This window comes from Dendrosporobacter sp. 1207_IL3150 (assembly GCF_036763085.1).
In the GTDB taxonomy this organism is placed as follows: Bacteria; Bacillota; Negativicutes; order DSM-1736; family Dendrosporobacteraceae; genus JBAIYU01.
This window is the reverse complement of the sequence record NZ_JBAIYU010000017.1, coordinates 230687-327633: the sequence shown is the minus strand read 5'-3', so window position 1 is coordinate 327633 and position 96947 is coordinate 230687. Positions and strand designations below refer to the sequence as shown.

The 96947-nt window shown below is 37.8% G+C and carries 101 protein-coding genes, 3 riboswitches and 1 other annotated feature; of the genes, 22 read left to right on the top strand and 79 right to left on the bottom strand.

The window, feature by feature from the left end; genetic code table 11:
• Nucleotides 1–781 precede the first annotated feature (781 nt).
• The 3 genes from V6C17_RS10750 (at nt 782) to V6C17_RS10740 (ending at nt 4247) form a co-directional block, all read left to right on the top strand.
• Nucleotides 782–2164, top strand: a complete 1383-nt coding sequence (locus V6C17_RS10750) for a hypothetical protein (RefSeq protein WP_333522566.1) — start codon at nt 782–784, stop codon at nt 2162–2164.
• A 338-nt stretch (nt 2165–2502) separates the two neighbouring features.
• The gene (locus tag V6C17_RS10745; RefSeq protein ID WP_333522565.1) at nt 2503–3267 is read left to right on the top strand and encodes a nuclease-related domain-containing protein; all 765 of its coding nucleotides are present in this window, start codon (nt 2503–2505) and stop codon (nt 3265–3267) included.
• Between the two features lie 788 nt (nt 3268–4055).
• Nucleotides 4056–4247 carry a hypothetical protein gene (locus tag V6C17_RS10740; protein ID WP_333522564.1) on the top strand — a complete coding sequence of 64 codons (192 nt, stop codon included), beginning with the start codon at nt 4056–4058 and terminating at the stop codon, nt 4245–4247.
• A 98-nt stretch (nt 4248–4345) separates the two neighbouring features.
• Here the strand turns inward: V6C17_RS10740 and V6C17_RS10735 are convergent, their stop codons facing one another.
• On the bottom strand, nt 4346–5284 hold the full coding sequence (locus tag V6C17_RS10735) for a DUF4238 domain-containing protein (protein WP_333522563.1): 939 nt from the start codon (nt 5282–5284) through the stop codon (nt 4346–4348).
• 168 nt (nt 5285–5452) lie between these two features.
• On the opposite strand from V6C17_RS10735, the gene V6C17_RS10730 reads away from it, so the two are divergent.
• From V6C17_RS10730 to V6C17_RS10670, 13 genes are all read left to right on the top strand, one after another.
• Nucleotides 5453–6970, top strand: a complete 1518-nt coding sequence (locus V6C17_RS10730) for a site-specific DNA-methyltransferase (RefSeq protein ID WP_333522562.1) — start codon at nt 5453–5455, stop codon at nt 6968–6970.
• Between the two features lie 13 nt (nt 6971–6983).
• The gene (locus V6C17_RS10725) at nt 6984–9557 is read left to right on the top strand and encodes a DEAD/DEAH box helicase (RefSeq protein WP_333522561.1); all 2574 of its coding nucleotides are present in this window, start codon (nt 6984–6986) and stop codon (nt 9555–9557) included.
• Between the two features lie 980 nt (nt 9558–10537).
• Nucleotides 10538–10849, top strand: a complete 312-nt coding sequence (locus V6C17_RS10720; protein ID WP_333522560.1) for a hypothetical protein — start codon at nt 10538–10540, stop codon at nt 10847–10849.
• A 160-nt stretch (nt 10850–11009) separates the two neighbouring features.
• Nucleotides 11010–11402 carry an AAA family ATPase gene (locus V6C17_RS10715; protein WP_333522559.1) on the top strand — a complete coding sequence of 131 codons (393 nt, stop codon included), beginning with the start codon at nt 11010–11012 and terminating at the stop codon, nt 11400–11402.
• Entirely contained in the window at nt 11399–12004 is a 606-nt protein-coding gene (locus tag V6C17_RS10710; RefSeq protein WP_333522558.1) for a GTPase domain-containing protein, read from the top strand. The genes V6C17_RS10715 and V6C17_RS10710 overlap by 4 nt, the downstream gene beginning before the upstream one ends.
• On the top strand, nt 11985–12569 hold the full coding sequence (locus V6C17_RS10705) for a hypothetical protein (RefSeq protein WP_333522557.1): 585 nt from the start codon (nt 11985–11987) through the stop codon (nt 12567–12569). Before V6C17_RS10710 ends, V6C17_RS10705 begins: the two co-directional genes overlap by 20 nt.
• Entirely contained in the window at nt 12566–12784 is a 219-nt protein-coding gene (locus V6C17_RS10700) for a hypothetical protein (RefSeq protein WP_333522556.1), read from the top strand. The genes V6C17_RS10705 and V6C17_RS10700 overlap by 4 nt, the downstream gene beginning before the upstream one ends.
• Nucleotides 12785–12786: 2 nt before the next feature.
• Nucleotides 12787–13104, top strand: a complete 318-nt coding sequence (locus V6C17_RS10695) for a hypothetical protein (protein ID WP_333522555.1) — start codon at nt 12787–12789, stop codon at nt 13102–13104.
• 58 nt (nt 13105–13162) lie between these two features.
• Nucleotides 13163–14959 (top strand): GTPase HflX, encoded by a 1797-nt coding sequence (gene hflX / locus V6C17_RS10690; RefSeq protein ID WP_333522582.1) that lies wholly within the window; start codon nt 13163–13165, stop codon nt 14957–14959.
• Complete coding sequence (locus tag V6C17_RS10685; protein ID WP_333522554.1) at nt 14959–16200, top strand: methionine gamma-lyase family protein; 1242 nt, start codon at nt 14959–14961, stop codon at nt 16198–16200. The genes hflX and V6C17_RS10685 overlap by 1 nt, the downstream gene beginning before the upstream one ends.
• A gap of 107 nt (nt 16201–16307) precedes the next feature.
• Nucleotides 16308–17507: a tetratricopeptide repeat protein gene (locus tag V6C17_RS10680; RefSeq protein ID WP_333522553.1), complete on the top strand. Its 1200-nt coding sequence runs from the start codon at nt 16308–16310 to the stop codon at nt 17505–17507.
• 20 nt (nt 17508–17527) lie between these two features.
• Complete coding sequence (locus V6C17_RS10675) at nt 17528–18337, top strand: PRC-barrel domain-containing protein (protein WP_333522552.1); 810 nt, start codon at nt 17528–17530, stop codon at nt 18335–18337.
• 131 nt (nt 18338–18468) lie between these two features.
• Nucleotides 18469–19842, top strand: coding sequence for a VanW family protein (locus V6C17_RS10670; RefSeq protein ID WP_333522551.1), 1374 nt, complete (start codon nt 18469–18471; stop codon nt 19840–19842).
• Between the two features lie 51 nt (nt 19843–19893).
• On the opposite strand, the gene lexA is transcribed toward V6C17_RS10670, so the two are convergent.
• The 3 genes from lexA to V6C17_RS10655 form a co-directional block, all read right to left on the bottom strand.
• Nucleotides 19894–20514 (bottom strand): transcriptional repressor LexA, encoded by a 621-nt coding sequence (lexA, locus tag V6C17_RS10665; RefSeq protein WP_333522550.1) that lies wholly within the window; start codon nt 20512–20514, stop codon nt 19894–19896.
• Nucleotides 20515–20635: 121 nt separating this feature from the next.
• Nucleotides 20636–21616 (bottom strand): site-specific integrase, encoded by a 981-nt coding sequence (locus V6C17_RS10660; protein ID WP_333522549.1) that lies wholly within the window; start codon nt 21614–21616, stop codon nt 20636–20638.
• Between the two features lie 105 nt (nt 21617–21721).
• Nucleotides 21722–22330 (bottom strand): ribonuclease H family protein, encoded by a 609-nt coding sequence (locus tag V6C17_RS10655; RefSeq protein ID WP_333522548.1) that lies wholly within the window; start codon nt 22328–22330, stop codon nt 21722–21724.
• Nucleotides 22331–22531: 201 nt separating this feature from the next.
• Between V6C17_RS10655 and V6C17_RS10650 the strand changes: the two genes are divergently transcribed.
• Together V6C17_RS10650 and V6C17_RS10645 are read left to right on the top strand one after the other, a co-directional pair.
• Nucleotides 22532–22744, top strand: coding sequence for a ferritin-like domain-containing protein (locus V6C17_RS10650; RefSeq protein ID WP_333522547.1), 213 nt, complete (start codon nt 22532–22534; stop codon nt 22742–22744).
• A 24-nt stretch (nt 22745–22768) separates the two neighbouring features.
• The gene (locus V6C17_RS10645; protein WP_333522546.1) at nt 22769–23149 is read left to right on the top strand and encodes a spore coat protein; all 381 of its coding nucleotides are present in this window, start codon (nt 22769–22771) and stop codon (nt 23147–23149) included.
• A 69-nt stretch (nt 23150–23218) separates the two neighbouring features.
• Here the strand turns inward: V6C17_RS10645 and V6C17_RS10640 are convergent, their stop codons facing one another.
• The 25 genes from V6C17_RS10640 to V6C17_RS10520 all read right to left on the bottom strand — a co-directional run bounded on the left by V6C17_RS10640 (nt 23219) and on the right by V6C17_RS10520 (nt 46147).
• Nucleotides 23219–24220 (bottom strand): hypothetical protein, encoded by a 1002-nt coding sequence (locus V6C17_RS10640; protein ID WP_333522545.1) that lies wholly within the window; start codon nt 24218–24220, stop codon nt 23219–23221.
• A gap of 72 nt (nt 24221–24292) precedes the next feature.
• Nucleotides 24293–25216 (bottom strand): patatin-like phospholipase family protein, encoded by a 924-nt coding sequence (locus V6C17_RS10635; RefSeq protein WP_333522544.1) that lies wholly within the window; start codon nt 25214–25216, stop codon nt 24293–24295.
• A 144-nt stretch (nt 25217–25360) separates the two neighbouring features.
• Entirely contained in the window at nt 25361–26074 is a 714-nt protein-coding gene (locus tag V6C17_RS10630; RefSeq protein ID WP_333522543.1) for a class I SAM-dependent methyltransferase, read from the bottom strand.
• A gap of 37 nt (nt 26075–26111) precedes the next feature.
• Complete coding sequence (locus tag V6C17_RS10625; protein WP_333522542.1) at nt 26112–27584, bottom strand: sensor domain-containing diguanylate cyclase; 1473 nt, start codon at nt 27582–27584, stop codon at nt 26112–26114.
• A gap of 90 nt (nt 27585–27674) precedes the next feature.
• A complete protein-coding gene (locus V6C17_RS10620; RefSeq protein WP_333522541.1) occupies nt 27675–28214 on the bottom strand; it encodes a 2-oxoacid:acceptor oxidoreductase family protein in 540 nt (179 codons plus the stop codon).
• A complete protein-coding gene (locus tag V6C17_RS10615) occupies nt 28211–28981 on the bottom strand; it encodes a thiamine pyrophosphate-dependent enzyme (protein ID WP_442891475.1) in 771 nt (256 codons plus the stop codon). The genes V6C17_RS10620 and V6C17_RS10615 overlap by 4 nt, the downstream gene beginning before the upstream one ends.
• Nucleotides 28965–30032, bottom strand: a complete 1068-nt coding sequence (locus tag V6C17_RS10610) for a 3-methyl-2-oxobutanoate dehydrogenase subunit VorB (protein WP_333522539.1) — start codon at nt 30030–30032, stop codon at nt 28965–28967. Before V6C17_RS10610 ends, V6C17_RS10615 begins: the two co-directional genes overlap by 17 nt.
• A gap of 13 nt (nt 30033–30045) precedes the next feature.
• Entirely contained in the window at nt 30046–30249 is a 204-nt protein-coding gene (locus V6C17_RS10605; RefSeq protein ID WP_333522538.1) for a ferredoxin family protein, read from the bottom strand.
• Nucleotides 30250–30463: 214 nt separating this feature from the next.
• Nucleotides 30464–31042, bottom strand: coding sequence for a phosphate propanoyltransferase (pduL, locus tag V6C17_RS10600; RefSeq protein WP_333522537.1), 579 nt, complete (start codon nt 31040–31042; stop codon nt 30464–30466).
• Between the two features lie 66 nt (nt 31043–31108).
• Nucleotides 31109–31456 (bottom strand): ASCH domain-containing protein, encoded by a 348-nt coding sequence (locus V6C17_RS10595; RefSeq protein ID WP_333522536.1) that lies wholly within the window; start codon nt 31454–31456, stop codon nt 31109–31111.
• A gap of 22 nt (nt 31457–31478) precedes the next feature.
• Nucleotides 31479–32642, bottom strand: a complete 1164-nt coding sequence (locus V6C17_RS10590; protein ID WP_333522535.1) for an LL-diaminopimelate aminotransferase — start codon at nt 32640–32642, stop codon at nt 31479–31481.
• An 84-nt stretch (nt 32643–32726) separates the two neighbouring features.
• Nucleotides 32727–34007: an amidohydrolase gene (locus tag V6C17_RS10585; protein ID WP_333522534.1), complete on the bottom strand. Its 1281-nt coding sequence runs from the start codon at nt 34005–34007 to the stop codon at nt 32727–32729.
• Nucleotides 34000–34671, bottom strand: a complete 672-nt coding sequence (locus V6C17_RS10580; RefSeq protein WP_333522533.1) for a class II aldolase/adducin family protein — start codon at nt 34669–34671, stop codon at nt 34000–34002. The genes V6C17_RS10585 and V6C17_RS10580 overlap by 8 nt, the downstream gene beginning before the upstream one ends.
• A 21-nt stretch (nt 34672–34692) precedes the next feature.
• Nucleotides 34693–35934, bottom strand: a complete 1242-nt coding sequence (locus V6C17_RS10575) for an adenosylhomocysteinase (RefSeq protein ID WP_333522532.1) — start codon at nt 35932–35934, stop codon at nt 34693–34695.
• A 1-nt stretch (nt 35935) separates the two neighbouring features.
• Nucleotides 35936–36973, bottom strand: coding sequence for an S-methyl-5-thioribose-1-phosphate isomerase (gene mtnA / locus V6C17_RS10570; protein WP_333522581.1), 1038 nt, complete (start codon nt 36971–36973; stop codon nt 35936–35938).
• Between the two features lie 23 nt (nt 36974–36996).
• Nucleotides 36997–37794, bottom strand: coding sequence for an S-methyl-5'-thioadenosine phosphorylase (gene mtnP, locus V6C17_RS10565; RefSeq protein WP_333522531.1), 798 nt, complete (start codon nt 37792–37794; stop codon nt 36997–36999).
• 124 nt (nt 37795–37918) lie between these two features.
• Nucleotides 37919–38335 carry a TIGR04086 family membrane protein gene (locus V6C17_RS10560; protein ID WP_333522530.1) on the bottom strand — a complete coding sequence of 139 codons (417 nt, stop codon included), beginning with the start codon at nt 38333–38335 and terminating at the stop codon, nt 37919–37921.
• Between the two features lie 71 nt (nt 38336–38406).
• Complete coding sequence (surE, locus tag V6C17_RS10555) at nt 38407–39168, bottom strand: 5'/3'-nucleotidase SurE (RefSeq protein WP_333522529.1); 762 nt, start codon at nt 39166–39168, stop codon at nt 38407–38409.
• 21 nt (nt 39169–39189) lie between these two features.
• On the bottom strand, nt 39190–39924 hold the full coding sequence (locus V6C17_RS10550) for a 7-carboxy-7-deazaguanine synthase QueE (protein ID WP_333522528.1): 735 nt from the start codon (nt 39922–39924) through the stop codon (nt 39190–39192).
• 1 nt (nt 39925) lies between these two features.
• Nucleotides 39926–40303 (bottom strand): 6-carboxytetrahydropterin synthase QueD, encoded by a 378-nt coding sequence (gene queD / locus V6C17_RS10545; RefSeq protein ID WP_333522527.1) that lies wholly within the window; start codon nt 40301–40303, stop codon nt 39926–39928.
• A gap of 205 nt (nt 40304–40508) precedes the next feature.
• On the bottom strand, nt 40509–41792 hold the full coding sequence (locus V6C17_RS10540; RefSeq protein ID WP_333522526.1) for a glycosyltransferase family 2 protein: 1284 nt from the start codon (nt 41790–41792) through the stop codon (nt 40509–40511).
• A gap of 163 nt (nt 41793–41955) precedes the next feature.
• Nucleotides 41956–42633 (bottom strand): CDP-diacylglycerol--serine O-phosphatidyltransferase, encoded by a 678-nt coding sequence (gene pssA, locus V6C17_RS10535; protein WP_333522525.1) that lies wholly within the window; start codon nt 42631–42633, stop codon nt 41956–41958.
• Nucleotides 42630–43268: a phosphatidylserine decarboxylase family protein gene (locus V6C17_RS10530; protein WP_333522524.1), complete on the bottom strand. Its 639-nt coding sequence runs from the start codon at nt 43266–43268 to the stop codon at nt 42630–42632. Before V6C17_RS10530 ends, pssA begins: the two co-directional genes overlap by 4 nt.
• Before the next feature lie 119 nt (nt 43269–43387).
• Nucleotides 43388–44068 (bottom strand): WecB/TagA/CpsF family glycosyltransferase, encoded by a 681-nt coding sequence (locus V6C17_RS10525; RefSeq protein ID WP_442891484.1) that lies wholly within the window; start codon nt 44066–44068, stop codon nt 43388–43390.
• Nucleotides 44069–44182: 114 nt separating this feature from the next.
• Entirely contained in the window at nt 44183–46147 is a 1965-nt protein-coding gene (locus tag V6C17_RS10520) for a transglycosylase domain-containing protein (RefSeq protein ID WP_333522522.1), read from the bottom strand.
• A gap of 121 nt (nt 46148–46268) precedes the next feature.
• Here V6C17_RS10520 and V6C17_RS10515 point away from each other — a divergent pair, with 121 nt between their 5' ends.
• Nucleotides 46269–47168: a polysaccharide deacetylase family protein gene (locus tag V6C17_RS10515; RefSeq protein WP_333522521.1), complete on the top strand. Its 900-nt coding sequence runs from the start codon at nt 46269–46271 to the stop codon at nt 47166–47168.
• Nucleotides 47169–47209: 41 nt separating this feature from the next.
• On the opposite strand, the gene guaB is transcribed toward V6C17_RS10515, so the two are convergent.
• The 4 genes from guaB to V6C17_RS10495 all read right to left on the bottom strand — a co-directional run bounded on the left by guaB (nt 47210) and on the right by V6C17_RS10495 (nt 50270).
• On the bottom strand, nt 47210–48664 hold the full coding sequence (guaB, locus tag V6C17_RS10510; RefSeq protein ID WP_333522520.1) for an IMP dehydrogenase: 1455 nt from the start codon (nt 48662–48664) through the stop codon (nt 47210–47212).
• Nucleotides 48665–48879: 215 nt separating this feature from the next.
• Nucleotides 48880–49272, bottom strand: coding sequence for a 3D domain-containing protein (locus V6C17_RS10505; protein ID WP_333522519.1), 393 nt, complete (start codon nt 49270–49272; stop codon nt 48880–48882).
• A gap of 8 nt (nt 49273–49280) precedes the next feature.
• A riboswitch (cyclic di-AMP (ydaO/yuaA leader) is annotated at nt 49281–49412 on the bottom strand.
• A gap of 111 nt (nt 49413–49523) precedes the next feature.
• On the bottom strand, nt 49524–50006 hold the full coding sequence (locus tag V6C17_RS10500) for a hypothetical protein (RefSeq protein WP_333522518.1): 483 nt from the start codon (nt 50004–50006) through the stop codon (nt 49524–49526).
• Nucleotides 50007–50084: 78 nt separating this feature from the next.
• Complete coding sequence (locus V6C17_RS10495) at nt 50085–50270, bottom strand: 2-hydroxymuconate tautomerase (RefSeq protein ID WP_333522517.1); 186 nt, start codon at nt 50268–50270, stop codon at nt 50085–50087.
• A 222-nt stretch (nt 50271–50492) separates the two neighbouring features.
• On the opposite strand from V6C17_RS10495, the gene V6C17_RS10490 reads away from it, so the two are divergent.
• Nucleotides 50493–51143, top strand: a complete 651-nt coding sequence (locus V6C17_RS10490; RefSeq protein WP_333522516.1) for a hypothetical protein — start codon at nt 50493–50495, stop codon at nt 51141–51143.
• A gap of 39 nt (nt 51144–51182) precedes the next feature.
• Here the strand turns inward: V6C17_RS10490 and V6C17_RS10485 are convergent, their stop codons facing one another.
• The 4 genes from V6C17_RS10485 to V6C17_RS10470 all read right to left on the bottom strand — a co-directional run bounded on the left by V6C17_RS10485 (nt 51183) and on the right by V6C17_RS10470 (nt 54633).
• Complete coding sequence (locus V6C17_RS10485) at nt 51183–51881, bottom strand: TVP38/TMEM64 family protein (RefSeq protein WP_333522515.1); 699 nt, start codon at nt 51879–51881, stop codon at nt 51183–51185.
• Nucleotides 51882–51979: 98 nt separating this feature from the next.
• Nucleotides 51980–52177 (bottom strand): hypothetical protein, encoded by a 198-nt coding sequence (locus tag V6C17_RS10480; RefSeq protein ID WP_333522514.1) that lies wholly within the window; start codon nt 52175–52177, stop codon nt 51980–51982.
• A gap of 164 nt (nt 52178–52341) precedes the next feature.
• Complete coding sequence (gene recG, locus V6C17_RS10475) at nt 52342–54399, bottom strand: ATP-dependent DNA helicase RecG (RefSeq protein ID WP_333522513.1); 2058 nt, start codon at nt 54397–54399, stop codon at nt 52342–52344.
• Nucleotides 54400–54435: 36 nt separating this feature from the next.
• Nucleotides 54436–54633, bottom strand: a complete 198-nt coding sequence (locus V6C17_RS10470) for a DUF1858 domain-containing protein (RefSeq protein ID WP_333522512.1) — start codon at nt 54631–54633, stop codon at nt 54436–54438.
• Between the two features lie 186 nt (nt 54634–54819).
• On the opposite strand from V6C17_RS10470, the gene rpmB reads away from it, so the two are divergent.
• A complete protein-coding gene (gene rpmB / locus V6C17_RS10465) occupies nt 54820–55011 on the top strand; it encodes a 50S ribosomal protein L28 (RefSeq protein WP_333522511.1) in 192 nt (63 codons plus the stop codon).
• 47 nt (nt 55012–55058) lie between these two features.
• Here rpmB and hslO read toward each other — a convergent pair whose 3' ends face one another.
• The 30 genes from hslO to V6C17_RS10315 all read right to left on the bottom strand — a co-directional run bounded on the left by hslO (nt 55059) and on the right by V6C17_RS10315 (nt 85457).
• Nucleotides 55059–55931 (bottom strand): Hsp33 family molecular chaperone HslO, encoded by an 873-nt coding sequence (gene hslO, locus V6C17_RS10460; RefSeq protein WP_333522510.1) that lies wholly within the window; start codon nt 55929–55931, stop codon nt 55059–55061.
• A 16-nt stretch (nt 55932–55947) separates the two neighbouring features.
• Nucleotides 55948–56502, bottom strand: coding sequence for a phosphodiesterase (yfcE, locus tag V6C17_RS10455; RefSeq protein WP_333522509.1), 555 nt, complete (start codon nt 56500–56502; stop codon nt 55948–55950).
• Nucleotides 56503–56531: 29 nt separating this feature from the next.
• The gene (ribH, locus tag V6C17_RS10450) at nt 56532–56996 is read right to left on the bottom strand and encodes a 6,7-dimethyl-8-ribityllumazine synthase (RefSeq protein WP_333522508.1); all 465 of its coding nucleotides are present in this window, start codon (nt 56994–56996) and stop codon (nt 56532–56534) included.
• 3 nt (nt 56997–56999) lie between these two features.
• Nucleotides 57000–58208: a bifunctional 3,4-dihydroxy-2-butanone-4-phosphate synthase/GTP cyclohydrolase II gene (locus V6C17_RS10445; RefSeq protein WP_333522507.1), complete on the bottom strand. Its 1209-nt coding sequence runs from the start codon at nt 58206–58208 to the stop codon at nt 57000–57002.
• A 41-nt stretch (nt 58209–58249) separates the two neighbouring features.
• Entirely contained in the window at nt 58250–58912 is a 663-nt protein-coding gene (locus V6C17_RS10440; protein WP_333522506.1) for a riboflavin synthase, read from the bottom strand.
• Entirely contained in the window at nt 58881–60011 is a 1131-nt protein-coding gene (gene ribD, locus V6C17_RS10435; RefSeq protein WP_333522505.1) for a bifunctional diaminohydroxyphosphoribosylaminopyrimidine deaminase/5-amino-6-(5-phosphoribosylamino)uracil reductase RibD, read from the bottom strand. Before ribD ends, V6C17_RS10440 begins: the two co-directional genes overlap by 32 nt.
• 134 nt (nt 60012–60145) lie before the next feature.
• A riboswitch (FMN riboswitch) is annotated at nt 60146–60274 on the bottom strand.
• A 69-nt stretch (nt 60275–60343) separates the two neighbouring features.
• Nucleotides 60344–60994 carry a ribulose-phosphate 3-epimerase gene (gene rpe / locus V6C17_RS10430; RefSeq protein WP_333522504.1) on the bottom strand — a complete coding sequence of 217 codons (651 nt, stop codon included), beginning with the start codon at nt 60992–60994 and terminating at the stop codon, nt 60344–60346.
• 4 nt (nt 60995–60998) lie between these two features.
• Nucleotides 60999–61874 (bottom strand): ribosome small subunit-dependent GTPase A, encoded by an 876-nt coding sequence (rsgA, locus tag V6C17_RS10425; RefSeq protein WP_333522503.1) that lies wholly within the window; start codon nt 61872–61874, stop codon nt 60999–61001.
• 16 nt (nt 61875–61890) lie between these two features.
• Complete coding sequence (gene pknB, locus V6C17_RS10420; protein WP_333522502.1) at nt 61891–63762, bottom strand: Stk1 family PASTA domain-containing Ser/Thr kinase; 1872 nt, start codon at nt 63760–63762, stop codon at nt 61891–61893.
• A gap of 12 nt (nt 63763–63774) precedes the next feature.
• Entirely contained in the window at nt 63775–65184 is a 1410-nt protein-coding gene (locus V6C17_RS10415; RefSeq protein WP_333522501.1) for a peptidoglycan D,D-transpeptidase FtsI family protein, read from the bottom strand.
• Entirely contained in the window at nt 65171–66436 is a 1266-nt protein-coding gene (locus tag V6C17_RS10410) for an FtsW/RodA/SpoVE family cell cycle protein (RefSeq protein WP_333522500.1), read from the bottom strand. Before V6C17_RS10410 ends, V6C17_RS10415 begins: the two co-directional genes overlap by 14 nt.
• 1 nt (nt 66437) lies before the next feature.
• On the bottom strand, nt 66438–67154 hold the full coding sequence (locus V6C17_RS10405; protein WP_333522499.1) for a Stp1/IreP family PP2C-type Ser/Thr phosphatase: 717 nt from the start codon (nt 67152–67154) through the stop codon (nt 66438–66440).
• A gap of 6 nt (nt 67155–67160) precedes the next feature.
• Nucleotides 67161–67628: an FHA domain-containing protein gene (locus tag V6C17_RS10400; RefSeq protein ID WP_333522580.1), complete on the bottom strand. Its 468-nt coding sequence runs from the start codon at nt 67626–67628 to the stop codon at nt 67161–67163.
• A gap of 7 nt (nt 67629–67635) precedes the next feature.
• Nucleotides 67636–68409 carry a DUF3662 and FHA domain-containing protein gene (locus V6C17_RS10395; protein ID WP_333522498.1) on the bottom strand — a complete coding sequence of 258 codons (774 nt, stop codon included), beginning with the start codon at nt 68407–68409 and terminating at the stop codon, nt 67636–67638.
• Between the two features lie 162 nt (nt 68410–68571).
• Complete coding sequence (gene rlmN / locus V6C17_RS10390; RefSeq protein WP_333522497.1) at nt 68572–69612, bottom strand: 23S rRNA (adenine(2503)-C(2))-methyltransferase RlmN; 1041 nt, start codon at nt 69610–69612, stop codon at nt 68572–68574.
• Nucleotides 69613–70950 carry a 16S rRNA (cytosine(967)-C(5))-methyltransferase RsmB gene (rsmB, locus tag V6C17_RS10385; RefSeq protein WP_333522496.1) on the bottom strand — a complete coding sequence of 446 codons (1338 nt, stop codon included), beginning with the start codon at nt 70948–70950 and terminating at the stop codon, nt 69613–69615.
• Between the two features lie 15 nt (nt 70951–70965).
• Entirely contained in the window at nt 70966–71727 is a 762-nt protein-coding gene (locus V6C17_RS10380) for a DUF116 domain-containing protein (RefSeq protein ID WP_333522495.1), read from the bottom strand.
• A 12-nt stretch (nt 71728–71739) separates the two neighbouring features.
• On the bottom strand, nt 71740–72681 hold the full coding sequence (gene fmt / locus V6C17_RS10375) for a methionyl-tRNA formyltransferase (protein ID WP_333522494.1): 942 nt from the start codon (nt 72679–72681) through the stop codon (nt 71740–71742).
• Nucleotides 72682–72686: 5 nt separating this feature from the next.
• The gene (gene def / locus V6C17_RS10370; protein WP_333522493.1) at nt 72687–73139 is read right to left on the bottom strand and encodes a peptide deformylase; all 453 of its coding nucleotides are present in this window, start codon (nt 73137–73139) and stop codon (nt 72687–72689) included.
• A 92-nt stretch (nt 73140–73231) separates the two neighbouring features.
• Nucleotides 73232–75649: a primosomal protein N' gene (gene priA, locus V6C17_RS10365; protein ID WP_333522492.1), complete on the bottom strand. Its 2418-nt coding sequence runs from the start codon at nt 75647–75649 to the stop codon at nt 73232–73234.
• 317 nt (nt 75650–75966) lie between these two features.
• On the bottom strand, nt 75967–76182 hold the full coding sequence (locus tag V6C17_RS10360) for a heavy-metal-associated domain-containing protein (RefSeq protein WP_333522491.1): 216 nt from the start codon (nt 76180–76182) through the stop codon (nt 75967–75969).
• A 67-nt stretch (nt 76183–76249) separates the two neighbouring features.
• On the bottom strand, nt 76250–77440 hold the full coding sequence (gene metK, locus V6C17_RS10355; RefSeq protein ID WP_333522490.1) for a methionine adenosyltransferase: 1191 nt from the start codon (nt 77438–77440) through the stop codon (nt 76250–76252).
• A 61-nt stretch (nt 77441–77501) separates the two neighbouring features.
• Nucleotides 77502–77608: riboswitch (SAM riboswitch) on the bottom strand.
• Between the two features lie 55 nt (nt 77609–77663).
• Nucleotides 77664–78857: a bifunctional phosphopantothenoylcysteine decarboxylase/phosphopantothenate--cysteine ligase CoaBC gene (gene coaBC, locus V6C17_RS10350; RefSeq protein ID WP_333522489.1), complete on the bottom strand. Its 1194-nt coding sequence runs from the start codon at nt 78855–78857 to the stop codon at nt 77664–77666.
• 10 nt (nt 78858–78867) lie between these two features.
• The gene (gene rpoZ, locus V6C17_RS10345; RefSeq protein WP_333522488.1) at nt 78868–79074 is read right to left on the bottom strand and encodes a DNA-directed RNA polymerase subunit omega; all 207 of its coding nucleotides are present in this window, start codon (nt 79072–79074) and stop codon (nt 78868–78870) included.
• 26 nt (nt 79075–79100) lie between these two features.
• Entirely contained in the window at nt 79101–79706 is a 606-nt protein-coding gene (gene gmk / locus V6C17_RS10340; RefSeq protein WP_333522487.1) for a guanylate kinase, read from the bottom strand.
• A gap of 29 nt (nt 79707–79735) precedes the next feature.
• Nucleotides 79736–80002 carry an extracellular matrix/biofilm regulator RemA gene (remA, locus tag V6C17_RS10335; RefSeq protein WP_333522486.1) on the bottom strand — a complete coding sequence of 89 codons (267 nt, stop codon included), beginning with the start codon at nt 80000–80002 and terminating at the stop codon, nt 79736–79738.
• A gap of 66 nt (nt 80003–80068) precedes the next feature.
• Nucleotides 80069–80953, bottom strand: a complete 885-nt coding sequence (locus tag V6C17_RS10330; protein ID WP_333522485.1) for a YicC/YloC family endoribonuclease — start codon at nt 80951–80953, stop codon at nt 80069–80071.
• Nucleotides 80954–81138: 185 nt separating this feature from the next.
• On the bottom strand, nt 81139–81735 hold the full coding sequence (locus tag V6C17_RS10325; protein ID WP_333522484.1) for a hypothetical protein: 597 nt from the start codon (nt 81733–81735) through the stop codon (nt 81139–81141).
• A gap of 96 nt (nt 81736–81831) precedes the next feature.
• Complete coding sequence (dapF, locus tag V6C17_RS10320; protein WP_333522483.1) at nt 81832–82674, bottom strand: diaminopimelate epimerase; 843 nt, start codon at nt 82672–82674, stop codon at nt 81832–81834.
• A gap of 35 nt (nt 82675–82709) precedes the next feature.
• Nucleotides 82710–85457, bottom strand: coding sequence for a calcium-transporting P-type ATPase, PMR1-type (locus V6C17_RS10315; RefSeq protein ID WP_333522482.1), 2748 nt, complete (start codon nt 85455–85457; stop codon nt 82710–82712).
• A gap of 135 nt (nt 85458–85592) precedes the next feature.
• Between V6C17_RS10315 and V6C17_RS10310 the strand changes: the two genes are divergently transcribed.
• The gene (locus tag V6C17_RS10310; RefSeq protein WP_333522481.1) at nt 85593–87359 is read left to right on the top strand and encodes an Rqc2 family fibronectin-binding protein; all 1767 of its coding nucleotides are present in this window, start codon (nt 85593–85595) and stop codon (nt 87357–87359) included.
• A gap of 88 nt (nt 87360–87447) precedes the next feature.
• Here V6C17_RS10310 and V6C17_RS10305 read toward each other — a convergent pair whose 3' ends face one another.
• The 12 genes from V6C17_RS10305 to ileS form a co-directional block, all read right to left on the bottom strand.
• Nucleotides 87448–88332, bottom strand: a complete 885-nt coding sequence (locus tag V6C17_RS10305; RefSeq protein WP_442891482.1) for an IS3 family transposase — start codon at nt 88330–88332, stop codon at nt 87448–87450.
• Nucleotides 88278–88643 (bottom strand): transposase, encoded by a 366-nt coding sequence (locus V6C17_RS15980; RefSeq protein ID WP_442891434.1) that lies wholly within the window; start codon nt 88641–88643, stop codon nt 88278–88280. Before V6C17_RS15980 ends, V6C17_RS10305 begins: the two co-directional genes overlap by 55 nt.
• Nucleotides 88644–88720: 77 nt before the next feature.
• Nucleotides 88721–89272: a bifunctional pyr operon transcriptional regulator/uracil phosphoribosyltransferase PyrR gene (gene pyrR / locus V6C17_RS10295; RefSeq protein ID WP_333522480.1), complete on the bottom strand. Its 552-nt coding sequence runs from the start codon at nt 89270–89272 to the stop codon at nt 88721–88723.
• A 9-nt stretch (nt 89273–89281) separates the two neighbouring features.
• Nucleotides 89282–90205 (bottom strand): RluA family pseudouridine synthase, encoded by a 924-nt coding sequence (locus V6C17_RS10290; RefSeq protein WP_333522479.1) that lies wholly within the window; start codon nt 90203–90205, stop codon nt 89282–89284.
• The gene (gene lspA / locus V6C17_RS10285) at nt 90192–90653 is read right to left on the bottom strand and encodes a signal peptidase II (RefSeq protein ID WP_333522478.1); all 462 of its coding nucleotides are present in this window, start codon (nt 90651–90653) and stop codon (nt 90192–90194) included. The genes V6C17_RS10290 and lspA overlap by 14 nt, the downstream gene beginning before the upstream one ends.
• 106 nt (nt 90654–90759) lie before the next feature.
• Nucleotides 90760–91143, bottom strand: a complete 384-nt coding sequence (locus tag V6C17_RS10280; protein WP_333522477.1) for a carboxymuconolactone decarboxylase family protein — start codon at nt 91141–91143, stop codon at nt 90760–90762.
• A gap of 64 nt (nt 91144–91207) precedes the next feature.
• On the bottom strand, nt 91208–91375 hold the full coding sequence (locus V6C17_RS10275; protein WP_333522476.1) for a DUF362 domain-containing protein: 168 nt from the start codon (nt 91373–91375) through the stop codon (nt 91208–91210).
• 77 nt (nt 91376–91452) lie between these two features.
• Nucleotides 91453–92157 carry a TVP38/TMEM64 family protein gene (locus tag V6C17_RS10270; protein ID WP_333522475.1) on the bottom strand — a complete coding sequence of 235 codons (705 nt, stop codon included), beginning with the start codon at nt 92155–92157 and terminating at the stop codon, nt 91453–91455.
• Between the two features lie 98 nt (nt 92158–92255).
• A complete protein-coding gene (locus V6C17_RS10265; protein ID WP_333522474.1) occupies nt 92256–92912 on the bottom strand; it encodes a TraR/DksA C4-type zinc finger protein in 657 nt (218 codons plus the stop codon).
• An 11-nt stretch (nt 92913–92923) separates the two neighbouring features.
• A complete protein-coding gene (locus V6C17_RS10260; protein WP_333522473.1) occupies nt 92924–93451 on the bottom strand; it encodes a nitroreductase family protein in 528 nt (175 codons plus the stop codon).
• 41 nt (nt 93452–93492) lie between these two features.
• Entirely contained in the window at nt 93493–93789 is a 297-nt protein-coding gene (locus V6C17_RS10255; protein WP_333522472.1) for a DUF5665 domain-containing protein, read from the bottom strand.
• Between the two features lie 72 nt (nt 93790–93861).
• A complete protein-coding gene (gene ileS / locus V6C17_RS10250; RefSeq protein WP_333522471.1) occupies nt 93862–96651 on the bottom strand; it encodes an isoleucine--tRNA ligase in 2790 nt (929 codons plus the stop codon).
• A 39-nt stretch (nt 96652–96690) separates the two neighbouring features.
• Nucleotides 96691–96901: a binding site (T-box leader), on the bottom strand.
• Nucleotides 96902–96947 lie beyond the last annotated feature (46 nt).

Sequence of the window (96947 nt, the reverse complement as noted above, 5' to 3'; positions counted from 1 at the left end):
AACAACGCCTTTCCTCCCGTAAGCCAGTTTCTCGTCAATTCTAGCTTACAGGAAATGTTGTGAAGGTGGTCAACTTTTTTGTTATCATTTGGCACTTAGGTGGTCAACTTTTATGTTAGCAAAAACAGTGTAATTATGTATCCGCCTTAGAGGGCGTTGCGCGAGCATTAGCAATAGTTATTTAATTAAAATAGGAAATGTATTAGATGTAGCGTACGCGCAAGTCGCATACAAAACGGCAACACAAATTATTGAACAAGTCATATGTAGAAAGGCTAAGAAAACGCCGCAGGAGTTATTAGGGGATCGTTGGGAGGTAATTCAATATGCGGAGAAGTATAGAAACACGAAAGTACTTTTTTTGCGGCAAGAATATGCAGTCCGGCTCGTAGACGCATGTAAAGAAGTACTAAAAATACTTAAAGAGATGGATGAATAGACTTCCTTAAACAAATATTCCTATTTAGATTAAGTGAGTTAATAAAATGTAATGTTCAACATGTGGTGGCCCTTTGTTGGGAATTCCTTCTATCGGTGGACAAAGTTTAATAAAGTGCAGAAATAACCATTGTCCCTCAAATCACTTAAGGCCGTGTCCGAATTGCGGATCACAACGTAAACCGGTAAACGGAATACAGATTTTAGGTCTAGGAGACTGTAATTACTTGTGCGCTGATTGGGGAAGCAGTTGGAATACTATTGCGGAATTGAATAGATAAAACAGAAGAGCATCACTCAAAATGTTGATACTACTCTTAAAATGCACAGGCGGAGTCTATATTTGATAAAAGAAGGTAATTTTATGATGTTTTTAAGTAATTTTCCGGAAAAATATGTTGGGAAATCATTTGAAATAGATTGCGTTGATGTTGAAATTCATGGTTTTGATGATCACCAACCTCCAATATTTAAAGGTCCTGGAGTAATACGAGGAGATCAAGCAGGTCGGTTTTCATATAAAATATATAATCAAACTCCAGTAAACAAAGAAATTTTTAACTATTTAAAAGCCGTTAGGGAAAGTAAAGATCCTAAAAAGGTGAATCTCAGGTTGTTCGCAAAAGCTTATGATGGAATCGAATGGGCTGGTGGATGGTCGATACCCAATTTTGATGATTTCTCTAGCCAACCATATATATTGCTTCATGGTGAAATTGATAGTCTTTCTACACGGGTAAAAAAATTGCATGGAGATCAAACAAAAGACTCAACAGAATTAGTTTTTGCTGATAACATTCAATTACCTCTTTCGGGTACGGTAAAAATCCACCATTTACACAATGAAGAGGTGATTCGAACAAGTTGGAAAGGGGATCATCAAAATATTAATTTTGAAGGCATTCCGATGATTTTTCAGAAGAGCTTTAATGAAACTCGACTCCATGTGATAGCAGAGCATGGTGAAAAGTTTACGCCTCCTTTTATTGAAAACTGGATAACCGAGGCGTTAATTTTTGTTACTGCGCGGGTAATTCAACCCCGCATGGTGATAAGACATTTTAGTGATGATGCGTTAGTATTTATAAGGGCGACGCCCAAAGATACTCGAAGCCAAATTCCATCAGTATTATCTTTAGTTTCTAATGATACTGAAGCTTTCTGGTCACTTTTTACCGCTTATTTATCAAAGTGCAAAGTAGAACAACGCTTTGAACTTCTTGATATAACAAGAGGTTTTTATGAGTTGTGTTTAGCTAGCAAGGGAACTCTACAGGGCTTTCTTACGTCTTTGTCTGTTTATATAGAGTTTTGCATAGATCAAATTTTTTCTTCAGAAAAATCTACTGATGAACATAAAGAAAAGGTGCAAAAGCTTATTGAATTTGTTGGAACGTGGGAGTGCGATGATGGTATTAGATCGCGTGCCAAGAGTATTCTAGCAATGCTCAATAAACCCGCAATATCTGGAAGACTGAACATCCTAATTAGACAGTCGGTTATAAGTCCAGCTCATAAAAAGAGCTGGAATGAGACCAGACATTTTCTTGCTCATGGCAACATTATAGATTACAGCAGAGAAGAGGAATTTGGGCAGTATCGAAATTATCTCATATCAATGATGTATAGACTTATACTTAGAATAATTGGATACAAAGGTCAGGCTCTTGATTATGATGGTGAGAAGTTTATAATTGCACCCTATCAATGGAGTGATGAAACCTAGCGGTTAGAGAGGAATATCCATTTTTAGATTATCGGAACTGTTTAAAAGATAATTGCTCGGGTTTGATCTCATCGACAAACATAGAATCTTGGAGTGGTTATCAAGGAGGAGATGGCCATTACAAGCAAATAAGAATAACAGATCAAATGCTGCGGTACCAAGGTGTTGCTCGGGTATGGAAAAAGAGCAAAGGCTATAGGGCTGTCAAGAGATTCGATTAGGAACTATTGAACAAGAGAAGGTTTAAATGGATATGAATCAGAATTAAGTGACGGAATACCATAGTTAATGGTTAGATGAAATTAGCGTAAAGCATTGCTTAGAGAAAGGGAAAAGATTTGAACGAAATTTTGTTTGTTATCCCACTAATTATCTTAGTTGTTCTTTACATGTTATACGCGCCTAAAATCAAGGGATACATAGGTGAATCAAGAGTAGCAAGGCAATTGGGCAAGCTCAATGATGAAGAATATAAAGTTTTTAATGATGTTTTGATAAAGACGGGTAGGGGAAGTAGCCAAGTTGACCATATCGTCATCTCAATATATGGTATCTTTGTTATTGAAACTAAAAACTACAGTGGTTGGATTCACGGGAACGAGCATTCAGAATATTGGACTCAATCTCACTATAATGTTAAAACGAAATTTAGGAACCCGATAAGACAAAACTGGGCGCATATATATGCTTTAAAGGAAGCACTATCGGATTTTGAACAAGTAAAGTACTATCCCATAATTGTTTTTGCAGGTAGTGCAAAATTAAAAAAAATAAGTTCGAAAATACCAGTCGTTTATGATCATCAACTCTTTCAGACCATTATGAACAATAGGGGCATTCCCAATTTATCAATTGGACAAGTGAATACTATCGCAGATAAACTAAACAAAGTGAAACTCCAATGTAAGGAGTTAAAAAAAGCACATTCTCGTCATGTTCAAAATGTTGCCCTTGAACGTAAACAAAAGGAAAAATCATTAGTTTGTCCCCGGTGCAGTGGGAAATTAGTCGTTAGAGATGGGCAATATGGTAGGTTTTATGGTTGTTCAAACTATCCCAAGTGTAAGTACAAGCTAAGTTATGGGCAAAACAACTTCAATTAACATGAGCGTTTCACTGCATTCGAAGAAGGTGAATCGAAGCAGAAAGCTGAATGTTGATGTGATTGGGAATGATGACCAAAACTGCCTATAACATACTAGTGTTCGTTCTACAGAACCCTGTATATCTCAATGAGGTGTAGTGCCTCTTCTGAAATGGGGTGGCGAAACCAATACGCGAAATTCCTTTCCTCAGTAATATAAAGCGCTTAGCGAGTTTAACGGCAATTTGATATATCTGTTTACGTTAGCCCAGACTTATGTCTGGGATTTTTTGCGTTAGGAGAAGGGGTAATACAATTGACGAAATAAATAAAATGACCAGTATTTTTCAAAAAACTAGGGAATTTATTAGGCCAAATGGTAATGCAACGGGAGGATCATGGGATGGTCACTACCGATATTTCGTTTTAGAGGATTACCGTGGAAATCACCAAATTGTTAGTATATCAATTTTAGCTAGTGCAATACATAAATGACCCCGTATTTGGTAATAGAAAGGGCAATACCACTCTTGTTGTTGCCATAGATGATTTTGATAAAAGGCATAACTCTTTGCAATTAAATATCGATAAATATCTAAGCGATGCCGGACACGAATACTTATTTTCATGATGGTACACTAACGGCTGGCAAGGGAGGGGCTGCAAAAAGATCAGAAGTTATACAATATATAAAAAGAACATACTCCCGAACTTTTAGATGAACAGGGAAAGGTTTTTCTAGAGAAATTCCCTAAATCTTCTTGGGAGCAGGTTGAAAGTGCTAATTTTATTGGACGAGTTATACTTTTGGCTTTAAAAAGAGTTATTATAAACTTTGACAACAATTGTCAGGTACGTTTACATTATTCCGCTGGAGGAACTCTTCGCACAGCTATCATTATTGAAGCGCCACAGGAAGCGGCAGAAGAAGCTGTAAAGAAGATCTGGGCCAAAATAAAGTTTACATTGGCCATACAAAAACCGGGCCATGCTTATTAGAGGCATAGGCCCGGTTTGCTAATATTAAACCGAAATATATAACTCAATACTCATATGGGGCTAATGGTATATTGACACTAGGGACATGACGTGTTACTTCATTTCTTTAAAAGAATGTCTTCAGGAGGAAAATCCTGTAGTGAATCATTTTTTCCAAGTATCTTGAAAGACATATCCCGGCTGTAAACCTGTTCATGTGCATGTGATAATGTTTCAGTATTGAGGGAAGCAATTCCTAAACTATTAAACTCCATGATTGGAGAAGTAGGAGTAAATAATCCTATCAGTCCAATATTGCTACATAAGGGCATAAACACCATTGTTCTTTTAAAACCGAATCCAGGTGGATATTTCAACATGCTTTCCTTCGTCCACATCAATGATACTGGATTATCGCTGCATATAAATATATCTGATGGATTTTTTGGAATGACTAAGCCCCAGTATCTGTCTTTTAAGAGTGGAAGGAGAATATCGGCCATCATTAAACAAGATTGCATATTCCAATTTTGGCTAGGAGAAATTGCAAAACCGTCGTTATCATAAGCTTCTCTTACTTTCTCATAACTAGGATATTTACTAACACCAATTCCAACATTTTTCACATCTTTAAGTATTGAGTAATAACGTTCTGGATTAGCTAATGTTAAATCTAAAAATCGTTTAGTCACTTCAACGATAGGCTTGCCAAGCTGTTCTCGCATAGCCGGGACTTTACTTGAAGATAATGCTACCAAATGAAGAAGCGTTATAAGATTATCACCGGAAGGAAGCTTTCTTGTTTTAAAAATGTCCTTAAGAACAGTAGCGATTGCGCCTTCGATTTCAGCAAACCCATGTTCAATGACAAATGGATCTTGGTCTGAAATATCAATACGATAAAAATCGCGTATGTTTGCAATGCCATTTGGCCTACATTTCCACCTTTTGCTTTGCTTTAAATCTATAGTGTATAATTGACCGTCTTTTGTTCCATCAGAAGTAAAACCAGCTAAATACATTTGAGGTATATAATGATGACGACGCGGTTGACTCATATAATTACCTCCAAAATCTGGTGTTATTGTAGTACTTTAACTTTCTTACGAAAAGGAAAATATCCTGCATTGATGTAAGATTATGTAATTAATATAAAGTAATTAAAAGAAAATTGATTAAATGTGGTAAAATTAAAGATAGTCATTGCTAAATCTGGGAGGAACGACATGCCTATACTAAACTGGCTTGATAGAGATGAAACGATTAAAGTAGCAAATAAAGTACCGTTCCGCTTGCTTGAAGCCGACGATACATTAAGCTATGGCGAACAATCCGACAATATGATTATCCAGGGCGATAACTTGGAAGCACTGAAAGCATTATTGCCCTATTACAAAGGTCAGGTTAAATGCATTTACATAGATCCGCCGTACAATACAAAGTCGGCGTTTGAACACTATGATGATAACTTAGAACATAGTCAATGGTTAAATATGATGTATCCGCGGTTGGAATTGCTGCAGGAATTTCTGCGCGAGGACGGAAGCATTTGGGTGTCCATTGACGATAATGAAGTGCACTATCTAAAAGTTATTATGGATGAAATTTTCGGAAGAAGTAATTTTGTCGCTAATGTGGTTTGGCAAAAAAGAACATCGCCAGATATGCGATCAACACTCGGGGCAGGGCATGATCATATTATTGTTTATGCCCAGGACTATGAAAGACTCAAGAATGTTTTTCATAAGCTACCTAAAACCCCAGAACAAATAAAAGCTTACAAAAATCCGGATAACGATCATCGTGGTCCATGGGTTTCGACAGATTGTACGGCCCAAGCTGGCCATGGAACAAAGGACCAATTTTACAAACTTACCACCCCGGCAGGTAGAATAATTGAACTGCCGGCAAGTTTGTGCTGGAGATTTACACAAAAGAGAATGCAAGAGGAAATTGAAGCAGGACGTATTTGGTTTGGCAAAGACGGTAAAGGTGTACCTAGGAAAAAGACCTTTTTAAGTGAAGCGCCTGGTATCAATGCGTGGACTTGGTGGACTAATACAGAAGTTGGTCATAACCAAGAAGGAAAAAAAGAAATTAACCAACTATTTGGGGCAGATAATGCTTTTGCTACGCCTAAACCAGAACGTTTACTCCAGCGGATACTGCAACTATGTTCCGATTCAGGCGATCTGATTATGGATTCGTTCCTTGGGTCGGGAACTACTGCAGCTGTTGCCCACAAAATGGGTCGCCGCTATATAGGTATAGAGATGGGCGATCACGCCGTAACCCATGTTGTACCTCGTATGAAAAAAGTAGTTGACGGTGAAGAAGGTGGTATATCTAAAACAGTTAACTGGCAAGGCGGCGGCGGTTTCCGTTTTTACAAACTTGGTGAAGCCGTGATTGATGAGTTCGGTCACCTAAATTCGCAAGTAAAGTTTCCAGCACTTGCTGCCCACATCTGGTTTACGGAAACGAAAACACCTTATACCGGAGAAGCTGATTCTCCGCTAATAGGCATTCATGAAGGCACGGCTTACTATTTACTGTATAACGGTATCTTAGGCGATAAACGGCCTGACAGTGGCAATGTGCTGACAACTAAGATGCTGAATGCTCTTCCGCTCTACGATGGCCCGAAAGTAATTTACGGCGAAGCCAGTCGCCTTGGAGAAGCGCGCCTGAACCAACTAGATATTACATTTAAACAAACACCGTATGACATAAAAATGAGGTAGGAGGTGTTCTGCTATGGAGTTAAAAACATATCAAAAAAATACACTCAACAAGTTGACTGCATTTTTGGAGCAGGCAAGACTGATCGGTATTCAACCATCTTTTGAGAAGCTACAGGATGCTAAAGGTTACTCTACAAAATATGATACACTAAAAGAGCTCGAAGATGTGCCATACGTCTGCCTGCGTCTACCTACGGGTGGAGGCAAAACCTTGTTATCATCCTATTCAATTTCTACTGCTGCAAACAGCTATTTGGAGCAGGAATATCCGATAGTGCTTTGGCTTGTACCGACCGATATTATTCGCAAGCAGACCCTTGAAGTGCTGAAGAACCCGCTACACCCCAATCGGGAAGCTTTGGACAAGCAGTTTGACGGACATGTAGCCGTTTATGATATTAGCGAGTTTACCCAACTGCGCCCCCATAATTTGGTTGAAAAGACAAATGTTTTTGTGGCTACATTTGCCGCTTTTCGGGTTAATTCTACGGACGGACGCAAAGTGTATGCCCATAACGAAAACCTCGAACCCCATTTTAGCCATATTCCTTCTGTTGATTATTTGGAACGGGACGAAAACGGTACTCTAAAGTTTTCTTTTGCTAATCTTTTGGCTTATTCACGCCCGTTGGTTGTTATTGATGAAGCCCATAACCATGCCAGCAAACTTAGTGTAGAGGTTTTGCAGCGACTTCGTCCATCGGCTATTATAGAGTTTACCGCGACGCCAGCCACAAATTCCAATGTGTTATATAAGGTTAGTGCTTCTGAATTAAAAGCAGAGGATATGATAAAGCTTCCGGTACGGCTAATTGAACATAAATCATGGGAGGATGCCGTAACTAATGCCATTCAGACCAGACAACGGCTGGAAGAAGTGGCTCAAGCAGAACCTGCATACATAAGACCTATTGTTTTATTTCAAGCCGAGAATAAAGATAAAGAAGTAACCGTCGATGTGATTCTTAACCATCTTGTTGAGCAAGAAGAAATTCCCCGCGAACAAATTGCTATTGCGACTGGTGAACAACGTGAACTGGACGGTATAAACTTATTTGACCCGCAGTGCCCTGTGAGATATGTCATTACGGTGCAGGCACTAAAAGAAGGTTGGGATTGTTCGTTTGCCTATGTATTTTGTTCATTAGCTAAAGTCCAATCTTCCAAAGATGCTGAACAGCTATTAGGGCGTGTTCTACGCATGCCTTATGCCAAGCGGCGCAAACATGATGATTTAAATCGTGCTTATGCCCATGTGGCTGTTGCCAGCTGGCATGAAGCGGTCGGTAAGATTAGAGATAATCTTATTGGCATGGGCTTTGAAGACGTGGAAGCAAATGCCAACATTGATTATATGCCGCCTTTATTTGACATTCCGCCACAAGAAGAAACAGAAACGCTTGTGTTTCATGTTGAAACAGTACCTAAAGTGGAAACACTGAACCTAGCCTTGCAAGGAAATATAGCTATTATAGAAAAGCCGTCAGGTGGATACGAAGTAACTATTCGAGATGCAGGGAAAACGGATTTACAGGAGTTAGTCTCAAAAGCGACAGAAGTGTTTACCGATGCGAATGACCGGGTGCAATTGGTCAAGAAAGTGGTTTCGGCCAAAGCATATACTCGGCCACTCACGCTATCTGAAATAGGAGAAGTATTTTCTGTTCCACAGCTTTGCCTCGATTTTGGTGATGGACCAGAGTTAGCGGAGAAAGAAACCTTCCTGCCGAACAGTTGGGATTTACTTTCTTTTCCAGCTACGCTTGAGGCTTTCCAAGTGAACCATGAGACCCATGTCTATGAAATCGACATACAGGGAACCAAGTTGTCAGAACGTGCTGTTGGCACGCCGGAAGCGTTGGCTTTTGGCTCGGCCACACACTGGACACAAGTGCAATTAGTTCATTGGCTGGATAGGAAGCTTCGCCAGCCGGATGTGCCCTATGAAGCGCTGGTTGAATACATTCGCAGAGTGCTGGAACACCTTCAGGTACAAAAGCAAGTGAAATTACCTGATCTAGTGAAGCTGCGGTTTGTGCTGGAAAAGTTGTTACGCGAGAAGATTGCCGCCAACCGTAAAAAAGCTTATGATGCCGGCATACAGCATGTATTAATAGAAACGGAACATGTGGCAATAGTTGCTCCTGATGAGGCAATGACATTTTTGCCCGGAAGGTATCCAGCTAAGAGTTGCTACCATGGACGAGTTCTGTTTAATAAACATTTTTACCCGTTAGTAGGGGATATGAATAAAGAAGAGGTAGACTGTGCCCAAATTATTGATAGCCATAAAAATGTTAAGATGTGGGTGCGCAACATTGAAAGATATCGTGAATTCTCATTCTGGCTACCAACCGCTACTGACTTATTTTACCCTGACTTTGTTGTACAATTGACAGATGGCCGCATTGCCGCCATTGAATACAAAGGTAAGCCGTATGAAACGAATGACGACTCAAAAGAGAAGGATAACATAGGCCAGCTATGGGCGCGCCGTAGTAATGGCAAATGTTTATTCCTAATGGCAAAGAAGAAAGATGAGTGCGGAAAATCACTGTATCAACAAATTGACGAATTACTAAATTAACAAAAAACCAGATGGACATTTTTATACTGCCTCCGTTTATCGGTAAGGCAGTTTTTATTCTTCAGGAACTATTGAACCTTGATGATGTTTTTACAGCAAAATTGCAAATAACGTGCCGATTTGTTTTTTGCATATCAAACAACCGTTACTATATTAAGTTAGCCGCAGTGAAACTCGAGTTCGCTGATAAAGATTTCACGTGGTATCAACTGCGTTAAATGCGGAAAATTATCTCCTTATAAAATTGGGGGCTATTGCGGTGTTTGCTTTGATTCAACGGATTTAGTAACTATTGGCGAATCGGATTTGTCGCGCTTTGACTTTTGGCGGACACCGGTACTTAACGCTTAAAAAAACTCGTTACTAATCACACTATTGATACCGAGTAACAAACAGCCAAACTATCACATAAAGAAACCAGAAGCGACACGTGGAGCCGTACAGAAAAATATGAAATACGTTTCCAAGATATTAACGCAGGAGAAAATGCCGAGGAATCAATTGATGTATTGAATTGCACGACAACTGTGGAGGTTGGTATTGATATTGGCTCGCTAACCGCTGTTGGCCTTCGTAACATACCACCAATGAGAGAAAACTATCAACAACGTCAGGGCGGGGCGTAAAAATGCCGGCATCTCTACTATAGTTACATATGCTTCTGGAGAAACACACGATAGTCACTACTTCTTGCATCCCGATGAAATGATCTCCGGTTCTCCGCCTAAACCTTGGGTAGACCGGAACAATCCCAAAATCAGGTAGCGGCATATAAATATGTTGGCTCTGAACAGCTTCATGTCGACTCCAGGTATGAAGACCCAATTCGACGGTATTGTTGATATAGGAATAATATAGTTCTGCGAAAAATTCGGCGTTAAAATTTTGTAGCTTACGCTGATTACATGGACTTGTCAACTGATATTACGATTTCTAAATTCCGGAAATAAGCCAAAGCGTTTTAGCTGAAGGTAGGCGTAATGAGTTTATTAACAATGATAAAGAGACATCGGCTTCTGACGTCTTCTATCGTGAAGGCTTTATACCATCATATTCATTCTCCCAAGAACGTTGTAAGGTTTTTCTTGGAGAAAGAATCTGAACGAGGCAAAAATGCTCCTCGTGAGATAGAATATGCTCCAGAAAGAGATCTCGCTATAGCTCTCAGCGAGTATGCGCCCGGTGGGTTCGTTACGATCGGTAAAAAAATATACAAATGTGGCGGAATTTACGCTAATCGCGCAGTAAGTCTTGGTATTAGTCTGAGCGTAAAACAAGGGATGCATATATGACTGGAATCCTAGAAAAATGAATGCTTATTCACCGGATGATTACTATCATGAAGTTGATCATACTTATTTAACAGAGTCTATTACTAATAGCCATTAGCGTGAATACCGCCAAATGAGTGCTTTATTTATGCCCATTTGTATACTGAGTATCGTGAAATCTATGGAGGATCATAAAAATGATCTAATCTTAATACTTGCCGGTTATCAAAAAGAAATGGAAAGTTTCCTACAAACCAATCCTGGTCTAAGATCACGGTTCCCCATACATATTGATTTCCCAGACTACAATCAAAATGAATTAATTCAAATTGCCGAGCAAATGTGCGCAAAACGTCAATACACTATGTCAGACGAAGCTTTAAACTCACTTATGCTAGTAATAACTAAACAAAAGGGACTAAGAGACGAAGCCTTCGGAAATGCCCGAACAATTAGGAATATTATTGAAAAAGCCATAAGACAACAAGCAGTGCGTCTTATCGCAAAGTCAAATACCACAAGGCAAGACTTAATATCACTTGAACCAGGAGATCTAACGGAGGTGCGACTATGAGAGAATTTATTATCGTAGGCCTGCCTAACTCCGGAAAAACAATGTTCACTCTAAACTTTGCCCAGTATTCCGGAACAAAAAATATTGACGTTACTTTTCGTACATATGACGGACTGATATCCTGCCGACATTTCACTATAGATGAAGCCAAGCGTGAACTCTGTAGTTCCGCTTTTCATAAAACCAGATCTTTACAATCAGTAATTCTAAAAATAGCTGTTGGTAAAACGACTATTAATTTTAAATTAACAGATACGTGCGGACTAACACCGCAAATAAATCATGATGACGGCATTCGAAAAGGCATGGCTCAAACTATTAATTTCATACGAAGCGCCGATTTTATATTTCACATTGTAGACCTTTCATTGTTAACAAAAGATTATCTAAATAACCCGCATAATATTGACCGCGATATTTATAATTACGGTGTTGCTCGTAATAATTATCTACTTCTTGCAAATAAATTTGACTTACAGATTTCGCGAGATAATCTACCACGACTTACTTCAGCTTTTCCCCAGGCAAACGTTATACCTATTTCGGCTTTACATAGTAACGGCTTTAAGGAGGTTCGATCCTATGTGGCCAGGAATATATGAATTTGCCAGTACAATTTTAGCAGTATTATTATGCGCTGCTTCAATAAAGCTTGTTGATGATTATCTTGATCGAGATCTAGATAATCGTATAGGTCGAACAAATTGGGCTCATAAGCTAGGAAACAGCACTACGTTATATTCCATGATGCTTTTAATTATAGCTGCCGGTCTAAACTCTTCTTTAAGCCTGTCACTGTTTCTGAGCAGTTATATAATTGGGATGTTTAATGACCTAAAACAAGTATTCCCTAGTAAGTTAACTGGCTTTCAAGAATCGTTAGTTGTGCTTGTAATCGGAGTACTCTTATTTAAATGGGATTATATGTTATTTTCTCTGCTCTTTGTTTCATCAATACAGTTAATTGATGATTGTATTGATTATAATATCGATACATTAGCAGGCTATAGAAATTTTGCTCACCGGTTTGGCGTTATTGAAACTATGTTAATCGCTGCAATTGGTATCATTACTTCGTGGTGGATAAATGAGACTATATTTACTCCTGTTATAAGTGGTACTATTATTTTTTACATAGGATTGCTCTATAAGGAGGCTAATCAATGATACTCTATTTATTGATGTTGTTGGTCGGCCTCCTTATAGGATATGTCTACGGAAAAAACAAGGGCTTTATTATTGGCAAAGAACAAGGTAAGTCCGAAATGCCTTTAACTTTGCGCCAGCAATCACTCGAAGAAGGCTATTGTGTTCTATGCGCAAGCCCGTCATGTATAAACCATGATTCCTCAAGTAATAATAGCCATAAGAAGGAGGAATAGTGGTGGAAAATTCCAGAATTGCACGTAAACAAAAATCAAGTCAGGAGTTTAGCAAAAAAAGTAAGCTAGTCGTATTAATTTTGCTAACTGCAAGCTGCCTATTCACTGCATGGTATTTAAATTATAAATTGACATTTACATTTATAGCCGTTATTATTTTTTTTGGTACGATTTGTCTTAAGCCTATGGAATGCAAGAAATACTTGCCTGGTATTAACTCACCTAGTATATTAATTCGGTGCATTTCATCGTTAATATACTTACTTGCTGTAATCGCTCTTATAAGCCATGCAGGGCAAAATGTTAATTCGTTTCAATAGTAATTCGAGGCTAAACAAGCCTCTATTTTTATTAAAAAATATAAAGGAGTGAGATTTGATGATACTTCATGGCGATATTTCGGGAATACGAAAAAACATCCTTGAAAAATTAGAGCAACTTTATAATTTCAGCTTATCTGTTGGACAAGTAATAAGTGAGGATTTAGCAACGTCTATTATAGAGTTAAGTCAGATAATAAATCGTGAAATCGCGGTCTATATTAATAGGCGGGGTAAAGTAACTCATGTTGCAATTGGTGACATTAAAACAGTTACCTTACCGGATACTGAGAGTAGACGGTCAGAGCATCGTTTAAGCGGGATACGCTGTATACATACGCATCCGGGTGGTGACAGTCGGTTAAGCAGTTTGGATATTTCAGCTCTCAAAAGAATGAGATTTGATCTTATGGCTGCAATAGGTTTGAACCCTAATGGTCTCAATCAAGTAAGCTTTGCCGTAATAAGCGGCACTGAAAAAGATGACACATTAGCAGTACATACTTTTGAGCCGATGTCTCTTGATAGTTTTATTAAATTAGAATTTAATAACTTGATTTCTCAAGTTGATCGGATATTAGAGGCAAGTAAAAAATCTAAGAATTTAATTCAAATTGAACGAGCAATATTGGTCGGGCTAGATAGACCAGGTAACTGGGAAATAAAAGATTCTTTAGCGGAGCTCGAACAGTTGTCTGAAACTGCAGGCGTTGAAGTAGTTGGTCAACTTTGGCAAAAGAAGGATCGTCCTGATTCCGCTTTATTTATTGGAAAGGGCAAAGTCCAGGAAATATCCCAGCTAATTCAAGAACACAATGCTAATGTAGTTATCTTTGATGATGAACTTTCACCTTCGCAGCAACGCAACCTTGAACAAGTACTAGGAATTAAAATTATTGATCGCACGTCCTTAATCCTTGATATATTTGCTCAGCGTGCACGTTCTCATGAGGGTAAGCTGCAAGTAGAACTTGCTCAACTCAGATATAATATGCCGCGTATAGGTGGACAAGGCTTAATTTTATCTCGTTTAGGCGGAGGTATTGGTACCCGCGGTCCTGGGGAGACCAAACTCGAGGTTGATAAGCGTCGTATCCGTTCTAGAATTAGTGAAATAGAACAACAGATTGAAAAGGTGAAAAATCATCGCCAACTACATCGTGAGAATCGAATTTCGTCCAACATTCCAACTATTGCTTTGGTTGGTTATACTAATGCCGGAAAATCTACATTGTTAAACAGGCTTACAGCTGCAGGCGTATTAGCCGAAGATAAATTATTCGCCACCCTTGATCCTACTACACGAAAGGTTACTCTTCCAAATGGACGTGAAATCTTACTAACCGATACTGTTGGTTTTATTCAAAAACTTCCCCATCATCTAGTAACGGCTTTTCGGGCAACATTAGAAGAAGTTGTCCAGGCTGATTTATTGCTTCATGTAGTTGATTCAAGTCATTCTAATTATGATCTTCAAATGGAAGCTGTTTCTAAAGTTCTTAAAGAACTACATGCTGATATTAAACCAACGGTCATTGTATTTAATAAAAGTGATAAGCTGGAGGATACTATTCTATCCAGGTTATTAGCAATACAAAATAGTGTAGCAATTTCAGCACTAAAAGGAAAAGGTTTAGAAAAACTTCTAAACTTTATAGAAGATTTTATTCAGTACCAATCTATCGAAATGAGTCTGCTTATCCCTTATTCTGATAGCAGCGCTCTATCGCGGCTATTTGATACATCTGTTGTTACATTTAAGGAATATAGAGAAAATGGTACTTTCGTGAAAGCTTCAATACCTGGGGCACTAAGCCAATATTATTCTAGTTATGAAATAGGAGATGAGGAATAATGTACCCGTTTTCCAAAAAGATTTTAGAAACACGTGATATAGCTCTAAATGAATCGCGCAAATTATTTAGCAGAGTTGATGAAGTCTCCGAAATAAATACTCTTCGAGTACTGGAGTGTTTTCGTAAAAACCGGGTTTCCGACTATCATTTTCGGACAACTTCAGGATATGCTTATAATGATGCCGGAAGAGAAAAATTAGAAGAGGTATGGGCAGAAATATGCGGTGCTGAAAAAGCGCTTATAAGAACGCAATTCGTTTCAGGTACGCATGCCTTAGCTACAGTTCTTTTTGGAATTCTACGCCCCGGGGATGAGTTATTATCAGTTACTGGCACACCTTATGACACTATGCAAAGTGTAATTGGTCATCATTATGATACTCCTGGTTCGCTAAAAGAATTTGGTATAACTTATTCAGAAATACCAATGAAACACGATAAGCTCGATTGGGATACAATTAGATCTGCAATAAACTCAAATACTAAGATGGTATTAATACAGCGTTCACGTGGTTATAGTATGCGATCGCCAATTACAATCGATGAAATAACCGAATTGTGTTCAACGATTAAAAGAATTAAACCAGATTGTATTTGTTTTGTTGATAATTGCTACGGAGAGTTTGTTGATACTATGGAACCAACAGCAGTAGGGGCTGATATCATGGCCGGGTCACTTATAAAAAACCCAGGGGGAGGAATAGCACCAACAGGAGGTTATATAGCAGGTCGAGAAGATTTAGTCGAATTAGCGGCATATCGTCTAACGGCACCGGGTATAGGCAGTGAAGTTGGAGCCTCACTTGTTGATAACCGACTACTATTCCAAGGCTTATTTCTCGCTCCACATGTTACTGCACAGGCGATAAAAGGTGCAATTTTTGCTTCTGCATTTTTTTCACAATTAGGATATAAAACATTACCATTATTAACTGAAGACCGTAGTGACATTATCCAGGCAATCGAATTGGAGACACCACAAAAGATGATTGCTTTCTGTCAAGGTCTACAGAAGTATTCACCTATTGATGCACATGTTCGTCCAGAACCTAGTTCTATGCCAGGGTACACAGATGCAGTAATTATGGCAGCTGGTACATTTATACAGGGATCTTCAATTGAATTAAGTGCAGATGGACCACTTCGCCCCCCATATGCAGTATATTTACAAGGCGGCCTAACTTTTGAGCATGCTGTAATAGGCGTAATGGGAGCTGCTCAAGAAATAGATAATTTGTAGAATACTATACTTATTTGTTTTTTACGACAGGAAATAGTAGTTGTATGTCGAATAGTGATGTGTGTCGGATATTGAAATGAAAGTAAAGTAGATTTATGGTGACGTATATGGAATATATAGTTATTAACTTATTGACAATCTCATTTAGTACGCTTTTATTTAATAAAATCTCTAATAGAGTTTGGGGTTTTCAATTACATACTTTTGCTATTGCTTCATGCGCGGCAAGTGCCTTTATGATAAATTTATTATTTATGATAGTATCAAGCCATTTTTCAGGTGTGAAGCTGAGTTTACTATACTTTCTACTACCGTCATTATTCTTCGCTTATTTGATTACTTACCATACTAAAAGTGCTAAGTTCACAACCACAGCTGTTTCAGCAAATATTAACATAAGCAAAAAAGAACAGTCAGAGGAATTCCAAACTACATGCAGTTTGGGTCAAGCCGTTGCTCCGGAGCAGACAGTTAACTTTGAACAAGACGTTGTCTCAGAGCAGTCACTCGACTCAGAACAAGACGTTGTCTCAGAGCAGTCACTCAACTCAGAACAAGACGTTGTCTCAGAACAGTCACTCGGCTCAGAACAACCCATTGTCTCAGAACAGTCACTCGTCTCAGAACAACCCATTGTCTCAGAGCAGTCACTCAACTCAGAACAAGACGTTGTCTCAGAGCAGTCACTCGACTCAGAACAAGCCTTTGTCTCAGAGCAGTCACTCGTCTCAGAACAAGACGTTGTCTCAGAGCAGTCACTCGACTCAGAACAAGACGTTGTCTCAGAGCAGTCACTCGACTCAGAACAAGACGTTGTCTCAGAGCAGTCACTCGACTCAGAACAAGACGTTGTCTCAGAGCAGTCACTCAACTCAGAACAAGCCATTGTCTCAGAGCAGACAGTTATGTCAGAACAGGCTGAGCTTGATAGCCTTCTTGATCGCGCTTTGCTGCACAAGCAGAATAATAATTCCACTGAAGCCCTCAAGGTATTAAGCACTGCAATTAAACTATATTCTAATAACGATTATGCACCTTTTATATTAATCGAAATCGGAAATATCTTAAGAAGCGCAGGGGCCTATGACGATGTCATTGAAATTTATTCTCAAGGTCTTGCATTACCGGCAATAAAGAAAGATTATCAATTGCGTCAGGATTTTATAAATACTATTGCCTATCTACGAATTCTAAAAAACATACTAATTACGCGTGGTCTTGGTTTTGTGAAATATGAAAATATTCCAAGCGACATCCATGCCGAGATAGATTCTGAATTTCGCGAATGGCGCGTTATTACTAAATAATATTTCTTAGGAGGAATATAATGAAAAAAAGTGTAGAAATTCTTGGTTTACCTATTATTAGCATTAGTGAGGGTAGAGAACTAGGAAGAAGCCGTTTTTTAGTTATTAATCCAGAACAAGGGGTCGTGGCTGCACTTGCAATCGAGGATGATAAATGGTACCAGGGGGCTAAGTTACTTCCTTTTTCTGCCGTTACCGCAATAGGTGAATATGCAATAACAATTAATAGTAGTGCAGATATTTTGCCAATAGCAGACGCAGCAGATCTAGAAAAGCTTCTGGAATCCAATATTCAAATAATTGGTACTAGAGTCATAACAAAAGCAGGTAGAATTCAGGGGAAAATTACTGAAATAGTAGTTGATGAAACAGGAACCATTTCAGTTTGTGAATTAGAAGATACTACTGGACAAATCTCAGAAATTCCTGCTCAACGTGTATTCACCTTTGGTAAAGAAGTTACAATTATTTCAGATGGTGAAATCAAAGAAGCAAAGCCAGCTTCATCGAAGACAGATGCATTAAAATCGGCAGAAACAGCACCAGTAATTAAACCAGTCGCGGTTCAAGAAGAGCCAGTTATAGCGCAAGAAGTTGTACCTCCAGCCCCAGTGGCTCCAGCAGATAAGGCTGAAAATGAGGAAGATACCTCTTCAAAAAAGTTTGACGAAAGGCACCGTAAATACCTTCTAGGAAAGAAAGCTAGCCGTCGAATTGAAACCGATAACGGTGTACTCATTGTAGAACAAGGTTCTGAAATTACTGAAGAAGTTCTCCAAAAAGCAAAATTAGCTGGGAAATTTGTTGAGCTATCCATGAATATACAATAATTAATAATCCCCGCTACGCGGGGATTATTAATTACAAGATATCATTGGCTTGTCGCAAATTTCACCGTGCAGGTATCATAGTTAAGTTTAGATTTTTAATAAATTATAGATTAATCGGAAGGATGCTTGGTGTGAAAAGCGTTATGCCAAAGCGGGTTACAAACTTCATTGCTTTTTCTACTCTAATTGTTTTGTTTAGCAGTATAGGATTAGTCAGCGCAAACTTTGCATTTATGTTTACCGATAAAATATACCAAGGAGTATTTGTAGACCAACTACCTCTAGGTGGGTTATCGATTGATAAAGCTGCTGAAAGAGTTTCAAATTCTTATCAATCTAAAACCAAAAATAAGCCACTTTTGATTCTTAAATATCAATCTCAAACATGGACCATTTCGCCTGAAGACATTGATCTCAATATTAACACGACTGAAACGGCTTTAAATGCATATAATGTTGGTCGCTCTGGTACTCTTATTGAAAACCTAACTGAAAGATACTATTCTTTAAATAGCGGTATTAATGTACCATACAGCCTTAGCTACGATAAGGCTAAATTATCTTCAATTTTAAACAGGATAGTTGCGCCTATTAATAAAGAACCTAAAAACGCAACAGTAGCAATACAAGGATCTTCTGTTGATATTATACCGGAAACTAATGGTCACATGATTGATATTTCTAAATTATTAGAGATATGTGATGAGCAAATGCGTACATCCATCAATGCCGAAATTAATCTGCAATTTGAAGTTATTAAGCCACAAATTACAAATCAAGACCTAGTTCAAATCGACAGCGTTATTGCAAGTTATACAACTGAATTCGACCAATCTCATAACAACCGTGCGCAAAACATATATTTAGCAGCTAAGAGTCTGGATGGGTTATTGGTCAAATCGGGCGAAATTATATCTTTTAATGAATTAGTGGGTCCAAGGGTTGAGGAATCTGGCTTCAAAGAAGCGCCAGTATTTATAGAAGGTAAAATTGTTCCGGATTGGGGTGGCGGTGTCTGTCAGGTGAGTAGCACTCTATATAATGCCGCTGTTCTTGCCGACTTAGAAATAATCGAGAGAACGTCGCACTTCAGGCCTCCTGCATATGTACCTGTAGGCCGGGATGCTACAGTCGCAGATAACTTAATTGATTTCAAGTTTAAAAATTCATTAGAAAACGCTATCTATATATTAACAAAAACTACTGGATCGAAATTAACAGTTTACATCATAGGCAAACAGATTAATACAGCTCCCGAAATTGAGATCATAACAACTGATAGTAAATCTATTGAGCCAAGCACTATAATAAAGCAAGATCGAAATCTAGCATTTGGAAAACGGGTTATAGAAACAGAAGGGCAAAAGGGTATTAATATTACTACACACCGCATTAGAAAAGTGAACGGGGTGGAGATAAGTAGAGAATTCCTTGCTTATGATGAATTCAAGCCGGTAGATAAAGTAATAGTAGTAGGAACTAAAACAACATCTAGCAATAAATAGAAAAGCAAACTGTCCACCAATTTGAAAGGACAGTTTGCTTTTCTTTTATTGCTAGACTCTACGATAAACACCAATAACCTTCCCTAGTATAGAAACTTCTTTTGAATATATAGGTTTCATTGAATCGTTTTCAGGCTGTAAACGAACAGTTTCTTTTTCTCTAAAAAACCGTTTAACCGTAGCTTCCTCACCATTAAGCAAAGCAACGACTATATCATTATTATAGGCACTATTTTGTTCACGGACTATTACATAATCACCATCAAATATTCCGGCATTGATCATACTATCCCCCTGAACGGTAAGCATAAATATCTGCTGATCTTTCCCAACCAATTCAGTAGGGAACGGGTAAACTTCTTCAACATTCTCAACAGCTAGTATTGGTTGGCCAGCTGTAACACGACCGATTAATGGAACCGCAGTCATTTGTTTCTGACGCCAAGGCGCATCGTCTAATATTTCAATTGCTCTTGGTTTATCTGGATCACGTCTAATAAGCCCAAATTCTTCAAGTTTTGATAAGTGACTATGTACAGTCGAACTTGAGCTTAGACCTACAGCTTCGCCAATTTCACGTACGGATGGTGGATAACCCTTTGCCCTTAAAGTATCTTTTATATAAGAGAGTATTTGTTTTTGTCTATTATTTAAAAGAGATTCCTTATTCACAGCATCAGCTCCTAGTTAGTATCTTCCAATTATATTATAGCAAAAAAAGTTTATCTTGCAAACATTCGTTCGGCGATACGTTGTATATGAATTCCTGTGCAAGAACGTTAGGACACTGAATTTAAAACATCTTATTTAACGCGTTACTTTTAAACAAATTGCCTTGCTCTATATATCTTCTAACCATCTTTTCCGATTTATGGCGGGTTTGCTGCATAATTGATCTCTCATCTACGTCATGTTGAGCAGCACTTGTTGCAAATCCTCGTCTTAAACTATGCCCCGCGAAATCGTCGGCGTTAAGGCCAGCCAATCCAGCATATTTTTTAACAATTATAGCAACGGATTTATCACTTAAACGTCTTTCTCGGATTTGCTTATATTTATTTAGCGGACGAAACAGGGGACCTTTCTTAATCTGAGCTATATTAAGCCAATTTTTGAGAGCAGTAACTGCACAAGCATCAACTTTAGTATTGTAAGGAATAGCTATATATTCACCTTGACCTTCTTGGTCTCCTTTAGATTGATGAATTAGAATTATTACGCCGTCACGTGTAAAAGTTAAGTCTTCGGCATCAGTTTTAACAAGCTCTGATCGGCGGAAAGCACCCATAAATCCTGTTAAAATTAGAGCCTTATCCCTAATTCCAGCAATATCATCAGTATCAAAATAAGGGACTATATCTTCTAAATCTTCAAGTAGGAGAGGGGACTTGCCTCTTTGAATAGTCCCTTTTTCGCGTTTTATGGCATCTAAAGCATTTCTCACTAATCCACCGCGACATGGGTTATTGTCTAAAAAACCACCAGCTTTATGGTTTTCAGAAATAGCACTAATTCTCCTTGATACCGTATTAGCTTTGGCATTATCAGCTAGATCATTAATATAATTTACAATCGTTTCAGGCTCAGCTGGTAAAGCCTGTAAGCCAGTATGCGAACACCAATCATAAAAATCAAGCCAATCCGATTCATAAGCACGCAAAGTATTTTCGGCTTTAGATTTTCTCATACGTTTTTTACTTTTTTCAGAAAGTTTATCATTATTTTCAATCAAGTTGCTTTTGCGTAATACGAAATCTTTATTGTCTATAACCACAAAATAAATACACCTCATATTCTTGCCTCAACTTCCGATAACTATAAATTATCGGAAGTAATGATTTGGAAAATAAACCACAGGCAAAATATCCTCGTTTTGACTTCAATTTCTATTCTTTATTGCTTCTTTTGCTAGTTTGTCTGCTAACTCATTTCCTTCGACGCCAGTATGTCCAGCCACTTTATTGAACTTAATCATCTTCAAGTAGTTACGCGAAAACTCGGCATAAGCTTGAGTGAATTTATTGTTAGTTTTCCATCGACCAGTAGCCCATTCAGAAATACCAATATAATCGTGATGAATCGTAACTAGATCGAGTCCTTGCTTATCTGCCCATTTAATTGCTTGTACTGCAGCTTCTAACTCGCCAGCGACATTATGAATAGATGCAGCTTCAGAATCTTTACCTAAACCACTTTCAGTATGTATTAACTTTTGATCTTTGTAAACCACAAAAGCCCAACTGTACTGCTTATCTGAATAACTGCCGTCAACGTATATATCATAACCTAAACAGCTGCCCGTTTCGTCAATTACCTCAGAGCTCATTGGATTATCTGACATATAACTTTCTGCGTCTTGGGTATTAGTAAAACTTTTATATAATGCCCCAGGGTATCCATGTACATGTTTTTTACAATCTTCCCAGGTTTGATATAGTCCAGGTACGCGTCCAACCTTTACGCAATAAATTTTCTTTACAGCTGCCATATAAGAATAAATTTCCTCCTTAGATTACTTCCGATAATTAATACTAGCTCATATTAACCTTAGTTCGACAATAACCATTAGTTTTTCCTCTATAATCTAATTATCGATCTTAACTTATAATATTTCTTTTACTTAACCTTCGCATAAAAAATTACCATAATACACAAATTAAGGGTAAGTTATAAGTGGAGGTGAACTGCGATGACTAATACCATGTTAACACAAAAGGAAAGATCCTATTTGGAAGACGCACTAGAAATGGAAAACTTCTGCATAAGCAAATATAATGTTTACGCAGATCAATGCCAAGATCCTGATTTAAAAGATATTATGTTCAGTATCTCTAAAAATAAGCGCCAGCATGCCAACAGAATTAAGCAGTTACTCGGCAAATCAGTTAATACTTATCAGTAAGCAAAGAAAATGAGGTGATTTTAAATGAGAAATATGAGATCGAGTCAAAATAGACTTTCTGATCGCGATATGCTTCTTGATCTTCTAAATACTGAAAAAAGCATGTCTCACATGTATGATCATGCTATCATGGAATCTTCTAATGAAAATGTCCGTTACGCTTTTGAGGAATTCCAACATGATGAACATGAAAATGGTCATCTTATCTTTAAGTCTATGCAGGAACGAGGCTGGTATAATAGCACTACAGATGTAAGAATGCCAAAATCGAATTACATCAATGCTGGTCGCTCAAATCGAAATGCAGCTACAAGCGATTATGCAGTCACTAGCGGATCTGAGCAATTCGGATCAAGGCTTTCGCGTGGCAGTAACCGGAGAGTTACTAATAATTCATTTGTTTAAGAATAAAGAGGTAGGCAGGATATTCTCTCAAATTCCAGCCCACCTCTTTTTAGGTTTTGTTCTAACAAATTAAAATCTCACATTTAGGGTATCTAGTACATTGTCGATGCGATTAAACATAGTTGCACTTTCAGACCCGGCGAATAGTAAACCAACTGCATAATTATCTTCAGACAGAATAACGGATCCACTATCCCCTGGCATACTCATAGGACCAGCAAGTATCTGGTCGGCAAATAATGCCGACTCGTATTTATTTACATTTACTCTAATTGTAACATCAGTAGCTAAAATAATGCTCTGAGTTACTCCAGAACTTCTCCCGCTTTTCTTAATTGTCATACCAATTTTAGGATCTTTTGTTCCAAGGATATCTCCTATTTCAAGAACTTCTGAAATAATACCATTAGGATCATTTGGAACTGCAACAGCACAATCTACTATATTTGCTTGCTCATTATTTCGCAATACCTGTACTCTATACTGTGGTTTAATCATACCAATCAGCTTATTTAGCACATCTTCGAACAATTTAGCATACTTGCATTGCGGCGAATTTAATTCTCGGTATATTGGTATATATTTGCTTAAAGTCCCTATTACATTATTACCGCCTTCACTATTATCAAAAAACCCTGGTTGTATAACGGAATCACCAATCAAGGATCTGTTATCCTTGCCATCCGTCAAATTAGCAAGAACATGGTTATTGGAAAGGATAAGAGGTGCCCCAGTGTCTCGATCATAAACGACTGCCCCAAAGGTGCCAGCAGAAACTTTATAATGCCCGATACTAATACCTGGCTGAGCTGGACGCATAATTTTCTTGCGGTCCGAATGAAAACAAATGTCACCTACTTCAATTACGTCTGTAATCATTCCGTCCATTTTAGGCGGGATAACCGAGCTGCGTTGCAAGTCATTTCTTTTTATTTTTTTTCTAACTAAAATAATAAGAGCCTCCTGCTTAGTATCTGACCCTCTAACAATTTTGTTACCACGTCCTATTCCAACTACATTATCCATTTCTCTGAAATGGTAAAAATGCTGATTAAAAATACCTCTACTCATGATATACCTCCATGTCAGCAAGAAGTAGAAAAGTCTACTTTATGATATGAAGGTAAATAATTGCATGTAACGTTAGGTAATTATTTTTTTTATTTCTAGTATTTTCTCTTTTGTTGCTTGTTCTCCCCTCAAAATAGAAAGTGACACATTTTTCATTTCTTTAAAGTTTATATCAAAAATATTGGGCCTAATTATTACATTGGCATATTGTTCCGCTTTTAGCAAAGTTACTTCACGATTCATAATATCTATACATTGTATTAAAATTTCTCCCACTGAGTGAATATCATAATTAGGTTGACCTGCATAACCTAGATCTACAGCAATAATAATATCTGCTCCCATATGATTTAAAATATCAGTTGGTAAATTATTCTTAACAGCCCCATCTACCAAGGTCATTCCCCGATATTTTTTAGGAAAAAACACTCCAGGTATGGATATGCTCGCACGTACAGCATCGGTCAGCAAAGAGTTATGATAATATCTTGCATTTAAAATACCACGGTTACCAGGTAAAGGTGTCGTAAAGAATACTGTATCGGCAGAGTTGATATCAACGGCTGTAATTGCTAGGGGAATAACTGTATCTCTTAAAGTACGTTCCTGCCATAGACTATAAAAATATTTCTCTATTTTATCACCTTTTACCAAGCCATTTGGTAGTACAGACCAAAAGCGTGACATACCACTGAATAACCATTTCATACCATGTTTTACAAGATCTGAAACAGTTATTTTTAAATCAACAAGTTCAGATGTCTTAATTTTCTTAGCTAATGATTCCATCTGCAAAGGAGTATAACCGCATGCATAAAGTGTTGCAATAATAGCTCCAGCGCTTGTTCCTGCTATAAAATCAATAGGTATGCCATTAGCTATTAATGCCTTAAGTACCCCTATGTGCGTTAGTCCTCTTATCCCACCGCCGCTAAGAGCTACTCCTATTTTAGGCCTTCGTCTTGAGTATATTTTATCATTAATTTTAGCTAACATAATTATCACCTCACACACGCCTCTGTATTATGCTATGAGATGACTAACTAAGACTGTTCCACTTAATATTCGGAATATACATATTAGATATACTACATAGTAAAAATAGCTGTTGAAAGAAACCATTGTCTCTTTCAACAGCTATTATTCCTTTTGTGCTAATATAATCATACGCGGAGTTTCCATTCCATAAGGTCGTTGATCGAATGCACCATACGTTGTTATAATTTTAAATCCGCAATGGTTAAGATTAGAAACCATTTCTGATAACGAATATGCTCTTAAAGCAAATTCGTATTGTTTTTTTTCGCCTGTGACCTGGTTATTTAATTGTCTTTTTAGAGTAGCCATTCCTTGCTTTAATTCAACCTTATACGATAGAACATATTCACCGCTAGGGTGTCGCCAATACCTATTTAAATTATTGTGGACCATCCAATCACGATTAAGTAAGTCAATTAAAAACAGACCTCCGGGCCGTAAAGCTTTTGATATCAGTTCTAATACTTTAATGTTTTCTTCATCCGTAAAATATCCAAAGGCAGCGAACATATTAATAACAGCATCAAATTGATTAATATAATTTAATTCACGCATATCACTAAGTTGAAAGGTAATTTCAACTTTTTCTTCTATCGCCTTCTGATAAGCTATGTCTAGAAATGATTGGGTTGCGTCTACGCCAACAACGTTATAGCCAGCTTTAGCTAATTCGATAGCATGACGACCATACCCACAATATAAATCTAGAATATTTGATCTACGTGGCAAATTAAGAACACTGGTGATAAAGCGTACCTCTTGCTCTGTTCCTGCTAATGAATAACTCTTTAAGTCGCCAAATAATTCTTGCGTCATCTCTTGACACCTCGATTAACTAACATAAATAGATCCGTTAATTAGATTTATCATTCTTATAAAGACATGTTCGATTTCTTGTCTTTTTTGCTAAGTATAATGCTGAATCAGCATTATTTATCAGTTCAATATCTGTATCAGCATATTTAGGGTAACCGGCAACACCAACACTTACGGTAAGTATACCTTTAGGCTGATTCACGCAATTTGGAAAACAATGTCCCTCAATGGCCTTACGAATTCTTTCAGCTATTTCGTGTGCCTCATCTAATGTTGTTTCTGGCAAAAGCACGGCAAATTCTTCACCACCATAGCGAAATACATGATCAGTATCACGACACACTCTTTTAATTAGAGCTGCTACAGTAAACAACACCCTATCACCCATTAAATGTCCATTACTGTCATTATAATGTTTAAAATAGTCTATATCAATCATAAACACAGCCAGGGGCCGTTTATATCGATACGCTCTTTTAATCTCTTGTTGTACTATTGTTCGAAAATAACGATAATTATATAACCCAGTTAATCCATCTGTAATAGCCTGAAGCTCAACATTTGCTACATGCTTGGCGTGAGCGATTGTCATTGCAATTTGACTAGAAATTGATTTAAGTAGATCTAAATCATATGGTTGTACTACACTATCTTTACTTACTTCAATATTAAGAACGCCTAGTACCTTGTCATCTACAATAAGTGGCAAAGCAACTTCGCGATAAGCATTAGTATTCGCATCAATATATCTGTGATCTTTTAGGACATCATCAACGTATACCAATTCCCTAGTCATAGCAGCATAGCCAGTAATGCCTTTACCTATCGGTATCCGCATATTATTGTTAGTATTCCCGCGTGACGCTCTTACTCGAAGCTCATTACTTTCTTCATCTAACAATAATATTGATACATCATTATATCCAAACTCTCGAGTAATTCCATCTAGAATTTCTGCTAATACTTCCTGTTCATTTACGGTTTTCTGCACAATAGAAGTTATGCGAAATAAAGCGGCAATTTTTTTGTGCGCCTGCTCAATATCCATCAGGTGAAAATCTAGACTCGACATAGATACACAAAGCTCACGATTAACAGTTTCGTATTGTTCAGCCATACATGTAAATTCTTCTTCTAGCAACATATTCTCTGTCACATTCTGAATTAGCACTAAAACGCAATTAGACGATTTTAAGTCTTCGAAGTAGAAGTTAAAATACTCAGAGAGGCCTTTATAACTATTATGTTCTATCTTTTGTATTGCCATTTGCGAACCGCTATTTGCACACTTGATATAAGACGCAAAAATAGTATTGGCCGTTTGTACGCCCAATACTATTTTTAATATTCTGTAAAAATCTTTTCCTATTATATATTTTAGCTTGGAACTCGAATGCTTAGCGTAATGAGCATGTTTAATAACACCTGAATAGTTAATCGCAAGCATTGCTGAAGGAATCGTATTAGTAACTAAATTCATCATTGATTTATAAATTAGTAGATCGGTCAAAGTAAATCAACCACCTCAGTATACAGTACATATAATTATTCTATATTTAAATGAATATTCCTGCATTTAATCTATATACCAGTACGGAATTTATTTACCTATAACATCCAATTGTCCACGTTCAAAAGCAACTGTATTAAGAGTAACAATATCTGGTTTACTATTAAAGACTTTATTCAAGGATTTTATTATAGAATCTTTTTCAACTATATCTATTTTTTTTAGCATTGCACCTAATGTAACTATATTTGCAACTCGTTTGATTCCTAACTGATCTGCAATGTCATTGGCTGGTATTTTTATTGTTGTAACATCATCACGTAATGGATCTCGTGAAACGAGAGAACTATTGACTATTATTGTGCCACCCGCTTGAACTGACTGCTCAAATTTAAATAAAGAAGGATTGTTCATTGCAATTAATATAGTTGGCTCTGATACAATGGGTGCGCCAATCACTTGATCCGAAACAATTACCGAGCAATTCGCTGTGCCTCCACGCATCTCTGGCCCATATGAAGGAATCCATGAAACATGTTTTTTTTCAAGCATTCCTGCGTATGCAAGCAATTGACCCATAAGCATTATTCCTTGTCCCCCAAAACCTGCAATAATAATTTCATGCGTCACTTCAGCACCTCCTCTGAAGCCTTAAGTACTCCTAAGGGAAATTGCGGGAACATGTTTTCCTTCATCCAATCTACAGCTTTCAATGGACTCATTCCCCAATTTGTCGGGCAAGTGGATAAAACTTCTACCATTGCAAAACCCAATCCTTTCATCTGAATATCAAAAGCCTTTTTAATACATTGCTTAGCCTTTGTCATATGAATTGAGTCATGAACTGCAACTCGTGCAACGTAAACTGCTCCATCTATAGTAGCTATCATTTCAGATAACCGAAGCGGTTTGCCAGTTCCTTCCGCACAGCGCCCATAAGGTGTAGTATTAGTAACCTGCGAAATTAACGTTGTTGGTGCCATCTGCCCCCCGGTCATTCCATAAATCGCATTATTAATAAATATAGTACTTATCTTTTCGCCACGCACTGCTGCGTGGACAATTTCGGCACAACCGATAGCAGCGATGTCACCATCTCCCTGATAAGTAAAAACTAGGTTTTCAGGGTGAACACGCTTTACTCCTGTTGCTACCGCAGGCGCCCTTCCATGTGCAGCTCCAACCATATCGAAATTAAAATAATCATAAGCCAATACGGAACAGCCGACTGGGGCAATACCAATTGTCGTAGCTTGCAGGTGAGTTTCGTCTATTATCTCTGCAATGAGACGATGAACTAATCCATGATGGCAACCTGGGCAGTAATGTGTAGGAACATCTGTTAATGATTTGGGTCTAGTAAAAATTTTTTCAACCACGTTATTGTTCCCCTCCATTACTATAATATTTTACAATCTGTCCATAGATTTCTTTGGTGCTTGGAATCATACCACCCATTCTTCCATAAAAATACACAGGCTTGCATCCATTAACAGACAGCCTAACATCTTCTACCATTTGTCCAGCACTTAACTCTAAAGTTAAAAACGCTTTCGCAGTATTCGCAAGTTTTGTGAATATATCCACTGGAAATGGCCATAATGTTATCGGCCTAAGTAATCCCACTTTGTAACCATCTTTTCTTGCCTTATCAATCGCAGATCGAGCTATCCTCGAAGTTATACCATAAGCAACAATTATAAGCTCTGCTTCATCGGTATTATATTCCTCATACATTACTTCTGCTTTGCTAATATCATAGTATTTTTTTTGTAATCTTAAGTTATGCTCTTCTAACTGGTTGGGTATCAAATATAAGGAATTTATTATATTTGGCTTACTGCGCCCTCTTAATCCAGTAGCTGCCCATGGTTTTGGGGTGCTAGCTAATATTCTTTCAGGAAGTAGCACAGGTTCCATCATTTGCCCAAGTGCTCCATCACCTAATACCATGACAGGATTTCTATATTTGTCGGCAAGATCAAATGCTTTTATGGTGTGGTTTACTAATTCTTGTACCGAATTTGGAGCAATTACTATATTTCGGTAATCTCCATGTCCTCCGCCTTTTGTTGCTTGAAAGTAATCAGCTTGTGAAGGCTGTATACTACCAAGTCCTGGACCGCCGCGAGATATATTGACAATTACGCAAGGTAATTCTGCGCCAGCTATGTAAGATATTCCCTCTTGTTTTAGACTAATACCAGGACTTGAGGATGAAGTCATAGTTCTTGCGCCTGCACCAGCCGCACCGTAAACCATGTTAATCGCAGCTACTTCACTCTCTGCTTGCAAAAATACACCGTTTACCTCAGCCATACGTTTTGCCATATATTCAGCTAATTCGGTCTGAGGTGTTATTGGATAGCCAAAATAATATCTACAACCTGCAGCAATTGCGGCTTCACCTATAGCCTCATTGCCTTTCATTAGAACTTTTTCCGACACTATCTTCACTTCCTTATTTATAGATTTCGATCGCAATATCAGGACATGCTTTAGCACACAAGCAACACCCAATACATTTCGACACATCTACACAATTAGCTGGATAGTAGCCTTTACTATTAAATTGATTTGATATTTCTAATATCTTTTTTGGACAAGCAACTGTACATAACGCACATCCTTTGCATCTTTCCGAATTAAACAAGGGTTTAGGCATTAGTTTCCCCTCCCATTCCTTAAGCACAATAGTATAATTATTTAGCTATACTTAATTGTATGCGGACTCAAGATAACCTTCGCAGATTTTTAGCAAAAACATACTGTATTCATAATGAAAGTCATTTGATAATTTATCAAATGACCATTACGACTTTTTAACAAAAATAGCAATAAAAAATCTTGCAGATAATGAACTGCAAGATTTTTTATTGCTATTTTTTAATTAATTCCATTGTGTCGCCAGTTTTACACATCGCAGCGTTGGCTTCATCAGTATCAAGATGCATTTCAAGTGCAAATGCGTCATTTACTCGTATCAATACATTGTCAAATAATAATCCACGTTCGCCGCCACATCGTACTTGAACGATTTCCTTGTCGCTAACACCAAATTCCGCAGCATCTGTAGGAGTCATATGAATGTGTCTCATTGCGACAATTACACCTTGATTTAGCTGAACAGAACCTTTAGGTCCGACTATAGTTACACCAGGTGAATTTTGAACATCTCCAGAATCACGAACAGGAGCTTTTAAACCAAGCTTCATTGCATCAGAAAGCGAAACTTCAACTTGGGTTTGTTTACGTTCAGGTCCTAGAATTCTAACACCTTTAAAGGTACCTTTTTCAGAAACAATATCAACTTTCTCATTGGAAGCAAACTGCCCTGGCTGAGAAAGATCCTTCATTACAGTAAGCTCATATCCTTCACCAAAAAGAATATCAAGGTGCTCACGTGATATGTGTACGTGGCGGGCCGACACACCGGCAGTAATTTGTTTTGCTGACATAAAAAAAACACTCCTCTAGTAATTAAAATTCCCTGGTTAAACTCCAGGTGTCTATATTTTGACTAGTTATTCGATGATTTCTGAAAAATAAACAACGGTTACGATATCACTTGGTGCAAGCGTTCTATCGTAAATAGACTCCAAAAATTCAATAATATCATCGATACTAGTAATATCAGGGTTTTCACCTTGCAAATCCTGAATGGTTAGTTCAGAAATAGGCTTAACAAGAACTCGATCTATTACGGCAGTATATATTTTTTTCTTTGGCGCAAATCGCTTGCCTACAGTAACCCAGACTATATCTCCATCTTGGTATTTAGTGCTTTTATCTCCTCGTCGAATCGTACAAGTCTTACGCCTGCAAACTAATTGATTATGATAGTTAGACGAATAAAAGTTTAAGGCCCGCATGGTTTTATCCTCCTTCAATCAATTATCCAATCCATTGCTTTATTCTTCTCACTGCCTCATTCAGTCTATTCTCTGGTTGTACAAGAGCAAATCTAATGTATCCCTCACCAAATGTACCAAATGCTACACCAGGAATTGATGCAACTCCCGTATTATACAGCAAATCAGCCGCAAATTTAACTGATGATTGATCAGTAGGCACAGGTGCCCATATATACATGCTTGCCTTTGGCCTGTCTATATTCCAGCCAATATCATTAAGACCTTCTACTATTATATCACGTCTAATCTGATACTTCATCGAGGTATCTATAACACATTGCTGAGGACCAGTGAGTGCAGCAATTGCAGCTTTCTGTAGCGGATAAAAAATACCATAGTCAAAATTAGACTTAAGACGTCCTAATAGTTCGATAACTTTAGCATTACCTACTATATATCCTACACGGCATCCAGCCATATTGTATGTTTTTGATAATGAGTTGAACTCAATACCAACATCTTTTGCACCAGGTATCGACAAAAAGCTCTCTGGTCGATATCCATCAAACACTAAATCACTATAAGCAAAATCGTGACACACAATAAACGAATACTTTTGGGCGTATTCTATAACTTTCGTAAAAAAATCTTTGGATGCAACAGCCGCTAAGGGGTTATTAGGGTAGTTCAAGATCATAATTTTAGCTTTTTTTAGAACTGATTCAGGAATTGCTTCCAAATCAGGCAGAAAATCGTTTTCACGTTTGAGCGGCATATAATACAATTCTGCGCCAGCCATTAACGGTCCAGCACTATAAATAGGATAGCCAGGGTCAGGTATCAAAACAATGTCACCCGGATTTGTCAAGCATAGACTAATATGAGCTAATCCTTCCTGTGAACCAATTAATGAGTGCACCTCTTTTTCGGGGTCTAACTTAACACCAAATTTTTGCCCATACCAGTTTGCAACTGCAGTCAAAAAATCAGGAACGCCTTTGGATAACGTATACCCGTATTTACCGATATCGTTAGCCGCTTCTACTAGTGCTTTCACGATATGTTGGGCAGGTGCCATATCAGGGCTTCCAATACTAAGCGTAATTACATCTTTACCCTTAGCTAGTTCAGCTTTACGCATCTCATCAACCTGAGAAAAAATAGCTGATGTTAGCCCCTTCATTCGTAAGGCCTGTTCAACCATACCATCCCTCCTACTATACCTATAAATTATGTATTCGAGATGTATGCCGCGTTTCCTTTCGCGCTAATGTAATTAAGCCTTAAATCATCGGGTTAGTCTCATTCCGCGTACATTAACCTCATATACTAAACGCTCAGTATCAATTGTTGTTAACTGCTTATTTTCAAGAACTACGCTGCCATTGATAATAACAGTATCAACATCACTTGAAGCAGCTGAATATGTTAATAATGATAGCAGATCATGTTTAGGTTGCCAATGAAGTCCACTTGTATCGAACAAAGTAATATCGGCTTTGAATCCTTCTTTAATTTTTCCAGTAATTCCTGATAAGCCTAAGGCCTTGGCTCCATATTCGGTAGCCATAGAGATTGCGGTTTTAGCAGGAACAGCTAATGGATCATTATTCCTAACCTTATGTAATAAGGCTGCTAAACGCAGTTCTTCTAACATGTCCATATTATTATTGCTAGCAGCACCATCTGTGCCTAATCCTACACAAATTCCAGCCTTTAACATCTCTTGTACTGGTGCTATGCCACTTGCAAGTTTCATGTTGCTGCCAGGATTATGGGCAACTCTAACCTTTTTATCCCTCATAATTTCTATATCTTCAGGTGATAAGTGAACACAATGAGCAGCAAGCACACCACAATCAAGTATTCCTACTTCATCCATTAAGGCAATTGGGGACTTACCATACTTTTGTTTGCACTCTTCAACTTCACCTAATGTTTCAGACAAATGAATATGTATTTCAGCACCCAACTTACGCGACAAAGCAACAACCTTTTTTAGATACTCAGGAGGACATGTATATGGTGCATGCGGACCAAGCATAACGGTAATACGTCCTTCCGCGGAGTTATTAAATTGATGGAAGAGCTCTTCGCTTTCGCACAATGCTTGTTCTGCAGTCGGAGCTACTCCCGCCATTCCTCGAGCTAGTACTGCTCTAATACCGCTTTCTGATACCGCTTTTGCAACGTCAGGCATAAAAAAATACATATCAGAAAAAGTAGTTGTGCCGGATTTTATCATTTCTGCTATTGCTAATTGCGTCCCCCAATAAACATCTTCACCAGTTAAGCCGGCCTCAGCTGGCCATATTTTATTTTGCAGCCAATCCATAAGCAGCATGTCGTCAGCGTAGCTGCGAAACAATGTCATTGCTGCATGGTTATGTGTATTAACGAATCCTGGTACTGCCAGCTTGTTAGTGCAATCAATAATTTTATCTGCTTTCCATTCGACCGAAATATTTCCTATCTGAATAATCTGAGAGCCTTCAATGGCAATATCTGAAACACTAATCATGCCATCACTTGTCAAATACTCGGTATTTTTCAATAATATTTTAGACATTGCCCTGTCCTCCTTGACGTTTGCGGTACTCATTTAGATAAAACTCATGCATAACTTTAGTATCGGCAATACTTAAAATCTTAACATCACCAATTTGCTTAGCATATATAAATATTTGTGCCGCTTTTTCTACCAAGGCACAGGCTGTCATAGCCTCATCAAGTGTCCCTGCACAACATACAAGGCCGTGATTTGCTAATAACACAGCATTTTTAATTCCCAATGCTTTTACAGCATTCTCTGCTAATTCAGGAGTACCATTTAAAGCGTAATCAGCAACTTCGACGCTGCCCCCAACGCACTGTACAACATCTTCCACTATTGGTGGTATAGCATGACGTGATACTGCACAGGCACTAGCAAAAACACTATGGGTATGTATTATTGCTGCAACATCTTTCCTCTTCTTGTATATTGCAAGATGCAACGATAGCTCAGAGGATGGTTTAAGATCTCCATTAAAAACATTGCCGTCAATGTCTACAAGAACTATATCGTTTATTGATAAGGTCTTATAATTGCGACCTGAAGGTGTAATTGCTATAAAAGGAGTATTCGGAACCCGAGCGCTAAGATTGCCCCAGGTTCCAACTATAAGACCACTATCAAGTAGTTCACAGCCGCAGCTAATTATTTTTTCTTTAATATTAGCCTCGTAATCCACAAAATTCAACTCCTAAGAAAGCTACGCTTGGTTTAAGTATTGTTCCTGATCGACAGTCAACTTATCAATATTTATCCCCATAGCTTGAAGCTTGAGTGTCGCTACACGCGCATTCATTTCTTCAGTTATAGGATAAACTTTATTTGTTAAATCTTTATGGTGTTCAGAGATATAAATTGCAGCCAACGCTTGAAGAGCAAAAGATAAATCCATAATTTCCGTAGGATGTCCGTCACCTGCTGCCAGGTTTACTAAACGCCCTTCGGCCAATAAATATACTTTTCTACCATCTTCTAGGGCGAATTCTTCAATATTTTTGCGGACTGTCTTTTTCGAAACTGATAACTCTGCCAGATCCTTTTTATTAATCTCTACATCGAAATGACCAGCATTAGCTAATATTGCACCATTCTTCATTAATTTGATATGCTCGCTTCTGATAACATCCTTACAACCGGTTAAAGTAACAAAAATATCCCCAAATGCTGCAGCTTCTTCCATTGGCATAACTCTAAATCCATCGAAAACAGCCTCAATAGCCTTAATAGGATCGATTTCGGTAACTATTACATTTGCACCTAAGCCCTTTGCTCGCATTGCAACGCCTTTTCCGCACCAGCCATAACCTGCAATTACCACAGTCTTACCAACAACAGTAAGGTTTGTTGTACGCATTATTCCATCCCATGTCGATTGTCCAGTACCATAACGGTTATCAAATAGATATTTACAATAGGCATCATTTACAGCTACCATCGGAAACTTTAACTTGTGCTCTGCTTCAAGCGCCCGTAATCTAATGACACCAGTAGTTGTCTCTTCTGACCCTCCCAATATTTTACCGGCTAAAGCATTTCTTTCTCCGTGAAGTAATGAAACTAGATCTCCACCGTCATCAATAATTATATCTGGTTCAGTATCTAAAGCCTTATGTAAAAAATGTTCATACTCTTCTTCCGTGCAATTATACCAGGCAAACACGGTAACACCCTGTTCTACTAATGCAGCAGCTACATCATCTTGTGTAGAAAGAGGATTACTTCCAGTTACAACAACATTTGCACCTGCGTTTTTTAGAACAAGTCCTAAATACGCCGTTTTAGCCTCAAGATGCATGGTTACAACAAGATTCTTTCCGGCTAGAGGTTTTGTCCTAATAACCTCGTCGTTAAGTGTATTTAAAACAGGCATAAATTGTTTAACCCAATTTATTTTGGCCAAACCTTCTTGTGCAAGAGTTATATCTCTAATAATAGATTCCATTTTACTCACCCTTCATTCTGTTTTTTAAATTTACGATTTGATCGAAATAAGGCGCTCTGAGCACTCCATATTCTGTAATTATTGCAGAAACTAATTCGTTTGGAGTTACATCAAATGCTGGATTAAATACATCCACTCCTTCAGGAGCAATTCTAACTCCAGCCAAACTCGTTACCTCATCGGCATCACGCTCTTCTATTGGAATATCTTCGCCGCTTTTTATATTGAAATCAAACGTTGATATTGGGGCAGCAACATAAAACGGAATACCATGCTCTTTTGCTAGGACTGCTACACTATAAGTTCCGATTTTATTAGCTACATCCCCATTTAAAGCAATACGGTCTGCTCCGACTATTACAGCTTGGACCATTCCTTGTTTCATTACCCATCCAGCCATATTATCTGTAATTAGTGTGACTGGGATATCCTCTTGCTTTAGCTCCCAAGCTGTTAACCGAGCACCTTGTAATAAAGGCCTTGTTTCATCAGCATATACTCTTGTTATCTTTTTCTGAGACCAAGCTTCGCGAATAACGCCCAACGCCGTACCAAATGCTACTGTAGCTAACGCACCAGCATTACAGTGAGTTAATACTGCACAAGGTGTATTAAAAAGGGTGGCTCCATGTTCTGACATGCGTCTATTAACGTCTTTGTCTTCATTTGCAATAGCAATTGCTTCTTTTTCTAGGTCATCGATAATGTGCGAAATATTATCACCAGTTTTGTAACGGCTTGCAACTGAAAGCATTCTATCAATAGCCCAAAACAAATTAACAGCAGTTGGTCGTGTCTCTCTTAGTTCTTGTGCAATAATTAACAAATTACTAAGAAAATCTCCCTGTTTATCCTGTATTTGCCGCGCTCCTAGAACCAAAGCAAATGCGGCGGCAGCCCCAATTGCGGGAGCACCGCGAACTTCTAAACGCTTAATTGCGTCTGCCACTACTTTATAGTCTGAACAACTAATATATTCTAACTTTCCTGGCAATTTAGTTTGATTTAAAAGCTGAAAACAGGTTTCATTCCATAACATTGTATTCAAGAAATCACCTTCTATTATAATTTAAAGCCACCATACTCAGCTAACGCCATTTTGCATTTACAAGCGTTTTTTCCTATCTCAATAAGTTCTATTGATTTCATTATTAATCTCTTTATATTTTCAGAATTAGCTGACATAGTTTCAACAACCTCAGCATGAGTCAATGGCTGCGGCGAAATACCCGCTGCATAATTGGTAACCATAGACACTGTCGAATAACACATCTCAGCTTCTCTTGCTAGCACTGCTTCGGGTACGTTAGTCATGCCAACTAGATCTCCGCCAAGCTTTGCGAACATATTTATTTCGGCAGGTGTCTCAAACCGTGGCCCCTCAGTACATACATATACTCCATTTTTATGGATTGATATATCTAAAGCTTTTCCTGCGTCGCTTATAATTGATCTAAGTATGGGGCAATAAGGCTCAGTTACATCAACATGCACGACTCCTCTTTCTCCACCCTCATAGAAAGTGCCTATTCTTGATTTAGTAAAATCGAGAAACTGGTCTACTATCACAAAATCGCCTGGCTTCATCTCAATGTTTAAAGAGCCAACAGCTGTAGTTGCAATGATATTTTCAACACCGATCTTCTTCATTGCCCATATATTTGCGCGATAATTAATTAGATGTGGTGCAATCGAATGATTACTGCCATGGCGTGGTAAGAAAGCGACGTCTTTACCAGCGTACTCTCCCACCTTATATTCAACCTTACCGTATGGAGTCATAGTTTCTTCACTACGAACGTTACTTAGAATTTTAGGGTCGTATACACCTGTTCCGCCAATTATCGCTATTTTAATCATTTAATCATCACCCTTATCAATAATATCTAAAGTCCAATAAAAACCATATATATTATATACCTGATATACTACTAAAAGCAAACAGACTTGGCAGTAGCCAAGTCTAAACTCTCTTATTTTAGCTTTATAAGTTTATGCCAATAATGCCACCTAAAGCACCTGCTGCTATACCTGCAGCAAACTTATTTACCATGGTTAGCAATGTAATCGACTCATTAGCAATTTCCATACCTAACCCGACAGATATAAGAACATAAACACACCCAATAGCCATACCAATTATTAAAGCTTTCGATTCTGTCTTACTAGTTGCATAAGCACTACCAATAAAAATACTTAGCATCGTTACCGCAACCATAACATAATTCATATATCTCTCTAAAACTGTACTTTCTGTAGTTAATGTAATGAAAGATAGAATTATAATGCTAATGAAAGAGACAACTAAACTAACAATTAGGCCCCTAAATATAGATACTGCTACCCCCGATACCTTTTGCGGCTGCGAGTTATAGCGTCTACGCCCAGTAACTTTGGCCACATAAATTCCCTCCCCGGAGTTTTACTGAAAATTTATGCAAAATTCGGCCAAATATACCTATTAAGAACATTTTATTTAGTTAGTTTCCATTCTGTTAACATATTAATCAAGCCATAGTTCGTTAAATCAAAATGTATCGGCGTTACAGAAATCTTATTGTTTTTAACAGCAACAATATCACTATCTGGATCGTTATCATTATCTACAATCTCGCCACCCATCCAATAATAAAGTCTGCCGCGAGGATCTTCACGCCGTTCGAAGGTGTTAGCATACTGCCTTACACCTAACTTTGTAATTGTAACTTCTTCTATTTCTTCTAGCCTAACTGCTGGCACGTTAACATTTAGCAACGTATTTGGCGGCAAGCTTTTTTGTGCCAATGTCTGAACTAATTTTGCAGTATAATTAGCTGCAACACTAAAATCTGAAAGTTTCCAGCTGTCTAACGAAACCGCAACTGATGGAATGCCATGAAGTGCTCCTTCGATAGCTGCACTTACTGTACCTGAATAAAGGACGTCAGTCCCCATGTTTGACCCTAAGTTAATACCAGAAACTACAATGTCAGGTTTATCAGGCAGTAAAGCTTCTACAGCAATCTTTACACAATCAGTTGGTGTTCCCCCAACACGCCAAGCACATAATGGAGGCTGATCTATACAATACTTATCTACTCTTATTGGATGATGAACAGTTATAGCCTGACTTGTTGCACTACGCTCAACATCAGGTGCAACAACTATAACCTCAGCTACTTTAGATAGAGACTCCCAAAGTGCCTTAATGCCAGGAGCTCCTATTCCATCATCATTTGTTAGTAAAATTCGCAAAATTCATCCCTCCGCTATTTTTTATAATTGGTCAATAAACTTATGCGTTTGGGGTATTACTTTAACTATATCCAATGATTTGAGGGCTAAACTCTGAAGTTCAAGTACTTCTTCAGGTAAGATTGGTATGCATCCGTTTATAGGCGTTACTGGTTGGAGGATAAGTGGGATTTTACGGTTTACGCTAGTTACTAGTTCAACTGCTTTTTCAAAAAACTGCTTCTGTGTAGTCCCAGTGACAACTAACTTAACAAAGACTTCTTTATCGGCGGCAATTTTCAGAAATTCCTTATGCACATCCCATAACTCACTGCCAGTAACATCTGGCATCTTAATATCCATACTTACAATATCAATATTATTTATTATCTTTTTAAGCTCTTTTGGCAAAGTACCGTTTGTTTCTATATATATTTTCCCCTTAATGCCTGATATAACTTGATTTAATGCATCAGCTTGGCATAGAGGTTCTCCGCCAGTAAAACTTACCGAATGATGAGGATGAACAAGCAAGTTATTTATCTTATTGACTAATTCTGATAACATAAATGGATTATCAAAAATAAAAAAATCTCTTTTACCTGGAGTTTGCTCTATTCTGCATGAATCTGAGATTGCACGTGATGTTGGGGTATCACAGTAAATACATTGCAAATTACAACCTGCTAAACGAACAAATACTTGTCTACAACCAACATATTGTCCCTCTCCTTGAATAGAGGAAAAAACTTCAACCATATTAATAAAATCGACCATTTTAATTCCTCGCATAATAAGTTACTGCCGACTTTGGAGATTCCCATACCTTAATAGAACGAATACACACATTATCTGAGAGAGCAGGTCTTTGTTTTAGTTCGTCATAAATATAACGCGCAATGTTCTCAGCAGTAGGATTTTGTACCTTAAATTGATCTAACTCGTTTAGATATAGATGATCAAGCTTATCTATTATTTGATTAACTTCTACTTTTAAATCGCGGAAATCGATCAGCATACCCAATTCATTAAGTGTCTCTCCTGCAACAGTAACTTCAACACTCCAGTTATGTCCATGCAAGCGATTACATTTGCCGGGATAGTCAACTATCCGATGGGCAGCTTCAAATTCAACAATCACAGTTATTTCATACATATTCAACTCACCCCATAGTTATGTTTAATCAAGAATATAAAGAATATACTCGTGGACTAGTAGTACTTTCCACAATTCGAACACAGCATAACGTCATTTTTTGTATGACGCACCTTTTTCAATAAAATGATAACTTTCTAAGAGTGTAAAAAAAGATGAGCATCATTAACACTCATCTTTTTATATCTATTTATAATGTTTGACATTACTTAATAGCTTGCTTACTTAATAAACTTTCCTTTGGAAATTCGCCTGATTGGTTAATAAGAATTTCTTGATAACTAATACTTCTTGTATGCTGGGTATGGCTCCATTCACGCTCATTACGATGCAGGAAACCAAGGAAAGTTATAGGTATCCAGCTATAAACAAACAGTGGATATAAAACGAGGTAGAACCATGACTTCCAATTAGCACGAATTAGGAACAACACAATCACCGGTAAGACGTATTGCCCAATTGCAATTATAGTCCATACTTGTATAGGCAAAACCTTATAAAAGATATTAGTATAAAACGGTACAATATGATATAAGTAGCTAGCTATAACAAATGATGTAGATAGTATCAGAAAGTGAGGTTGAAGTAAATGTAATACCCCATCTAAAATTCTAATATCGCGCTGTCTAATCCCCTCAGTAATCATACGTGGAATATAGCGAGCGGCAATGTCAAAATGTCCTTGAGCCCACCGTTTTCTCTGTTTCCATGATTGCATAAATGTTAGAGGCTTCTCATCATATACTATAGCATCGTGTGCCCATGTTGTTCTAATACCTCTTAGTAACACCTTCATAGTGAATTCCATATCCTCTGTGAGACATGTAGCACCCCAGCCAAACTTCCTCAAAATGTCGGTTGATATACACATCCCAGTACCACCGAGAACACTTGATAAGCCTATATTCGATTTAGCTAAATGCCAAATATGATTCGTAACCCAAAACGAAATTGCAAATGTTCCCGAAATCCAGGTATCATTGGGATTTTTAGCATCAAGATAACCTTGGATTACTTTTTCACCTTTACATAAACGATTATTCATTTCCAATAAAAAGTTAGGATGTACAAGATTATCAGCATCAAAAACAACTACTGCATCATATTTTCGTTTAAGTTGAAACAGTTTTGCAAACATCCATTCCATGGCATAACCTTTACCGCGTTTCTCAAGGTTAAAACGTTCGAAAACTGTCGCACCAGCATTCTTTGCGACTTGTACTGTGCTGTCTTTGCAGTTATCAGCAATAACAAATATATCATACATTTCACGAGGATATCTTAAAACCTGTAGGTTTTCTACTAACTGCCCAATTACCTGTTCCTCGTTATGAGCAGCTACTATTACTGCAAAATGATTTTTTGGCGTAAGTATTTTCGTTTCTTTTCTACGCCAGATTCCGAAAAAAGCTATTATAAAATAATATAATGTAAAGAATATGATAATTAGCTGCATTGGAATCATTATGTAGTCAAAAACATAGTTCATGGATTGTGCTCCTTTAAAATCCTGTTTTGGTACCCACAACCTAAACAGAGCTATCTAAAATTTAGTATTTTTTAATAAAACAGCAATAAAGGTATTAATTATATTGCTTGAATTATAATTCTAATATTATGATTCTTCGCGAGTCGGGTAAATATCACCTTCTTTAAACTGAAGATTTCGATTCAAACATACCAAACACAGTATTCAGTAATCCAAAAACAGCATATGTAAAGAACGGTGCAAAAAGAATCGCATCATTCCTAATTAACATTATATAACAGCCAATAGCTAACGCAATGATACTAGGAATTATTCGTATTTTTTCTCCTTTACCCTTGAAATCAGGGTATTTCACAGTACTTACCATTAGATATGCAAAAATACTTACTAAGATTGGAAACAACCAACCTGTCGGCTTAATTCCCAACATTACAAAAGTTGCTACCACACACCCTGCGGCAGGTATCGGAAGACCCATAAAATAACCCTTTACCATTGTTGTACTAACATTAAAGCGAGCTAAACGCAGAGCACCGCAGGTTGCAAACGCAGCAGCTATTACATAACCCATCTTATCAAAATCTTTTAGCAAAAATGCATACGCTAAAATAGCTGGTGCTACACCAAAAGAAACTAAATCACATAATGAATCTAATTCCTTCCCAAAATCGCTGCTCACATTTAAATACCTTGCAGCTCTTCCGTCTAGACCATCTGCCACCATCGCAGCAACAATAAACAATGCTGCATTGTAGAAATCTCCATTAAATGTGCTAATTATCGAGAACATACCCAAAACGAGATTCAGGGCTGTTAATAAATTAGGAATTAAACTTCTCACTTATTTAACCTCCCTATGACTGTCTCTCCACCTTTTACACGATCACCTTTTTTAACAAGAACTTCAACATCTTTCGGCATTATGATTTCAGTGCAAGAACCAAATTTAATAAGACCATATCTTTCTCCTCGTTGCAGCATACTACCTAGCGTTACCCAGGAAACTATGCGCCGAGCAATAAGCCCAGCTATTTGAGTCACAACAATTCTCATTCGTTCATTTTCAATACCTATTGAATGACGTTCATTCTCACATCCAGCTGATTCCTTATATGCTGGCTTAAATCTCCCGCAAGTATACTGCTGATACTTTATTTCTCCGGCAATCGGGCTGCGATTAACATGTACATCAAACACAGATAAGAATATAGTTACTTTATTACAAGGCTCATTTACAAACTGATCATCATGAAATTCAGTAACACTCATTACTTTTCCATCCGCGGGTGATACAACTAAGCACTCATCGGAAGGAATTGTCCTCTTAGGATTGCGAAAAAAGAAACTGACAAAAAGCGTAAGAACACCCGGAATTATACTCCAGTACGGGTGAACGGCCAAAGCGACTATGATAGTGATAATTGCAAGCAAAAAAATGTATATATACCCTTCTTTTACTATAGGCGTTTTAACCATTTGACCACCTCCTCCGAGCAAGCCTATTTAGATCATAAAATACTTAATTTGTTTAATATAGTACAATAATAATCCATTATTTTTCCCAAATCATTATAATATAACAAAGTTTACTTTGTCTAATGTTTTTTAAATGACATAACCTTTAAAACAAACCGCGGCAAGGCTAACATGCGTAAAGCACGCTGAGGTTGAGATAATAGGCGATATAACCATTCGAGATTCGCACGCTGCATCCATATCGGGGCACGATTTACTACTCCCGCCATAACATCAAAAGTGCCGCCAACTCCAATAGCTATTGGCACACCTAACTGAGCTATATTTTGAGCAAGCCATTTTTCCTGCTTTGGAACACCTAAAGCAACAAGTAAAACATCTGGATTAGATGACTTTATTTCATTAATAATCCTAGGTTCATCATCGGAAGCAAAAAATCCGTTTCTAACCCCGACTATTTTAACTCCGGCGTAATTTGTCTCTGCCCATGTTTTTGCCTGCTCAGCTATTCCAGGTGCTCCACCAAAAAAATAAATCCGATAATTATTTTTAGCGGCTTTCCTTAGTATTTGCTGAACTAAATCAAAACCAGCTACTCGCTCTGGTATAAGTTCTCCACTATATTTAGCTGCCCAAACGACGCCAGCACCATCAGGAACCACTAAGTCCGCATTATTCAAAATCTTTTTCAATTCACAATCATTTTGAGCCATCATTACCATCTCAGCGTTTGCAGTTGCGATTAGGCGAGGCTTTCGTGCAGCGATAAATTCTTCTACAATTTTGACAGCTTTAGCCATAGTCACAGCATCTATCAAGACGTTTAGTACAGAAATTCTTTTTCTACCCAATTTTTATTGCTCCTTAACACTATCCAAATTATAACAATAGGCTAGGTACATTGTATCATAATCTTAAAAACTGGGCAATCGGGGTATATTTAGCTTCCAGCGTGGCCGCTTCTCATTTTGTTTTCCTGGTTGAGAAGGTTGTAAATTTGTGTGCAACCTATTGTCAACCAAGGTAGGCTCAGTTCCGCGAATAAAGGAGCTATACTCAGTATCAGGACATGCGGGTCCAGCTAAAAGACCTGTATCTGCACAGATAGCAACTCCTGTTATAATATTCGGTGGTACACTAAAAGTTTGTGGAGGATTATTGCTCAGGGCCGTACTCATCATTTTGCCCCAGAAAGCCGCAACTTGGCTTCCAGAAATGCCTACACTTGTACGATCATCATTTCCAACATAAATACCTGCAACTAATTCTGGAGTATAACCAATAAACCATGCCGTTTCATAGTTATCGGTAGTCCCAGTCTTGCCTGCTGCTGGTCTGCCAATATTTGCTGCAGTACCTGTTCCTGCTTCAAGAACACCCATCATCATGTTGGTCATGATATACGAAATTTCCGGCTGCAAGACAAACTGCTGATTAATTCGGTTTTCTTCAAGTACTTGATTATTTTCATCAAGCACTTTTATTATACCAATCGGCTGGGACAATACGCCATTGTTTGCAAAAGCCGTATATGCTGTTGTTAACTCCAATAAATTAACTCCTTGCGTAAGCCCACCTAATGCTGCAGATAGATTGTCATCATCTGCAGTCAGTGTTGTTATACCCATAGATTTTGCTAAGTTAAGAACATCCGTCATACCAGTTTGCTGAGCTAACTTTACTGAAGCCGTATTAACCGACCACCTAAGGGCCTTTTTCATAGTTACTGGTCCACGAAATTTATTATCATAGTTTTGTGGAGAATATCCACTAATATTTATAGGTTCATCATAAATTATGGCATTTGGAGTCAACCCTTTGTTTAAAGCAGTTGCATATACGAACGGCTTAAACGCAGAACCTGGCTGACGTATATCAGCAATAGCTCTATTAATCTGACTTTCTTGATAATTACGGCCGCCAACCATAGCTTTTATATGTCCATTACGCGAATCCATCACAAGTACTGCACCCTGATACTGGCCCAATGCCGCCTCGGCAGCCTGCTGAATTTTTGTATCCATTGTTGTATATACCTTCAAACCGCCTTTATATACTCGATTTGCACCATATTTCCCGACCAAGTCATTAGCAATATAGTCAATAAAATATGACGCCTGTACTGTTCGCTTCTTTTTTCCAGCAAGAACTAATGGTTCTGCTTGCGCCTCATCAGCTTCAGCCTGAGTAATATACCCCTCCTTTACCATTCCAGAAAGTACGACAGCCCTCCTATTGATAGCTGCTTTCATATCTGCGTAAGGGGAGTAAAGATTCGGACCTCTAGCCAAACCAGCAATCATCGCACTTTGCCCTAAACTCAGCTCACTGGCATGTTTTCCAAAATATACTTGTGCTGCTGCCTCAACGCCATAAGCACCCTCTCCAAAGTAAACTTGATTAAGATATGCTTGTAGAATTTCCTGCTTCGAAAACTTGCTCTCAATAATCATTGCTAAAAGAGCTTCTTTCAACTTACGTACTATCGTCCTTTCTTGAGTAAGAAACATCTCTCTAGCCAGTTGTTGAGTAACGGTACTCCCGCCTTCTGCTATTCCGCCAGAACGAATATTAACCCACAGTGCTCTTAAAATTCCAATAGGGTCAACACCAATGTGATTATAAAACCTTGTATCTTCGTTTGCTATTATAGCTTGTGGTATATATCGGGACATATTATTCATAGTGACTACTATTCTATTTTGTTCAAATAATTTAGAGATTAATTGACCATTAACGTCGTAAACCTGTGTTGCTGCAACTAACTGTAAGCTTTCTAGGTTACTGGTCTGTGGTAACCCTAAAAAAGCGTAGCTAACATTTGAGAAACTAGCACTTAAAAAAATAATTATTAATATGCAAAGAAAGAATCTTCTCATTTATTCCACACTCCCTTATATTTAGTATTCCAAAGCTTGACATACTTTACGCGCAGGAATACCAAGTTGTATAGCGAATAAATAATTTATGCATCATACTTTGACGAATATTGGGGTTAATATGAATAAAAATTATCTATTTCTGAAATCTATCTGTGGTGCATCTATAATTATACTAGTCCTTATTGCTTGTTTGCCAACAGTTATCTCGCAATATTCAACCTATGCATCTCTTAACAAGACCGAAGTCAGTAAAAACAGTACTGCTTCAGATAGCAGCGCAAACTTTATTCTTTTAAGCGATGAAAAGATTACTATTAATTCTAGTAATTTACCACTTTATGATAAGTACACAGTTCCAGAGCGGAAAAGCCTTAACCTAGACCAAAATCTACCTCCGGTCAAACCTTATTATGGCGAAAGAACTGTCTATCTTACATTTGATGACGGACCTGAGCCAGAAAACACACCGGCAATTCTTGATATTCTCAAAGAATACAATATTAAAGCAACTTTTTTTGTAGTTGGTACACAAGTTGAAAAATATCCAGAGATACTTAAACGTATATTTAGTGAAGGCCATGCAATAGGAAATCATAGTTATAATCATATCTATAGAGACTTATATAAATCTTCTATGACCTACTTAAATCAGCTTTATCAAACTGACGATAAAATTAAAAACATTATAGGCTTCCGCCCAAGAATTTCTCGAGCACCTGGAGGATCAGCGGGTAGTTTCACTAAGGAATATTGGAACGCACTTGAACATAATGGATACGTTGAAGTTGGATGGAATATTAGTTCTGGCGACGCTTCCTCCGCAAAAGCCAGTCAAATTACTGCTAATATTGCTCGTCAGTTAGAGCAACAGCATTTATGGAGTCATTCCATAGTCCTTATGCATGACGGACGCGGACATAATGAAACGGTTTCTGCTTTACCTAACATAATTAAGCTATACAAAGATAAGGGATTTGAATTTCGGGTCGTAAGCATAGAAACACCGCCAGCCTGGTAATACCAAGCAGGCGGTGTTTCTTCTTACGACCAATTTATTTCTTATAAACTGTAATTCGGCGATTCTTTTGTAATACTAATATCATGTGGATGACTTTCTTTTAATCCTGCACTAGTAATTCTTATAAATTTTGTGTCGCTTATAAGCTCCCCAATATTCCGAACTCCGCAATATCCCATTCCAGCTCGCAAACCGCCTACAAGCTGGAAGACGGTGTCAGCTAATGTACCTTTATAAGGAACTCGCCCTTCAATTCCTTCCGGAACAAGCTTGTCCATATTTTCTTGGAAATAACGATCTTTACTTCCCTCGGCCATAGCACCAAGTGATCCCATTCCCCGATAAACTTTATAACTCCGTCCTTGATAAATTATCGTCTCGCCCGGGCTTTCCTCTGTCCCGGCAAATAAATTTCCAATCATAACTATATTTGCTCCAGCGGCAATAGCCTTAGCTACATCCCCTGAGTATTTAATACCACCATCTGCAATTATAGGTATATTATATTGTCGAGCAACTGCGGCACAATCATAAACCGCCGTTATCTGAGGAACACCGATACCTGCAATAACACGCGTAGTACAGATCGAGCCAGGTCCAATACCTACCTTAACTGCATCAACGCCTGCCTCAATAAGATCACGAGTTGCTTCAGCCGTCGCAACATTTCCGGCAATTAAATCTACATCTGGATAATTTTTCTTAATATGCCTTACAGCTTCTAAAACCCCTCTTGAATGACCGTGTGCAGTATCAACTACAATTACGTCTACCTTCGCTGCGACGATAGCCTCGACACGCTCCATCATATCTGCCCCCACTCCCACTGCAGCAGCAACAAGAAGTCGACCTTTAGAGTCTTTAGCAGAATTAGGATACTTTAAAGCTTTTTCAATATCTTTAATAGTAATAAGGCCTTTTAAGCGACCTTTATCATCAAGCAAAGGTAACTTTTCAATGCGATGTTTGCGTAACAGTTCTTTAGCATCTTCAAGAGATGTGCCGACAGGTGCAGTTATTAAGTGTTCCCGAGTCATACAATCCCGAATTTTTCTGGATAAATCAGTTTCAAATCGCAGGTCTCTATTGGTAATAATACCAACTAGTTTCTGATTTTCAGTAACAGGAACACCAGATATATGGTATTTTTCCATAAGATCATGAGCATCTTGTAAAATGTTTTCAGGCGATAAATATATTGGATCAACAATAATACCATGCTCAGATCGTTTAACTTTATCAATTTCGTTGGCTTGTCGCTCAATTGACATATTTTTATGTATTACTCCTAGCCCACCTTCTCTAGCCATCGCTATTGCCATGCGAGCCTCTGTTACAGTATCCATTCCTGAGCTAATAATCGGAATATTTAACTTAATATTTTGAGTTAAGTAACTACTAACCTCTACTTCTCTTGGCAAAACTTCTGATTTAGAAGGAATTAATAATACATCATCAAATGTTAACCCTTGTTTCTCAAACTTAGATTCGAACATTTAGGTAGCTCCTTTCACTTAAGTACAAAGAGATATTTCAAATATAATAACATATATAAACTTATCGAATCTAGCATTTTTATAATTTTTTAGTAAATTTTACATAAAAGCGACCTAATTTAACTATAAAAATATCATAAACCATAATATATTATTCCGATAATTAACCATCATATACTTATATTAATAAAAGGACTTGGCATTGCCAAGCCCTTTTACTCGAGAACAGTTACCTTTACTTTTTGCATGCCAAATTTATATGCTTCAGATACCGTTTGCATAGCAATGTCAATCCGATTTCCTTTTATTGCACCACCTGTATCTTCCGCAATAGCCTCCACAGTACGTCCGTCAGCAAAATCAATACGCACTTTAGACCCTAACGGAATTATTTTTGGATCAACAGCTATAATACCTGGACGCACTTTGGTACCCATATACGTAAGATTTCCCCATTTCCCATTATCATGTGGTCCTGGTGCGTATGCCGTTGCCACTATGTCCAAAGTAGATGTTGCAGAAGTTTTAGTTTCAGCTGAAACAATCTGAGTGTTTACACCAAGTATAAGCGTCGTAGCAATATAAAAGGCTACTATTATCTTTTTCATTTTTACAGCACTCCTTTCTTTACGCCGGCGAAGTTAGCTGACGGATTAGGGACAAAGGATAATCCCCACTACCTAAATGGTAGTTTCACCCCAATAAAACGGTTCCTCCGCTTTCAGTTGAAATTAGGCGTGCCATATATGTTACTGGATGTATAGCATTATGTCAACTTGATAAAAATTCCAAGATATACTTTTTTCCTACGAGTACCAATTTGTTTAAAATATTCACACTATTTTTATACACAAGCAAATTAGAAAGGTGAAAATCCTATAACCGACCATATATTATTGTTAACAATTCTGGATAAAGCACTTATCTTACGCCGCTTCATAGTTTTTACCTGATATAAAGAACTTAGAAACATTTTAGTTGATGAGTATGCGCTATTTTGAGATGCCTGCTGATAGAATTGGGCTGATTTTTCAATCATAGCCTCTAAAGACCAAAGAATAACAAGGCTATTATAGTTAGTACCAACTTTTTCAACAAGTTCATTATATCTGCGCCAATCTTCATCGTTTCCGACTAAAGGTGCAATATCAACATTCGGGTAACTACTTGTATTGGGATCAACTTTTTTAGCATCAGCTAATATTAATTCTAATTCACTATTTAACTTTATTAAATAATGTAAAATATCAGCTATTTCCGAATTGACATCCGATTTTATCATACACTCTAATTGTTTTCTTATGCTAATTTCAACACTTAAGGCTGTATCTAATGCAAGCATACTACCAGGCTCCTCTATTAAATAAACCCATTTCGTGTCAACGAAATGGGTTTATTTAATTTAATTTATTATCTAAAATTAGATATCAGCGCGTAATTTCCCGCCTTGACCTAGGTGTTCTTTAGTCATATCCCTGATAATAATAGTTACCGCGCTCTCTGGGCAATTAGCAGTTTCGGAAATAGCTGCTGTTACCTTTTTGACTAATTCTCGTTTCTGTTCAACAGTACGACCTTCAAGCATATCAATTTGTACAATCGGCATTGAATACCCCTCCTATTTAAATATTATGTAAGTATTTTCGACTATCAACCAGTATTTTCCTCTGCATTAAAAAAGAATTTTTTGTTTTTTAAACTATAAATAGTAAATCACTATATGCTTTTAATCTAATTATGATTAGTAACATATCGCCTCTTCTACTCATAACCTATAGTAGATGCAAACTACTTCATACTTAAAGTTTAAGGGAGGTTAAATATTATTATGAGTAATACACCTTTACATCATTTTTGCAATAAGGAATTTGTATGCGAGATTGAAGATTTGAGAGAACGCAATGTACTCCTGCTCTTAATTGACGGATCTGCAATTTTTGGTCGCATCGGCCGGATCGAAGATTGCGTAATTAGTATGGTCCCACCGATAGGCGTAACTGCATTAAATCTTGTACAACTTCGTCCACCTAATCCAACTCTTGCTATTCCTATCCTAGTTAGTCAGATATTAGTAGATCTCTGCGATGTAGCTCATGTTGTTGAAGGACCGTTTATAACTTCGCCTTTGACTCTATGCGCCGATGCAGCAGTTACCGCAGCTGGTGCTCATCACACAAGAAACGCGAGCGCTCCTGTGGCTACTCGCCCTCAATGTGAATTACTTGACGAACTTGAAGATCTTGAGGCTCAAAATATTGGCATTACCACTGTAGGCGGATGGTCTATACTTGGTGTATTAGGCGAAGTAGATGACTGTGTATCCTTAATCAGCTCATCGACTACTGCATTTCCACCGTTATTCTTTATCGGGGCGGTAACAGTACTTGGCCCCGCATTCCCCGGTGGTTTAATTGTACTTTTTGGAACCTTCAGGGTATGGAGCAACTTAAAAGCTTTAACTCAAGTCATACTACCTTAATAACAAAGCAGCAAGGATATTAATACCTTGCTGCTTTTCCTATTCGTCATTTGACTTAACTTCAGTAGATTTTATCGTTTTCTTTCTCTTTTTATGCCACCATAACGATAGGTAAATAATTATAACACTAAATATTATAACTGAGAGACGCAGCTTGTTTTCAGAAGCAAACACGATATCATGACCTAAAAGAACTTTTATTATCACAGGCGGAAGTTTTCCAATAAATGTTGCTAGTATAAAATCTTTTACAGAAATCTTACTTATAGCTGCCACGGCAGTTATTATACCAGATGGAGCTAAAGGCAAAAGCCGTGCGATGAGCAATGCTTTAAATCCGTTTGTTGCACTATATTCATCAACTTGTTTCAAGTATTCACTCTTTGATATCCAACATTCAAATAATTGACGAAACAAGTATCGTGCAAATATAAACATACATATTGCACCAACAACTTCTCCGAGCCAAGAGATAATTACTCCCCAAAATAATCCATATACAATACCTGCCGCTCCCGATAGAATCATAAAAGGAAATACTATAGTAAATGTCATCATAATAAATAAGATTATTGTTACAATTATCCCCCAGGTACCGAAAGACCTCAAATAATCGGCTAAAGCAACTATATCACCGTTTCTGATAATCGAATAAGCATGTTGAAAAAATTCTGGCTGCCATAAATATGCAAGTCCACACAGTAAAATTATAGCTCCCCAACCCCACAACTTTTTCATAATATACCATTCTCACTCCTTCAAGTGCTTAAGAAGACATTATCTTCTTACCTTACAATAAAATAGCACTGTATTCACAGTGCTATTTACTAATAGCTTCATTGGGTTATTTCGTGCTTAAAAATCTCACAACTTCCACCAAGCCAGTGAACACAATCTGTACACCTGCGAACAAATTCGCTTGGAGACACATTTAACAATGAATACCCATACCCCATGGCAGAGATAATATGTTCAAATTCCTGGCATTCACCCGCAATTCCGCGCAATTGTTTATCGCAATATCGATTTTTCATATCTATAAACCCCCACCACTTTTTTTAGTAGTGTGCACGTTACCCATTAAAAATAATTATAAAAATTTATTTTATATAAGTATAAAATTGCTTATTAACGTCAATAATAGGAATGTAAATTTTCTCCTCTCCCATAATTTGGCGGCATGTGCCGCCTCTTTTTTTTAGTTGCGCAATATTTCCGTAAATTCGGCGGGAAAATGTGTATTGATTAATTGCTCAACGTAACTATTATATATAGAATTGTTAACAGTTTTTTGAGCCGCTTTTTTAGCTAAAAGCAAAATATCAATGTCATTAACAATATCCGCTATTTTCAGGTCAGGCAGACCATGTTGTCTGTTCCCAAAAAGCTGCCCTGGTCCACGTAATTTTAAATCTTCTTCGGCTAATGCAAATCCATCTGTTGTAGTTTCCATTAATTCCAGTCGCTGCTTAGTTTCATTGCTTTTGTTCTCAGTAAGTAAAATGCAATAAGACTGATGTTCTCCTCGTCCTATTCTTCCCCTTAACTGGTGAAGCTGCGCTAATCCAAATCTGTCGGCTCCCTCAACTACCATTACAGTGGCATTAGGAACATTTACTCCAACCTCTATAACAGTTGTTGCAATTAGTATTTTAATATCACCACTATAAAAAGATGACATAATCTCATCTTTATCTTGTACCTTGATCTTACCATGAACTAAACCGCAGCGAATATTCTTAAATACCGTCGACGTTAGTAGCTCAAAAAGTTCTACGGCTGATTGTGAATTAATTTTTTCTGATTCATCAATTAAAGGACAAACTATATAAGCCTGCCTTCCTTTTTCAACCTCTTTAATTAGAAATTCATAAACTTTCTGACGACTATCATTTGTCCTCAAGAATGTCCTTATCGGTTTACGCCCAGGCGGCATTTGGCGAATAATTGAAACGTCCAGATCACCATAAACTGTCAGAGCCATAGTCCTAGGTATCGGGGTAGCAGTCATTACTAATACATCAGGGCTTTTCCCCTTTTCTAGCAGTTTAGCCCGCTGTTTTACGCCAAAACGATGCTGCTCGTCGGTAATTACTATGCCTAAATTTTTAAAAACAACACTATCTTGAATGATTGCATGCGTGCCAATAGTAATATCAATTACTCCATCTCTAATTTCCGATAACACTTTTTCCTTAGCGCTTCGATTCATACTTCCATTTAAAATGCCGATTTTTAATTCTAACGGACTAAGTAACTGTTTCAATGTATCATAATGCTGTTCCGCAAGTATTTCCGTAGGAGCCATCATTGCGCCCTGGTAACCATTTTCTACTGTTTTCAAGAGAGCTAGCACTGCAATTATTGTTTTACCTGAACCAACATCACCTTGTAACAGGCGTTGCATAGAAGTTAAATCTTCCATATCCGCTCTTATTTCCTGCCAGGCATTTATTTGATCTTCGGTTAATTTAAAAGGAAGAATATTTTTCATTTTTTTAAGGAGAAAGCCATCAGCAGAATGCTTTATACTACCACCAGTTTTTTTATTCTTTGCCTTTAAGAACGCTAACCCACACTGAATAATAAATAGTTCCTCGAATACAAGCCTACGTCGAGCATCAATTAAAGCAGGATAACAGTCTGGAAAGTGAATATTAGGGATTGCTAACTCACGAGATACTAGTCCAAATTCACCTATAAATTCCGGTGGTAAGGTTTCGCCTCTCCACAATTCTTCCTCGCTTAAAACTTGCCTGATTAGGCCTTTTAATAAGTTCTGGCTTATAGATTCGTTTGACGGATATATCGGAACTATTCTTCCAGTATTTATAAAATCGTCATTATTTTCCAAAATTTCAAATTCAGGATTAGAGATTTCAATCTTGTTAAATTGACGTTTTATTTTTCCAGAAACAATCAACTTTAGCCCCACGGCCAGTTTTTTCTTAACAAAAGGCTGATTAAACCAAACTAAATTAGCAATTCCAGTTTCATCATTAATAGTCACTTTAGTAATAGTCAAACCTCTCCTAGGTTTCGTGTCCTGTATACAAGTAACACTGCCTGATAGAGTTTCGATTGACCCATCAACTAATTCGGCAATTTTTTTATATAAACTTCTATCTTCATATCTCTTCGGATAATGCTCTAACAAATCATTAATTGTCAAAATACCCAACTTTGCTAGATTAGAGGCTTTAGCAGGTCCAACACCTTTTAAATATTGTATGCTTCTATTGAATTGCCGCTTCAAGCAAACTCACCCCAAAGGCAACTATATTCATAAAAATTACTTTTTTAATATAGTATCATTTAATTCTTTTACTAATACTTCAACATTAATTCCGTGCAGTCGAGCTCCATTCTCGATGGTTTCCATAACCGCTCCCATACACCCGACACAACTCATACCATGTTTTATAAATACTTCGCGAGATTGAGGGATTGAACGTAATACTTCAATTATAGATGTGTTTTTCGTAATCACTTAAGTACCTCCTCTATTTATAGAGTCAAAGACTACTTCAATTTATTTGATTTAAAATCCTGCTCAATTTTTATATAAATGATTTAACAAAAGTTTTCAAAAAGATTGCATATAGAAGCAGATTATGCTAAAATATTGATGTTATGTATAAGGATGTCTTGTCCTTCGTTAAAGGAGGTGGAATAGATGGCAAATATTTGCGAAATCTGCGCTAAAGGTGAATCCAGCGGCTTCAACGTCAGCCACTCCAATTTAAAAACCAAGCGCACATGGAAACCAAATATTCAACGTGTTCGAGCACTCGTAAATGGAGAAGTAAAAAGAGTTAACGTTTGTACTCGTTGCCTGCGTTCCGGTAAAATTCAACGCGCAATTTAATAATTATCCTATATAAAAATAAAAGGACTGGTTTTAAACCAGATCCTTTATTTTTTTTGCTTTATTCTTTCTAATAATTGACGAAGGTATTCAGCATCAAACTGGTATTTCTCGCTGCAAAAATGACACACTACTTCCGCATGTCCCTCATTAATCAAACCAGTTAATTCGTCCTCACCTAAGCTTATTAGCACCTTCTCAATTTTGTCTGATGAACACTGACAATTAAAATTAACTGGATATTTATCGTTAAAGTTGATTGTCATCCCAGCAAAAATCTCCTTTATTATTCCTTCTGCGTCCAAACCTGATGAAATCATTTGTGATACAGAAGGAATTGTTGCGAGATTTTTTTCTAATTGGGAAATTGCACTATCATCTGCGTCTGGCAAAGCTTGAATGAAAAAGCCTCCTGAAGCTAAAACATTTAGCTTTTGTCCAACAAGTACACCAAGTCCAACACTAGAAGGAGTTTGTTCCGAGACTAAGAGATAGTTTGTAACATCTTCAGCTATTTCGCCGCTTACTAAAGCCGAACTACCCGTAAAAGGATGTTTAAGCCCAGTAAAACGAGTTACATAAATAGATCCAGAACCGACTGCACCTCCGACATCCAATTTACCTTCGCGAAGCGGCAAATCTACATGTGGGTTTTTGACATATCCACGAACATTGCCATTCTCATCGGCATCAGCTATTATTTCACCAAGAATGCCATTACCAGCTATTCTTACAGTAACACTCTCCTGGTTTTTCAAGTTAGCAGCCAATAACAAAGTTGCAGTCATAGTACGCCCTAAAGCCGCAGCAGCAATTGGATAACAATCGTGGCGTTCTCGAGCATCTTCTACTAAATTTGTAGTCACCGCTGCAAACGCACGTAATCCAGGAACGGTTGCTTTTACCAAGTGATCCTGCATTTGAGCCCTCCTAAGGTTATAATAACTCTGTTTGTAGTACTTCTCCATTTTCAATGTCAATTAAACTTACACTGCCATCATCCAAAATAGCTATTGTGCCTCTACCATCAGCACGTTTGGACATACTTGGAGAACCGGGGTTCAAAAATATAATGCCGTTTATTTTTGCAAGATTTGCTATGTGAGTGTGACCAGTAATAAATAAAGACGCTTTATACTTAGAAGCTATCATTTGCTGTTCGTCTATACTTAGTTTGTGTCCATGAGTAGCTATTATTCTAAAGTTATTAGCCATAATATGGCAGTATGGTGACTGGATAGGAATATCCAGCACCATACTATCAACCTCAGCATCACAGTTGCCACACGAAACAATTATTGGTATAGTACTACTATTTATCAATTCTGCTAATTGTTTAGGATTATATTCTGCAGGAATGTCATTACGAGGCCCATGATATAACACATCTCCTGCATGTATGATAAAGTCAGCATCATAGAAAAACTTATCAAAAACCTTGACCCATGTTTCTGCACACCCATGGGTATCACTTATAATGCCTATCTTCATAGTACCCCCATATATTTCCAGGAAATATTTTACATATCTTTAATAAGATTAGCCATTTCAATAGCCGACATAGCTGCATCGAAACCTTTGTTTCCAGCTTTTGTGCCAGCTCTCTCAACTGCTTGTTCAATGGTTTCAGTTGTCAGAACACCAAATATTGTTGGCACTCCAGAAGCCATTCCAACTTGTGCTACACCTTTTGTTACCTCAGCACATACATAGTCAAAGTGAGGAGTACTACCGCGAATAACAGTTCCTAAGCAAATAACAGCTTGATATTTTTTGCTGAAAGCCATTTTCTGTGCAACCAGCGGTATTTCGAAAGCTCCTGGAACCCAAGCTATTTCAATATCGTCTTCACTCACTCCATGTCTTTTAAGAGCGTCAATAGCACCGCCTAATAATTTATTAGTAATAAATTCATTAAACCTTGCAACTACAATACCAACCTTTAACCCTTCTGCTACTAATTGTCCTTCAAAAACCTTTGCCATATTTTATGCCTCCTCGTATTGTTTGAGCATATGCCCTAATTTTACTTTTTTTGCTGATAAATATTTTTTATTGAAACGATTTGCTTTTATCTCCAAAGGAACTCTGTCGACAATAGTCAAACCATAACCTTCTAGACCTGCACGTTTTTTAGGATTATTAGTTAAAAGACGTATGCTTGTAAGCCCTAAATCAGCCAATATCTGCGCACCTATTCCGTAATCACGTAAATCTGCTGCAAAACCAAGAGCCTCATTAGCCTCTACCGTATCTTTGCCTTTATCTTGAAGTGCATATGCACGAATCTTATTAGCTAACCCAATACCGCGTCCTTCTTGACGCATATATAAAAGTACGCCCTTACCTTCTTCTTCGATCCTCTTTAATGCGGAAGAAAGCTGATCTCCGCAATCACAACGCAGCGAACCTAACACATCGCCTGTTAGGCATTCGGAATGCACACGTACTAGAACATTCTCCTGTCCAGTAACATCCCCCTTGACTAAGGCTACATGACACTGCTTGTCTAACTCACTCTCGTAAGCAATAAGCTTAAATTCACCGTATTTAGTCGGCAGCTTTGTTTCAGCTGCACGTAATACAAAGTTTTCATGAGTTTTGCGATACTTAATTAAATCGGCAATTGTTACTAGTTTCAAGCCATGTTTTTCAACAAATTCCATTAGTTGCGGAACCCTTGCCATAGTGCCATCGTCATTCATTATTTCACAAATTACACCAGCAGGATATAAACCGGCTAATTTAGCAAAGTCTACGGCTGCTTCAGTATGCCCAGCACGTCGTAGGACACCTCCTTCACAATATCTTAGAGGGAATATATGCCCTGGACGTCTTAAGCTATCAGGAGTTGCTTTCTCATCTAATACTGTTTTAATAGTTAAAGATCTTTCAGCTGCTGAAATTCCTGTCGTTACATCGTATGCATCTATCGATACGGTAAATGCAGTTGAAAGTGAGTCTGTGTTCTGGGTGACCATCGCACCAATACCAAGTTGATCAAGACGTTCACCAACAACAGGCATACATATAAGACCACGTCCATATGTAGCCATAAAATTAATCGCTTCTGGCGTTACTTTATCAGCAGCCATTAATAGATCGCCTTCGTTTTCACGATCCTCGTCATCTATAACAACTATTATCTTACCATTTTTTATATCTTCAATCGCATCTTCTATTTTATCAAACTTCATTTTTATGTACCTCCTAATATTTTCGAATGCTGTAACGCTTTTTATATAGAAAATCCATGTTTACCTAAGAAATCTAATGTTATACCAGACTTAGTTTTATCTACGTTGTCCTGATAGTTAAATCCCAATAGTTTTTCAACGTACTTACCGATTACATCAGTCTCAAGGTTAACGGGATCACCTGTTTTTTTTATTCCCAAAGTAGTCATTGAAGCAGTGTGAGGAATGAGCGAAACGGTAAACCATTCTTCAGTACATTCAACAACAGTCAAACTGATACCATCGATAGCGACCGAACCTTTTTTTATTATATAACGCATAACTTCCTGTCCTGCTTCTATCCGAATAATAACGGCGTTATCATCCTTAGTCATACCACTTATAACACCCATTCCGTCAATATGACCGCTAACAATATGACCGCCAAACCTATCACCTAAACGCATTGTTCGCTCAAGATTAACAGTATCACCCGGTTTTAGCTTTGCTAAAACTGTCTTATCAACAGTTTCAGGCATGACGTCAGCAGTAAAAAATTTATCGCTATAATCAACTACTGTTAGGCATGTCCCATTTACAGCAATACTATCACCTAATTTAACATCAGTTAAAATCTTCAGTGCATTAATTGTGAGACGAACAGATTTTTGACCTCGAGAAATAGATTTAACCTTACCCAATTCTTCCACAAGTCCGGTAAACATCTCGTCCCTCCCTATTTCGTAAATAAGCAGTAATCAATATATCGTCATCGATAACTTCACTATTTATATCTTCAAGTAAATATGCATAGTCTAAAGTCGCGACTCCTTGCCCTCCAACTGGTCCTGGGGCACTGCTTCCTCCAATTATTTTAGGAGCGATAAAACAGTGAATTTTATCAACTAAATTCTCATTTAACATAGAAGCGTTTAATTCGGCTCCTCCTTCAAGCAATATGCTTGTAAGCCTCCTATTACCCAGTTCACGAAGTAGTCTACTCAAATCAACTCTGCCATTTTTCTCAGAAACTATAATTACCTCTATACCTTCAGCTTCTAAGCTTTTAATTTTATCAGCAGCGGCTTGTGCTGTAACTGCGATTATAGTTGGCGCTGACTTGTCAGTAATAATCTTAGAATTTAAAGGAATGCGCCCTTTGCTATCTACTATTATTCTAGTAGGATTTTTCCCTTTAGTTTCCAACCGGGTAGTTAATTCCGGATTATCTTCAATTACTGTACCAACACCAGTCATTATAGCATCGTATGTATCTCGATACTCATGCACACGCTGTCTTGACTTAGCACCAGTAATCCATTTAGAGTTCCCCGTATGTGTTGCAATCTTTCCATCTAAAGTCATTGCAGTTTTTAAAGCCACGAATGGAATTTTACAAGATATCCATTTTAAAAAAACTTCATTTATTTTAGCCGCATCTGCAGCTAAAACACCTTCTGAAATTCTTATTCCAGCGTCACGTAATTTTTCGATACCTTTTCCTGCGACTAGTGGATTTGGATCAGTCATTGCTATAACTGCTCTTGCAATTCCAGCGTTGATGAGAGCATCTGTACAAGGGCCAGTTCTTCCATGATGTGAGCAAGGTTCTAATGTCACATAGATTGTCGATCCTTTTGACAATTCACCAGCTTGTGCTAAAGCATGAATCTCCGCATGAGGAGTTCCTGCCTGCTTGTGCCAACCTTGCCCAACCACTCTGCCGTCTTTTACGATAACGGCACCAACTAACGGATTAGGACTAGTGCGACCTATGGCATATTGGGAAATATGTAAGGCTTGGCGCATATATTGTTCATCCATTTGTGACCTCCAAGGATAAAATAAAAGCTGTTAAAAAGTTTAAAACTTTTTAACAGCCTAAAAAAGCATGGAAAATAGTTATGAAAAAAGAAACATAGACATAACAAATAGATACTACGCAGTAAATGCATAATACTAGCCTTTTTCCATCCAGACTTTACTGTCGACTCCGGAATTACGCCGGATCTGCCATACGGCTCGCGGGTTATACCGCCGGTCAGGAATTAAAAGAAAATCTTTTTCACCTTGCCCCAAAGGCTGCTAACTATAAAATTGTCGATATATAAATTTTATCATCGAAATTTAGTTTAATCAAGTGTTTATTATGTTTTCTAGTTTCCTGCTCTTAGTTCAAAAATTGCCTTATCTATATCAGCTGAGTTATATACAGCAGATCCAGCAACCAAGATACTAGCTCCGGCATCAATAACTTTAGGTGCAGTTTCGCTATTAATCCCACCATCAACTTGAATTTCGATATTCATATTACGTTTGCGAAGCATATCACGTAGTCTAGCAATTTTATCTAATACCGAATAAATGAATTTTTGCCCGCCGAATCCTGGATTTACACTCATTAATAATATCATATCTAAATCCTCAAGCACTTCTTCAACCATACTAAGTGGTGTTGAAGGATTAAGAGCTACAGCTGCTTTAACTCCCTCCTCCTTAATACTTTGTATCAGTCTATTCAAGTGATGGGTCGTTTCAGCATGCACTGTAATAATGTCCGCACCAGCTTTAGCAAATGGAATTACTAAGTCTTGCGGATTTTCGACCATAAGATGTACATCAAAAGTCAACTTTGTTACTTTTCGTAAAGCGGCAACTACTGGTGGACCAAAGGTAAGGTTCGGCACGAAATGACCATCCATAACATCAATATGGATCATATCAGCACCAGCTGCTTCCACCTTTCTAATTTCTTCGCCTAGTTTCGAAAAGTCTGCTGATAATATTGAGGGTGCTATTTTAATCATAATTTTAAAACCCTTTCTTGGCTTCCTTAATTGCAGTTAATATTTCGATATAAGAATCGTAACGCTGCTGTGTAATAACACCATCATGAACAGCCTGTTTAACGGCACACTGAGGCTCCTTTAGGTGTAAGCAGGTACTAAATTTGCATGCCGGTGAAATTTTGGCTATTTCCGGAAAGCACTCTATTAATTCCATCTCGGAAACATCATTAAACTCAGTAAAACTAAATCCAGGTGTATCAACTACGAAACCGCCTCCGGACAACGGTAGAAGTTCTGCAAAACGTGTTGTATGTTTGCCACGGCCAATTTTCTCACTCACTTCGCCAGTATTAAGTTTGAGACCAGGCTCTATAGCATTCAAAATAGTAGACTTACCAGCTCCTGATGGCCCAGAAAATACTGATATATGATCACTTAGCAATCCTTTTAGCTCGTTAATTCCTACATTATGCTTTGCTGATAGCGTAATAACTTGGTATCCGATATTTCTGTATAAACTTATTAAGCTAGATAGTTCATCGGTATTAGCTAAATCAAGCTTATTAATACCAATTATTATCTTCAATCTGGATAGCTCAGCTAATACGAGAAATCTGTCTACTAAAACGGTGTTTATATCAGGATTAACCGCCGCGAAAGTTAAAATTACTTGGTCAACATTAGCAACCATTGGTCGTCTTAACATACTTTGGCGGGGCATAATTTCTTCAATTACACCTTTGTCTTCCCCTAACATCGTGAACTTCACTTCATCACCTACTAGGAGAGAGAAGCGTTCTTTTTTAAACCTTCCCCGCAAAGTACACATAGTTACTTTATTAGATGTCTGTACGTAATAATAACTATTGTATGACTTTACTATTACTCCTTGTAGCATAATACGGCCCCTCCTGCTAAATGGTTTGTTCTTGTAATAGAACACCATTAATATAAACTTGAACTCTTACTTGATCTACACCTTCGATAGTTTTTTCCACTTTATCACCAGGCTTGTGTACATTTTCGTAAATAACACGTCGCCCATTAGTATCAGTAACAACAATTTGTACAGCTTGTTTCGAGGCACCCTCAGGAACTGTTATCTGCACAACTGCTCGTTTAATGTTTCCTGCGACGCCTTTTGCAACAGTAAGGTCTACTGATGCTCCCTCAACTACCTCTGTTGCGGCTGCTGGATTCTGAGCAGTTATAGTACCCGGTGGATACTTATCACTCGGCACTTCCGTTACAGTCCCCAACTTAAGTTTCAAGCTTTCCAGTTGAGTATTGACAGTAGTTAAAGGAGTACCGCGAAAATCTGGTAATGAAATTTTCTTAGGTCCGGTGCCTTTACTTATAACAAGATCAATTGGCGTATTTTTATTTACTTGAGCTGGTGGGCGAGGATTTTGACTAACCACAGTATCTGTAGGTGAATCTGCATATTGTTCATCAATTCTTCCAATCTGCAAACCCGCATTTTTGATCTGCAATTCTGCGTCCCTACGGTTTAGACCCCTAAGATCTGGAACGACAGTCACTTCCCCGCCTTTACTGACAAAAATGGTGATTGTGCGCTGTTCCTTTACCGTTGAACCCGCTTCTGGGTATTGAGAAACTACCTGACCGGCGGGAACCTTGTCATTAAAAGTTTCTGATGCAGTAACACGCAGGTTTTGTCCAGCTAGAATTGTTTTTGCTACATCAACTTGTTTACCTACAACATTAGGAACAGCAACTTCATTAGTACTCCAGAACTTTCCGAATGCCAGAAAAGCGCCAATCGAAAATCCTAACAAGAGTAGGGCCAACAATCCCCAAATCCACTTTTTAGGCTGATTTCCAGCAACCTTTTCCTGTATTACATCAATATTATTATTATTGCGATCGTTATCATTCGTGGTAATACGAGGTAATATCTGTGTAGGAAAATCTTCTCTGGAGATCCTCCTTGTTTGATCGTCTCGCATATAAACTTGCGCTAATTTAAGATCAGCAATCATTTCTGTAATATTTGAAAAGCGAGCTTCAGGCTCTTTTGCCATCGCTTTAAGAACGACAGCCTCTGTTAATGGAGGTATAGTATTATTTATATCACGTAAAGGTTTTGGATCTTCTTGTAAATGCTTCAGAGCAATTCCTACAGGTGTTTCCCCAGTAAAAGGCACAACACCTGTAAGCATTTCGTAAAGAACGACACCTAATGAGTAAATATCGGATTTCGCACCGATCACACTTCCTTTTGCTTGTTCGGGTGAGAAATAATGGACTGACCCAATTATAGTTCCCGTATGTGTCATCGTAGCGGATGTCACTGCCCTAGCAATACCAAAGTCAGTCACTTTAATTCGACCAGATTTGGTAACAAGTATATTATGCGGCTTGATATCACAGTGAATAAGATTATTTTGGTGTGCGTGTTCTAACGCTTCGGCAATCTCTAATGCAATTTTTATAGCTAATTCAACAGGAAGCGGTCCAGCGTTTTGTATTTTTTCCTTCAGCGTTTCCCCAGAAATATACTCCATAACTATGTAATAAGTATCCTCATCAAGACCAACATCATACATATTGACAATATTCGGATGAGATAATCTGGCGGCAGCTTGAGCCTCTCTGCGAAATCGAGTTACAAATTCATCGTCATTAGTAAATTGTGAGCGCAAAACCTTAACGGCAACAGAACGATCCAGCAATTTATCATGAGCACGATAAACATCAGCCATTCCGCCTCCACCTATGTGTTCCAATATTGTGTAGCGATCATCTAATGTACGATTTATCATCCAGTCACCTCCCTAACGTAATGCTTGTAATAAAACTTGGCGAGCTATTGGAGCGGCAACTCCACCGCCAGATCCACCATTTTCAACTATCACGGCAATCGCTACTTCAGGATTATCAGCTGGTGCAAAGCCAATAAACCACGCGTGGGATGCACCATGAGGGTTTTCTGCTGTTCCCGTCTTTCCCGCAACAGTAATATTCTTGATTTGTGCTGATATGCCTGTACCACTTTCAACAACATCAACCAACATATCAGTAATAATATCCGATGATTTTTTATCTAACGGTTTTAGCCATTCTTCTGGTACATGATTCTGTATTACATTCCCGTCAGTTCTAGCTATACGACTAATAATATGGGGCTTCATTGTCGTTCCACTATTGGCGAATGTGCTTGCCAACATTGCCATCCTAAACGGAGTTACCAGCAAACTTCCTTGTCCTATGCCAACTTGAGCTAAATCACCGTCACCTAATTTAGCAAAATCAGGCAGCCTACTCGCACTTTCATTAAACTCTCTACTATTACTTTTATTAAATCCATAACGATCAAAAGTTCTTGCTATTCTACTACTTCCTAACTCTAAGGCTAAACTGCCAAAAGTTACATTACAAGAAACAGCAATTGCTTTACTAAGATCAACTACACCGTGAGCTTTGTTATTATTTTCGGACAAAACATAATCTGGTCCTATTTTAAGTGTTCCTCGGCAATTAATTGTTTCTTTCAAACTGACTACTTTCTCTGCTAATGCAGCTTCTGCAATCATAGGTTTGATAATTGACCCTGGTGGATACAATCCATTAGTAGCACGGTTGAGCAAAGGACTAACTATCGAATTGGAAATATCATCCCAGTTTTTTTCAATATTATTAGGATCAAAACTAGGCTTACTAACCATTGCTAGTACTGCCCCACTACGAGGCTCTATAACTACGATTGCCCCTCGATTATTACCTAGTGCTTTATAAGCCGCACTCTGCAGGCTAGCATCAATAGTTAGGGTTACATCATATGCTTGATTATTAACGAATAGCTGACTAACTGGCCCCAATCCTCTATCCGGATTGCTTAATCCAGATAGATATCCATTATAAGAACTTTCGATACCATTTTTCCCTAGTTTAATACTGTTATAGCCTATTAGATGAGCCATAATGGCCCCATATGGGTAAACTCTCCTATAACCATTACTGTCATCCTTCTCGCTATAAGCTAGTTTTTCCCCATTTCTATCAAGTACTGCTCCACGTGCGTTTTTTTTCTCATATTCAACGCTTCGTCTGTTAAGCGGATGAGAAATTAGAAAATTACTTTCTATAACTTGAATATAAGATATGTGAAGAAAAAGCACTATGATTAGACTAATTAAAACATAACTTACTCTTCGTATATTCCCACTCAAGTCATTTCGCATCATTAGGCCTCTTTTCCGAGATCGCAAATAACATACCCAAAAAAATGAAATTCGCTACCATAGAGCTTCCGCCATAGCTAATAAAAGGTAAAGTAATACCTGTTAGCGGCAAAAATTTTGTAACTCCTCCAATAATTATAAAAATTTGCAACGCCGTAGCTGCGGCAAGACCACCAGCAACAAGGGCATTAAAATTTTCTCCAGACGATATTGCGGCTTTAAAGGCACGGTAAATCAGTATTATATATATCATAATAATAGCGGATGATCCAACTAATCCCATTTCTTCACCTATTGCCGAAAAAACAAAATCAGTATGAACCTCAGGAATTAAATTAGGGAAACCAAACGTTAGTCCGCTTCCTAAAATCCCACCAGCTCCAAAAGCAAATAAAGATTGTATAATCTGATATGCCTTTCCATTGGGATCACCCCATGGATTTAACCATATATCTACTCGAACTTGGACGTGAGAGTATAACTTATAACAGACTAAAGAACCCAATAAAAACAAGAAACTTCCAATAATCACGTAATTTAGCCTTCCGCTAGCCATATAGGTCATTAATAGTGCGATACCAAAAAACAGTAGTGCAGAACCTAAGTCCCGTTGCAAAATAAACATAACCATGGTTAATCCCCAGACAGCGAGCAGTGGAGCTATAAACCTTAGCGGCGGGATAGTAATCGGACCATATCTATTGCCAGCCAAGGCTAATACTTCTCTTCGATCATTTAGATATGCAGCCAAAAAAATAACTATGAATAGTTTAGCGAATTCTGAAGGCTGAAATCTAACGGGCCCAAGTATCACCCAGTTTCGGTTTCCTCCAATATCAACACCAAAGATTATTGCTGTCAATAACAAACAGACACCAAGTACTCCAAATATATATTTATAATCCGCTAATCTTTCGATTTTCCGGAAAAAAAAAGCAGAAAATACAAAAGCTGCAAGACCTATAAACACCCAAAGTGCTTGGTAAATTAATAAATTCGGCTTAAGTCTGAAAATCATTATTAAACCGACCGCCACTAGCAACGCAGCTAATGGAAATAAAAGCGGATCACCTTTGTGGCCTTTACCTCTTACTATGGCATGTACTATGAACCAACATACACAAAGCATTGCTATAACAGCTACGGAAAAATAGTTAGCTGATTCTATCGCGAGATTTATTGAAAATACACCTGTTAGTGCAACAAGGCTCACAATTAGAAGTAGCAAGCGTTCATTACGAAGGTGTTCAGTCATCTTACAATCCCTCGTTCTTCAACAGGATAACTGTTATATTATCATTTCCGCCAGCCCTCTTAGCACTATCGATCAGCTTATTTACCACTTTCTCTCCGTCATTCATATTCTCAATTAATACTTGGTATATTTCTTGTTCACTTAACATGTTAGTAAGTCCATCTGTACACAAAAGCATAAAATCGCCCTGTTTCCAGTTAGTTATACCAGTATCTACTTTTATATTCTTGCTGGTACCTACCGCACGCGTCAGCATGTTACGCTGAGGATGGGTATGAGCTTCGGCTTTAGTTATATTACCGCTTTTGACCAACTCCCAAACTAACGAATGATCATTTGTTACTTGAACTAAATCTGAATCTCGAACTACATAAATTCTACTGTCTCCTACATGCCCCCAGTGAATACAAGTCTGATCTACATGAACAACACTTACTGTAGTCCCCATGCCCGCACATTCATCTCTAGATTGGGATAAATCAAAAATCAATTCATTTGCTCTGATAAGTGCTTGTTCTAAAAGCATAGTCACATTAGTACCTTTATTTGCTTGCACATACTCGCTGATAGCTTTAACTGCCATAGAGCTAGCAATTTCACCAGCTACATGCCCGCCCATCCCGTCAGCCACTAAGAAAAGGTCAGGTGGAATACAGGCATAACTATCCTCGTTAGTTTGGCGGACTAGACCAATATCTGATTTAGCAAAAACCAGCAATACCCGTCACCTCTCAAATCTAAAAGTAACCGCACCAATCTTTATTGTGTCACCTTTGCTTAAAGCAACCTCATCATCTACTAATTTTCCGTTAACATATGTATTATTAGTACTTTTTAAATCTGTAAGCCAGTAGTCGTGCTTGTATTTAGTAATACAGGCATGATCGTATGATACAAAATTATCTTCAATTACTATATCATTATTATAATTTCTTCCAATAGAAATTGCATCTCCTAATGGAAATACAGAATTTCTCAGTTTAGGATTAAGACTCTCAATTACCACCAGTTTTGCTGTTTCAATACCAGTAGCAACATTGCCAGGATGATGATTATTTGTGGTCGTTTGGATATCTGTTTTATGTAAGTCTAAATACACAATCTTAATTATTCTAAATAGAAAATAGTATATAAGAATAACTAAGCTATATTGCAATATAATGCTCAACACGGTTGGAACAATTGTCTTCATCGGCAAGCTAGCTCACCTCATATCGAATGATTGTGTTTCCTACCTTTATCTGATCATCATGGTGCAAAGTTTTTCTTGTAATTCGATGACCATTAATATAAGTACCATTTAAACTCTTAGCATCATATAAAATATGACTCTTATCATCATATATGATATACGCATGCAACCGTGAAGTATTCATATCTGTTAATGGCATCTCATTACTTTCGCGTCGTCCTATATTGATCCGCTTCAATCCAACCTTTACAGTCATACCTTCGTCAAGCCCTTCTGCTACAGTTAGTTTAGCTGAAATTCGATTCTCCGGATAGTTTTTTAATACTTCAAAATCACACTTCTCAAAGACCCTAGTATCCGACTCTTTATATTCAACTAGATCATTTTCAGCCGTATGATTTTCATTAGGTAAAGGTTCAGTAAAATGGCTAGCAATACGAAAACGACCTCTGCCTAAATCTTCATCCCTAAAAATATCTACTATCGGTGGACCTACAATTATATATTTTTTCCTTGCTGCTTCATCAACTAAATATTTCGACAATTCATCTCGAATTACGGCTCCATAAGGCGCAATACGTTCAAAATCATCCTTATTTAGATACAGCATATACGAGTTTGGTACATAAATTTGGGAAATACCTACAGATCTCTGATTATTCATTTCCTTTACTAACTGCTTAGCTAATTCGACAGGTTGAAGACCACTCGAAAATTTTTTATTAAAAAAACCTTCTATATATTTTTCAAATATGTTTTCCAAGTTACGGACAAAAGTCATATTATCATACACCTCACTGGAATCATATAGATATTATAAGCTATCTTCCCAATATAGTCAAAATTCACCACTTTTCAATATTTCCATTATTGCCATCAAATAAAAAAACCATACATTATAGTAAACAGCAAGGAGTTATCCTTGCTGTACTAAAAGTATAGTTTATTTATTCAGTGATTCATTTCTTAATTGACCGCACGCGGCTTGAATATCGGCTCCCATTTCTTTTCTTACTGTGACATTAATATGGTTTAAGCGGAGAACTGATTCAAAATTTTTTATCTTATCTTGCTTTGGTCTATGTAAACCACGTTCGATTACATCATTTACTGGTATCAAATTAACATTAATAATTTTACCTTTTAATAACTTCACTAGCTGTTTTGCATGTTCGGTATCATCATTTATGCCAGCAATCAGCGTATATTCGTAAGTGACCCTTCGTCCTGTGTTTTTAGTATAACGGTCTGCCGCAGCTATAATTTCTTCTATCTTATAATGAATATTTATTGGCATAATACTTGACCTAATAGAATTATCTGGTGCGTGGAGGGATATTGAGAGCGTGATAGGTAATCCTTCATTTGAAAGCTTATCAATAACTGGTACAATCCCAGAGGTGGAAAGAGTAACATTACGATAACTAAGGTTCAAACAATATGCTTCGTGACATAACCTAATAAATTTTATTACATTATCATAGTTGGCAAGTGGTTCGCCCGATCCCATTATAACTATATTATTAACCGCTTTTCCTTCTTGCTTCAAAATCTGATTTATAAATAATACTTGAGATAACATTTCCCCAGCGCTTAAATTTCGCACTAAGCCATTTAAGGTTGATGCGCAAAAAACACATCCCATACCGCACCCAACCTGACTAGATACGCAAACACTATTGCCATAAGGCTGGCGCATTAAAACAGTCTCTACTGCTTCACCATCGCTAAACCCTAGCAAGTATTTTATAGTCTTGCCATCTTTTGAATTAAGCTGTCTCTTTAGGGAAACTTTTTGTATTTCAAAAGCATTGGCAAGCAATGATCTTTTGGCCAGGGGCAAATTTGTCATTTCCATAAAGCTATCTACATCACGTTGATACAACCACTCAACAATTTGCTTTGTTCGGTACTTCTCAATTCCAATAGAAACAATAAGTTCTTCCATTTCCTCTAACAATAGACCGTATATGTTAGTTTTCATCTATTTCACCTGTTCGCTACGTTTAAGGCGTGCAATAAAAAAGCCATCACTTCCATCAATATGCGGCCATAACTGAATCATTTCCTGCGCATTTTTTATAGGCAGATAATCGCCAGTAATATCAAGCATAAAATTAGTATGATCCGCTAAAAAACGTTTAATGATTTCTTGGTTTTCTTCTGGTTCTGTAGTACATGTGCTATAAACTAATACTCCGCCTGGTTTGACACATTTAGCCGCACTACGTAGTATAGCTATTTGAAGCTGGGGTAAATCACGAAGTATATCATTACTCTTGCGCCAGCGAGAATCCGGCTTTCGACGTAATACACCAAGGCCCGAACAAGGAGCATCAACAAGCACTCTATCAGCTTGGTCAGGATATAAATCTCCTAATTCTACAGCGTCTAATGCCTTGGTTTCGATAATACTAACTCCTAGCCGCGTGGCGTTATCACGAGTAATTGCCAATTTATGTTCATGAATATCTGTCGACAGCACCAGCCCTTTGTTATTCATTAGCGCGGCTATATGTGTAGATTTTCCACCTGGCGCTCCGCAAGCATCAATCACGAACTCACCAGGCTGTGGATCCAGTACATGAGAAACCAACATGGAACTTTCATCCTGCACTTGAAATAACCCTGTCTGCAAAGATCTTAAAGACCCTAATGCAGGATACTCACTGCAAATAATGCCTTCCGGAGTTTTTGTTGATAGTTCAAACACAACACCTTCACTCCGCAGAACTTTGCAAAGTTCATCACGATTAGTTTTTATTGTATTTGTTCTTACAGATAACATAGGTGTAGTATTGTTAGCAGAACACAGTAATTCAGCCTCAGCAAATCCTAATCTATTAACCCAGCGTGTAACCAGCCATTCCGGGTGAAAGTACTTTAAGGCTAAATACTTAATTGGATCCTTCTCTTTATCTGGATATGCAGCTTTTTCGGGTGCTCGGGCAGCATTTCTTAAAACAGCATTAACAAATTTGACTGTACCTACATGTCCATACTTCTTAGTTAGTTCCACGGCCTGGTTGCAAGCAGCAGAGGCTGGTACCTTCGTCAAAAAGAAAATTTGATATATTCCCAAACGCAATATATCCCGGACAATCGGCGATATTTTATTAAGTGGCCGATTGATGTAATGACTAATTATCCAATCTAGTGTATTGCCCGCTTTTACGGTACCATATACTAATTCTGTCAAAAACCGCCTATCTTGGTCAGATAAGCTATGTTTGTTTATTTCTCTAGCTAATGCAATATTGGCGTATGCCCCATTTGTATTAACGTCATTAATTACTTTCAATGCAACTTGTCTTGCATCCATATTATCACCTACTAATTACCGCAAAAATTCCTTAATAACACTTTCAACATTATGCATGTCCACCTTTGTATTACAACAAGGACCAAATGGTCTTTCATTTATAACCCCAATTACCGGAAGAGGATACACGTCCTGAATTCCACTTGTAAGATCACGCTCGCAAGCTATAGCCAACACAGCATGTGGCCTCAACGTCTTAATAACCTTGCGTGCTAACGTACCGCCTGTAACTACCGCAAAATGAAACCCTAGCGTTTGTGATAATTTCAATAGTTCACCTACTTGGCAGTTTCCGCAAGCTTTGCAGTTATTTACATCGCGCGTAATCTTATAGGGGCAACTATCTTGCTGTATACAATGAGGTGTGAGAATAAGTAATTTTTCTGGTTTAACCTTTACATTTTTACTACGTATCAGATGGTTGCTAACTTCGATAAAAGATCGCTCTACTCGCTCTTTATCTAGATCTATTAACTTACCTATTCTTATTGCGAGAGGAAATAATAGATTTATCGCAGACCATGCAAGCCCCTGAAAAACACTAGGAGTAGCGAATCCTAAAATCGCAAAAATTACACCAATAATACCGCTCGCTACTGCTACCAGTGTCACCACTAATATAGTGCCCAAGATTGTCGGCAAATATCTACTTATGCTAGCTAATCCTGCAGAGCTTACCATCCACACAGCATATGTAGATATACAGGCAACCAGCAGACTTAATATAATTAGCACTATAAATAAACGTTTTTTGGGTCTAGGCACAACTTCTGTCATGACTTCACCTTCTTAACCAAAAATCTCACCAACGTTTATACAATAACCGCAGGCACAATCACGTGCTAGCATTCGTTTTTTACTTTCAGGCTGAAGTTCTAAAATTTCTATTACCCCTCTACCAGCCTCAATTAAAATTCCCTCGTTTGTAACCATCATCACCCTGCCTGGTCTACTCGTAGATACATCGGCTTCGTGAACTCGGGTACGCCATATCTTTAGAATTTTATTCTGATAAAGACAATAGGCACCAGGCCAAGGATTTAATCCACGAACTAAGTTATGTATTTGGGTAGCTGAAAGATTCCAATCAATTTTTTCAATATCTTTATTTAGTAAAGGTGCATAAGTAGCTTCATCAACGTTTTGTGGAACACGCTTAACTTTTTGCTGCTGAACTAATGTCATGGTGTCTCTCAAAGTAATTGCACCCAACTCTTTCAGCTTATCATGAATATCTCCTGTATTATCGCTATCACTTATAGCTATTTCAGCTTTTAATATCATATCACCCGTATCTAAACCTACATCCATAAACATTGTCGTAACACCGGTTGAGGTTTCGCCGTTAATAACCGCCCAATGTATCGGGGCAGCTCCGCGATAGCGCGGCAATAGCGACGCATGAACATTTATACAGCCTAAAGGTGGTATTTCTAAAATTCGTTTTGATAAAATTTGTCCAAAAGCAACTACTATAATTATATCCGGGTTTAGCTCGGACAACTTATGTTCAAATTCTGGTGTTTTAATTTTTGCAGGCTGTATAACCTGAAGTCCATTATTCAGAGCGAACTCTTTTACTGGCGATGGCATTAGCTTTTGCCCACGCCCTTTGGGTCGGTCTGGCTGAGTCACTACAGCTACAACTTCGTATTTTTCTTTAACAAGCATTTCTAAGCATGGGACTGCAAAGTCTGGCGTTCCCATAAAAACTACACGTAAGTTATTCATGTCTCTTACCTCTTACAAATTGTTTGAGCTCGGTCTATAAATAGCACCCCATCTAGATGGTCCATTTCATGTTGAAGAGCTCGTGCTAGCAATCCAGTACCAATAATTCGTTCTTTCTTTCCATTACGATTAAGCCCCTCAACTACTACTTTACTCGAACGCTCAACTTCACCATAAATCCCAGGGATACTAAGACAACCTTCGGTTCCCTTTTCTTCCCCCTCTTTTTCCACAATAATTGGATTGATAAGCTCAATTATTCCATTTCCCACATCAATAACAATTATTTTAAGTGATACGCCAACCTGCGGAGCAGCAAGGCCAACCCCATCCGCATCATACATCGTCTCTGCCATATCATCAAGTAACTGCTTGATTTTACGATCTATTCTAGCGACTGCAGAGCACTGTTCTTTTAAGACTTTATCCCCTGCCTTCTTTATTTCTAATACAGCCATAAATATACCTCCCCATTACCATATTGTTCAATCATTGCCCAAATTTTATCATATAAACCAGTAAAAAGCCATTAGTTATAAACCATCAGTCTCTACATAACATTTAACGGATCAATATCAATTGAAATATCAGCGCGTGTATGAAGTTCTAAACTAATAAGCTGTTTTTTTATATTGTCAGTACCTAATGCCTTAATAAGTATATTCATTCTAAAAATATTATTAATTTTGGCTATCGGTGCTACGAAGGGACCTAATATTTGTAAATTGTCTTCACCTTTCAATGCGGAGCGTATTTCTGAAGTTACTGATTCAGCCTTTCTATGAACATCTGTCTCATTAGTTGCTGTTACAGTAATCTTTAATATTTTACTGAAAGGAGGATAAAACAAGGCTTTACGGAAACTAATTTCTTTTTCATAAAAACCTATATAACTTTGCTTTGCCCCTTCTTCTATAGCATAATGCTCCGGACTATAAGTCTGTATAATAGCCCTCCCGCCAATATCGCCCCGCCCCGCTCTACCCGCAGCCTGAGTAATTAATGAAAATGCTCTTTCAGCCGCTCTAAAATCAGGTAAGTTTAAAATTGAGTCAGCAGTTATAATACCAACCGCAGTTACATTTTTTATATCGTGTCCTTTTGCTACCATTTGGGTGCCAAGTAAAATATCATATTCACCACGCGAAAACGCTTCTAGAATGCGATCATGTGATAGTTTTCCCCCTGTAGTGTCCTGGTCCATTCGAATAATCCTTGCATCCGGGTATATCTTTAACAACTCTTCCTCTAGTTTTTGGGTTCCAGTACCAAAATAGCGAATATATCTGCTAGAACAGCAAGGACAAACATCAGGTGAACTTGCACTCGACTGACAATAATGACAGCGAAGCATCCCACTTTTATGGTAAACAAGCGATACTGCGCATTGCTCACAACACATAACATGACCGCATTCTCTGCACATAACAAAAGTAGAATGCCCTCGACGATTTAATAATATTATTACCTGCTCACCACGTTCAATAGTACCTCTTATTAGATTTTGTAGTGGCAACGATATGACATTCCTTCTTCCTATTCGTAGTTCTTCACGCATATCGACTAAATCTATTGTAGGTAATTTCGCCCCATCAACCCGGTCAAGCATCTCAAGCAAAGTGTGTTTCCCTTGAATTGCCCCGAAGTATGTTTCGATTGATGGTGTTGCACTTCCGAGTACTACAACAGCGTTAGCTAGCTCAGCACGCCTAAAAGCAACTTCTCTAGCGTGGTATCTCGGGCTTTCCTCTTGTTTATAGGTAAACTCATGTTCTTCATCAATAATGATTGCTCCTAGATCATCGATAGGCGCAAAAATTGCTGAACGAGCCCCGATTACTATTCCAGCTTGGCCAGTTTTTAATCTTACGATTGCATCATTTCGCTCGTTTAATGTAAGTTTGCTATGCATAACTACAACATCATTACCAAAGCGAGCTTTGAATCGAGCAACTATTTGGCTTGTCAGTGCTATTTCCGGAACTAAAACTATTGCCTGTCGTCCTAATCTTCTTATTTGCGCTACAGTCTCTAAATATACTTGTGTTTTACCACTACCGGTGATGCCACGAAGTAAGAAAGATTGGTACTGTCTTTTTTGGGTGAAAGGCAGTATCTTAGCTAATACATTCTTTTGCAGATCATTTAAGTCAATATTAGCGTTCTTGACATCAATGCAAGCATAACTATCCCGAATGACTCTCTTTTTTTCGGCGACTATTAATCCCGATGCAACTGCTCGTTTTATTGTATCGGGGCTAATCTTCAACTCTTTTAAATCATCACCTGTTAATTCACTCTTACACAATAAAGCAGCTACTATTCGTTGCTGAGCTGCTTTGCCCGATTTCTGTATAAACTTTTGAGCCTCTTCATGAGGCATGCCTAAGCTAAATATTGTTTCATATTTTGCTCTGCCTTGTTTATTCGCCCTATATTCTTTTATAATTATATTTTTACTAACTAGGTAGCTTAGTTCTTTAGTATTATCAGTTGAAAACTTCCTTAAAATTTGTTGAATACTTAAAGGACCATAATCAGCTATATATTTAAATAGTGCCAAATAATGTTCTGATTTTTTTGCTAGCAAAGATGCTACATAATCATAATTATTATCAGAGCCCGCTCTATACTCAACAAAAGTTTTTATACCTGTTTTACCAGGTATAAACAGCCGTAAAGCTTCGGCTAAACTACATAGATAATAACCACTAATCCAATGAGCTGTCTGAAACATATTTTTATCAAACCAAGGATGATCATCCAAAACCTCTATTACTTCTTTCAATCCTTCTATTGGTCCATCTTCCATTCCAATTACAAATCCTTCAAGTTTTCGATTACCAAATGGTACTAAAACACGCCATCCTGCAACCACGTATCCTAGCTGTTCTGGTAAAGAGTATGAAAAGGGCTTAGTGATTGTTTTCGTTGGAATATTTACCATTACTTGAACTATCTTACTCATCTTCATCACCACTAATCTAACCTTCGAATCATCCTAATTTCTAGATTACGATTTTTCGCCTTTAATGACTTGTATATCCATTATTATATTAGAAAACTCGGCATGTGCCGAGTATTAAAAACTATTTATTTATGAAAACAAAGGGGGCTCAATTTGAGTCCCCTAATTAAAAATTATTTTAGTTTTACACTAAGGATTAATTATTAACAGACGTCAAAATTATCCCAATAAACACCTGAATCCATAGGCAAACGCTTAAAGTAACGTTTAACGCGAGACCGAGCAAAAGGTGCAAAGTGCAATTTCATATTCTACACCTAACCCTGTATTGAATAGCCTAAAGTTTGTAAAGTCTCTTCAATATATCCACTGGCAATAACATCTGGGTCATAAGCGACATTAACTTTTTTAGATCCAACATTAACATCAACATTAGTAACACCAGGCAGATGCGACAGCGTATGCTCAATCCGGTCTCGACAATGATTGCCCTTTAAACCTCCGACTGTATATACTGTCTTTTTACTAGCCATGTAACACTAACCTCCTTGACAATAATTGAGTCTAGCAAAGTTAGTATTACCAATATAATTTTTAAAATTAATTTTTCGCTTCTTTACGTAATATTTCTGCCTTATCAAGTCTTTCCCATGGCAAATCAATATCAGTTCGGCCAAAATGTCCGTAAGCTGCAGCCTGACGATATATAGGACGTCTTAAATCTAAGGATTTGATAATCCCAGCAGGTCTTAAATCAAAATGTTTTTCAATTAGTTTAACTATTAATTTTTCATCTATTTTAGCAGTTCCAAAAGTTTCTATCATTATTGAGACAGGATGAGCTACTCCAATAGCATAAGCAAGTTGGATTTCACATTTATCTGCCAAGCCCGCCGCTACAACATTTTTAGCCACATATCGAGCGGCATAAGCAGCTGAGCGGTCAACCTTTGTTGGATCTTTGCCAGAGAAAGCGCCTCCTCCATGGCGAGCCATACCGCCATAAGTATCAACAATAATCTTACGGCCAGTCAGTCCAGCATCTCCTTGAGGCCCACCTACAACAAACCGACCTGTTGGATTAATATAATATTTAGTGTTATCATCTAGTAATTCTGCCGGCACAATCGGTTTAATAACTTTTTCCAGCATATCTTTTTTTATTGTTGCTAAATCAACCTCGGGGCTATGCTGAGTCGATATAACAATTGTATCAACACGTTCAGGTTTTCCGTTTAAATATTCAACAGTAACTTGAGTCTTTCCATCAGGACGTAGATATGTCACTTCCTCATTTTTACGGACATCAGATAAGCGTTTTGCCAATTTGTGTGCTAGCGAAATAGGTAAAGGCATATATTCTGGGGTTTCATTGGTGGCGTAGCCAAACATCATACCTTGGTCACCGGCACCAATTGCTTCGATATCTTCCATTTCACCTTGTTTAGCCTCAAGTGCTTTATCGACCCCCATTGCGATATCTGCCGATTGTTCGCCTATTGATGTCATAACACCGCAAGTATCAGAATCAAAACCAAATTTCGCCCTAGTATAACCAATATTTCTTATAGTTTCGCGGACAATTTTAGGAATATCAACATAACATTTTGTTGTAATTTCGCCTACTACATGGACTAATCCAGTAGTTACAAGAGTTTCACAAGCGACTCGACCCATAGGATCTTTTGCCAAAATGGCGTCTAATACACTATCAGAAATTTGGTCAGCAATTTTATCCGGATGACCCTCCGTAACAGATTCTGATGTGAATAACACACGTTTATTCTCCACAATTATACCCCCTGTTTACAATAATCAAGAAAAAAACTCCCGTACGGGAGAGTAAGTCGCACTCCCATCTAGCAGTTTTTTACTGCAGGAATTGGCACCGTTTTTGACATTGCAAAATGGTTGCCGCGGTTTCATAGGGCCATTCCCTCCACCAACTCTTGATGAGTAAATAAATATTGTATTTTTCCACTAATTGCAATTTTAAGTTATAGATGTTGAAAAATCAACCCAATTTTAATATATTTTCCAAAATAATACTTGCAATTGCATCTTTAGACATTTTTGGTATTTCTTCAATCCTGCCATCTTTAAATATTAGTTTTACAATATTAGTATTTGAATTAAAACCGGCGCCTGGCATAGTTACATCATTAGCTACAATCATGTCCAAATTCTTTCTGGTCATTTTTGACATGGCATTTTCAATTAAATCTTGTGTCTCGGCAGCAAAACCAACTAAAAGTTGACGTTCTTTTTTTATTTTACCTAATTCATAGAGTATATCCGGGTTCTTCACCAACGTCAGTGTTATTGACTCCCCAGTTTTTTTAATTTTTTGTACGGCAACCTCTTGAGGGCGATAATCTGCAACCGCTGCAGCCTTAATTATAATATCTGAATCGTTAAATTCTTCGAGGACGGCATTTTGCATTTCAGCTGCAGTTTCAATGTATCTAACGTCAATTCCAGTTGGAGGTTGAAGGCTAGTAGGACCGGAAATCAATGTTACCTGTGCACCGCGTGATAATGCAGCTTTTGCTAAAGCATATCCCATTTTACCACTAGAACGGTTTCCTATATATCTTACTGGATCGATAGGCTCAATTGTACCGCCTGCAGTTATAAGGATTTTTTTTCCACAAAGGTCATTTGACCTTACGAACATGGAAACGACTCTCTCCACAATTGCAGATGGTTCTGGCAATCGGCCTGGTCCTTCAACACCGCAAGCCAACATTCCCACATCTGGATCCATAAATGTATACCCAATCGCTGTTAATGATTTAATATTACTTTGAACAATTGGATTTAAATACATATTGCTATTCATGGCAGGAGCAAAAATCACTGGAGCCTTTGTTGCCATAATAGTTGTAGATAACATATCGTCAGCAATACCGTTAGCGACTTTACCAATAATATTCGCAGTAGCAGGTGCTATTAAAAATAAATCAGCTTTTGTTGCTAGGGCAATATGCTCTACATTCCAATTTTTAGGTTCATCCCACATATCCGTTACAACCGGATTTGCACTGATCTCACGAAAGGTTGTAGGGGTAACAAAATTAGTTGCTGAAGATGTCATAATCACATAAACTTCGGCACCTTGCTTTCGCAGACGACTGACGATATCCACAGCTTTATAGGCAGCGATACCACCAGACACCCCTACAACAATATTCTTTCCCTTTAACATGAACTGCCCCCTACTTAATTCCGGTCTTCGTTCTTTCATAAGTTACTTTACCTCTAGCAACTTCTTCTAATGCAATTGTTACTTGTTTATTAGATTTACTTTCAACCGTTGGATTCTCCCCGCTCATCAACTCGCGAGCACGTTTTGCTGCAAGAACAACTAAAGTATATTTACTGTCAACTTTGTCAACAAGAACGTCTAATGATGGATGTATCATTAATGTCCCCCTCTATTCTAAATAGTTTATTTGCAAATTTGCTTTAATAATTCGCTGCTTCTAGATACATTGCATTTTTCGGCAACGATAATTGCTCCTATTTTGCTAACCGCAACCGGAACTTCATCATTTACGACAACATAATTATAACTATTAATCTTATTCATCTCAGCACTAGCACAACTTAATCTTCTTTTTATACTTTCAAGAGAGTCTGTGCCTCTCTTATGTATTCGATCAGCCAATTCTTCCATTGACGGTGGTACTATATAGATAAAAACTCCTTGAGGAAACTTTTTCTTTACTTGCATTGCACCCTGCGTATCAATCTCCAACACTACATCTTTACCACTATCTAATAACTCACTTACGTAACGACAAGGAGTTCCATAGTAATTTCCGTAAACTTCGGCCCATTCTAATAATTCGTCCCTACTAATCATATTTTGAAAATCATCTTTCGAGGTAAACCAATAATTAACGCCATTAGTTTCACCTAATCGCGGTGAACGGGTAGTTGCAGATATCGAGTAATGTAAATTGGGATAGTTACGCAGCAGTTCGCGGCATATCGTTCCTTTCCCTGTACCAGAAGGACCGGATAGAACAATGAGTATTCCTTGCTGCGCCATTATTACGTCTCCTTTCACTTAGTTAAATATTATTCCGCAGTATCATCATTATTTTCTTTGCTTGCAAGACGATGTGCTACAGTTTCGGGCTGCACTGCTGATAAGATAACATGGTCACTGTCCGCAATAATCACAGCTCTTGTACGTCTTCCATAAGTAGCATCAATAAGCATACCTCTATCACGAGCTTCTTGTATTATACGTTTTATTGGAGCTGATTCTGGACTTACAATAGAAATAATACGGTTAGCAGATACAATGTTGCCAAAACCAATATTAATAAGTTTAATCTCCATAAACAAATTCCCCCTATTTTTTTGTGTAGCCGGCCATTTAATCTATTTTTATCAAAACTCTCTATATTACTCTATGTTTTGGATTTGCTCTCTGACCTTCTCAATTTCACTTTTAATTTCTACCACTATATTTGCTACTGTATAATCATTTGCTTTGGAAGCAATCGTATTTGTTTCCCGATTAATTTCTTGAACAATAAAATCCAACTTTCGCCCTACCGCTTCATCAGACTGAATTGTAGAACGAAATTGGGATAAATGACTTCGTAAGCGCACTAATTCTTCAGTAAAATTACTTCGGTCAGCAAATATTGCAGTTTCCTGAAAAAGCCTAGTTTCATCAGGCTCAGAACCAACTGAAACTAATAAATCGCGCATGCGACCTAATAGTCTTTCACGATATTCAGTTAATATTTTAGGGGCACGTTCTTCTATTTGACTAATACAATCTTCAAGTTTATTAATACGAATGATCAAATCTTCCGAAATATTTTCCCCTTCAGCTAGTCGCATACTGAGAAGGTTTTCTATTGCTACTTCAATCGCACTAACCAGCTTAGGCCATAATTCATTAACATCTTCTGCATCATCCTCGATCTTGACTACATCAGGATATTTTGCAATTTGATAAATATTATCATTTAATGAAGTGGAAAATAAATCAGCTAAATCTCTCAAAGCATTATGGTAAGCGATTGCCAATTCTTTGTCAACCCTTACAGTGCGTTTACTCTTACTATACTCATCCATAGTTATAAAGATATCAATACGCCCACGCAATAATGTGTTAGCTACACGACGCCTAATCTTATCTTCAAGCGAACCCAAATTTTTGGGCATACGGATAACTATATCGTTATATCTGTGGTTTACTGCTTTAATTTCTACAATAAAGCGATGGCCGCTATCGATAAATTCACCGCGTCCAAAGCCAGTCATGCTTTTTAGCACTAAAAAGCACCTTCCTTTGCGTATGTTATTATTAACCTTAAAATTTAGATTTAATCGTATTTTTTTAATACTTCTCCTTTTATCAAAAAATTCCTTGTGAAGTTACAAAACCTTTAGTTTTCACCAGTTAGGTCCTTATTTATTTCTCATACCAAAATAAAATAGGGCTTAGCCCTAAATAGTTTTTATTTTATATTCCCCAAATCAAAATAAAACTTACGTTCCTGTTTATCATGAGCCAACACGGATAAAACAACAGGTTTAGATATATCAATTTCTCGTTCATCAAAATAGAAATAGCACTGTGCTGTATATAGCTTGCTGTTTAACCAATCACATTTCTCAGCTTCGTTAGGAGCAGTTATTTGATATGCTTTTATTTTACTTTTACCCTGTCTTAATACTGCAGTGGTATTACGAGAAAAGGACGAGTCTTTTCCAAATAGTGTTACACTAAAACTAAGAGTCCCGCTATAATCTGTGATGATTTGTTCACTATCAGAAATACTTACAACTTTACCATTTGCTTTTTTTTCTCGCGCATCAGTTGCTAACAGCAAGAATGTGGTATACAAATACGCACGTTCTGAGGTCTCATTTAGCTTAGTCGCTCTTTCTTCATACGAAATCCAAGGCTGTAGAAATGTGATTAATGAGTCATTAACATGACTTACCCCATATTCTTGTGCTTGCTTAATTATCCCACTATTAATTGGAGCTATCGCATAGGCATTATTGCTGAACAAAGAGAATAAAATTAAAATCCAGCAGAGAACTTTCACTAAAAGCACCTCACTAAATTTTCTTAAGTATATATTATCCAAAGATTACAAAAATTCCTTCAATAATAAAAAACGGCTCATAATGAGCCGATTTTTTTATTGAGAAATATATTCACCTCGAAACACCTCGGTAGCTGGACCTGACATATATACATGATTATCTTCTTTCCACTCAATGATCAGATTACCGCCATCAAGCTCAATCGTCGCTTGTCTATGTGTCTTATTATTAAGAACTGAAGCAACTAACGTTGCGCAGGCACCCGTGCCACAGGCCATCGTAACACCCGCTCCTCGTTCCCAGACTCTCATGCGAATAGCCTGATCATTTAACACCTGAGCAAATTCAACATTGGTTTTCCTTGGAAATATCTCATGCTTCTCTATTTGAGGACCAATCGCGCTTAGATCAACAGCATTAATATCCTCAACAAAAATTACGCAATGCGGATTGCCCATTGATACGCAGGTAATGTTATAAACGTTGTTAGAAACTTCTAATGGGTAATTAATTGCTTGTTCATTATTATTGCCTTCCATAGGAATTTCGCTTCGTCTTAATCTTGGTTCACCCATATCAACTTTAATTGTTTTAATTTTGCCGTTTTCAATAATTAATTCTGGTATTATTATGCCTGCTTTTGTTTGAATATTTATTTTACTCTTGGCGGTCATTCCGTTCTCATATACATATTTAGCTACACATCGAACAACATTACCGCACATTTCCGCTTCACTGCCATCAGAGTTAAAAATACGCATTTCAAAATCTGCTGTTTGAGAAGGCAGTACTATTACCAACCCATCTGCACCGATACCTAGATGACGATCACAGACTTTTTCAGCGGCCGCACTGTAATCATCAATCTTTTCAGTGAAACCATTTACAATAATAAAATCATTACCTAAGCCGTGCCATTTAGTAAATCTAAACTGCATAGAAATTCCTCCATTGCAACATCTTACCTTTTATTTTACCTGTTAAATACAGCACGTGCAACTTGTCGCCGGAAAAATAACGCCTTTAGTCCATTTAGCATAAATGTCCAGCCTGAAATTCCCAAAACTAAAAGCCAATCGTAAAAGCCCATTGGAACTGTAGCAAAAACACTGCTTAAAAATGGATTATATATAACTGTAACGTGCATAGAAATTGAGCAAAACGCGGCTAATATAAGAAACTTATTTCTAAATATTCCAGCCTCAAATACATTATATATTTCTGATCGGCAATCAAATACATGAAACATTTGCGAGAAAACTAACGTTGTAAAAGCCATCGTCCTCGCCAACGCTAAATCATTTTTTAAATAATAAACTATTGAAAACACTAGTATTGTACTGACACCGATTTGAATTCCGCGCCCAATTATTTTACGGCTTAACCCCCTAGAAAATACACTTTCTCTTGGATGTCTTGGCGGACGACACATAATGTCACGGTCATTCGGATCAACTCCTAATGCCATAGCTGGTAATCCATCTGTAACTAAATTAACCCAAAGTATTTGCACAGGTAATAGAGGCATAGGTAGACCTGCTAAGGCAGCAATAAACATAGTGAGAACTTCGCCCGTGTTACAAGCAAGCAAATACCTAATAAACTTTCTTATATTATCATAAATGCCCCGCCCTTCCTCGACAGCCGCAACAATGGTAGCGAAGTTATCATCAGCAAGAATCATCGCCGATGCTTCTTTAGTAACATCTGTCCCAGAACGTCCCATCGCTATACCTATATCTGCTTCCTTTATAGCAGGAGCATCATTAACACCATCACCTGTCATTGCTACGATGTGTCCTTGTTTTTTTAATGCTTTTACAATTCTCAGTTTGTGTGCTGGTGAGACTCTTGCATACACAGTTACTGTATTAACTAACTTTGATAGTTCTGAATCACTTAAACTATCTAATTCCAGACCTGTCAGCACCTTGTTTTTGTTTTCATCAAACATTTGAAGTTCCCTGGCTATAGCAGTCGCTGTATTTTTATGATCCCCAGTAATCATGACTGTTTTTATTCCAGCTTGCTTACATACTACAATAGCTTGCTTTGCTTCATCCCTTGGTGGGTCGATCATTCCAATCAAACCCACAAAAACAAGGTCTTTTTCTATGTTTTCACTGGGGAAGTCGCCTTCTGCTTTCGTAACTCTTCGATATGCTACAGCTAGCACACGCAGTGCCTGAGAGGTCATTTCATTATTTGCCTCAGCTAACTTTGCCAAGTAGTCGGAATTAATTGGTTTTTCGATACTACCATTATGATAGAATTTACATAAATCTAAAATAGTGTCAGGAGCGCCTTTAGTGTAGAGGTAATATTCATCTTTATATTTATAGATAACTGACATTCTACGACGATCTGATTCAAACGGAAGTTCTCCAACACGTTGCTGTTCTTTTTCTAAATTTTCTCTCCATATACCAGCTTTTGCTGCAGCAACAATCAATGCGCCTTCAGTTGGATCACCCTCAATACTCCACTCGCTATCTTTACCATGTCTCCATATACCTGAAATATTTACATCATTTCGTTTAAGATAGCTATTATTACATAAAGCTCCAAGCTCTAAGCAGTTATGCAACAGTTTGTCGCTACTCGGCTGAAAAATCTTGTTATTAAGCAGAAAGTCACCTTTGATGTCATATCCACTTCCAGTTAAATCGTAATTATTCAAACCAGTAAAAACTTTCTTTACAGTCATTGCATTTTGTGTCAATGTACCTGTTTTATCCGAACATATTACAGTTGTGCACCCAAGAGTTTCAACCGCAGGAAGCTTGCGTACGATTGCATTTCGTTTTATCATCCTTTGAACACCTAACGCTAACGCAACCGTGACAATTGCTGGCAATCCTTCTGGTATAGCGGCAACCGCTAAACTAATCCCAGCCATACACATTAAGAAAAGCGACTCGCCTCTTGCTACTCCAGTTACTACAACAACTAAGCAAATAGCTAAGCATCCCCATACAAGCCAACGCCCCAAATTGTCTAGCCTTTTTTCCAATGGTGTCGGCTCATGACCAGTATCCTGAATCATACCGGCAATACGTCCAACTTCTGTTGCCATTCCAGTTCCGCATACTACTGCTTTTCCCCGCCCTCTCGTTACTACTGTTCCTGCATAAATCATGTTTTTCCTATCGCCAAGAGGACTGTTTTCATTAAATATTTTATCTGCTACTTTTCTAACTGGCAGAGATTCTCCTGTCAGTGCAGCTTCTTCAACTTCTACTCCTTGCGCTGATACAAGCCGTCCGTCTGCAGATAGCTTATCCCCTGATTCTACAACGATAATATCTCCCGGCACCAGCTCATTTGCCGCTATCTGCTGCTGCATCCCATTTCGAATAACATTAGCAGTAGGCGCAGAAAGCTTTTTTAAAGCTTGCATCGACTGTTCTGCCCGATATTCCTGTACAAATCCTAAAGCAGCATTAACTATAACTATAGCTAATATTGTTATTGCATCAGCATATTCCCCGAGAAAGGCTGATATTAGTGTAGCTCCTAAGAGTATCAGTACCATAAAATCTTGGAACTGTGCTAATAATCTTTTCCACCAAGGTGTTTTTTCTTTTTCAACCATCTCATTATAACCAAATTTATTTAATCTGTTTTTTACTTCACTAGACGATAGACCGTCATTTATATTTGTATCCCAAAATTCTAAAGCCTCTTCCGCCGTACGAGTGTACCACTTATCAATCTCCATTTATGCCACCTCACTAAGTGTGCTTCTCTTTATCCACTTTATTCCGAATCATTTACAATTAGACCTTCGTTTGACCGTTTATAACCATAATGGTATACTGAGAAAAAATAACAGCACGTAAACCGGAGGAGAAAAATGAGTCTCGATGGTTTTTCCATGTCGCCCCTTATAGCCGAATTAGATCAAAAGCTTGCCGGGGGACGTATTGATAATATTTTCCAACCAGATAAAAACACAATCGTCATTTTGATTCGTCAACCAGGCGAGAATTATCGTTTACACATAGCCGTTAACGCCGAAAACCCACATGTTATTCTTAGCAATCACAAAATAGAAAATCCAGCCACCCCCCCAGTATTTTGTATGGTCTTGCGCAAACACATAGAGGATGGACGGATAGCAAGTATAACTCAGCACAATATCGATCGAATTGTGCTATTAAACATTGACGTTCGAGGGCCCGGTGGCATTATTATCAGTAAAACTCTAGTTATTGAAATAATGGGAAAACATAGTAATGCTATTCTTACCGAGAGCGATACAATCATTGATTCAATAAAACGGGTTGGTTTTAATATCAGCCGAGTTCGCCAAGTTTTACCGGGTAAACATTATTTCTTTCCACCTGGTCAAACTAAGCTGAACATCCTGCGTATAGAGCCAGAAGTCATTGCTAATAACGTTGCCGCTCAATCAGGGCCGCTTTTTAAAGCTATCATCAAAACCGCCCAAGGTGTCGGACCATTAACCGCAAAGGAGATAGCTTGGCGGTCTGGATTACCATTAAATATTAATACCGAAACTCTAGATGCCGCAGATATTGACTCTTTATCTCAAGCTATTGCAAGTGTAACTATTCCGATTAGGGAAGGTAATATAACACCTACAGTAGTATTGGACACGGAAGATTCCCTGTTGGGTATAGCTGCTTTTCGATTGGAACATCTCGCGGACTTTCACAGCAATGAATTTAGCACCTTGAGTGAAGCTGTAGAATTTGCCGGAAAACTTTCAGGAAGAAGCTTTACTAAATATACTTCACCCGAAAAGGACGTATTGCGCAAATTAGTAACTGGTGAAATTACCAGACTAGGAAAGAAGCTTGTAACAATAAGTACAGAGTTCGATTCAGCAAAGAATGCAGATTTCTATCGCAAATGCGGCGATATATTAATGGCTAATCTACATATCGATTGCTTTGCGTCAAGCAAAATCACCCTGCCTGACTTTTATAGCGAATCGCCCGATGCTACAATAGACATCGAACTAGATACTGATTATTCAATACTAGAGAACGCTCAGCAATACTACGTCAAATATAATAAACTCAAAAGAGCTCAAGCGTCATTAACAATACAGGTCGAACAATCTAGGCAGGAGTTAGCATATCTCGAAAGTATAGAAAGCTCGTTGGATAATGCAGTAAACTCCGCTGACTTACTCGAAGTAAGCCATGAGTTATCTTCTGCGGGTTACCTAAAAGATATAAAAAAACGTCGTCTACCTAAGCAAGCAAAGCCACTAAAAATAGTAATCTCAGATAACTCAGAAGTACTAATAGGAAAAAACAATTACCAAAATGATCAACTAACCTTTAAACATGCCCGGCCGAATGATTTCTGGTTTCATACTAAAGATTTTCCTGGATCGCATATTATTCTTAGAGTGAAACAACAGCCGCCACCCGATGCCTCTCTACTATTGGCAGCACAATTTGCTGCTTATTTCAGTAAAGCAAGGTTTTCATCCAAAATACCAGTTGACTACACACAAAAAAAATACGTAAAAAAGCCATTCGGGTCTCGTCCTGGTTTTGTAATATATAGTAACCAAAAGACCATTTATGTTACTCCCGACCAAACATACATTGAAAAATTGATAAAAGAGCAAGAAAAAGGTTGAGACTTTAAAAATGAAGTGACCCCAAAAAGTTAGACAAAAAGAGAATCGTTTTTACCAAGGTAGTCGGTCAAGCCGGCTGCCTTGTTTTTTATGCTGCTAGCAGTCTGTATTGAACAGGCGATCGACCGCCAAGTTTACTTTTGATTCGCCGGTTATTGTAATAATCAAGATAATCTATTAGCTCGAATTTAAACTGTTCTATAGAGGAGAAATCCTTCAAGTAGAGCAATTCGCTTTTTAAATGTCCAAAGAAGTTTTCCATGACAGCATTATCTAAACAGTTTCCTTTTCGGCTCATACTTTGCAGAATACCTTTCGCTTTAAGCCTATGTTGGTATTTTTTCATCTGATATTGCCAGCCCTGATCCGAATGAAAAATCAGACCTTTCAAGTTTGGTCTTTTACTAAAAGCCTTGTTCAACATGTCCATAGTCTGTGCAAAATTTGGACGTTCTCTGATATTATAGGCAACGATCTCGCCATTATACAGATCGAGAATAGGCGACAGATAAAGTTTCTGACCCAAAAGAGCGAACTCCGTGACATCAGTAACCCATTTATGATTAGGTTTTTCCGCCTTAAAATTCCGTTCTAATCGGTTAGGAGATATCTTCCCAATCGTGCCTTTATAAGACTTGTACTTCTTCATTCTTACGAGACAAAACAATCCTAGCTCTCGCATTAGTCGCTGCACTGTCTTGTGATTGATACAATACCCTTGGTTATGCAGTTCCAGTGTGATGCGTCTGTAGCCATAACGATGTTTGTGATCCTCAAAGATAGTGAAAATTATTTCTTTTATCTTAGCATATTTATCAGGTCCATCCATTCTTTTAATCTGGTAGTAGTAAGTACTGCGGGCTATCCCTGCCACTTGAATTAATTCGGTGACCTTATATTTATGCCTCAGTTCGTAGATCACCTGAGCTTTTTGCTTATCGCTTGCTCTTCCTTCCGTACTAAGGCATGTAATTTTTTTAAATAGTCTATTTCCATCCTAAGCCTTTGATTTTCTGCTATGAGGTCTCCTTCAACTTTTTTATCTAGTTTTGGTGGTCGGCCTTTGTTAATACCTATTGCGGCATTAGCACGGCCTCGACGTTCAATATACAGACCTCCTGGTCCATCTTCCAAATAGATTCGTTCCCATCTTTGTACTACGGATAGCGCTACAGCATACTTGTCTGCCGTAGCATTCTGACTAAGGCCATTGTTTCTCATATCTTCAACAACTGCTTGTTTGAATTCACCTGTGTACCTTGCATTTGGTTTTCCTTTTGGCATAATAAACACCCCTTATGTTAGACATTATACTATCTTGTCTAACATAAGGGGTGCAGTTCAAAATCTCAACCTTTTTCTTACTCTTTGAATTCTTTTATAATAACCTTATCAATCTTATCGATTGCCAGCAGTTGAACACTAACCACTTCTCTTCCAGAAGTCGGAACATTTTTGCCAACATAGTCAGCTCTTATTGGCAGCTCACGGTGCCCTCTATCAACCAATACTGCAAGTTGTATCGTTTTAGGACGCCCTATATCGATCAATGCATCTAGTGCAGCACGGACAGTCCTTCCAGTATAGAGTACGTCATCTACTAATATTACTTTCTTCCCGTTGATATCTACTGGAATATCAGTCTCATGTACAATCGGCTGATAACCTAGAGTTGATAGGTCGTCACGATATAAAGTTATATCAAGAATTCCTACTGGCAGGACTATACCCTCAATTTTTTCTATCTCTCTTGCCAGCTGCTCCGCTAGAGGGACGCCGCGAGTTCTAATGCCAACTAATACAACCTCATTTATTCCCTTGTTTTTTTCGATAATTTCATGTGCAATTCTCGTTAACGCTCTCTTAATAGCTTGTGAGTCCATTATTATTGTTTTTTCAACTAATATTGACATAAAAACCCCCTACTTTTTTATATGTCTTATTTGGGTTAATATTTTCTCCATATCAGCCGGCAAAGGCGCGGAAAAGACCATTTCTTGCATTTTTGATGGATGCCTAAATTTCAACTGCTTTGAATGCAAAGCCTGTCCCTTAATACTAAAATGTTTTTTCTCTGGACCATATTTAGGATCTCCAACAACCGGATGCCCAATATAATTCATATGAACTCTAATCTGATGAGTCCTACCAGTCATTAACTTACATTCAACAAGCGTATAATTGCCAAATCGTTCAATAACTTTAAAATACGTTACAGCTTCTTTACTATTCGAAAAAACTACAGCCATCTTTTTTCGATCTGCTGGATGTCGCCCTATAGGGGCATTAATAATACCATTGTCCTCTTTTAGATTACCATGAACAATCGCTAAATAAAGCCGACTAGCAGTTCGTTCCTTTATTTGCTTAGCCAAATCAATATGAGCTGAGTCGTTTTTCGCGACTACCATAACTCCAGATGTATCTTTATCCAATCGGTGTACTATTCCAGGGCGAATCTCACCATTAATTCCTGATAAATCATCGCAGTGATCCAACAAAGCATTAACAAGAGTACCGCTAAAATTTCCAGCCGCAGGATGGACAACCATACCGCGCGATTTATTTATTACAATAACATCGGTATCTTCATATAGAATTTCTAAAGGTATCGCCTCTGCATTAATTTCAACATTTTTTGCCTCAGGTATTGTAACCCGGATACAATCACCTTTTTGCAACTTATAGTTAGCTTTTATTATACGATCAGAAACCTGTATGTTTCCTTCTGCAATTAGCTTCTGAACATGCGAGCGCGACACTCCGGGCATTATCCTGGCTAAATAAGTATCAATTCGCTCCCCAGTACACTCATCAATGTTATATACGCAATTACTGCTGTTCATGTGATTCATCCTCTGTATTAGATAAATATAGTATTGAGTATATTATTAATCCAACACCGACTACAATAGCGATATCAGCCACATTAAAAACTGGCCATACCCGAAAGTCAAAAAAATCTACAACAAAGCCTGTTTTTATTCTGTCGATAACATTCCCTATTGCGCCGCCCACCATTAGCCCAAGTCCAAATTTTAATATACAATTGTCTTTAGGTAAATGAGAATAAAAGTATATGACCGAACCAATCATAAGAGCAGCAATGACAATAAAAAACATTGTCTGGTGCTCTAATATCCCAAAGGCCGCCCCAGGATTTAGGACATATGTAATATGAAAAACATTATTTATTATCGGCCAAGATAATCCCGGAAACATGTGAGATTGAATATAATATTTGGATAACTGATCAACTAAAACTACAAGCATAGACAGTAATAATATAGGCACTAAAATTCTCCCCTATTCAATCTTGGTAAACTTCCAGGTAGATATAATTATTAATATATATAATACCTAAAAAATGCTAAAACGTAAAGAAGCGCAGCAATATTCACTACGCTTCTTTTTCTATTACGTTATCAATCCGCTCCAAAAACTTTAGGAGCGGTATAATTTTAACTATTAGCGGTGCACCACGCATCCACACTTGTTGTCTGAGTACCTCGACGATCTCTTCTCTAGTAGCTCCAGACTTGACAGCCTTGATCAATTCTAATTTAGCTCTTGTATCATCTTCACTATAAACGGCCGTAGCTAAGGCAATTAGATAGCGATACTTTAGCGGTATTGCACCTTCTCCCCAAATTAGATGATGATATTCACCAATAATCCTTTCCATATCCTCCCCCAACTCAGCTGCACCAACATTGCAAGGAGGATAAAATCCAAATTGTTCTTTAAAAGCTTTCCTTAATTCCATCGGATCAATGTTATTCATAGAGGCCTCCAAATAAAATACGGTTCTAGATAAGACATTAGCCCGGCAGCACCGGGCCAACTCCTTATTCGCCTGGGCTAATAGCACCAACAGGACATACTGCAGCACATGAACCACAATCAATACATTGCTCATCAATTACATACTGAGTATCTCCTTCGGAAATTGCGCCCACCGGGCATACTGAAGCACACGCACCACACTTAATACATTCACTATTAATTACATACATACTATCACACTCCTTTATCTTTATTATAAATTACTGTCCTATATAGCACTGTGAGGAAAATCACTATTAACGATTTTCTATGGCTTACTATTTCCCAAAAAATATCTTTCTATAGATACTCGATTATGATAAACCAATATTGCCACAAAAATTAATAATATGGTTATAAGTAGCGCTGTATCAAGGCTATGATTCAAATTTTGGCCAATAATAGAATAAAGAATAATACCAGGCATTTGCCCTATTCCTGTAGCGATAATAAATTGGCGACTTGGAATAAGAGTTAGACCCGCACTGTAACTTATTACCTTAAACGGCAGAATTGGTATTATCCTTGTAATTAATACAGCTAAGATACCATGTCTTGTAAGATATTTATCAACAATTTGTAGATACTTATTATTAATTATGTTTTCAACAACCGGCCTTCCATACCACCGTGCTATGCCAAAGTCTAATACAGCACCAATAAGCGCGCCTATCCATGAATATATAGCTCCATACTGCCAGCCAAATATCCAAGCATTAGCTATTGTAATAACTACGCCTGGCACAAATGGCACTAGTGACTGTATTGCCATTAAAACAATACTAGTCACGGGTGCCCAAATTCCATAAGAAAGAACAAAAAGTCTTAGACCATAAAAATCGCGACTTTTCAAAAAACCAATTCCGGTTACAACAAACTCTTCTATTCCTGGCAGGAACATATAGGCGGCTATAATCAAAACCAACACCCCAATCTTTAAAAGAAGAGTGCTCTTGGCCTCCGAATGATTCATTAAGCCACCTCCTAAACGAAACCCTATTGAAATATCTGTTGTATTGTATTTTGTTGTATTCTAAAAGGAATACCTGCTGCAAAAAAAAACCGAGCCGCCTAGCGCTCGGCTTTTTTTGACTTTTTAGTACTTTGATGACCTGATTCAGCAGGTATTGCATCTGTCCAATCAACAATGCCAGCATGCTCATTACTATTTGGAAATAGCGCCTTATAATTATATGACCCCGGAATATCCTGAGGTGAATCCGAGCTCCCATAACGCAATACAGCTTGTAGCGAATCTTCGCCATCAAAACCTACAAAATCAGATCTAGAGCTATCCAAAAAAGTACGATGAAATGCTGGCTCGAGAACTACTTCTTCAATTGGTCTGGGTGTTGTATCTGCTCTTTCCATATCCTGTTGACAACTCATGCATGTATTAGCCCAAGGTATTGCCTCTAACCTCTCAACGGAAATCTCTTTTCCACATTTATCGCAATGGCCGTAGCTTTCATCATCAATTTTTTCAAGCGCTCTTTCAACGTTTTCAAGTATAATATGTTCGTTATCTCTAAGTGCAGTATCTTTACTACGTTCAAAAAGTTCGTCCCCGATATCTGCCGGGTGATTATCATAGACGGATAACTCTCCAAGCGAATCAGACATGCTATCTCCAATTCCAGTCTCCTCTAGACGAGATATTTGAGAAATCAGTCGTTTTTTCTCTTGTTCCAGATCATTTTTAAATTGCTCTAACTGTTTTGAATTCAAATTTGCCACTCCTAGTGTATAATCTTTGCTACATCAGCTACTCTATATCGCTCTTTTGATCTAGCATTTTGCTCATTACTATATCCTAAACATATTATGGCTACTGCTCTCAATCTAGGAGGAGCTTCAACTGCCTGCTGAACTCTTCTTTCATCAAATGCTCCAACCCAGCAGCTGCCTATCCCTAGAGCATCTGCTGCTAATATCATATTTTCGGCTGCAGCAGCTGTGTCTTGCAGACAGTACAGTTGCGCACCTCTTTCTCCATATTGATCATTTGAGCGAGAAGGATCAGCCATAATGACAATACTTATCGGCGCCTCAGTTATTTGATGCTGATCAAAACAAGCTTCAGTTATTTTGCTCTTTACTTGTTGATTTTTAACTACATAAAAATACCAAGGCTGTAAATTTCCCGCACTAGGGGCCCAGCAGCCAGCTTCTAGAATTCTTGTTAATGTTGGTTCGGCTATTTCTTCCTGTTTAAAAATTCGTGTAGAATGACTTTCTCGCATACAATCAAAAATATCTTTTGTCATAAAAACAGCTCCTTTATTGATTTTTTACAGGCTATAACAGCCTAAAACTTGCCATTTTTCATCTCAACAATTTGAACTATCTCGGCAATGAAACTACCAATACCGGGAATATGCAGCATTATTAATCTGCGTAAAAATTCAACCATTAATGCAAAAATTAATGTAGCACCAACAGCAATACCTAGGCCACGAGCAAGTCCTGCTACGAAGTTCATAAATATTAGTCTTGCCGGACGCTGTGATAGTTCAACGTATTCAGCTATACGCATAGCTTCTAGTTGATTCGCCAATCGTTTAATATTTGTTGCAGTAAAATCGTTTTTTGATTCTTTTTCCATGGACATTCCTCCATTTGCTATTATCTCCACTTAAAATAAAAAAAACCGGGGGAATATCCCCGGTTTTTAAAGTTATAACTTTATTACAACATCAGCACAACGAGAACACAATTTATCATGTTCACTGTTTTCGCCTACAGTATTGCTGTAAATCCAGCAGCGTTCACATTTTACACCAGTTGCAGGTGAAACCGCTACCATCAAATTAATTTCATCAGCTTTATAAGCCCCTTGAGGAGCTATACTCATTCCCTCATGTAAATTTACATTCGATACTATTAGAATTGTAGCTAAATCTTGTTTAATACTATTGAGGAGTGCATACTCAGTTGGGTCAGCATAAAGCTCAACAGCCGCATCTAATGAATGTCCAATTACTTTATCACGTCTTGCAGTTTCTAAAGCCTTTGTAATTTCACTTCGAACAGCTAGTATTTTATCCCATTTTGCTTCAAGATCAGCATCAAGATATTCTTTGTGAGCTGCAGGCCATTCCGTTAGTTGAACACTTTCCGGCATTCCTGCTCTCTTTGGCATATACTGCCAAACCTCTTCTGCAGAAAAAGTTAAAACAGGAGACACCATAGCAACTAAAGTCGTAAGTATTTCATACATAACAGTTTGAGCAGCACGACGTTCTACAGACTCTGGCAGAGACGTGTAAAGTCTGTCTTTTAATATATCAAGATAGATGGAGCTTAAATCAATTGCGCAGAAATTATGGATGGTATGATAAAGCAAATGAAATTCATAGTTTTCATAAGCTTTAGATACACGTTCTCTAACTTGTTCCAAGCGGAGCAACGCCCATCTGTCAATCTCTAGTAGCTTAGAATATTCAACCCTGTCAGTATCCGGGTTATAGTCGTGGATATTTCCTAAAATATAACGGAATGTATTCCGAATCTTTCTGTATACCTCTGATAGCTGCTTTAATATATCATTTGATATACGAATGTCTGCCTGATAGTCTGCTGACGCAACCCATAATCTTAGAATATCGGCACCGTATTTCTTAATAACATCTTGCGGATATATTACATTACCAATAGATTTGGACATTTTGCGTCCTTCTCCATCAACGACAAAACCATGAGTTAATACTGTTTTATAAGGGGCCCTGCCGCGAGTTGCAACCGATGTTAAAAGAGAAGATTGGAACCAGCCTCTATGCTGATCGCTTCCCTCTAAATATAAATCTGCAGGCCATTGCAGTTCTTTACGCTGCTCAAGAACTGAAGCATGGCTGGATCCGCTGTCAAACCATACATCCATAATATCAGTTTCTTTTCGAAACTCTTTATGTCCGCAATGAGGACAGTCAAAGCCTTCTGGAAGAATCTCATTCGCACTTTTAGCCCACCATGAATCTGACCCATACTCAGCAAATAGCTTCGTTACAGCTCCAATGGTAACATCGTCAATTATATGTTCATTGCAGCTATTACAATAAAAGATCGGGATTGGAACACCCCATACTCTTTGGCGAGAGATACACCAATCGTGACGATCTGCAACCATATTCCGTATGCGATCCTCACCCCACGTAGGAACCCAATTTGAATCTGCAATAGCTTTTAGAGCATCTTGTCTAAACCCATCTATTGATGCAAACCACTGTTCAGTGGCTCGATAAATAATCGGGCTCTTGCAACGCCAGCAATGTGCATATTGATGTTTTATTGAACTCTTTCCTAAAAGCATTGTACGTTCTGCTAATTCTTTAATGATTGGTACATTAGCATCCTGAACTGATAATCCATGAAATTTCCCGCCGTCTTTAGTAAACTTTCCTGCCCCATCAACTGGATTAATAATCGGCAATTGATATTTCATCCCTGTTTCAAAGTCTTCCTGTCCATGTCCAGGTGCAGTATGAACACACCCTGTACCTTGCTCTAGTGTAACATAGTCTGCTAATACAACAGTTGATTCCCTATCCATAAAAGGATGTGCAAATACCATTCCCGCTAAATCAAAACCTTTTACAGTAGATAGAATATTATATTCCTCTAATTTTGTTTCTTTAGCAACCGAAGCCACTAACCCTTCGGCAATTAGATACACTTCACCATTCGACTCTACCCATACATAATCCAAATCAGGATTTACGGCAATTGCTACGTTCGCTGGCAAAGTCCAAGGTGTAGTAGTCCAAATTACTGCGAAAACCCCTTCTTGGCTAACACCTACCGGGAGGTTTCCTTTATCATCAATTAAAGGAAACTTAACAAAGATAGCATGAGACTTTTTCTCCGCATACTCAATTTCCGCTTCGGCAAGAGCAGTCTCGCATGATGTACACCAATATACTGTTTTTAACCCTTTATAAATATGACCCTTTTTCGCCATTTCGCCGAAAACTTCAATTTGTTTTGCTTCATATTGGGGATTTAGGGTGATATACGGGTTATCCCAGTCTCCATTTACTCCTAATCGCTTGAAATCTTCACGTTGCATATCTAAACATTTTAGAGCATATTGCTTGCATTCTCGACGCAGTTCTAATGGATCGAGTTCGTGTCTATTAAGCCCTAAAATTTTAATAGCTGCATGTTCAATAGGTAAACCATGAGTATCCCAGCCGGGTACATAAGGTGCATCATACCCACAAAGAGATTTATATTTAACTACGATGTCTTTTAAAATTTTGTTTAGGGAGGTCCCTATATGTATATTACCATTTGCATAAGGAGGGCCATCATGTAAAATGAACTTCTCCTTACCTTTAGCCTGTTCAACTCGTTTTTGATAAATTTCGTTATTCTGCCAATATTCCAGTGTTTGCGGTTCGCGTTCTGGAAGATTGCCGCGCATTGGAAAATCGGTATTTGGTAAATTTAGCGTCTTACTATAATCCAAAATAAATACACCTCCAAAAAAATAAAAAACCTCCTATCCCAAAGGGACGAGAGGTTATTTCCCGTGGTACCACCCTAATGACTGTTAGCCACTCAACCAACGAATAACGCTCGTTGTACGGCGAAATCTACTTCATTTTCGACTCCGCAGTTCAGGAGTGATTTTCATCAGGATTACTTCGCTAGGCTCACACCACCCCCTAGCTCGCTGCCAAATACAACCTGACTACTGTCTCCATCATTACTTAAGATATTTTCAATTTACTAAAGAACATTATACAAAATTCACAAAACTAA

Coding starts and splice junctions, on each gene's coding strand:
- V6C17_RS10735 (WP_333522563.1), bottom strand. CDS start 5,284: ATGAGTCAACCGCGTCGTCATCATTATATACCTCAAATGTATTTAGCT.
- V6C17_RS10730 (WP_333522562.1), top strand. CDS start 5,453: ATGCCTATACTAAACTGGCTTGATAGAGATGAAACGATTAAAGTAGCA.
- V6C17_RS10725 (WP_333522561.1), top strand. CDS start 6,984: ATGGAGTTAAAAACATATCAAAAAAATACACTCAACAAGTTGACTGCA.
- V6C17_RS10720 (WP_333522560.1), top strand. CDS start 10,538: ATGAGTTTATTAACAATGATAAAGAGACATCGGCTTCTGACGTCTTCT.
- V6C17_RS10715 (WP_333522559.1), top strand. CDS start 11,010: ATGGAGGATCATAAAAATGATCTAATCTTAATACTTGCCGGTTATCAA.
- V6C17_RS10710 (WP_333522558.1), top strand. CDS start 11,399: ATGAGAGAATTTATTATCGTAGGCCTGCCTAACTCCGGAAAAACAATG.
- V6C17_RS10705 (WP_333522557.1), top strand. CDS start 11,985: ATGTGGCCAGGAATATATGAATTTGCCAGTACAATTTTAGCAGTATTA.
- V6C17_RS10700 (WP_333522556.1), top strand. CDS start 12,566: ATGATACTCTATTTATTGATGTTGTTGGTCGGCCTCCTTATAGGATAT.
- hflX (WP_333522582.1), top strand. CDS start 13,163: ATGATACTTCATGGCGATATTTCGGGAATACGAAAAAACATCCTTGAA.
- V6C17_RS10685 (WP_333522554.1), top strand. CDS start 14,959: ATGTACCCGTTTTCCAAAAAGATTTTAGAAACACGTGATATAGCTCTA.
- V6C17_RS10680 (WP_333522553.1), top strand. CDS start 16,308: ATGGAATATATAGTTATTAACTTATTGACAATCTCATTTAGTACGCTT.
- V6C17_RS10675 (WP_333522552.1), top strand. CDS start 17,528: ATGAAAAAAAGTGTAGAAATTCTTGGTTTACCTATTATTAGCATTAGT.
- V6C17_RS10655 (WP_333522548.1), bottom strand. CDS start 22,330: ATGGCAGCTGTAAAGAAAATTTATTGCGTAAAGGTTGGACGCGTACCT.
- V6C17_RS10650 (WP_333522547.1), top strand. CDS start 22,532: ATGACTAATACCATGTTAACACAAAAGGAAAGATCCTATTTGGAAGAC.
- V6C17_RS10645 (WP_333522546.1), top strand. CDS start 22,769: ATGAGAAATATGAGATCGAGTCAAAATAGACTTTCTGATCGCGATATG.
- V6C17_RS10640 (WP_333522545.1), bottom strand. CDS start 24,220: ATGAGTAGAGGTATTTTTAATCAGCATTTTTACCATTTCAGAGAAATG.
- V6C17_RS10635 (WP_333522544.1), bottom strand. CDS start 25,216: ATGTTAGCTAAAATTAATGATAAAATATACTCAAGACGAAGGCCTAAA.
- V6C17_RS10630 (WP_333522543.1), bottom strand. CDS start 26,074: ATGACGCAAGAATTATTTGGCGACTTAAAGAGTTATTCATTAGCAGGA.
- V6C17_RS10615 (WP_442891475.1), bottom strand. CDS start 28,981: ATGGAGGGGAACAATAACGTGGTTGAAAAAATTTTTACTAGACCCAAA.
- V6C17_RS10605 (WP_333522538.1), bottom strand. CDS start 30,249: ATGCCTAAACCCTTGTTTAATTCGGAAAGATGCAAAGGATGTGCGTTA.
- pduL (WP_333522537.1), bottom strand. CDS start 31,042: ATGTCAGCAAAACAAATTACTGCCGGTGTGTCGGCCCGCCACGTACAC.
- V6C17_RS10595 (WP_333522536.1), bottom strand. CDS start 31,456: ATGCGGGCCTTAAACTTTTATTCGTCTAACTATCATAATCAATTAGTT.
- V6C17_RS10590 (WP_333522535.1), bottom strand. CDS start 32,642: ATGGTTGAACAGGCCTTACGAATGAAGGGGCTAACATCAGCTATTTTT.
- V6C17_RS10585 (WP_333522534.1), bottom strand. CDS start 34,007: ATGTCTAAAATATTATTGAAAAATACCGAGTATTTGACAAGTGATGGC.
- V6C17_RS10575 (WP_333522532.1), bottom strand. CDS start 35,934: ATGGAATCTATTATTAGAGATATAACTCTTGCACAAGAAGGTTTGGCC.
- mtnA (WP_333522581.1), bottom strand. CDS start 36,973: ATGTTATGGAATGAAACCTGTTTTCAGCTTTTAAATCAAACTAAATTG.
- mtnP (WP_333522531.1), bottom strand. CDS start 37,794: ATGATTAAAATAGCGATAATTGGCGGAACAGGTGTATACGACCCTAAA.
- V6C17_RS10550 (WP_333522528.1), bottom strand. CDS start 39,924: ATGGTCGATTTTATTAATATGGTTGAAGTTTTTTCCTCTATTCAAGGA.
- queD (WP_333522527.1), bottom strand. CDS start 40,303: ATGTATGAAATAACTGTGATTGTTGAATTTGAAGCTGCCCATCGGATA.
- V6C17_RS10540 (WP_333522526.1), bottom strand. CDS start 41,792: ATGAACTATGTTTTTGACTACATAATGATTCCAATGCAGCTAATTATC.
- V6C17_RS10530 (WP_333522524.1), bottom strand. CDS start 43,268: ATGGTTAAAACGCCTATAGTAAAAGAAGGGTATATATACATTTTTTTG.
- V6C17_RS10525 (WP_442891484.1), bottom strand. CDS start 44,068: ATGGCTAAAGCTGTCAAAATTGTAGAAGAATTTATCGCTGCACGAAAG.
- V6C17_RS10520 (WP_333522522.1), bottom strand. CDS start 46,147: ATGAGAAGATTCTTTCTTTGCATATTAATAATTATTTTTTTAAGTGCT.
- V6C17_RS10515 (WP_333522521.1), top strand. CDS start 46,269: ATGAATAAAAATTATCTATTTCTGAAATCTATCTGTGGTGCATCTATA.
- guaB (WP_333522520.1), bottom strand. CDS start 48,664: ATGTTCGAATCTAAGTTTGAGAAACAAGGGTTAACATTTGATGATGTA.
- V6C17_RS10505 (WP_333522519.1), bottom strand. CDS start 49,272: ATGAAAAAGATAATAGTAGCCTTTTATATTGCTACGACGCTTATACTT.
- V6C17_RS10500 (WP_333522518.1), bottom strand. CDS start 50,006: ATGCTTGCATTAGATACAGCCTTAAGTGTTGAAATTAGCATAAGAAAA.
- V6C17_RS10495 (WP_333522517.1), bottom strand. CDS start 50,270: ATGCCGATTGTACAAATTGATATGCTTGAAGGTCGTACTGTTGAACAG.
- V6C17_RS10490 (WP_333522516.1), top strand. CDS start 50,493: ATGAGTAATACACCTTTACATCATTTTTGCAATAAGGAATTTGTATGC.
- V6C17_RS10485 (WP_333522515.1), bottom strand. CDS start 51,881: ATGAAAAAGTTGTGGGGTTGGGGAGCTATAATTTTACTGTGTGGACTT.
- V6C17_RS10480 (WP_333522514.1), bottom strand. CDS start 52,177: ATGAAAAATCGATATTGCGATAAACAATTGCGCGGAATTGCGGGTGAA.
- rpmB (WP_333522511.1), top strand. CDS start 54,820: ATGGCAAATATTTGCGAAATCTGCGCTAAAGGTGAATCCAGCGGCTTC.
- hslO (WP_333522510.1), bottom strand. CDS start 55,931: ATGCAGGATCACTTGGTAAAAGCAACCGTTCCTGGATTACGTGCGTTT.
- yfcE (WP_333522509.1), bottom strand. CDS start 56,502: ATGAAGATAGGCATTATAAGTGATACCCATGGGTGTGCAGAAACATGG.
- ribH (WP_333522508.1), bottom strand. CDS start 56,996: ATGGCAAAGGTTTTTGAAGGACAATTAGTAGCAGAAGGGTTAAAGGTT.
- V6C17_RS10445 (WP_333522507.1), bottom strand. CDS start 58,208: ATGAAGTTTGATAAAATAGAAGATGCGATTGAAGATATAAAAAATGGT.
- V6C17_RS10440 (WP_333522506.1), bottom strand. CDS start 58,912: ATGTTTACCGGACTTGTGGAAGAATTGGGTAAGGTTAAATCTATTTCT.
- ribD (WP_333522505.1), bottom strand. CDS start 60,011: ATGGATGAACAATATATGCGCCAAGCCTTACATATTTCCCAATATGCC.
- rpe (WP_333522504.1), bottom strand. CDS start 60,994: ATGATTAAAATAGCACCCTCAATATTATCAGCAGACTTTTCGAAACTA.
- rsgA (WP_333522503.1), bottom strand. CDS start 61,874: ATGCTACAAGGAGTAATAGTAAAGTCATACAATAGTTATTATTACGTA.
- pknB (WP_333522502.1), bottom strand. CDS start 63,762: ATGATAAATCGTACATTAGATGATCGCTACACAATATTGGAACACATA.
- V6C17_RS10415 (WP_333522501.1), bottom strand. CDS start 65,184: ATGATGCGAAATGACTTGAGTGGGAATATACGAAGAGTAAGTTATGTT.
- V6C17_RS10410 (WP_333522500.1), bottom strand. CDS start 66,436: ATGACTGAACACCTTCGTAATGAACGCTTGCTACTTCTAATTGTGAGC.
- V6C17_RS10400 (WP_333522580.1), bottom strand. CDS start 67,628: ATGAAGACAATTGTTCCAACCGTGTTGAGCATTATATTGCAATATAGC.
- V6C17_RS10395 (WP_333522498.1), bottom strand. CDS start 68,409: ATGACTTTTGTCCGTAACTTGGAAAACATATTTGAAAAATATATAGAA.
- rlmN (WP_333522497.1), bottom strand. CDS start 69,612: ATGAAAACTAACATATACGGTCTATTGTTAGAGGAAATGGAAGAACTT.
- rsmB (WP_333522496.1), bottom strand. CDS start 70,950: ATGGATGCAAGACAAGTTGCATTGAAAGTAATTAATGACGTTAATACA.
- V6C17_RS10380 (WP_333522495.1), bottom strand. CDS start 71,727: ATGACAGAAGTTGTGCCTAGACCCAAAAAACGTTTATTTATAGTGCTA.
- fmt (WP_333522494.1), bottom strand. CDS start 72,681: ATGAATAACTTACGTGTAGTTTTTATGGGAACGCCAGACTTTGCAGTC.
- def (WP_333522493.1), bottom strand. CDS start 73,139: ATGGCTGTATTAGAAATAAAGAAGGCAGGGGATAAAGTCTTAAAAGAA.
- priA (WP_333522492.1), bottom strand. CDS start 75,649: ATGAGTAAGATAGTTCAAGTAATGGTAAATATTCCAACGAAAACAATC.
- V6C17_RS10360 (WP_333522491.1), bottom strand. CDS start 76,182: ATGGCTAGTAAAAAGACAGTATATACAGTCGGAGGTTTAAAGGGCAAT.
- coaBC (WP_333522489.1), bottom strand. CDS start 78,857: ATGTTAAAGGGAAAGAATATTGTTGTAGGGGTGTCTGGTGGTATCGCT.
- rpoZ (WP_333522488.1), bottom strand. CDS start 79,074: ATGATACATCCATCATTAGACGTTCTTGTTGACAAAGTTGACAGTAAA.
- gmk (WP_333522487.1), bottom strand. CDS start 79,706: ATGGCGCAGCAAGGAATACTCATTGTTCTATCCGGTCCTTCTGGTACA.
- remA (WP_333522486.1), bottom strand. CDS start 80,002: ATGGAGATTAAACTTATTAATATTGGTTTTGGCAACATTGTATCTGCT.
- dapF (WP_333522483.1), bottom strand. CDS start 82,674: ATGCAGTTTAGATTTACTAAATGGCACGGCTTAGGTAATGATTTTATT.
- V6C17_RS10315 (WP_333522482.1), bottom strand. CDS start 85,457: ATGGAGATTGATAAGTGGTACACTCGTACGGCGGAAGAGGCTTTAGAA.
- V6C17_RS10310 (WP_333522481.1), top strand. CDS start 85,593: ATGAGTCTCGATGGTTTTTCCATGTCGCCCCTTATAGCCGAATTAGAT.
- V6C17_RS15980 (WP_442891434.1), bottom strand. CDS start 88,643: ATGCCAAAAGGAAAACCAAATGCAAGGTACACAGGTGAATTCAAACAA.
- pyrR (WP_333522480.1), bottom strand. CDS start 89,272: ATGTCAATATTAGTTGAAAAAACAATAATAATGGACTCACAAGCTATT.
- V6C17_RS10290 (WP_333522479.1), bottom strand. CDS start 90,205: ATGAACAGCAGTAATTGCGTATATAACATTGATGAGTGTACTGGGGAG.
- V6C17_RS10280 (WP_333522477.1), bottom strand. CDS start 91,143: ATGAATAACATTGATCCGATGGAATTAAGGAAAGCTTTTAAAGAACAA.
- V6C17_RS10275 (WP_333522476.1), bottom strand. CDS start 91,375: ATGTATGTAATTAATAGTGAATGTATTAAGTGTGGTGCGTGTGCTTCA.
- V6C17_RS10270 (WP_333522475.1), bottom strand. CDS start 92,157: ATGAATCATTCGGAGGCCAAGAGCACTCTTCTTTTAAAGATTGGGGTG.
- V6C17_RS10260 (WP_333522473.1), bottom strand. CDS start 93,451: ATGACAAAAGATATTTTTGATTGTATGCGAGAAAGTCATTCTACACGA.
- V6C17_RS10255 (WP_333522472.1), bottom strand. CDS start 93,789: ATGGAAAAAGAATCAAAAAACGATTTTACTGCAACAAATATTAAACGA.